Source organism: Micromonospora sp. NPDC018662, assembly GCF_044391475.1.
GTDB lineage: Bacteria > Actinomycetota > Actinomycetes > Mycobacteriales > Micromonosporaceae > Micromonospora.
Window position 1 is genome coordinate 396,682 of record NZ_JBISAC010000004.1, and the last position, 109,451, is coordinate 506,132.

Genomic DNA, 109,451 nt, shown 5'->3' on the forward strand with positions numbered 1-109,451 from the left:
GACCGGTGACGGTCGGGCGGACATCGTGGGGTTCGGGGACGACGGGGTGTGGGTGGCGTTGAACCAGGGTGACGGGACGTTCGCCGAGCCGCGGTTCGTGCTGGCCGACCTGGGCTTCAACGCGGGCTGGCGGGTGGACAAGCACGTCCGGTTGCTGGCGGATCTGACCGGTGACGGGCGGGCGGACATCGTCGGGTTCGGGGACGCCGGCGTGTACGTCGCCCGTAGTCAGGGCGACGGCACGTTCGCGTTCACGCCGACCCCGGTCCTGGGCGACTTCGGCTACCAGGCCGGTGACTGGCGGGTCGAGCGGCATCCGCGCCTCGTCGCGGACGTCACCACCACCGGACGCGCCGACCTGGTCGGCTTCGGGGAGGCCGGCGTGCTCGTCGCCGTCAACCGGGGCGACGGCTCGTTCGCGCCCCGCCCGCTTTTCGTCATCCCCGGCTTCGGCGCCGGCCCCGGTGGACCGTTCACGCAGCAGGGGCCGTTCCTGCCGGACCCGAACGTCGGCGTCGTGCAGGCGTCCGGCGGGCACCGCGACACGGTGTTCTACGTCGGCGGCGACTCCGCGCGCCGGCTCTGGACGTGGACCGGGGGCATGCCTGCCTGGCAGCAGCTCGTCCCCGGCGGGGGCGCCGGCGAGGCCCGCCGGTTCTTCGTCGACCCGTACCGGCCGCGCCTGCTGTACCTGCTGGACCGCGACCACGTGCGGCGTTCCGACGACGGCGGCGTCACCTGGCAGGTCGACGCCGGCCTGGAACAGATGCTCACCTGCGGCGGCCGGATCGAGGTCGACCGGGACGAGGACGCCGACGGCCAGGGCGACCACTACGGCGGCATCCTCAACGACATGCAGTTCGACCCCGCCGACCCGGGCCGGCGCTTCGCCGTCGGCCTCGCCGGCGCGTTCACGACCGCCGACGGGCAGCACTGGACGCGGCTGCTGGACACCGGCGCGCTCCGCGGCCGGCCGGCGAACTGCTACTACGACCCGGTCTCGAACCCGGCCGACCCGGCGCTCTACGTGTCCTTCGCCGGGCGCAGCATCGTGCGGATCAGCGGGTTCGCGGCCACCGGCGCCGCGGCGGCCGGCACCACCCCCGCCCGGTTCGACGACGCGCCGTCCGAGTCGCGCCGCACCCCGGTCCGGACCAGGGACGGCCGGGTCGGCACCGCGCAGGCCCGGCCGGACGGCCGCGCGGCGGTCACCTTCGACGACGGCCGGTCCGCCGTCGTCGACGCCGCCGACCTCACCCCACCCGAGGGCACTGGGTGAGGATGCGTCCTCGTCGGGATGACCGGACGGTGGAGGAAAGGCCAGTCCACATGGGGCAACGGCGTTGCTGATCTTGGATTAAAGTGCGGTCTTCCAACCCTCTCTCCCGGAGCAACCATGAGATCCCTCACGGCCCGCTGGCCGCGTCTCGCCGCCGGCGCGGCGTTGCTGGCGACGACCGCGCTCTTCGCCCCGTCGGCCCCGGCGCACGCCGCCGACGAGCTGCCCGACCTGTCCGTCTCCTTCGACCGGGACCCGGTCGCGGAGATCGACAACAGCGGCACCACGGTCGGCATCTACCTGTACAACTACGGCCAGGCCGACGCCACGGCGGTGACCGTCACGCTCGACCTGAGCAAGCTCTCCGACGACGTCACCCCCTCGGTGTCGGAGTGGAACGACGCCTGCAAGCTCGCCGCGAAGAAGGTCACCTGCACCGTCGGCAGGTTGGTCGCCGGCCAGACCGACCACCTCTACTCGGTGGAGCTGGCCAGCCGCCAGGGCGCCACCCCCGGCGACGCCGGCACGGTCACCGTGACCATCGCCGGGGCCGAGGAGGACGCCAACCCCGGCGACGACACCACCACCTTCCCGGTCACGATCGTTCCGTCCGGCCCCGACCTGGTCGCCGCCGCCGACGACCTGACCGACAAGGCCCACCCGGTCGGCGAAGGTGACCGGGTCCCGCTGCGCAGCGGCGTCCTGAACGAGGGCGACAGCCCGGCGACCGACTTCACGGTCCGGGTCGACCTGCCCACCGGCGCGACCTTCGTCGAGCGCTACAGCGACTGCACCTACGTCAACTACTACCCGAAGAACGTCGGCCTGCCCTACGTCTACGGCCCGAGCCAGGTCACCTGCACGGTGCCGCTGACCCTCAAGCCGGGGGAGGGCCTCCTGCTGTTCGACGAGGAGACCGGCACGTCGCTGTTCACCATCACCTTCGGTCGTAACCTGCCCGGTCCGGACGAGAACTACGGCTCCTTCAGCACTGCCCTGGCCGGTGAGGCGCAGGTGGCGAAGAAGGTTGCGTCCACCAAGGGCAGCGGCAAGTCGTTCGCCGCCGCCGCCGAGAAGCTGCACGCCAAGGCGGTACGCGCGGGCCTCGCCCGCCGGTCGGCCGTGGAGCGCGAGATCGACGACTTCGACAACTACGCCGACTTCCGGTACTGGAGCAAGAAGAACACGCTCGACGTCGCCGTCACCGCGCCGCCCGTCAAGGGCGCGGTCGGGCAGACCGTGGAGCTCGGCTACGAGGTCGTCAACAACGGCCCCTCCGACGGCGGTGGCCCCGGCGTGATCATCACCGCGCCGAGCGGCACGGTGCTGCTGCCCAACGAGTGGTGCTACACCGACGGCCAGCCGGGCACGACGCTGCCGGAGTCGGCGAAGCTGCGGTGCAACTTCGAGAGCGAGTTCCCGAGCGTCGCGTCGGGCTACGGCCGGATCAAGGCCACCGTCAAGGTGAAGATCAAGTCGACGCCGGGCGACGACGGCACCATCGTGGTCGACGGCGCGACGTCCTCCAGCGAGACGAAGCCGGAGAACAACACCGCCCGCATCGTCATCACCACCGGTGACGGTGGCGCCGGCGGCGGCGACGGCGACGGCGGTTCCGGTGGCGGCCTGCCGGTCACCGGCGCGCCGGCCGCGGCCCTGGCCGGGACGGGTGCCGCCGTGCTCGCGATCGGCGCGGTGCTGTTCGTCGTGTTCCGTCGCCGGCGCCTGGCGTTCCAGGCCCCGCGCGACTGACCGACCGTCCGCGTGACACCGCGGGGGCGGGACCGGACAGGTCCCGCCCCCGCCGTGTCGGCGGATCGGATCAGAGCTGGCCGACCTCGGTGACCCGGACCACCGCCGCGCCCACCTCGTCGGAGCCGGCCAGGTCGACCTCCGCGCTGATGCCCCAGTCGTGGTCGCCGTCGGGGTCGTCCAGGATCTGGCGTACGGTCCACCGCTCCCGGCCCTGCTCGATCATCAGCAGCGCCGGCCCGCGCGCGTCCGGCCCCACCCCGATCGAGTCGTACGCCTCGAAGTACGGCTCCAGCGCGTCCGCCCACGCGTCCGCGTGCCAGCCGTCGCCGGCGTCCAACTCGCCGAGCAGATCCCAGCGACGCAGGGCGGCCAGCTCGACCCGGCGGAACAGCGCGTTGCGCACCAGCACCCGGAACGCCCGCGCGTTGCGGGTCACCGCCGGCGGCCGGTCGTCCAGCGACGCGGCCACCTCGGCCACGTCGGACGGGTTGCGCAGCCGCTCCCACTCGTCGATCAGGCTGGAGTCGACCTGGCGGACCAGCTCGCCCAGCCACTCGATGAGGTCGACCAGCTCCTCGGTCTTCGCGTCCTCCGGCACGGTCTGGCGCAGCGTCTTGTACGCGTCCGCGAGGTACCGCAGCACCAGCCCCTCGGACCGGGACAGCCCGTAGAACTGGACGTACTCGGGGAACGTCATGGCCCGCTCGTACATGTCCCGGACCACGGACTTCGGGGCCAGTTCGTGGTCGGCGACCCACGGGTGGCCCTGCCGGTACATCTCGTACGCGCCCTCCAGCAGCTCGGCGAGCGGCTTGGGCCAGGTCACCTCGTCGAGCAGTTCCAGGCGCGCCTCGTACTCGATGCCCTCGGCCTTCATCGCGGCGACCGCCTCGCCACGGGCCTTGAACTGCTGCGCGGAGAGGATCTGTCGCGGGTTGTCCAGGATCGCCTCGATCACGCTGAGCACGTCCAGCGCGTACGACGGGGACTCCCGGTCGAGCAGCTCGATGGTGGCCAGCGCGAGCGGCGACAGCGGCTGGTTGAGCGCGAAGTCGAGCTGGAGGTCGACGGTGAGACGCACCCGGCGGCCCGCCTCGTCCGGCTCGGGCAGCTCCTCGACCACGCCGCCGGCGCGCAGCGCCCGGTAGATGGCGATGGCCCGGCGGATGTGCCGGCGCTGGGCGGCCGGGTCCTCGTGGTTGTCGGTGAGCAGGTGCCGCATCGAGGCGAACGCGTCGCCCGGCCGGCCGATCACGTTGAGCAGCATCGAGTGGCTGACCTGGAAGCTGGAGGTGAGCGGCTCCGGCTCGGCCTCGACCAGACGCTGGAACGTCGGCTCACCCCAGCCGATGGAGCCCTCCGGCGGCTTCTTCTTCACCACCTTGCGGCGCTTCTTCGGGTCGTCGCCGGCCTTCGCGAGCGCCTTCTCGTTCTCGATCACGTGCTCGGGGGCCTGCACCACGACCCGGCCGATGGTGTCGAAGCCGGCCCGCCCGGCCCGGCCGGCGATCTGGTGGAACTCGCGGGCCTTGAGCAGCCGGGTGCGGATGCCGTCGTACTTCGAGAGGCCGGTGAAGAGCACGGTGCGGATGGGCACGTTGATGCCGACGCCGAGCGTGTCCGTGCCGCAGATGACCTTGAGCAGGCCGGCCTGGGCGAGCGTCTCCACCAGGCGGCGGTATTTCGGGAGCATGCCGGCGTGGTGCACGCCGATGCCGTGCCGGACCAGCCGGGACAGCGTCCTGCCGAAGCCGGAGGTGAACCGGAAGTTGCCGATCGCGGTGGCGATCATGTCCTTCTCGGCGCGGGTGCAGACGTTCACGCTCATCAGCGCCTGCGCCCGTTCCAGCGCGGCGGCCTGGGTGAAGTGCACCACGTACACCGGGGCCTGCTTCGTCTCCAGCAGCTCCTCGAGCGTCTCGTGCAGCGGCGTGGTCGCGTACGAGAAGAGGAGCGGGACCGGCCGCTCGGCCGAGCGGACGACGGCGGTCGGCCGGCCGGTGCGCCGGGTCAGGTCGTCGACGAAGCGGGTGGTGTCGCCGAGCGTGGCGGACATCAGCACGAACTGGGCCTGCGGCAGCTCGATGATCGGCACCTGCCAGGCCCACCCGCGGTCCGGCTCGGCATAGAAGTGGAACTCGTCCATGATCACCTGGCCGACGTCGGCCCGGCGGCCCTCCCGCAGCGCCAGGTTGGCCAGGATCTCCGCGGTGCAGCAGATGATCGGGGCGTCCGCGTTGACGCTGGCGTCGCCGGTGAGCATGCCGACGTTCTCCGCGCCGAAGACCTCGCAGAGCGCGAAGAACTTCTCCGACACCAGCGCCTTGATCGGCGCGGTGTAGAACGTCGTCCGGTCCTCGGCCAGCGCCGCGAAGTGCGCCGCGATCGCCACCAGGCTCTTGCCCGAGCCGGTCGGCGTATTCATGATCAGGTTCGCGCCGGAGACGATCTCGATGACCGCCTCCTCCTGGTGGGGATAGAGGTCGAGGCCGCGCTCGGACGCCCAGGAGGCGAACGCGTCGTAGAGCGTGTCGGGGTCGGCGGTCTTCGGCAGCGCGGCGGTGAGAGTCATGGCGGCTCCATCGTGCCTGGGCGGTGCCATGCCGCGCCAACCGGGTTCAGCGCCGTGGCGTCAGCGCCGCCGGTGGATCAGGTCGAAGACGTCCCGGCCGGCGGTCAGCGCGCGCCGCTCGAACTTCGTCACCGGCCGGTGCGCCGGGCGGGGCGCGTAGCCGCCGTGCACGTCGACCAGCTCCGGGTCGGCGGTCAGCGTCTCGCGCATCGACTCGGCGTACTCGGCCCAGTCGGTGGCGCAGTGCAGCGTCCCGCCGGGCGCCAGCCGGGACCGCAGCAGCGCCACGTGCGCCGGCGCGATGATCCGCCGCTTGTGGTGCCGGGTCTTCGGCCACGGGTCCGGGAAGTAGACGTGCACCGCGTCCAGGCACCCCTCGGGCATGGCCCGGACCAGGTCCAACGCGTCGCCCTCGGCCACCCGTACGTTCTCCAGCCGATGCCGTTCCACCAGCTCCAGGAGGTTGGCGATTCCCGGCGTGTGCACCTCGACCGCCAGATAGTGTCGGCTCGGGTCGGCCGCCGCCATGGCGGCGGTGGCGTCGCCCATGCCGGAGCCGATCTCCAGCACCAGCGGCGCCCGCCGTCCGAACAGCGCCGCCGGATCGCACGGCCCGTCGAGGGCGGCGATCTCCAGGCCGTACGCGGGCCAGAGCCGGGTCAGCGCGTCGCGCTGCCGGTCACTCATCCGTCCGCGACGCGGATGGAAGGTGCGGACGCGGGCGGTGGAGACGTCGGTGGTGGTCACAGCGACCCGAGCCTACGCGACCGCCGCGCCGAACGGATGTGAGGTGCGGCCGGGGGTGAGAGGATTCATCCCGTACGCCGGGAGGGGTCATGGGGTCAGTCAGGGGACGTGCGGCGCTGCTGGTCGCGGTCGTCGCGGGCGCCTTCCCGCTGCTCGGCGCGGTGCCCGCCCGGGCCGAACCGGTGCCCGAGCAGCCCGCCGGTGACGTGATCTTCGTGGAGGTCACCCCGAGCACTGTGGAACCGGGCTTCCTGGTCGGCATCCGGGCCAGTTGCCGGAACAACTCGGTGCCCGCGATCGTGGCCTCCGACGCCTTCGGCAAGATCCAGGTGCAGCCGCAGCGCGGCCTGCTCACCGCCTCGCCGATGGTCAACGAGCGCACCCGGCCCGGCAACTACCGGGTCAAGCTGGAGTGCCCGGGCGGGGAGACCGCGTCCACCATGCTCCAGGTGGTCAAGCGGGGCCAGCCCACCCGGCCGCCGAGCCACCCGCCCAGTCACTTCCCCAGCCGCGGCCCGGCGACCGGCTTCGGTGGCACCGCCGGCCCCGGCCTCGGCGGCCTGCTGGTGCCGGTCGGGTTGGCGCTGACCATGGTCGGCGCCGGTCTCGGCGTGGCCGCCTCCCGCCGGCACACCGCCGGGCGCTGAGTCCCGCCATGGCCGACCACGCCGCCCCGCCGCCCGCCGGTTCCCGGCGCTCCGGCTGGCCGTTCCTCGCCCTGCCCCCGCCGGCCGCCCCGCCGCACTCCGGTGCCGCGCCATCGCACTCCGGTGGCTTCCGTTCTGCCGCGCCGGCCACCGGCTCCCGGTCGGCCATCGCGCCCCCCAGCGGCTCGGGGCCGTGGAGTCCGCCCCCGGCCGGGCCGCCGTCGGGCGAGGTGCCGCCCGCCGGATCCCGTCCGGCCACGACGTCGTCGACGGGGTCGCGACCGTGGATGCCGCCGCCCGCCGCCGCCCGGCCGTGGAGCCCAGCCCCGGCCGGGTCGCCTGCCGTGCGCTCCCGGCCCGCCGGTCCGCCTCCCGCCGGTCCGCCTCCGGCCGGTGCGCCGCCGGCCGGTCCGCCGGGCTCTCCGCCGAGGCGGGACCGGGGCCGGAGCCCCTGGTCGAAGCCGTTGGCCGTGGTGCTGGTGCTGGTCGGCGTGTTCGCCGTCGGGGCCGGGCTCGGTCGCACCGCCGGGCCGTTCGACTGGGCCGAGGCATCGGCCGGGTCGAGCGCGGCGGCGTCCGCGCCGGCCTCGGCAACCACGCCGGCCCGGAAGCCGGTCGGTCGGCCGGTCCGGCTGTCCGTGCCGACCATCAAGGTCGACGCACCGGTCACGCCGGTCGGTCAGGCGCGGGACGGGTCGGTGGACGTGCCGCCGCTGACCGAGACCGACCAGACCGGCTGGTACAACCGGGGTGCGGTGCCGGGGGAGCCGGGTCGGGCGATCATCGTCGGTCACGTGGACAGCAAGAGCGGGCCGGCCGTGTTCTACCGGCTCCGCGAGCTGAAGCCGGGTGCGCTGATCCGGGTGACCCGCGCGGACCGGTCCGTGGTGTCGTTCACGGTCGACAGCGTGGAGTACTTCGACAAGGCGGAACTGCCCGCCGCCCGGGTCTACGGCGACTCCGGCCCGGCCGAGCTGCGGCTGATCACCTGCGGCGGCACGTGGCTCGGCGGTCGCACCGGCTACGAGGACAACGTGATCGTCTTCGCCACCCGCACCCCTTGACCGGGCTGCCGCCCGCGAGATCTTGGTAGAAATCGGCCCCTCTGGGGGCCATTTCGTACCAAGATCTCCGGCGATCCTGAGCAGTGGTCGGGATCTTCCGGATGGTGAGAGAAGGCATACGAGCCGGACTGAATTGAGCCTCGCCTACTCGTCCTGAGCGACGTAGACACCCTTTCCGGGGTGTCCTACAACAACGCCACGATCTTTGAGAATGGTGGTAACTCGGTTGATCGTGGAGATGTGCACGCCGTAGGAATCGGCTAGCTCACGAGTCGAGGGCAACTTGGCGCCGGGAGCAAGCTCCCCGGATTTGATCTTCTCCATGATCTCGTTCGCTATGCGCCGGTAGTCGACTCTCTCCGTCGGCATGAGGTGCTCTCCGTTGGTTCCCTGGCTTCGGCAGGCCAATTTGATCACGGCCGAACCGGCACCAGCAAGTTTCCTGATTCACCGAGCGCCACGGGTTGCTTACTCCTACAAGTTGGAATAGGTTGCTGGCTGAGTCGGGTTCCCTGGTTTCGGCAAACTCCTGGGTTCCTGCCTCGCACGCCCACCTGGGGGAGCACGACGCATGGAATCGGCCCCCCAGGTGGGGCCTGGTCATGCTCGCGTGGGGAGGGTGGTTTCGCGATGCCGATGGATGACCCTGGCGAAGGCTCGACGTTCCGCAAGCTGTTCGAAGTCAAGCGGACGCTTGACGCCCACTTCCGGGCGGCCAGCACGACGCCGCGGCGACCAGGATGCATGAGCTGCGTCGACTTCTTCAGCTGCGCTCAATTGGACTGGGCGATCACGGAGTTCGTCGGCGTCTTCACGAGAATGGAGTCCAAGCGCTGACATCCGTCGATCGCGTTTGACCTTCACGCCGAGCAGAGCGCGCGGGCGAAGGCGCGATTCGCTGGGTGATCATGAAGTTGGCGGCGACAAAACGGACGACGAGTGCCGCTAACCTCATGATCACCGGGGCGGGGCGGGGTCAGGGAGTGGGGACCTGGAGGGCCACCTCGAACTCCAGGAGGGTGGCGCCGGAGGCGACCGGCTTGCGGGGCTCGGCGCCCTCGGGGGCGGCGTGCGCGGCCCGGGACGGGCCCTGCGCCCACGCCTGGTACGCCTCCTCCGTCTCCCAGCGCGTGTAGACGAAGTAGCGGGTCTCGCCGGCGACCGGGCGGAGCAGCTCGAAGCCGAGGAAGCCGGGGGAGTTCTCCACCGCGCCGGCCCGGGCCGCGAACCGCTTCTCCAACTCCTCGCCGGCACCGGGCGGGACGTCGATCGCGTTGATCTTCACGACTGCCATGCCGTCCAGCCTACGGTGGCTCAGAACGCCTCGACGGCGGGCGTCAGGTCGGCGTCGACCACGATCGGGGCGTGGTCGGAGGGGCCCTTGCCCTTGCGGGCCTCCCGGTCCACGTACGCGGAGCGGACCGCGCGGGCGAACGGCGCGGTGGCGTACACCAGGTCGATCCGCATGCCCTTGTTCTGGTGGAACATGCCGGCCCGGTAGTCCCAGTAGGTGAAGGGGTGCGGCCCCTTCATCGGGGTCGGCACCACGTCGGTCAGTCCCAGGTCGCGCAGTGCGGCCAGGGCGGCCCGCTCGGCCGGCGTGACGTGGGTGGAGGTGGCGAACAGCGCCGGGTCCCAGACGTCGGCGTCGGTCGGCGCGACGTTGAAGTCACCGCAGACGGCGAGCGGCAGCGCGGCGGCCACCTCGGGCTCCAGCGCGTCGCGCAGCGCCGCGAACCAGGCCAGCTTGTACGCGTAGTGCGGGTCGTCCGGGGCGCGGCCGTTCGGCACGTACACCGACCAGACCCGTACGCCGTCGCAGGTGGCGGCGATGGCGCGGGCCTCGGGGGCGGGGAATCCGGGCTCGCCGGGGAAGCCGACCGTCACGTCGGCCAGCCCGACCCGGGACAGCACGGCCACGCCGTTCCACCGTCCGTCGCTGTGGCTGGCCACCTCGTAACCCAGCGCGCCGACCTCGCCGACCGGGAACGCCCCGTCCGGGCACTTCGTCTCCTGGAGGCAGACGACGTCGGGCTTCGTGCTGCCCAGCCAGTCGAGCAGCCGGGGCAGGCGGGCCTTCACCGAGTTGACGTTCCAGGTCGCCAGGCGCATGGCTCCAGCCTGCCGCATCCCGGCCCGCCCCGCCCGGTCAGCGTTCCGGGGTGTCGCCCGGGCGGGTCTGCTCGGCGAGGAAGCGTTCCAGCTCGGCGCCGAGTTCGTCGGCGCTGGGCAGCGGGCCGGTCTCGGCGGCGAGCAGGTTCTTCTCGCCGCGGCCCCGGGCGAACGCGTCGTACTGCTCCTCCAGCGCCTGGACGAGCGTGGCCGCCTCCTCGGTCTGGGCCACCTGGCGGTCGATCTCCACCCGGATCGTTTCGGCCGCGGTCCGCAGCCCGTCGCGGGGCAGCAGCAGCCCGGTGCCCTTGGAGACGGCGGCGAGCAGCGCCTCCGCGGCGGCCGGGTACTCGGTCTGGGCGACGTAGTGCGGCACGTGCGCGGCGAAGCCCAGGGCGTCGCGCCCCTGCTCGCCGAGCCGGTATTCCAGCAGGTGCCCGACGCTGGCCGGCACCTGCACCTTCTGCAGCCAGGGCTCGTGGCCGGCGATCAGCTCCGGCCGGGTGGCGTGCGCGGTGACACCGCTGGGCCGGGTGTGCGGCACCGCCATCGGGATCGAGTTGAGCCCGACGGTGAGCCGGACGTCGAGGCGGGCCGACAGCCCCGCGACGGCGGCCACGAACCGTTCCCACTGGAGGTCCGGCTCGGGGCCGGTGAGCAGCAGGAACGGCGTCTCGTCGTCGTCGTGCAGCAGGTGCAGTTCGAGTTCCGGGGCGTCGTAGTCGGCCCAGTGGTCCTCGACGAAGGTCATCACCGGCCGGCGGGAGCGGTAGTCGAACATCTGGTCGACGTCGAAGCGGGCGATCGTCCGGGCGTCCAGGGAGGTGAGCAGTTGTTCCCGGGCCAGCCGGGTGGCGCTGCCGGCGTCGACGAAGCCGGTGAGCGCCTGGATCAGCACCGGCTGGCCGAGGTCGGGCAGCTCGTCCGTGAGTTCGTAGAGCTCGTGTGGGTCGAGCACCGGTGGGTCCTCCCTGTCGACGCGTACGGGGGGCGTCGCGCGAACGCGTCCCCGATTCGGCAAACGTACCGGGGGGCGTGGTCCATTCCGTTACGGACCCGTCGGACCACGGAATGGTGATCACGATTCGGCCACGCCTCGGCCTCGCGGCCCACGAGCGGGTCGCCCGAACGGACGAGTTAGTCGATCACCGGCCGGTCCGCCGCCGGCCGCGTGCTTCCTGCCCCGGCCGACCGGCTGCGCGGCGGACCGGCGGTTGGCCCGTTCCGCGAGGTCGGCACCGTGCTGGGTGGGCCCGCACGCGAATGTCCCGCGGCGTCCCCCAGAAGTGTGGCGAGGGCCACCCTTTGGGCCTGGGTGATCCCTATTTGCCCTGTCTAGCCTCGTCGGATGCGTGACAACGGCACCCCCGACGACCCGAACGGCCCCGGCCGCCCGGCTGACCGTTTGGACGATACCCCGTCAACCGAATGGACAACCACTGCCTCGACGGGTACCCGGCGTACCCGCCTGCGGGCCCTGGTGAACCCCCGCGCCCGGCTGGCGGTCGCCGCCGGTGCGGCCTGCTGCCTCGGCCTGGTCGGCGTCAGCCAGGTCGACTTCGGCACCCCGGAGCGCGCCGCGAAGCCGGCCCCCGCGGTGGAGCTGGCCGAGCGCGCGGCGTTGGACGCGGCCTCGCGCGGCCTGGCCCGCCCGAGCACCGCCCCGACCACCCCGAGCGCCAGCCCGTCCCCGTCCCCGTCCGTCAAGCCCAAGCCGAAGGCCAAGGCCACGCCGAAGGCGAAACCGAAGCCGCGCCGGATCGTCCCGGTCGCCGGCCTGAACCGCACCCAGATGGACAACGCCACCAAGATCGTGCGCGCCGGTCGGGAGATGGGTGTGCCGCGCCGCGGGCTGGTCATCGCGGTGGCCACCGCGATGCAGGAGAGCACGCTGCTCAACTACGCCAGCGGCGTGCTGCCCGAGTCGCAGAGCTACCCGCACCAGGCCGTCGGCTGGGACCACGACTCGGTCGGGCTGTTCCAGCAGCGGCCGAGCAGCGGCTGGGGCACCGTGGCTCAGCTGATGGACCCGGAGTACGCGACCCAGGCGTTCCTCGCCGCGCTGGAGGAGATCCCCGGCTGGCAGGACCTGCCGCTGTCGGTCGCCGCCCAGGCGGTGCAGATCTCGGCGTTCCCGGACGCGTACGCGCAGCACGAGTGGCTGGCCGGCGAGGTGGTGGCGGAGATCCTCGGCTGACGCGCCCGGGGAGCGTCCGGTCCGGACGGTTGCCGAACGTCCGGTTCGGGTACCGGGGAGGTTGCCGGTTCCAGGTACACATGAGGGGGACCGCGAACAGGAGGACGCCATGTCGCTGATGCAACGGATCACCACCTTCCTGCGGTCGCCGCGTGGTCAGCAGTTGGTCGACCGGGGCCGGCGCGAGATCGCCAAGCCGGAGAACCAGGCCCGGCTGCGACAGCTCGCCACCCGACTGTCGTCTACCCGTCGTCGCTGACCGGCCCACCCCCGCCGTACGAGCCCCGGAGCGTCCCGTGACTGACCCCGCCCCCGTCGACGGGGAGCCCAACACCGTCCCCGCTGCCCCGGTCCCGCCCGTGGAGGCGCCCGAAGCGCCGCCGGCCACGCTGTGGGACCGGATGCGGGAGGACCCGCAGTACGCGCCGGAGCACCTGGCGCTGGAGGCGGTGCGCCGGCTCGGCCCGGAGGCCGCGCAGTGGGCGGCCCGGGAGCGGGCGACGCGGCCGGACGCGCCGGCCGAGCAGGTGGCCGACCAGGCGGTCCGCAAGTTCGTCAACCACGCCCGGCTCTCCGGTGCGGTCTCCGGCGCGGCCGGGCTGCCCGGCGCGGTGCTCGACGTGGGCGTGCTGGCCTGGACCCAGGCCCGGCTGGTGCTGCACGTGGCCGCCGCGTACGGCGTCGACCCGACGAACCCCGACCGGGCCACCGACCTGCTGGTGCTCCAGCGGGTGCACAAGGCCGCCGAGACCGCCCGGCTGGCGCTGGGCGTGGCCGCCGGCCGGGAACGGGCCGGCGCGTTGTTCGGCTCGGCCGGCAACCGGGCGCTGGGCCGGGTGATGCTCCAGCTCGGCGTGCGGCTGGCCCGGATGGCCGGCGTCCGTGCCGCCAAGCGGATGTTCGCCAAGGTCGTCCCCGGCGCCGCGATCATCCTCGGCACCTGGGCCAACTCCTCGGCCACCAAGGAACTCGCCGACCGGGCCCACGCGCTCTACCGCGCCGGCGCGGCCGGCCCACGGCAGCTCCCCGGCCCGCGCCGGCCCTGACCGACCGGCCCTGACCGGCCGGCGTCGACCTCAGTCGCGGGCCCAGCCGGAGGCGTTCCAGGCCACCTCGGCCAGTCGGCCCTGGCCGGCCGCGTTCGGGTGGAACCAGTCCAGCGCGTTCACCTGGTCCAGGCTGAACCGGTGGCGGTGCACCGCGCCGCCGTCCCAGCGGCAGCGCGACCCGTACGCCCGGCAGGCGGCGCGCAGTTGGTCGTCGTACGCCTCGATCCGGGCCTTGACCTTGGCCCGGCGGGCCGTCGCGGCCGGCGCGGTCGACGTGGCGTCGGCCAGCAGCGCCGGGCAGACGCCGCGCGACCAGGCCCGGACGGCCCGCGACTCGGTGTGCCCGATCTGCCAGAGCCGGTAGAGGTCGGGGATGCTGACCACCAGCACCCGCGCCTTGGGCCGCCCCTTGCGCAGCACCGCCAGCGCCGTGTCGACCTGGTCCCGGAACGTGGCGACCGGGGTCATCGCGTCGACCCCGGCCCGGCACGCGTCGTTCGCCCCGATCAGCACGGTGACCAGGTCGGCCTTGTCGCGGACCGCGGACCGGGCCTGGTCGGTGAGCCCGGCCGCGCGGGCGCCGGGCACCGCCCGGTTGTTCGCCCGCAACGCCGGCGCGTCCGCGCGCAGCCGCCGGTAGACGCTCTCCACCCGCAGGCTGTCCCCGCTCGACCAGGAGTTGCGTTCGCAGCTCACCAGCACCAGGCAGGAGCCGAAGCCGGTGGTGATCGAGTCGCCGAGCGCGGTCAGCACCCGGGGCTCGCCGGGCCGGGGCGTGTCGGAGGGGCGGGGTGACGCCGAGCCGGAGCCGTCACAGGCCAGCGCCACCAGCGCCGCGACGCAGGCGAGCGCGGCGATCCAGCGTCGAGGCATGCGGTTCCCCCGTCCGGTGGCACGAAGCGGCGCGTCGACCCTATGCGCCTCGGTCGTCCGTACGGAAGGTCTGTCGGCTTTCTTTCATCGACATCGATCGTTAACAGGGGTGTGCTGGGGTCAGCGCCGCCAGGGCGCCGGCTGGCCGTGCAGCCACCAGTGCAGCGCCCGGGTGATCCGCGGCAGCACCAGGTAGGTCATCAGCGGGGTCAGCACGAGCGTCATCAGCAGCGTCCGGCCCGCCAACGGCACGTCGGCGACGAACCGGGCGGTCAGCAGCGTGGCGGTGAGGCTGAGCGGGAAGAACGCCAGCCAGATGGTGACCGCCTGCTTCCAGCGCGGCGGCGCGACCGGCGGGACCGGCTCCGCCACCCCGACGGTCTCCACCACGTGGTCCACCGGCGGGTCGAACCAGCCCTCGATGCCGGTGCGGCGTTCCACCCGGGTGTGCTCGACGATGCCCTGCGCGGAACTGAGCCACCAGTGCCGCTGCGGGGAGTCCTCCCAGCCACGCAGCGTGTCCGCGTCGGCGAAGCGGTACATCACGTGCCACTCGGCGGAACCCGGGGCGCTGCGGACGAAGCCGGCACCCAGGAACCCCGGGAAGCTCTCCGCGAGCGCCGTCCCGGCCCGCATCCACGCCACCATCTCCCCGGTACGCGCCGGGTCGGCGCGCCGGGACACGGCGACGGTCACGGGAACCGCCTGCATCGTGGTCATGCCCATCCTCTCCACCGCCCGCGGGATCTCCGCCGGAACCGGCAGACCGATCCAACGCGCCCACCCGGCGGTCGCATCCGCCGCGTACCCCCGTCGTGTCCGGGATCACCGGTCGCGTCGGCCCGACCGGTTAACCCCGGCCGAGCCGGGGTAGCCGGGAAGAATGACCCGATCACAGCCCCGCCGCGCCCGTGGCACGGTCGGACACGCGAACAGCGCGCTCAACCTGCGCCTCGTGCTGGCCCTGTTCGGTGTGGTCGTGATGACCGTCTTCGCGGTGCTCGCGTTCGCCGCCGACCTGGCCTGGCTGGGCGTGGTCTGCGCGATCCTCGCCGCGGTGGCAGTGGTCGATCTGGTCGTCATCCAGCGCCGTCGTGCCGCCCGCCGCCGGGAGGAGCCGGGCGTGCGGCACTCGCTGTTCGAGTGACAGGAGTACGCCATGCCCATCGCCACCACCAATCCCGCCACCGGACAGGTGCTCAAGACGTACGACGCGATGTCGGACGAACAGGTCGACGCCGCGATCGGGCGGGCCGACCTCGCGTACCGGCAGTTGCGGGACACCACTGTCGCGCAGCGCGCCCGGTGGCTGCTCGCCGCCGCCGACCTGCTCGACGCCGAGCGGGACGAGACCGCCCGGCTGATGACCACCGAGATGGGCAAGACGTACGCCGCCGCGAAGGCGGAGGTGACCAAGTGCGCCACCGCCTGCCGCTTCTACGCCGAGCACGCGCCGGCGATGCTCGCCGACGAGCCGGCCGACGCCGCCGCGGTCAAGGCGAAGCGGGCGTACGTCCGCTACCAGCCGATCGGCCCGGTGCTCGCGGTGATGCCGTGGAACTTCCCGCTCTGGCAGGTGATGCGCTTCGCCGCGCCGGCCCTGATGGCCGGCAACACCGGCCTGCTCAAGCACGCCTCGAACGTCCCGCAGACCGCGCTCTACCTGGAGGACGTGTTCCGCCGCGCCGGTTTTCCCGAGGGCGCGTTCACCACGCTGCTGGTCGGCTCCGACGCGGTGGACCGGATCCTCGGCGACCCGCGCGTCCGCGCCGCCACGCTGACCGGCAGCGAGCCGGCCGGCCGCTCCATCGCGCAGATCGCCGGCCGGGAACTCAAGAAGACCGTGCTGGAACTGGGCGGCAGCGACCCGTTCGTGGTGATGCCCTCGGCCGACCTGGACAAGGCCGCCGAGGTGGCCACCACCGCCCGCTGCCAGAACAACGGCCAGTCCTGCATCGCGGCCAAGCGGTTCATCGTGCACACCGACGTCTTCGACGCGTTCGCCGAGAAGTTCGCCGCCCGGATGGCGGCGTTGCGGGTCGGCGACCCGATGGACGACGGCACCGACGTCGGCCCGCTGGCCAGCGAACGCGGCCGGGACGAGGTGCACGCCCAGGTGACCGACGCGGTCCAGCAGGGCGCCACCGTGCTCTGCGGCGGCGAGAAGCCGGCCGGGGACGGCTGGTTCTACCCGCCGACCGTGGTCACCGACCTGCGTCCGGAGATGCGGATGTGGAGCGAGGAGGTCTTCGGCCCGGTCGCCGGCCTCTACCGGGTCGGCTCGTACGACGAGGCGATCGAGGTGGCCAACGGCACCAGCTTCGGCCTCGGCTCGAACGCCTGGACCACCGACCCGGCCGAGCAGGAACGCTTCGCGGTCGACCTGGACGCCGGCAACGTGTTCGTCAACGGCATGACCACGTCCTATCCGGAGCTGCCGTTCGGCGGCGTGAAGAACTCCGGGTACGGCCGCGAGCTGTCCGCGGTGGGCATGCGCGAGTTCTGCAACACCAAGACGGTGTGGATCGGCGAGGGGGAGGCCGGCGCGGGCGCCGGCGCGCACGCCGAGTGAGGTGCGGTTGGCCGGACGCCGGCATGGGTAGGAGTGCTGCCCATGACGGCGTTCGGCTTCCACGCATCCCATGAGCAGATCCACCCGGCCCGGCTGCTGGAGGCGGTGATCCACGCCGAACGCGCCGGCTTCGACGCGGCCATGTGCTCCGACCACTTCTCCCCGTGGAGCGAGCGGCAGGGCCAGTCCGGCTTCGCCTGGTCCTGGCTCGGCGCCGCGCTCCAGGCCACCAATCTCTCCTTCGGCGTGGTCAACGCGCCCGGCCAGCGCTACCACCCGGCGATCATCGCGCAGGCCATCGGCACGCTCGGCGCCATGTACCCGGGCCGGTTCTGGGCGGCGCTGGGCACCGGCGAGGCCAGCAACGAGCACATCACCGGCGACGTCTGGCCGCGCAAGGACGTCCGCAGCGCGCGGCTGCGCGAGTGCGTCGACGTGATCCGGGCGCTGCTGGCCGGCGAGGAGGTCAGCCACGACGGGCTGGTCACCGTGGACCGGGCGAAGCTGTGGACCCGCCCCGAGGAGCCGCCGGCGCTGGTCGGCGCCGCGGTCAGCGTCGCCACGGCCCGCTGGTGCGCCGAGTGGGCCGACGGGCTGATCACGGTCAACGCGCCGGTCGACCACCTCCGCCAGATGATCGACGCCTACCGGGACGCCGGCGGGCGCGGCCCGCTGCACCTCCAGGTGCACGTGAGCTGGGCGCCCGAGCAGGCCGAGGCCGAGGCCATCGCGTACGAGCAGTGGCGCAGCAACGTCTTCGCGCCGCCGGTCTGCTGGGACCTGGAGACCGCCGCGCACTTCGACGAGGTCAGCGCCGAGGTGCCGATGTCGAAGGTCACCGACACCGTCAACGTCTCGGCCGACCTGGGCCGGCACGTCGGCTGGCTGGAGGAGTACGTCGAGCTGGGCTTCGACCAGATCGCCCTGCACCACGTCGGGCAGGAGCAGCGCGCGTTCCTGGACGCGTTCGGCGCCGAGGTGCTGCCGAAGGTGCGACCGACCGCGTGAGCACAGGCGGGCCGGGCGACCCCTAGGCTCGTACCCCATGGAAGCTCTGTTCGAGGTCGTGGTGTTCCTGGCGATCGCCACGTTCGGCGCGGCGCTGGCCCGCCGGCTCGGGTTGCTCGCGCCGATCCTGCTGGTGGTGCTCGGCCTCGCACTGTCCTTCCTGCCGTTCTTCCCGCACGTCCGGCTGGACCCGGACCTGGTGCTCGTCGGCATCCTGCCGCCGCTGCTCTACGTGGCGGCGGTGAACACCTCGGTGCCGGCGTTCCGGCTCAACCTGCGGCCGATCCTGCTGCTCGCGGTCGGTCTGGTGATCTTCACCGCGTTCGTGGTGGGCACCGTCGTGCACCTGTTCCTGCCCGACCTGCCGTACGCGATCTGCCTGGCGCTCGGCGCGGTGGTGGCGCCGCCCGACGCGGTCGCCGCCACCGCGGTGGCCCGTCGGGTCGGCCTGCCCCGGCGGATCGTCACCATCCTCGAGGGCGAGAGCCTGGTCAACGACGCCACCGCGCTGGTGCTGCTGCGGGTGGCCATCGTGGCGGCCACCGCCAGCTCCGGCGGGGTCGGCGTCGGCGACGTGGCCCGGGAGGTGCTGGTCGCCGCCGGCGGCGGCATCGTGGTCGGGCTGCTCGGCGTGGTGGTCTTCGGCTACCTGCACAAGCGCATCACCGACCCGGTGCTGGACAACGCGTTGTCGCTGATCGTGCCGTTCGCCGTGGTGTACGCCGCCGAGGAGATCCACGCGTCCGGGGTGGTCGCGGTCGTGGTGACCGGGCTCGGCATCGGGCACAAGCTGCCGATGCTCCTGTCGGCCGCGTCCCGCCTCCAGGTGACCGCGTTCTGGCGGCTGATCCAGTTCCTGCTGGAAGGGCTGGTGTTCCTGCTGGTCGGCCTGCAACTGCCGGAGGTGGTGCGCGACCTCGACGAGCCGATCGGCTCGCTGGTCGGGATCACCGCCGCCGTGCTGGCCGCCGTCCTCCTGGCCCGGTTCGTCTGGATGTTCCCCGCCACCTACCTGGCCCGGCTGGTGCCCCGGGTCCGCCAGCGCGACCCCGCGCCACCGGTGCAGATCCCCATCGTCATCAGTTGGGCCGGCATGCGCGGCGTGGTGACGCTGGCCGCCGCGCTGGGCCTGCCGCTCACCCTGGCCGACGACCGGCCCTATCCGCGGGCGCTGCTGATCTGGCTGGCCTTCGCGGTGATCGTGGCCACCCTGGTCGGGCAGGGCGCCACGCTGCCCTGGGTGGCCCGGCGGCTGCGGCTGCCCCCCGACGACCCGGTGCAGGACGCGCTCTCCGCCGCCGGGGTGCAGCAGCGGGCCAGCCGGGCCGCCCGGGACCGGCTCGACGCGCTGGCCGAGGGCGCGCCGGAGGCGGTGGTGGAGCGGCTGCGCGGGCTGACCACGTCCCGCGCCAACGTGGCCTGGGAACGGCTCGGCGGCAGTGACCGGGAGACCCCCTCCCAGGCGTACGCGCGGCTGCGGCAGGAGATGATCGACGCCGAGCGGGAGGTGTTCCGCGCCGCCCGCGACTCCGGCCAGATCCCGGAGGAGGTGCTCACCCGCGCCTACCGGGACCTGGACCTGGAGGAGTCGCTGCTACGACAGGAGGTTCTCGAATGAGCTGCCAGCACCTCACCGGGGCGGGCGACGCCGAGCCGGTCACCACCACCGAGTGCCCCGACTGCGTGGCGGTCGGCAACCGGGACTGGGTGCACCTGCGCGCCTGCCTGAGCTGCGGGCACGTGGGCTGCTGCGACTCGTCGGCGTACCAGCACGCGAGCAGGCACTTCGAGTCCACCGGGCACCCGGTGATGCGCTCGATCGAGCCGGGGGAGTCGTGGCGCTGGTGCTTCGCCGACGAGGAGATCGGCTGACTCAGCCGAGCCGGCGGGCCAGCACCTGCCCCGGCCACGGCGGCCGACCCGGCCGGGTCACCGTGAACGGGTCGGTCGCGGTGAAGCCGCAGCCCTCGTAGAAGCGCACCAGCGCCCGGTCCTCGCTCCGGTGGCAGTCCACCCGCAGCAGGCCCAGCCCGCGGTCGCGGGCCAGTTCCGCCGCGTACGCCAGCAGTCGCGCGCCGATCCCACGGCCCGCGTACGCCCGGTCGGTGACCAACAGGTTGACGTAGAGTTCCGGTTCGGTGGCCGGCGGCACGTGCTCCGTCGCGTCGCCGACCACCAGCGCACCGACGACGGCGCCGTCAATCTCGGCGAGGTGCAGGCCGCCGCCGCGAGCGTAGGCGTCGGCCCGGGCGATGTGGCGCGTGTCGGTCGAGACCGGGTCGACGCCCCACTGCTCGGGCCGGCCGCGTGCGGCCAGCCACGCGATCGCGCTGTCGAACAGCCGCAGCACGGTGGGCGCGTCCGCCGGCCCGCCGGGTCGGATGGTGATGCTTCCCCGCTCGGTCATCCCGTCATCCTGCTACCCGGGTGCGACCGGCTGCCCGGTCGGTTCTCCGGTGGGCGCCGGCCGGCTCGCCACCGCGCGGCGGACCAGCGCCGGGGCGGCCAGCCCGACGACGGCGAACAGCGCGCCGAGCACCAGCCAGCCCACCCCGCCGCCGCCCAGCACCAGCAGCGTCAGCAGGCCCCGGCCGAGCGCCTGGGCCAGCCCGGCGAGCAGCCCGTCCGCCCCCTGGTAGGCGCCGATCGCGCCGGGTGGGGCCAGGTCGTAGGCGAGGCCCGCGCCGGCCGCGCCGTGCCACAGGTCGCCCACCGTCCACACCGCGGTCGCTGCCAGCAGCAGCGCCACCGCCGGGAACACCGGCAGGCCGCCGGTCACCGCGTAGACCGGGGTCGCGGCGGCCAGCACCAGCCCGGCCCGGCGCAGCTTGCGCGCGGCTGGCGCGGCGGTGTCCGCGCCCCGGCTCAGCCGTACCGCCAGCAGCACGGTGAGCACCGTGTTGGTGAGCAGCACCGCCGACACCACCGGCGGCGGCGCGCCGGCCGGGCCGACCGTCCACAGCGGCACGACCAGCACCAGCACTGTCACGTGCGTGCCGAGCACCGCGGACGCGCCGCTCACCGCCAGGAACCAGCCGTCCCGCAGCGGCCCGCCGCGCCGCGCCACGTCCGTCGCCCTGGGCGCTGCGTCGGCCGCCTGTCGTGCGGCGTCGGTCGGCCGTCGTGCGGTGTCGGTCGGCCGTCGTGCGGCGTCGGTCGGCCGTCGTGCGGCGGCCGGTGGCTGCGGCGGCAACCGGAGCAGCAGCGCCGCCGAGAGCAGATAGGTGGCCGCGTTGCCGACCACCAGCACCTGGTACGCCCGGTGGGTGTCCGCCGCCAGCGCGATCCCGGCCAGCGCGGTGCCGACGCTGATGCCCAGGTTGGCCACCGCACGCAGGGTGGCGAACGCGTGCACCCGCCCGGTCGGGCCACCGATCGCGGCGACCAGCGCCGCCCGGACCGCCAGGTTGCCGGTGGCCAGCAGCGCCTCCGGCACCGCCACCACCAGGAACGCCGTCAGCGAGTCGACGAGCAGGTACGCCGTCGCGGCGAGCGCCTGGCCCACCTGGAGCACGGCGCGCAGCGTACGCGGGTCCCACCGGTCCGCCAGCCCGCCCAACGGCACGCTGGCGGTCAGCCCGACCAGGCCGGCGACGGTCAACCCGGCGCCCACCGAGGCGGCGGAGAGGCCGACGTCGCGGGTCAGGTACAGCGCGCCGCCAGCCAGCCAGAGCCCGGTGCCGATGGTGTTGGCCAGGGTGGCGGACGCCAGCGTGCGCAGCGGGCCGGGCGGCGGGACACCCCTCATCGGCGCCGGACGGGCCCGGCCGCCGAGCCCTCGGCGAGCACTGCGTCCGCATTGACGGTCATGGCACCGACGCTAGGCGCGGGCGGTCCGTGCCGAAGCCCGGGACGGCGCGACGCCTGTCACATCGGTCGGCATTGGCGTCCTTCGGCGTACCGCCCGCTCGGGCGTGTCGCCGCCAGCAAGACCGTGTCGTGGAGAGCGCCATGACTCACAGTCATAATTATGACTGTGAGTCATGGCATTCGAAGGCGCACTCTTTGAGGGAGTCATAACGCAGCGTGTTCGTCCTTGCCGCCCGCAACTCCCGGGTCGGTCATCGGCTGGCCGCGCGCTCCCGGGGATGCGGCACCCGGACCGACGCCATGCCCGCCGCCGTCGCGGCCGCCACGCCGAGATCGGTGTCCTCGAAGACGAGACAGCCGGCCGGCTCGATGCCGAGCCGTCGGGCGGCCAGCAGGTAGCCCTCCGGGTCCGGCTTGGGCCGCGTGCAGTCCTCGGCGCAGACCAGCGTGTCGAACCGGTCGAGCAGGCCCAGCGCGGTGAGCGAGGCGGTCACCGACTCCCGGGTGCTGCCGGAGACGACCGCGAACGGCACCCGCCCGTGCGCGTCCTCGATGTGCGCCAGCACCTCGGGCACGGCCGTCACGCCGGGCAGCAGCTCCTGGAACAGCTCCTCCCGGCGGCGGGCCACCGCCTCGACCGGCATGGTCAGACCGTGCCGGCGGTTGAGATCGACGACGATGTCGGCGACCGGCCGGCCGCCCCAGGCGTAGAACAGCTCCTCCGGCAACTCGGCGCCCCACTCGGCCAGCGCCGCGCACCAGGCGCGGTGGTGCACCGGCATCGAGTCGACAATCGTGCCGTCGCAGTCGAACAGGTACGCGCGGAAGTCGCCGGACGGCAGGGGGAGGGCCACCGGTGCAGGGTACGCCGAAAACCGCTCGCGTCCCGGCGCCCGCTCTGCCAGCGTCGGCGCCGTGGCACACCGCAGCAGAAACGCCCGCGCCGACGAACTGACCGAGATCCAGCGGATCGAGGTGGCCTCCGGCGCCCCGTTCCGGGAGATCGGCATGCACCTGGTGGCCGACATGCCACCGCTGCCGCTGGCCGCGCTGGCCGCCGGGCAGCGCGCCGGCCGACTGCCGGTCGCGGTCGACGCGGCCGACCGCCCGATCGCGTTCGCGCTGGTCGACCTCGTCGACGGGGCCGCGCACGTGCAGCAACTCAGCGTGGATCCGGCGTACGCCCGGCGGGGCATCGGACGGGGCCTGCTCGACGAGGTGACGCGGTGGGCGGCGGCGGAAGGACTGCCGGCGTCGACGCTGACCACGTTCCGGTCGGTGCCGTGGAACGGGCCCTACTACGCGCGCTGCGGCTTCCGGGAACTGACCGCGGCGGAGCTGACGCCGGGGCTGGCCGGGCTGCTCGCGGCCGAGGTGGCGCTCGGGCTCGACCCGGCCGATCGGGTCGCGATGCGCCGGCCGGTCGCCTGAACCGACCGGCGGCGGGTTAACCGGTCGACCGGTACGGCCTGCCGTGCCAGGCTCGCCGGGTGCCCGTCCCCGCCGCTGTTCCGACGCGTTGGCAGTTCGACCTGATCTGGTCGTTGTTCGACTACCACCTCGACCGGCTCGAACCGGTCGACTTCCTCTGGGAGCCGGCCGCGTGCTGCTGGACCATGCGCCGCGACGCGGACGGCACCTGGCGTCCCGACTGGGCCGACATCGAGCCGGACCCGGTCCCGGTGCCCACGATCGGGTGGCTCACCTGGCATCTCGGGTGGTGGTGGTCGGTCGCCGGTGACCACCTCGGCCGGCGGCCGGCGCGGCAGCGCGACGACGTGGTGTGGCCCGGGCCGGGGGAGGAGACCATCGCCTGGCTGCGTGGCCTACGGGCGGAGTGGACGGACACACTCGACCGCCTGGCCGCCGATGACCTGGCGCGGCCTGCCGCGTTCCCGTGGGCGTCGGACGCCGGGCTCACGGTGGCGCACCTGGTCGGCTGGGTCAACGTCGAGCTGATGAAGAACGTGGCCGAGATCGGTCAGCTCCGGCTGCTCAGTGCGCTCCGCCGAGGTTGAGCACCACCACGCCGGCGATGACCAGCCCGGCCCCGACCACCTTCGGCACGCTCAGCGGCTCGCCTAGGAACGCCGCGCCGACCGCCATGATGGCGGCGGTGCCCAGCCCGGACCAGATCGCGTACGCCACCCCGACCGGAACGTCCCGGACCACGAGGGCGAGCAGCCCGAACGCGGCCAGGTAGCACGCCACCAGACCCATCGTGGGCCAGAGCCGGGTGAAGCCGTCGCTCGCCTTGAGCAGGCTGGTGCCGACCACCTCGGCCGTGATCGCGAGCGCTAGGAGCAGATACGCCATCTGCGGACCGTACCCGGGGTCCGGTCAGTTGCGAATGGGCTCCCGAATGTGGCGACGAACCCGATCATGGAGTTGTGGCACCAGACGGAAGCCGTTGAAGCGACATCCTGGGCGCCACAACTCCATGATCGACAGAGCGGGTGACGGGTCAGGAGACCGTGCAGGCCCGGCCGTTCAGGGTGATCAGGGTGGGGTTGGGATTCGGGCCACCGGCCGAGGTGCCGTTCAGGCCGAACGTGGTGCTGGCGCCGGGGGCCAGCTTCGCGTTCCACGGCAGGTTCTTCGCGGTGACCGTGGCGCCGCTCTGGGTGACCTGCGCCGACCAGGACTGGCTGACCTTCTGGTCGCCGGTGAAGGCCCACCGCAGGCTCCACCCGTTCACCGCCGACGTGCCGGTGTTGCGCACCGTCACCTGGGTGGTGAAGCCGGACGGCCAGCTCCCGTGCGTGGTGTAGGTGACCGCGCAGGTGGGCGCCGGCACGGCCGCCGCGTCACCCTGGTCGGCCAGGAACGAGGCGAGCCAGGCCAGTGCCGAGTTCCAGTTGATCGCCACCTCGTTGGTCGAGTACGAGTTGATGTCGTCGACGTAGCAGAACGTCGGCGCGCAGCCGGCGAGCAGGTTCGCCGCGTACGGGTCCTGGAGGGCGGCGTTCGGCCCACCGGCGAGCGAGCCGGCCGGCGGGTTCGGCAGGTCCGGGTTCAACTGGTGGCCGAAGATCCGGCTGTGCTGGTTGTGGGCGTTCTGCTCGCCCCAACCGGTCACGTAGGACATGTTCAGCGCGTTGCGGCCGAACAGGTAGTCGGCGCTCTGCACCGCGCCGTCCCGGTACTTCGCGTTCCGGCTCAGGTCGAACGCGGTGGCCAGCACGATCGCGTTGTTCACCATGTTGCTGTTGCTGCCCCAGACGTACGCGTCGGCGGTGCCGGGCAGCGGCAGCCCGTACGCCTGGTCGGCGATCGTGGCCAGGTAGCGGTCCGCGGCGGTGGTGATCGACGCGCGGATGCGGGTCTTCTCCGCCGCCGGCAGCGTGTTCGGCACGGTGGCCAGGTCGAGCCGGCCCAGCGCGGCCACGCTCTGCCAGCCGAACGCGCCGTTCGGGGTGAACACGTCGGCGGTGTGCAGCGGCGAGCCGGTGACGTCGGCCAGGTACGCCTTGTCGCCGGTGGTCAGCCACAGCTCGGCCGCGGCCCAGTAGAACTCGTCGCTGACGTTGTTGTCCTCGTACGCGCCGCCGCCGGTGCCGTCGGTGGCCGAGGCGTAGATCGCCGGGTGCGCCTTGGCCGCCGCGTACGCGGTCTTCGCGGCCGTGCCGCAGCGGGCCGCGAACGCGGCGTCGTACGGGGCGAACAGCCGCGCGCACTGGGCCGCCACGGCCGCCAGGTTGAGCGTGGCGGCGGTGGACGGCGGGTGCAGCTCGCGCGGCTGCGGGTCGTCCTGCGGGGCGAGCGGGAGGCCGGTCCAGTTCTGGTCGTGGATCTTGTGGTGGACCATCCCGGCCAGCGGCTTGCCGGCCGGCACCTGCATGCGGAGCAGGAAGTCCAGCTCCCAGCGGGCCTCGTCGAGCACGTCCGGCACGTCGTTGCCGCGCTCGGGCACCCGCAGCGTGGCGTCGCCGAGCGCCGCGCCGCCGTCGGCGGTCTCCGCGGTCTTGGTGCGCTCGAACGCGTTGAGGAGCTGGTAGGTGGCGATGCCGCCGTTGACCACGTACTTGCCGTGGTCGCCGGCGTCGTACCAGCCGCCGCGCACGTCCAGTTTGTAGTCGCAGACGCCGGGCTGGCACGGCACGTCGGTGTCGCCCTTGTTGGGGGCGACGTCGAGGTGACCGGCGGGACGGGCGTACTCCTCGCCGATCAGGTCGCCGTCGATCGCGATGCCGCTGCGCTGGGCGTAGAAGAACTGGAGCGAGTCGGCGCGCAGCCGGTCGTAGACCGTGCCGGAGATGTCGAACGGGTGGCTGGTCTCGCCGTCGACGGTCAGCCGGTAGCCGGTGCCCGGCGTGCGGTAGGCGGAGAAGTCGACGGTCTGCACGTTCTGCGCGGACGCCTCGTCCACCCCGCGCGGGGTGGTCTCGCCGCTGGCCACCACGGACCCGGCGGCGGAGGTGAGCTGCCAGCGCAGCGCCTCGGTGGCGTCGGTGACCACGGTGGCGTGCTTCGGGCCGCCGGGCAGGTAGCCGACCTGGTTGACCCGGACCCGCGGGCCGGTGTCCGGCTCGTACGGCGGGGCCGCCTCGCCGCCGCGCAGCGACACGTTGTCGAGGCAGAACGTCTGCGCCTGCGCGCTGCCGCCGACCTGGAAGATGAGCTGGGCGCCGGCGTTGTCGGCCGGCGCGGTGAACGTGGTGGTGACGTGCTTCGCGGTGGCCGTGGCGGTGGCGTCGACGCTGGCGTACGTGGTGTACGGGGCGCTGCCGAGCTGGAGCACCGCCTTGAGCGCCGCCCCGGGGGTGGCGGAGACGTCGAAGGAGAGTTCGTACTCGGCGCCGGAGATCAGCGGCACCGCGTCCTGGCCGATGCCGGCGTCCCAGGGGTTGGCCGTGCCGGCGGCGACCGTGGTGCAGAGCCGGCCGTCGGTGACCGCCAGCTCACCGGTGCCGTAGGAGAACCAGGGGGAGACGCCGGCGCTGAAGTCGCCGTTGCGGAGTTGCTCGGGGGCGTCCGGCGGCACCTCGGCGAGGGCCGGGCCGGCGGTGAGGCCGGTGAGCGCCAGGGTGGCGGTCGCGGCAAGCGCGACCAGCCGACGACGGGAACGGGTCACGGAGGGTTCCTTCCGTGCTCGGGGGTGATGGTGAGGAGGACGGGAGCTGGGAGCGCTCCCAATATCAGGCCGATGTTTCCATCGCGTTCCGCCGCTGTCAATCGATCCGGCCCGATGGCGGGCACGCGCCCACGCGCAGTGAGATTCACCGCGCCACGTACGATGGTGGTGATCTCCTAGAGACAACCGAGCCCTCGACCTGGCAGGCTGCGTCCCATGACCCTGAAGCTTCGTTCCGTCGGAGCGAGCGACCGTGGGCTGATCCGCAGCGGCAACCAGGACGCGCAGCACGCGGGCCCCTGGCTGGTCGCGGTCGCCGACGGCATGGGCGGCATGGCGGCCGGCGACCTGGCCAGCCGCATCGCGATCGACGCGATCGCCCCGCTGGACGTGGAGACGCCGGAGCATGCGCTGGTCGCCGCGCTCCAGGGCGCCATCGAGCGGGCCACCGCGGGCATCCGCCAGGCGGTCGAGGAGGACCCGGAACGCCAGGGCATGGGCACCACGCTGACCGCGCTGCTGTTCGCCCGCACCGGGACCTGCCTGGCACTGGCGCACGTCGGCGACTCCCGGGCCTACCTGTTCCGCGACGGCGTGCTCAAGCAGGTCACCCGCGACGACACGTTCGTGCAGATGCTGGTCGACCAGGGTCTGATCACCCCCGACCAGGCGAGCAGCCACCCCCGCCGGGCCGTGGTGACCCAGGCGTTGCAGGGCGACCAGGTCTCCCCGGCGTACGCGACAATGGTGCCCCGGGCCGGTGACCGCTGGCTGCTGTGCAGCGACGGCCTCTCCAACGTGGTCCGCGCCGACACGCTCACCGAGGTGCTGGGCGAGGGCCTGGAACGGGACGCCTGCGCGGCCCGGCTGATCGGCCTCGCGCTGCGCGCCGGCGGCCCGGACAACATCACCGTGGTGATCGCCGACGTCGTCGAGGAGTGAGACCGGTCAGCGCCGACGCGGGCTGGCCCGGCGGGTCGGCTCGGCCGTCGTCGGGTCCTCCGGCCACGGGTGCCGCGGGTAACGCCCGCGCAGTTCCGCCCGCACCTGCGGATAGCCGTTACGCCAGAACGAGGCCAGGTCCGCGGTGACCGCCACCGGCCGCCCGGCCGGGGAGAGCAGGTGCAGCAGCACCGGCACCCGCCCGTCGGCGATGCGCGGGACGTCCCGCCAGCCGAACGTCTCCTGGAGCTTGACCGCCAGCACCGGCGCGGCCGGGTCGGCGTAGTCCACCCGGATCCGCGAGCCGCTGGGCGCCGGCAACCGTTCCGGCGCCATCTCGTCCAGCCGGGCCGCCGCCCGCCAGTCGAGCAGCCGGCGCAGCGCCGCGGCCACGTCGACCCGGGCCAGGTCGGCCCGGCGGCGGGCCCGGGCCAGCTCCGGCCCGAGCCAGGCGGGCGCGGCGGCGAGCAACGCCGCGTCCGACACGTCCGGCCAGTCGTCGCCGAGCGCCTGCCGGCAGAAGGCCAGCCGGTGGCGCAGCGCGGTTGCCTCCGGCGTCCAGCGCAGCAGCCCCGGACCCTCCTGCCGCAGCCCGTCCAGCACCGCCGCCGCGACCAGTGCCGGCTCGGGCGCGGCGAGCGGCCGGTCGACCAGCTCGATCGCACCGAGGCGGACCACCTCCCGGGCCACCACCTCACCGCCGGACCAGGCGACCTCCCGCCCGTCCCGCAGCAGCGCCGCGCCCGCCTCGCGCGCGGTCGCCTCGTCGACCGGCGCGGCCAGCCGGACCCGGGCGGCCGGCGCGCCGGGGGAGCGGTCGGCGACCGCGACGGCCAACCACGTCGACCCGGCCAGCCCCGACCCGGCCGCCAGCTCCGCGGCGGTCCCACCGGCCATCAGGTACGCGGACCCGCCGGCCCGCCGCGCCCGGGCCAACCGTTCCGGGTACGCCAACCCGGCCAGCAGCCCGGCGGCCAGGTCGTCGGGCAGGCGTTCCGGCCGGCCGCCCGCTTCCCGGTCGGGCTGTTCCGGCCAGCCGTCGGCTTCTCCGGCGGGCCGATGCGGTCCTCGGCCGGTCGTCGCCCCGGGTGCCGGCCGGCCGTCGGCGGTGCGGGTGGGCAGGGCGGCGCGCAGCCGGCGTACCTCGGCCCGCCACCGGCCGGTGGCCGCCGGGTCGGTGCCGGCGCGCAGCCGTCGCCACCGGGCCGGCAGGTCGTCCCCCGCGCCGCCCGACGCCTCGTCGGCGAGCACCGCCACCACCTCGGCCGCCCGGTCGGCGCCCACCCGCCGCGCGCCGTCGAGCAGCGCGCGGGCCAGCCGGGGATGGGCGCCGACCGACGCCATCGCCCGCCCCCGGGCGGTGATCCGGCCGTCTCCGTCGACCGCGCCGAGCGTGGCCAGGGTCTCCCGGGCGACGGTCAGCGCGGCTGCCGGCGGCGGATCGGGCAGGGCCAGGCCGGTGCCGTCCGGCGTGCCCCAGGCGGCCAGCTCCAGTGCGAACCCGGTCAGGTCGGCGGTGGCGATCTCCGGTTCGGGCTGCGGGGCGAGCCGGGTGTGCGTCGCCGCCGACCAGCAGCGGTAGACCGCGCCCGGCGCCTCCCGCCCGGCCCGGCCGGCCCGCTGGGTGGCCGCCGCCCGGGACACCGGCACGGTGACCAGCGCGCCCAGCCCGCGCGCCAGGTCGGTACGCGGTACCCGGCTCAGCCCGGCGTCCACCACCACCCGCACGCCGGGCACGGTCAGGCTGCTCTCCGCCACCGCCGTGGCCAGTACGACCCGCCGGCCGGTGGTTCCCGGGCCGGCGTCTCGTGTGCCGGGCGGCGGGGCCAGCGCCGCGTCCTGGGCGGCGCCGGGCAGCCGGCCGTGCAACGGCAGCACGGCGACCGTGCCGCGCAGGTCGGCCAGCCGTCCGGCGACGGCCGCGATCTCGCCCGCCCCGGGTAGGAAGACCAGCACGTCGCCGGCCCGCTCGCGCAGCGCCCGGCGGACCGTGGCGGCGACGTGGTCCAGCAGCGCCGGGTCCACCCGGCCCGCGCCGGGTGGGGCGATCGGGCGTGGTGGCGGCGCCCACACCCGTTCGACCGGGTGCAGGGCGGCCTCGGCGCGCACGATCGGCGCGGGCGCGTCGCCGCCGAGCAGCGCGGCGAACCGGTCCGCCTGCGGGGTGGCCGACATCGCGAGCAACCAGAGGTCCGGGCGCAGCAGGGCCCGGGCCTGCACGCTGAACGCCAACGCCAGGTCCGCGTCGAGGTGCCGCTCGTGGCACTCGTCGAGCAGCACCGCGTCCACGCCGGGCAGCTCGGGATCGTGGTGCAGCCGGCGTACCAGCAGGCCGGTGGTGACCACCTCGACCCGGGTCCGTGGCCCGCTCCGGCGCTCGCCCCGCACCGCGTAGCCGATCCGGTCACCGACCCGCTCGCCGAGCAGCGCGGCCATCCGGTGCGCGGCGGCCCGGGCGGCCACCCGCCGGGGTTGGGCGATCACCACCCGCCCGGCGACCGCGTCGGCGACGGCGAGCGGCGCGGTAGTGGTCTTGCCGGTGCCCGGTGGCGCCACCAGCACCCCGGCGCCCGCCGCGCGCAACGCCTCGACGAGCACCGGCAGCACCGGACGGACCGGCAGGTCGAGGGGAACGTCAGCGAGCACGCCCCCACTCTCGCACCCACCCCCGTCCTCGCCGCACGCGAGTAAGGCGGGGCCCCCGCTTAACGCTTCCGGTAGAGGCGGGGGCCCCGCTTAACGTCGCCGCGTGCCGCGGCCCCGTTGGTGACGCTGAGGCCGGGGTCTTGCCGGACCAAGGGTGTTAAGCGGGGGCCCCGCCTATACCGAATGCGTTAAGCGGGGGCCCCGCCTTACACCCCCCGCGCAGGGAACGGCCCGGTCGGCGCATCGCCGACCGGGCCGGGTGGATCGTCCGCCGGGTCCGCCGACCCGATGCGACCCGCTAGTACGTTCCGTCGAGCTGACCGCGCAGCTTGGTCAGCGCCCGCGCCAGCAGCCGGGACACGTGCATCTGCGAGACGCCGATCTGCTCGGCGATCTGCGACTGGGTCAGGTTGCCGTAGAAGCGCAGCGTGAGGATGCGCTGCTCACGCTGGTCGAGCGTGGCCAGCGCCGGGCCGAGCGCGACCCGCATCTCGGCCAGCTCGAACTCGCCGTCCTCGCCGCCGAGCAGGTCGCCCAGTTCGGTGGCGCGCTCGCCGTCGCCGGTCGGGGTGGACAGCGACACCGCGTTGTAGGCGCGGGCGCCCTCCAGGCCCTCCAGCACCTCCTCCTCGGTGACCTTGAGGTGGGCGGCGATGTCGGCGACCGTCGGCGACCGGCCGAGCGTCTGGAGCAGGGTGCTGTTGGCGTCGGAGATCGCCAGGCGCAGCTCCTGGAGCCGGCGCGGCACCCGGATGTCCCAGGTGCGGTCGCGGAAGTGGCGCTTCAGCTCACCGATGATGGTCGGGATGGCGTAGCCGGCGAAGTCGACGCCGCGGGACGGGTCGAACTTGTCGATCGCCTTGATCAGCCCGATCGCCGCGGTCTGCGCCAGGTCGTCGTTGGGCTCGCCCCGGCCGCTGTAGCGGTGGGCGAGGTGGTTGGCCAGCGGGAGCCAGGCCTCGATGGCGCGGTCGCGCAGGGCGGCCCGCGAGGGGTGGTTCGCGGGCAGCGCGGCCATCGTGTCGAGCAGGTTGGCGGCGCTGTCGGTGAGCGAGCGGGGGTCGAGCTTCGCGGGTGCCTTGGTCGTCGGGGCGGTCATGGTGGTCCTCCCTGCACCTCGTCCGCGGAGAAAAAAGAAGAGACGCTTTGGTTTAGGTTTAAGTAGTCCGTTCGGGAGCAACCCTAGCCCGATCAGCCAGCAAAAATCCAGCCGAAAGTATGATGCACTTAAGGTGCATCGGGGTATGAAGGGTTCGGATCGGGCCATGAACGGTGGGAAACGCCGGCACGGAGTGTCGACTTTCTGTCGTTGTCCCGCCGATCGGGCCGCCCGTAGCGTCCGTGGGGACACGTCTACGGAGGCACCGTGCTGGATCCCGCCGCGCCGCAACTCGTCATCAACGCCCGGACGCTGCTGTTCAGCTGGCTCCCCGCGGACCCGGGCGCGGCCGAGGCGCTGGTCCCGGCCGGTCTCCGCCCGCACCCGCAGCGGCAGGTCTTCCTCAACCAGTACGTGGTCGACGACGAGACGCAGACCTCGGGCTTCGGGGCCTACTCACTCACCTACCTCGGTGTCTCCCTGGCGGACCTGCCGCCGCCCGACCGGGAGACCCCGGGCGGCTGGTGGACGCACTACCTGGTCTCCAGCGACCGCGTCCGGCACTACGCCGCCGCGCGCGGCGCCCCCGCCGCCGAGGGCGTGACCCGGCTGGAGCTGCGGGGCGAGCGGCTGACCGCCGAGACCTGGGCCGACGGTCGCCCGCTGATCCGGGTCATCGCCCGGGTCGGGCACACCGGCACCGCCGCGCACAGCGGCCACCACCGCTACCTCACCCGCCGCGACGGGGAGTTGATCGCCACCGACTACCCGTACGTGGCCGAGCCGGTGTCGCCGTTCGAGGTCGAGTCGGTGGAGTTCCTGGCACCCGACCACCCGGCCCACGCGCTACGCCCGGCCAACCCGCTGCACGTCTGCTGGGGGTTCTACTCGCCCCGGGTGTCCTTCGCCTACCCGGCCCGGCCGAACCCGCTGGACGAGGCGACGCCGCGTCACCAGGTGCCGGCGCGTCGGGCCCGCAGCGGCCTGCCGTCCGGGTCGTAGACCAACCGGTACGCGGGCAGCGCCCAGATCCGCGTACGCCAGGGCAGCCGCTCGGGGCGGTGCGGCCGCAACCGGCCGGGCGGGCGGGGACCGACGCGGCCGTCGGCGTGCCAGCGGTCCAGCGCGTCCGCCGCCGCGGTGATCGCCGCCACCGCGTCCGCCGGGTCCAGCAGGTCGTCGTCCTGCGTCCCGTCCGGGTCCCGGTCCAGGTGTTCGCGCCACAGCCGCAGCCGCAGGTCCCGGGCGAAGGCCCGGGCCCCGTCGCCGAGGCCGGCCGGGTCGGTGGGCGCCCGCTCGTCGCGGGTGTCGTCGAGTACGGCGCAGGACAGCTCGCTGTCGTGGGTCCAGGAGCGGCGGTTGAAGTTGTCGCTGCCCACGCTGGCCCAGACGTCGTCCACCACGCACACCTTGGCGTGCACGTAGACCGGCGTGCCCTCGTGGTTCTCCACGTCGAAGACGTGCACCCGGTCCGGGGCGGCCCGGTGGCAGAGCGAGAGGGCCTGCTCCCGGCCCACCATGTTCGGCGGCAGCGCCAGCCGGCCGTCCACGTCCGGGTGGCGGGGCACCACCGCCACCAGGTGCAGCTCCGGGTGCTCGCGCAGCGCCTGGGCGAACAGCTCGGCCACCTCGGTGGACCAGAGGTACTGGTCCTCCAGGTAGATCAGCCGGCGGGCCCGGCGAACCGCCTTCGTGTAGCCGCGGGCCACGGTGCGCTCGCCGTCCGGCGCGAAGGAGTAGCGCGGGCGCACCGCCGGATAGGTGCGCAGCACCTGCACGTGGTGCGGGCCGCAGGGCGGCGGGTCGGCCGGCTGCTCGGGCAGCGGATCCGGGGTGAGGTCCGAGCCGCGCAGCCGGTCCCGCAGGTAGGCGAGCGGGTTCTCCGAGTCCAGCGGCATCGGGTCGGTCCACCGCTCGCGGAACGTGGTGTCCAGCGCGCCGACCACCGGGCCGCGCAGCGCGAGCTGCACGTCGTGCCAGGGCGGGGTGGGGCCGTACCGGGGGGACATGTCCACCGGCTGCGGGTCGCCGGCGTGCGTCGCGTCGTCGCGCCGGCTGTGGCACAGGTCGATGCCGCCGGCGAACGCGATGTCGCGTTCCGGCTCGCCGGGGTGGCGCAGCACCACCAGCTTCTGGTGGTGCGACCCGCCGCGGCGGACCCGCTGGTCGAGCAGCACCTCGCCGCCGGCCGCGCGGATCGTCTCGCTGAGGTCGCGGTTCTCCGCCTCGCTGTAGGAGAGCGTGTCGAGGTGGGAGCGCCAGACCAGCCCCTTGACGATCACCCCGCGCTGGGCGGCCTGCGCGAACAGCTGGGCCACGGTCGGCCCGTCCGGCCGCATCCGTTCGTCCGGGTCGCCCCGCCAGTCGGTGAAGAACAGGTGGTCGCCCTCGCCCAGCGCCTCCACCTCGCTGACCAGCCGGTCAAAGTACGCGGACCCGTGAATCAGCGGCTCGGCGAGGTTTCCATCCGTCCAGACGGGTAACTCAGACCCTGGGTTGGCGCGTTCCTGTGCGGTGAGGAACCAGTCCCGCAGGTGCACGTTCCAGCCTCCCGAGGTCGATGACAGTCCTCACACGGTAGGACCCCCGGCAGGGCCCCGCACCACGACGCAGCAGGTCGGCGGCGGTACGCGCCTGGGGTACCCCGGACCCCTGGATCGCGAAACCCAAGGAGGCACCGACATGCCCGCCGAGACGACGAACACCGTGACCGACGACCGTGACCAGGCGGTGGAGGGGGAGCGGGGTGCGCTGGTGGCGGTCCTGTTGATGGTGATCCTCGGGGTGGCCGGGATCTTCGCCGTCTCCTGACGCCGCGCCGGGCGCCCCGGCGAACCGGAGCGCCCGACGTCCGTACCCGGTCAGGGGCGGTCGCCCTGACCGTCGCTGTGCGGCAACCGCCCGGTCGGGATCACCCCGAGCCGGCCGGCCTGGAAGTCCTCGACCGCCTGGATCAGCTCGGCCCGGGTGTTCATCACGAACGGGCCGTAGTGCGCCACCGGCTCCCGGATCGGCTGGCCGCCCATCAGGTAGAGCTCCAGCGCCGGGGTGTTGCCGTCCTGCGTCCGGTCGGCGGTGATCCGCAGCGCGTCGCCGGGCCCGTGCACGGCGAGCTGACCCAGGTGGATCGGCTGCCGGTCGGTGCCCACCGTGCCGCGGCCGGCCAGCACGTAGACCAGCGCGTTGAAGTCCGGCCGCCAGGGCAGGCTCAGCTCGGCGCCGGGCTGCAACGTCACGTGCGCGATGGTGATCGGGGTGTGGGTCGAGCCCGGCCCGCGGTGCCCGGCGATCTCGCCGGCGATCACCCGGATCAGGCCGCCGCCGTCGGGCGTGGTGAGCAGCGCCGACTCCCGGCCGCGGATGTCCTGGTAGCGCGGCGCGCTCATCTTGGCCACCCGGGGCAGGTTGACCCAGAGCTGGAGACCGTGGAACAGGCCGCCGCTCAGCACCAGCTGCTCCGGCGGCGCCTCGATGTGGAGCAGGCCGCTGCCGGCCGTCATCCACTGGGTGTCGCCGTCGGTGATGGTGCCGCCGCCACCTGTCGAGTCCTGGTGGTCCATGATTCCGTCGATCATGTAGGTCACCGTCTCGAAGCCCCGGTGCGGGTGCCACGAGGTGCCCTTCGGCTCGCCCGGCGCGTAGTCCACCTCGCCCATCTGGTCGAGGTGGATGAACGGGTCGAGATCGGTCATCGAGACCCCGGCGAAGGCGCGGCGGACCGGGAAGCCCTCGCCCTCGTAGCCGCTGGGCGCGGTGGTCACCCGGCGGACCGGGCGGTAGCTGGTGGACTCGTCGAGCTTCGGCAGGCGGGGCAGGACGAGGACGTCGTCGACGGTGATCGCGGGCATCACGGGCTCCTTTACTTGTCGGCCGGGGTGGACGACGCGAGACGGTCGGCGCGCAGGCGCCGGCCGAGCCGCTCGAAGACCCGGGTGAGGCAGGCGACCTCGGCGTCGTCGAGGTCGTCGATCAGGTGGGCGCGTACGGAGCGCAGGTGGTGCGGTGCGGCCTCGCGCAGGGCCAGCAGGCCGGCCGCGGTGAGCACGGCCTCGCTGCCGCGCCGGTCGGCCGGGCAGGACTCCTTGGCCACCAGGCCGCGCTTCTGCATCGAGGTGACCTGGTAGGTCAGCCGGCTCGGGGAGAACACCAGCTGGTCGGCCAGCTCGCCCATGCGCAGTCGCTGCCCGGGCGCCTCGGAGAGCAGCACCAGCACGTGGTAGTCGGCGAAGCTCAGCTCGCTGTCGGCGCGCAGGTCGTCCTCCAACTGCGTGAACAGTCGCTGGCTCGACTCGATGTAGGCCCGCCAGCAGGCCGTCCGCTCCGCGTCCAGGCTCTCCGTCATGGCCGCAACAGTAGCACTATTTAAAATTTAAACAAGTGCGTCTGTCGTGGCCGTCGGCACAGTTCAAGGCGCGTGGGGGAAAACAGTCGAATTTTGAAGCGATCGGCCGGCTAGGGTCGAAGGATGGAGGATCTCGACGTGCTCGACTGGCGGGAGCGGGTGGCCGGGCTCTACCTGTCCGACCTAGACCTGGGCGGCTTCCGGGCCGCCCGGGACGAACTGTTCCGCAGCCACCCGAGCAGCCCGGTGCCGCCCGCCGACCGGGCCGGCTTCACCGGGCTGCGCTGGTATCCGCCCGACCCGGCGGCCGTGGTCGAGGCCCCGCTGCGGCCGGCCTCCGGCGGGCTGAGCATCGACACCGGCGGCCCGGACGGGGTGGTCGACTACCGCCGGGTGGCGGTCGCCGAGACGCCCTGGGGGACGCTCACCCTCTGGTGGATCGACGCGTACGGCGGTGGGCTGTTCGTGCCGGTGCGCGACGCGAGCTGCGGCGACGGGTCGTACGGCGGCGGGCGCTACCTCACCGACACGGTGAAGGGCACGTTCGGGCGCGGCCTGACGGTGCTGCCCGGCGGCCGGGTCCGGTTGGACGCCAACTACCTCTACAACCCGAGTTGCGCCTACGACGACAGGTGGGCCTGCCCGCTCGCCCCGCCGGAGAACCGGGTGGACGTGCCGCTGCGCGCCGGGGAGCGGGCCTGGCACGACTGACGCCGGACGGGAGGGCCCCGATCGGGGCCCTCCCGCGCGTGGACGCCGGCCGCCTCAGCGGGCGGTGGCGCCGGTGGGCGTCAGGTGCATCCGGCCGAGCACCTGCCGGGCCTGCTCCGCCAGCTCCGCGTCCACGGTGACCGCGTACTGGCTGGCCCGCAACGAGCTGGCCGAGGTGAAGTCGCGCTGCCCGCCGCTCATGGCGTGCGCGACAGCGCCGAACACGGCGCCCCAGATCGCGCCGATCACCAGCCCGACCAGGATCACCGCCAGCCAGTTGCCGGCGGTGAAGATGCCGAAGAGCAACCCGATGAACAGGCCGAACCAGGCGCCGGTGCCGGCGCCCAGCAGGGCCGCCCGGCCCGTGGTGAGTCGCCCCATCACGGTCTCCACCAGCGTCAGGTTGGTGCCGACGATCGACGTTCGTTCCACCGGGAACCGGTTGTCGGCCAAAAAGTCCACCACCCGCTGCGCGGACGGATAGTCCGGGTACGAGCCGATCGTGACGGTCGGCGGGCCGGCCTGCGGCCCGTGCCCGTCCCCGCTCGGCGGCGTCGGACGACCGCCCGGGCCGGACGGGAGGTTGTCGCTGCCCGGCATTCCGGGTTGCCAGGCCGCGGTCGGAGTCGAGGGTCTGGTCATGAGCATCCTCCTTCGTCAACTCGCCGCGTTCCCGCCGCCGGCGAGCGGTAACGCGGCGGCCGGCACCGATCCCGGCGACGCATGGTGACGGCGAGGCCGGGTAGGCAGCACCGTGCGGACCGGACGGATCAGTGAGCACGGCTTCCTCGCCGACGGGCACAGTGCCGCCCTGGTGGACACCGCCGGCGCGGTCAACTGGTGGTGTCCGGCCCGGTTCGACGGGCCGTCGGTCTTCGGCCGGCTGCTCGACGACGACGCCGGGCACTGGGCCATCCGCCCGGAGGGCGAGTTCACCAGCACCCGGTCCTACCTGGACGACGCGCTGGTGCTGCGTACCGTCTTCACCACGCCGACCGGGACGGTGGCCGTCACCGACGCCCTGGCGCTGGAGCCCGGCGCGCGCGGCCACGACGTCGGCCTCCGGTCGCCGCGGGTGCTCGCCCGGGTGGTCGAGGGCCTCGGCGGCGAGGTGCCGATGCGGCTGGACTACGCGCCGCGGTTCGAGTACGGGCGGGTCGGCGCCTACCTCACCGAGCGCGACGGGGTGATCGTGGCCACCGCCGGCGCGTGCCGGCTGGAGCTGCGCACCGACGTTGACCTGAGGTTCGCCGACGGGACCGCCGTCGGGCGGTTCACCGCCCGCGCCGGCAGCGCCCACCACTTCACCCTCGGGTACGCCCCGACGTACGCCGGCGGGACGCCGACGCTGCCCGACGCCGCCGAGGTGGTGGCCGGAACGGCCGCCGGCTGGCGGTCGTGGGCGGACCTGCACGACTACCGGGGGGAGTACCGCGACCTGGTCCGGCGCAGCGCGCTGGTGGTGCAGGGGATGACGTACGGCCCGAGCGGCGCGGTCGTCGCGGCGGCCACCACCGCGCTGCCGGAACAGCTCGGCGGCGACCGCAACTACGACTACCGCTTCGTCTGGCTCCGCGACTTCAGCCTGACGCTCCAGGCGCTCTGGCGGGCCGCCTGCCCGGACGAGGCGGACCGGCAGTTCACCTGGGTGGCCCGCGCGATGGGCCGACTCGGCGACGCCCCCGCGCCGATCATGTACGGCGTCGAGGGGGAGCGGGACCTGACCGAGCACGATCTCGACCACCTCGCCGGGTACGCCGGCAGCCGGCCGGTGCTGGTCGGCAACGACGCCTGGCGGCAGCGGCAGAACGACGTGCTGGGCGAGGTGCTCGACGCGGCGTGGCTGATGCGGCACTACCTCGACCCGATGTCGCCCGACGTACGCCACCTGCTGTGCACGCTCGCCGACCAGGCGGTACGCGACTGGCACCGGCCGGACGCCGGGATGTGGGAGGCGCGCGACGCCGAGCGGCACTACGTCTCGTCCAAGGTGCAGTGCTGGACCGCGCTGGACCGGGCGGTCCGGTTCGGGCCGCGGCTCGGCGGCCCGGCCGACGTGGCCCGCTGGGCGGCCGCCCGGGACGAGGTCCGGGCGGCGGTGCTCAGCCGGGGCTGGAACGAGCGGGTCGGCGCGTACACCGGGGCGTTCGACTCCGACGACCTGGACGCCTCGGTGCTGGTCATGCCGCTGGTCGGGTTCCTGCCGGCGGACGATGAGCGGATGCGCGCCACGATGGACGTGGTCGAGCGGCGGCTGTCCCACAACGGGCTGCTGCGTCGCTGGGACGGCGACCCGGCGGGCTTCGTGATCTGCTCGTTCTGGCTGGCCAGTTGCCTGGCCGAGGCGGGCGAGCTGGACCGGGCCCGGCGGTTGTTCGAGCAGCTCGCCGCGCGCACGAACGACCTCGGCCTGTACGCCGAACAGATCGACCAGGTCACCGGCGAGCAGCTGGGCAACTTTCCGCAGGCGTTCTCGCACATCGGGCTGATCAACGCCGCCGGTCGGATCACCGAGGCCGCCGAGCGGTTCGCGCACGACCGACCGGCCGTGCCGACCGGCGCGGCCCGCACGGAGGGAGCACGCGGATGACCGGACGGCTGGCGGGGAAGACCGCCTTGATCACCGGCTCGGACTCGGGCATCGGCCAGGCCACCGCCATCGAGTTCGGCCGGGAGGGCGCCGACGTGGTGGTGCACTACCTGCACGACCACGCCGGGGCCAACCACACCCGGGCGGAGATCGAGTCCGCCGGCGGGCGGGCCGTGGTGGTGCAGGGCGACATCAGCGTCGAGCACCAGGTCGACGCGATGTTCGACGAGGCGCTGGCCGAGTTCGACCGGCTGGACGTGCTGATGAACGACGCCGGCGTGGACGCCTCCGGCATCCCGGTCGCCGACCTGGACACCGAGACCTGGGACCGGTGCATCCGGACCAACCTCTACGGCATGTTCTTCTGCTGCCGGCGGTTCGTCCGGCACCGCCGGGACTCCGGTGGCGGCGGCAAGATCATCAACATCACCTCGATCCACCAGGAGGTGGCCCGGGCCGGCGGCGCGGACTACGACGCCAGCAAGGGCGGCATGCTGGAGCTGGCCAAGAGCCTCGCGCTGGAGGTCGCCCCGATGCGGATGAACGTCAACAACATCGGGCCCGGCATGGTGCTCACCCCGTTCAACCAGGAGGCGATCGACGATCCGAAGTACCGGCACGAGCAGGTGCAGAGCATTCCGTGGAAGCGGGCCGCCGAGCCGGCCGAGATCGCGAAGCTGGCGGTCTTCCTGGCCAGCGACGACGCCGACTACGTGACCGGGTCGACGTACTTCATGGACGGTGGCCTGATGCAGAACCAGGGGCAGGGCGCCTGACCCGGCTCACCGGGCGGCGGCGCGCAACGCGTCGGCGGTGGCCTCGTCGCCGGGCAGGAACGTCTCGATGGACAGCTCCGACACGGTCACGTCGAGTGGGGTGCCGAACGTCGACACCGTGCTCAGCAGCCGCAGCTCGCCGTCGCCGTGCCGCAGCCGCAGCGGCACCACCACGTCACCCGGCCCCGGCTCGGCCGGCTCCGGGCCGGCCCCGCCCGGGTAGCCGCGCAGCTCCTCGTGCAGCGCGGCCAGCTCCGGGTCGGCGGTGAGCGCGGCCTGCCGGCGCAGCCGGACCAGCAGGTGCGCCCGCCACTGCCCGAGGTTGCGGACCCGGGGCGCCAGCCCGTCCGGGTGCAGCGTGAGCCGCAACGCGTTCACCGGCGGACGGAGCAGGTGCGGCGCCACGCCGGCGGTCAGCACCGGCACCGCCGCGTTGCCGTCGACCAGCCGCCACCGCCGGTCCACGGCCACCGCGGGCCAGGGTTCGTGCGCGCGCAGCACCAGCCGCACCGCCTCCCGGACCCGGCGCAGCTCGGGGGCGTCGAGCGCGGCCTGCGGATAGACCGGGGCGTAACCGGCGGCGAGCAGCAACTGGTTGCGGTCGCGCAGCGGCACGTCCAGGTGCTCGGCGAGCCGGAGCACCATCTCCCGGCTGGGCGCGGCCCGGCCGGTCTCGACGAAGCTCAGGTGCCGCGGCGAGATCTCCGCCGCGTGGGCCAGGAAGAGCTGGCTGAATCCGCGCCGCCCCCGCCACTCCCGCAACAGCCCGCCCACCCCGCCCACTCCCTCACCCTAGGCCCACCCCGTCGATCATGAGGTTGACCGTCCCCAGGGAGATCCACTTCGCCGCCAACCTCATGATCGACGAGGTGGGGGCGTGGCGCGATGGGAGGATCGAGGGGTGGACCTGGTGATCATGGCGGACACGCACGTGCCGAAGCGGGCGCGGGACCTGCCGGCGCGGCTCTGGGCGGCGGTGGAGGCCGCCGACGTGGTGCTGCACGCGGGGGACTGGGTGGACGAGGCGCTGCTGGACGCGCTCGAGGCGCGGTCCCGCCGGCTGGTCGGCGTGTACGGCAACAACGACGGGCCGGCGTTGCGCGCCCGGCTGCCCGAGGTGGCCCGCGTCGAGCTGGCCGGGCTCACGGTCGCGATGGTGCACGAGACCGGCCCGAAGGCCCGGCGCGAAGAGCGGTGTGCCGCCGCGTACGGCGACTGCGACCTGCTGGTCTTCGGGCACTCGCACATCCCGTGGGACACGGTCGCGCCGGGCGGGCTGCGGCTGCTCAACCCCGGCTCACCCACCGACCGGCGGGCCCAGCCGTACGCGACCTACCTGACCGCGCGGGTGGCGGCGGGGCGGCTCGACCGGGTCGAGCTGCACCGCCTGCCCCCGCGGTAGGGTCAGCGCCCCCGGCCGGTCTCCGCCTGGAGCTCGTCGATCCGCCGGGACGCCTCGGCCTTGGTCAGCCCCTCCGGCACCGTCTCGCCCGCCTCCTGGGCCAGCGTGTGCAGGTAGGACTGCTGGGCCGCGGTCGGCGGCTCGTCGCCGGTCACCCAGTCGTCCGGGTCCTTGACCGCGGCGTCCGGGTTCACCCTGGTGCTGTCGCCGGTGTGGTCGGCCATGATGATCACCTCTCCTCGAACAGATGTGCCAGTACCCCCGTGCCGGCGGGTTCATGCCGGCCGGCACCTACGATCAACCGATGACAGCGGACCGGGCGGGTGTGGTGGTGGTCGGCGCGGGCATCGCCGGAGTGGCGTGCGCGACCGAGCTGGCTCGGGCCGGGATCCCGGTCGAGGTGCGGGAACGCGCCCGGGTGACCGGTGGTCGAATGGCCAGCAAGCGCTTCGACGGTCGCCCCGCCGACCTGGGCGCCGCCTACTTCACCGTCGACGACCCCGACTTCGCCGCCGTGGTGGCCGGCTGGCAGGCCGCCGGGCTGGCCCGGGAGTGGACGAACACGCTTGTCGCGTACGGGCCGCGCGGGCGAGAACAGGTGACCGGCCCGATGCGCTGGGCCGCGCCGCGCGGGCTGCGCTCGCTCGTCGAACACCTGGCCGCCGACCTGCCGGTGACGCACGACCGGCTGGTCATGACGATCGAGCCGGGGCCCCGGGTGGACGGCCGGGCCGCCGAGGCGGTGGCGCTCGCCATGCCGGGCCCGCAGGCCGCCCTGCTGCTCGACCCGGCGCTGGACGCGGCCACCCGCGCGGTGGCGACGCAACGCTGGTCGTCCACGCTGACGGCGGTGCTGCACTTCCCGTCCCGCCGCTGGCCCGACTTCCGGGGCGCGTTCGTCAACGACCATCCCGTGCTGAGCCTGGTCTGCGACGACGGCGACCGGCGCGGCGACGCCGCCCCGGTGCTGGTCGCACACACCACCCCGCAGTTCGCCGCCGGGCACCTGCTCCAACCGACCGCCGCCCGGCCGGAGATCGAACAGGCCGTCCGGGACCTGCTCGGGCTGCCCGAGCCGGCCCTGTCGACCCACGTGCACCGCTGGACGTACGCCCGGCCGGCGCCGGCCGGGTCGGGAGGCACGTTCCACCTGGACGACGACGGGATCGGCCTGGCCGGCGACGCGTTCGGCCGTCCGCGCGTGCAGAGCGCCTGGCGATCCGGCCACGATCTGGGCCGCGCACTGGCCGCCCGGCTGCGTGGGGACTGACGCGTCGCCCGCCGGGGGATCGCTCAGCCGGCCGGCACGGGCTCCCTGCCCGCACCCGACTCGGAGCTGTCCCGGGTCCGGTCGCCCTCGCGGTCCAGCAACTGCATGATCGGCGTCGCGGCGATCCCGTGGGCCACCACCGAGACCACCACCACCAGGCCGACGGTGGCCCAGAGCAGCTCCGCCTGCGGGAAGTCCGTCTTGCTGGTGGCGTACGCCAGGTAGTAGAACGACCCGACGCCGCGGATGCCGAACGCCGAGATCACCCAGTGTTCCGCGGCGCGACCCGGTGCGCCGCGCAGCGACAACCAGCCGACCAGCGGCCGGATCACCAGCACCAGGGCCAGCCCGACCAGCGCCGCCGGCCAGGTGAGCGGCGCGAGCAGCCCACCGATCACCGCGCCGCCGAACAGCAGCAGCAACAGCACGGTGAGCAGTCGTTCCACCTGCTCGGCGAAGTCGTGCAGCACGGCGTGGAACTCGGAGGTGCGCTCGGCGGCCCGGATCGCCCGGGCGGCCACGAAGACCGCCAGGAAGCCGTACCCGCCGATCACCTCGACCAGCCCGTACGCGAGGAACGTGGCGGCCAGCGCCAGGAAGCCCTCGGAGTGCTTGGCCAGCCGCAGCGTGCTCGGGGCGCGGAAGAACAGCTTGCCGAGCAGCCAGCCGACCAGCAGGCCGCCGCCCACGCCGGCGGCGAGCTTGTAGACCACGTCCACGGCCACCCACTCGGCCAACCAGGCCGACGGGGCGAGGCTGGTGCTGGCGATCGCGATGGCGGCGTAGACGAACGGGAAGGCCAGGCCGTCGTTCAGCCCGGCCTCCGAGGTGAGCGCGAAGCGCACCTCGTCCTCCGAGTCCTCCACGTCGGTCGGCTCACCCACCTGCACGTCGGAGGCGAGCACCGGGTCGGTCGGGGCGAGTGCCGCCCCGAGCAGCAGCGCCGCCGCCGGCACCAGGCCGGCCCACCACCAGCCGAGCAGCGCCACCGCGGCGATGCACAGCGGCATGGCGATGGCCAGCAGCCGCCAGGTCGACGACCAGCGGGCCCAGCTCAACGGCCTGTCGATCTTCAGGCCGGCGCCCATCAGGGCGACGATCACGCCCACCTCGGTGAGGTGGGTGGTCAGTTCCGGCGAGCGCAGCGGATCCGGTGTGGGCAACCCGGTCGGGAGCGCGAAGACCAGCATGCCGAGCCCGAGGAACGCGATCGGCATGGACAGCGGTCGCTTCTCCAGTACCCGGGGCAGGATGCCCGCCAGCAGCGCACCGACGCCCAGCAGAGCGAACGCGACATCGACCGGTTCCACGACCCCACCCTTCGGCCACCCGGCGGCCGGGCGGAGGTGGTCAGCAGTGCCCCGAAGCGGGCCCGGTTAAGCCTTTCGACGCAGCCGAGGTTGACCGGCGGCTCAGCCCAGGGAACCGATAGCGCTCTCCGGCAGCGCGTCGAGCAACTCGGCCGGGTCCTCGTACACCGCTACCGCGCCGGCGCCCGCCAGCTCCGCCCGGCCGGTGCCGCCGCAGGTCAGACCGATGCAGGGGATGTCCAGCTTGCCGGCGGCGGCCACGTCCCAGATCGAGTCGCCGACGAACACCACCCGCTCGGCGGCCAGCCCCGACTGCTCCAGCGCGGCGGCCAGGATGTCCGGGGCGGGCTTGCTCTCCTGCGCGTCGGCGGAGGAGGTGACCGTGTCGATCACGTCGTCGGCGTCCAACGCGGCCCGCAGCGCGGTCACCTCGTGCTCGGCCGCCGAGGTGGCGAGCACCACCCGCAGGCCCCGGTCCGCGCAGGCGCGCAGCAGCTCCCGGGCCCGGGGCAGCGGCGCCAACCGCGCCCAGTACTCCGCGTAGAGCGCGTCGTGCGCGTCGCGTAGGCGCCCGTCGGCGTCGGTGTCCCGTTCCGCGCCGAGCAGGTGGTCGAGGAGCTTGTCCGAACCCATGCCGATGGCCCGGTGGATCCGCGCCATCGGCACCCGGTGGTCACCCTGGCGCAGCGCCTCCCACCAGCTCACCGTGTGCAGGTACGTGGAGTCGATCAGGGTCCCGTCGACGTCGAAGAGGACGCCGTGGCGCTTGTCGTCGGTCATGGGCTGCCTCCTACCCGGGCGGGACGCGGCCGACGCGCGGTTCACCCGGCCGGAATGAGGATCTCGAACCAGACCGTCGAGCCGCGTACGGTCGGGTCGGTGCCCCACGCGTCGCTCAGCTCCTCGATCAGGCCGAGCCCGCGGCCTCGGCTGCTCAGCGTGTCGGTCTGGGCGCGGGTGACCTGCCCTCGGGTGCCCGAGTCGGCGACCGAGACCAGCAGCCGCTCCGCGCTCAGGTCGATCTCGACCCGGGCGGCGGTGCCGGCGTGCAGCAGCGCGTTGGTGGTCAGCTCGCTGGTGCAGAGCACCGCCGCGCCGACCACCGCCTCGGGCACCTGCCACTCGGTGAGCTGGGCGGTCAGCCAGTGCCGGACCCGGCTCGGCGCGGTCGGCTCGGCCGGCACCTCCATGCCGGCCGACCGGCTGGGCCGGACCGCGTGCTCCACCGCCAGCACGGCCACGTCGTCCTCGGTGGCGCCCGGCACGGCGGCGGTCGCGACCGCGCACAGCGCCCGGGGGTCGCCGCTGCTCGCGGCACTCACCGCCGCGCCCAGCCCGGCCAGCCCGGCCGCCAGGTCCTGCCAGCGTCGCTCCACCACGCCGTCGCTGTAGAGCAGCAGCGTGTCGCCGGGGCGGAACGGCACGGTGACGGTGCGCGGGCGGCCACCGAGACCCAGCGGCGGGCCGGGCGGCACGTCGACGAACTCCGCGGCCGGGCCGGCGTCCGTCCGGCCGCGCCGGATCAGCGGCGCGGGATGGCCGGCGCTGGCCAGCGTGACCCGTTCCCGGTCGACGTCGACCACGCCGAAGACCACGGTGACGAACAGCTCGTGCGTGCCGCCCTCGACGCCCAGGCTGGCCACCAGCCGGTCCAGGCCGCCGAGCACCGCGTCCGGCCGGGGGTCGGACAGGGCGAGCGCGCGCAGCGCGGCGCGGACCTGGCCCATCCGGGCGGCGGCCTGCACGTCGTGGCCGGCCACGTCGCCCAGCACCACGCCGAGCGCGCCGGTGGGCAGCAGGAACGCGTCGTAGAAGTCGCCGCCGGCGGCGTTGCCGTCGACGCCCGGCTCGTAGCGGGCGGCGATGCGCAACCGGGGCAGGTCGGGCAGTTGCTCCGGCAGCATGCTGCGTTGCAGCAACTGGGCGGTGCCGTGCTGGGTCTCGAAGCGGCGGGCCCGCTCGGCGGCCTGGCCGATCAGCTCCGCGGACGCGGCGAGCAGCGCCCGCTCCGCCGGCGACCAGGGCCGCGGGGTCTGGTAGCCCACGGTGAGCGCGCCGCGGATCACGGTCGAGCGCAGCGGCAGCGCGGCGAGCGCCCGGATCTTCTCGTCGTGCCGGTCCGCCGCGACGTCGCGCAGCGGCTGCCCGTCGGCGGTGAACGAGGGTACGCCGCTGCGCGCGGTGACCACCGCCGGCAGCGCCGAGTCGGCGCTCGTCCGGCGCCACAGCGGCGGCAGCCGCTCGTCGGCCTCGTCGAGCAGTTCGCCCCGGATCCGGCGGACCAGCCGCCAGGTGTTGCCCTCGTCGACCACGAAGGAGACCCGGTCGGCGTCGAACGAGTGCAGGCAGTAGCGCAGCGTCACCCGGGCCACGTCGTCCAGGGTGAGCGTGCCGGAGAGCGCCGCGGCGAAGTCGCTGAGGCTCTGCAACTGCCGGGTCAGCTGGGTGGTCTGCGCCGAGACGGTGAGCACGCCGACGATGCTGCCGGTCGAGTCGCGAACCGGGGAGTGGCCGCGGGTGAACACCGCCGGCTCGGCCGGGCCGGCGCCCTGCCGGTCGGCCGGCAGGACCGCCTCCCGCTCCAGGAACGGTTCGCCCTGCCGGTAGACCCGGGCCAGCGCCTCGCCGGCGCCGGCCTCCCGCCACACCTCGGCGAACACCTCCGCCGCCGGCCGGCCCAGCGCGCCCGGGTGCCGGTCACCGATCAGCTCGGCGTAGCCGTCGTTGTAGAGCAGGACCAGGTCGTCGCCGAGGAGCAGGGCCATCGGCACGGGTGAGGACAGCACCACGTCCGCCACCGCGCGGACCGCCGGGTCCCAGCGCTCCGGTGCGCCCAGCGGCGTGCCGGCCCACGGGTGGGCGGCCGCTCCCGGAGTGGGGGCGGACGGCGTGGGAATCCGACCGACGGTGCCTGGCATGACCGCAGCCTAACCGGCGCGTGGCCGAGGGGTTCCGATCATGCGTCCAGCACGGCTGCCGGCCGCCGGTGGCGTGGACGTTAGGGCAGGTCAGGGCCGGTTCGGCGGGTCATGTCGGGAAATTGCCCCGGTCCGGCCCGGCGTGCTGCCCAGAGCACCGGGTATGCGGGCGGCGCAGTTCACGCGACAGGAGGGACATCATGCCGAAAACCCTCGCGGTCGGCCAGGTCGACATCAGTGCGGCCTGGACCGACTTCTGGAGGTCGGTGCTGCTCTTCGTACCGAGGGCCATCGCGTTCATCGTGATCCTCGTGGTGGGTTGGCTCATCGCCCGAGCCGTCCTCAAAATCGTGGACGCGGCACTGGAACGGGTCGGGTTCGACCGCGCCGTGGAACGCGGCGGGATCAAACGCGCCCTGGAACGCACCAAGTACGACGCCAGCGACATCCTGGCCAGACTGGCCTACTACGCGGTCCTGCTGTTCACCCTGCAGTTCGCCTTCGGGGTGTGGGGACCCAACGCGATCAGCGACCTGATCCGTGGGGTGGTGTCCTGGCTGCCGCGGGCCTTCGTGGCGATCGTCATCGTGGTGATCGCGGCCGCCATCGCCAACGCCGTCCGGCAGTTGGTGTCGGGCGCGCTCGGCGGGCTCTCGTACGGCCGGGTGCTGGCCGACGTGACGGCCTTCTTCATCCTGGCGCTCGGTGTCATCGCGGCGCTGAACCAGGTGGGCATCGCGACCACGGTGACCACGCCGGTGCTCATCGCGTTCCTCGCCACGGTGGCGGGAATCCTGGTCGTCGGTGTCGGCGGTGGTCTGATCAAGCCGATGCAGAACCGCTGGGACGGCTGGCTGGATCGGGTCGCGGAGGAGTCCCGGGCGTTCCGGCAGCAGCGGCAGGCGCAGCAGGCCGGCCGTGGCGACTACGAGCGGCGGATGGCCGACCGGGGCGGACAGCCCGCACCGGCTGCACCGCAGTCGTCCATGTCCGGGGCGGGCACCTACCGCTCCGGCGAGGCGGGCGACGAGACGCAGCAGTTCCGCCGGCCCAACGGCTGACGGTGCACGGGTGACGGGGTGTCCGCGGGGCGATCGCGGGCGCCCCGTGCCGTGTCTCAGGCCAGGTGGCGCGGGTCCAGCGCGCGGGCCAGCAGGCAGACCGCGAGCAGCCGGGTGAGCAGCCAGCCCGGCGCCGACCAGTCGACCGGCCCGGTCGGCGGCGTCCAGCCGTGCTCCGACGCCGCCGCGCGCAGCCCTTCCGCGTACCCGGCGAGCGCCGCCACGGTCAGCGGGCGACGGTCGCCGTGCAGGCTGTCGCGTACCCCGGCGGCATGCTGGTCGACCTCGGCGAGCAGACCGGGGTTCTGTCGGGCCGCGGCCAGGCCGGCGGTGCCGACGGAGACGGTCAGCGTGGTGAGGGTCGACCGCGCGGCCACCGCCGCGGACGGGGTCGCGACCCGGGTTCTCGGCACGCGCATGGGGACCGAGGCTAGCCCCGCGCGGACCGGGGCGGCCTCGGCCGACCGGACGATGCCCGGCTCGTCCGGGTGACCCGTCGGCCTCGGCCCCCGGGATTGAGCCGCCCGCGGCGGGGCAGAAGGGAACCGCGCAGACGACGCAGCCGAGTCCGCGGAGGCACACGATGGGACAGCAGGTCGACGGACCGGACCGGGCGCACCGCCGGCCGGACGGGGTGAGTGACGCCACGGTCGAGGCGCTGGGCAAGCTCGGCGAGGCGTTGGAGTGCGTCGAGCGGGCCCGTGGTCACCTCTACGAGCTGCATCAGCTGATCGGCCACGCCGACCTGATGCTGGACGAGGCGGTGGAGCGGTTCCGCGCCGCCGGCCACCCGAGCATCGCCGAACGGATCGACCGGGACCTGCTCGGCCGCAACGTGATCGCCGGTCGGTGGACCTTCCAGATCGTCGAGGACTTCGACGACGGCTACCACGCGCTCTTCCGGGAGGTGGACCGGCAAGCCCGGGACGAACTGGTGGGCGGCCGGCGGCACCTCTACGAGGCGGAGATGAAGGAGCGGCGCCGCAGCCGGGGGCGGCCGGGGCACGAGGCGCGCCCGGCCGAACGGTGATCAGTCGGAGGAGCGGGCCTGGGCCGGGCGCCGGCGGCGGGCGCCGTCGTCGGCGATGATCACGGTCGCGACCATCAACGCGACCACCACGCTGAACAGCCAGGAGCTGTCGTCGCTGAACTTCGCCGCAACGGGAGCCTGGACGGCGGCGAGCAGGAAGCCCAACCAGGCGAGGCGGCGCTGACGATTGGAGAGGAAAGCGGAGCCCTGATCCATTCCGAAATTCTTACGCGCCGGACCCGGAGAACTGCCAGCCGTTCGGCCGATTCTGGATGGGCTGTCCGTTTTCCCGACCGTCCGTACGGCAGTTTTTGTCGTTTCGGTCGATGCGCGCTCCCGGTTCCGGGCACTCGACGGTGCCCGGAACCGGGTGCTCAGATGCTGTCCGGGCCGGTCCGGCCGGTGGTCGACGGCCGGTACGCCCGGTCCGCGTCGGTCATCTCCCGGCGCTCCGCCTCCGCGCCGGCGCCCCGGTCCACCGCCTCCGGGCCGTGGCCGAACGCGGCCTCCTCACCGGCGTCGTTGCCGGTGGCGTCGTCGGCCTGCCCGTCCAGCGTCGACCGGGCGATGGCCTGGTCCAACTCGTGCAGGGGAGTGCGGTCCTCGTCGCGCCACTGGCGGTCGTTGTCGGTCATTCCCCTGCGGTACCCGGGCCGGATGATCGCAAACGGTCCGCCGGACACGGCGATGGCCGCCGGCGAACCGGCGGCCATCGAGGTTCGTGCGGGGGTGACGCTCAGGGGGTCGGGCGGTCGACCGAGCCGCGCCAGGCGCCGGTCTCCTGACCGCGCCGCTCGATGAACTGCTTGAACCGCTCCAGGTCGCCCTTGGCCCGGCGGTCCACCACGCCCAGCTTGTCGCCGGCCTGCTCGACCACGCCGTGCGGCTCGAACTCCATCTGCAACGTGACCCGGGTGTGTCCCTCGTCGAGACGGTGGAACGTCACCACGCCGGCCTGCTGGGTGCCCCCGGTGGAGCGCCAGGCCACCCGCTCGTCCGGGAGCTGCTCGGTGATCTCGGCGTCGAACTCGCGCTTCACGCCGGCGATCTCCACGGTCCAGTGCGTCATCTTGTCGGAGAGCTGCCGGACCTCCTGCACACCCTCCATGAAGTGGGGGAACTCCTCGAACTGGGTCCACTGGTCGTACGCGGTCCGGATCGGGACGTCCACATCCACGTGTTCCATAACGCCGCTCATGTCGGGGTTCCTCCTGTTCCGCCGGTGTCGTGTCGCGAACCGTGGGCCGATCCGCTCACCAGCGTGTCGTCTCGTTCCGGTGCCCGAGTGCGGCCCACACCTCGGAAATCGTCTGGTAACGGGCGTCGTCCGGCAGGCTCTCCAGGGCGGCGACGATGTCCGCCGGCGCCTCGTTCTCCCGGGCGTTGGCCACCAGCGCGTCGCGGTCCCCGGGCAGCGCCGCCATGCCGATGAACCGGCCGAGCCGGCTGCGCGCCTCCACGTCCGCCGAGCTCATCCCCTGCGGGGAGCCGGTACGCAGATCGCCGGCCGGCGCCGTGGTGGCCTCGGGCTGGTCCTCGCCGGACGGCTCGGGCTGGCGGAACTCGTCGACCCGGGCGCCGCCCGCGCCCGGCCCCTGGACCAGGCCGCTGACCTCGCTGCTCATCTGGTCGTCGACCCTGGGCGAGTGCTTGCTGCTGCCACGTTCCATACCGTCAGGGATGCCCCCGGGGACCGCCGGTAAACCGGCCGCCACCGAGGAGCCGGTCATCCGGCCCCGAACCGGGCGGTGCTCAGGAGTCGGCCGGCGCGCGGGGCGGCAGCACCGGCTCCGCCGGGTCCTCGACGCCGGCCTGCATCGCCCGGCCCCGCTGCAACTCCGCGTTGACCTGCACGCCGAGCATCAGCGCGCAGTTCGACAGATAGAGCCAGACCAGGAACGCGATCACCGCGCCGAGACTGCCGTAGGTGACGTCGTACGAGCCGAAGTTCGCCACGTAGAGGCCGAAACCGAAGGACGCCAGCACCCACGCCACCAGCGCCAGCCCGCCGCCCGGGGTGAGCCAGCGGAAGCGCGGCTGCCGCACGTTCGGCGCGATCCAGAACAGCAGCGACAGCAACGTCATCGCGACCAGGGCGAGCAGCGGCCACTTCGTCACCGACCAGGTGGTCCGGGCCAGGCCGCCGGCGTCCAGCCGGTCGCCCACCGCGTCGGTGACCGGGCCACTGACGATCAGCCCGGTGGCCACCACGGCCAGCAGCAGCATGGTCACCGCCGCCATGCCGATCTGGAGCGGGCGGAGCCGGTAGAACGGCCGGCCCTCCTGGACCCCGTAGATCGCGTTGGAGGCCCGGGTGAACGCGCCGATGAACCCGGACGCGGACCAGAGCGCGCCGAGCAGACCGAAGCTCAGCAGCGCCTTCGCCGGGCCCTGCTGCTCGACCACGGTGCGCACCACGCCGACGAACGCGTCGTTGCCGACGACCGAGCCGGCGCCGATCTCCCGGGCCAGGTCGATGACGGTGTCCACCGTGCGGGGGCCGTCGGAGACCAGGCCGACCAGGGCCACCACCACGATCGTGGACGGGAAGAGCGCCAGCACCCCGTAGTAGGTGAGCGCGGCGGCCCAGTCGGCGCAGTTGTCCTTCACGAAGCCCTGGCCGCTGCGCAGCAGCACACCCCGCCAGGTGCGCCAGTTGAGCTGACGCATCCGGCGGGGGAGGCGGGCGCGGGCCGGACCGTCGACCGTGGGTGGTGTCGTCGCCGTCATGACCGCCTCCTCCACGCGCCGGGTGCGCCACCGGGGCGTGGCCGGGCGGTACCCCACAGCGGAAATCGACAAACCGTATGCCGGTTTGTCCCCCGGGCCGGGGGGAACGACACCTGACACCCGATCGAGACGGAGGTGGACGAGATGCCCGGGCGCGAGGTGTTGCCCAGCACGTTGAAACGCTCTCCGGCCAAGGCACAGCGGACCTGGGAGAAGACGCACGACTCGGCGGTCGAGACGTACGGCGAGGGGGAGCGCGCGCACCGCGTCGCCTTCGCCGCGGTCAAGCACGAGTACGAGAAGGTGGGCGACCACTGGGAGGCCAAGGGCCGCAAGGGGCCGAGCGACCGGCAGGCCGCCGGCGGTGGCCCGGCACGGCGCGCGCCGACGGCCGGCGGGGTGGACGCCAACGCCACCAAGGACCACCTCATGGCGGTGGCGAAGAAGCTCGACGTGCGGGGCCGCTCCCGGATGACCAAGCCGGAGCTGGTGCAGGCGATCCAGAAGGCGAACGACAACGCCACCCGCAAGGCCCGCGGCGGTCGCTGACCCGCCAGGGGTACGCCGACAGAGCCCGGGACCGGCGCGGTGCCGGGCTCCTGTCGTGCCGGTTCTCACCAGTGGCCGCCGCCCGGCGCCTCCAGGTGGACCACCTTCACGGTGCTGAACTCGTCGAGCAGCTCCGGGCCGTACCCGAAGCCCTGGCCGCTGCCCCGGCGCGGCTGGGCGGCCCCGCCCGGCGCGCCGCCGAACACGGCATTGACCTTGACGGTGCCCACCGGCAGCTCCCGCCAGGCCCGCTGGGCGTGGCTCATCGAGCCGGTCAGCACGGTGGCGGCCAGCCCGTACGGGGAGTCGGCCGCGCACCGCAGTCCCTCGTCGAACGAGTCGACCACCACCACCGGGGCGACCGGGCCGAACGTCTCCTCGCGCACCAGCGCCATCTCGTGCCGGCAGCCGTCGACCACCGTGGCCGGGTAGAACGCGCCCGGCCCGTCCGGCACCGCGCCCCCGGTGCGGATCCGGGCGCCCTGCGCCGCCGCGGCGGTGACCTGCCCGTGCACGTGGTCCCGGTGCCGCCTGTCGACAAGCGGGCCGAGCTGGGTCCCCGGGTCGCGGCCGGGACCCACGGCGAGCGCCTCGGCGCGGGCCACCAACGCGTCGACGAAGTCCCCGGCGACGTCGCGGTGCACGTAGACGCGTTCCACCGCGACGCAGATCTGCCCGGCGTTGGCGAAGCAGCCCAGCGCCGCCTGCTCGGCCGCCCACACCGGGTCGACGTCGGCGTCCACCAGCAGCGGGTCGCTGCCGCCGTTCTCCAGCAGCACCTTCGCGCCGGTCCGCGCGCCCGCGGCGGCGATCGCCCGCCCGGTGGCGGTGGAGCCCACGTGCGCGACCACGTCCAGCCCGTCCTGGCCGGCGAGTGCCGCGCCCACCTCGCCGCCGCCGGTCAGCAACGACAGCACGCCGGCCGGCAAGGCCGCGTCCAACGCCCGGGCCAGCAGCCACCCGGTGGCCGGGGTGCGTTCGCTCGGCTTGTACACCACCACGTTGCCGGTCACCAGCGCCGCGCCGAGCAGGCCGCAGGAGACCGCCACCGGGTCGTTCCACGGGGTGATCGCGGCGACCACGCCGCGCGGCTCCGGCGCCATGAAGTCCACCGCGGCGTGGCCGCCGTGCAGCGTCCGGCCGCCCCGCAGCGGGGCCAGCTCGGCGTACTGCCGCAGCGTGCCGACGCCCGCCGCGACACCGCCCCGGGCGTCGTCGAGCGGCTTGCCCATCTCCGCGGTGGTCGCCTCGGCCAGCTCGTCGGCCGCCGCCTCGATCGCGTCCGCAGCCCGGTGCAGCGCGGCGGCCCGCTCGGCCGGCGCGGTCGCCGCCCACTCCGCCGCCGCGCCCCGGGCCGCCTCCACCGCCTTGGCCACCTCGTCCGCGGTCGCCACCGGCGCCCGGGTCACCGGTGTCCCGTCGGCCGGATCGTGGACGACCAGCTCGCCGCCCTCGCCCCCGGCGCCCCACACCCCACCTATGAGCTGCGCAACCGTGTACATGCCCGTGCTTGCCCCGGTCCGGGGCGGGCAAACGCGTTTCGCCCGGTCACCGGCCGGGTAGGCGGATCGGATGACTGCCACCGCCGACGCCGTCGTCATCGGGGCCGGGCACAACGGATTGGTGGCGGCCAACCTGCTGGCCGACGCCGGCTGGGACGTGCTGGTCCTGGAGGCCACCGGGGCGCCCGGCGGCGCGGTGCGCTCCGCACACGTGACCGCGCCGGGCTACCTCAGCGACCTGTACAGCTCCTTCTACCCGCTCGGCTTCGCCTCCCCGGTGCTGCGCGGGCTCGACCTGGAACGCCACGGCCTGTCCTGGACCAACGCGCCCGACGTGCTGGCGCACCTGCTCCCGGACGGCCGGGCCGCGGTGGTCAACCGTGACCTGGACACCACCGCCGCGTCGCTGGAGGCGTTCGCCCCCGGCGACGGGGAGCGCTGGCGGCACGCGTACACCGACTGGCTCCAGGTGGCGGAGCCGATGCTGGACGCCATCACCAGCCCGTTCCCGCCGGTCCGCAGCGGGGTGGGCCTGCTGCGTCGGCTGCGGGTCGGCGGCGCGCTGCGGCTGGCCCGCCGGCTCGTGCTGCCGGTGCGCAAGCTCGGCGCGGAGCTCTTCGAGGGTGAGGGCGGCCCGGTGCTGCTGGCCGGCTGCGCCCTGCACACCGACCTGTCCCCGGAGGAGGCCGGCTCCGGCGTGTACGGCTGGCTGCTCGCCATGCTCGGCCAGCAGGTCGGCTGGCCGGTGCCGGTGGGCGGCGCGCAGCGGATCACCGACGCGCTGGTGGCGCGGCTGGTCGAGCGCGGCGGCCGGATCGAGTACGACGCCCGGGTCGAGCGGGTGCTCACCGCCCGGGGCCGCGCCATGGGGGTGCGGACCGCGGACGGGGCGGACTGGCGGGCGCGCCGCGCCGTGCTCGCCGACGTCCCCGCCCCGGCGCTCTACCTGGACCTGGTCGGCGCGGCGGCGCTGCCGCCCCGGCTGGTCGAGGACCTGGCGCACTTCAAGTGGGACGGCTCCACGCTCAAGGTCGACTGGGCGCTGTCGGCGCCGGTGCCGTGGCGGAACCGGGACCTCGCCGGCGCCGGCACCGTGCACCTCGGCGCGGACCTGAACGGCCTCACCACGTACGCCGCGGCGCTGGCCCGTGGCGAGGTGCCGGCGGATCCGTTCCTGCTGGTCGGGCAGATGACGGTGGCCGACCCGAGCCACTCGCCGCCGGGCACCGAGTCGCTCTGGTCCTACACCCACCTCCCGTTCCGCCGGCACTGGCGGGCCGAGGAGGTGGCCGGGCACGTGGAGCGGATGGAGGAGGTGCTGGAGGCCGCCGCGCCGGGCTTCCGCGCCTCGATCGTCGGCCGGCACGTGGCCGGTCCGGCCGATCTGGAGGCGGCCGAGCCGAGCCTGGTGGGCGGCGCGTTGGGCGGCGGCACCGCGGCCGCGTACCAGCAGTTGTTCCTGCGGCCGATCCCGGGCCTGGGCCGGGCCGACACCCCGGTGGACCGGCTCTACCTGGCCAGCGCCTCCGCCCATCCGGGCGGTGGGGTGCACGGCGCGCCGGGCGCGAACGCCGCCCGCGCCGCCCTAACCCGCGACCGCGCCGTCACCGGCCAGCTCTACGCCCGCACGATCGCCGCCGCCCACCACACCATCTACCGCTGACGCACCCCCCCTTGTTGCGCGCAGATTCACGGAAAGAGTGCCCATCGCGGTCCGGATAGGCACTCTTTCCGTGAATCTGCGGGGAGGGGAGGGGGTGTCAGGAGTCGATGTTGCGGTGGCGGGTGCGCAGCTTGAAGGGCATCAGCGCACTCTCGATCTTGGTGGCCGTGGTCATCTTCGAGTCGCCCTCGCGGCGCTCCTCGAAGCGGATCGGCACCTCCAGGATGGTGTGGCCCAGCTTGGTGGCGAGGTAGTGCATCTCCACCTGGAAGCTGTAACCGTTGGACTGCACCCGGTCCAGCCCGATGGCGCGCAACGCGTCGGCCCGCCAGATCTTGAAGCCGGCGGTCAGGTCGCGGATCCGCACCCGCAGCAACGTGTGCACGTAGAGATTGGCCCAGCCGCTGAGCGCGCGGCGGTAGAGCGGCCAGTTCTCGTCCAGCTCCCCACCGGGCACGTACCGGGAGCCGATCACCACGGACGCCTGGGTGGAGAGCAGCGCGCCGAGCATGCCGGGCAGCGCCTCCGGCGGGTGCGACATGTCGGCGTCCATCTGGGCGACGTACTCCGCGCCGTCGTCGATCGCGCGGCCGATGCCGTCCACGTACGCCCGGCCGAGGCCCTCCTTGCCGGGGCGGTGCACCACCAGCACCCGCTCCGGGTGCTCGATGGCCAGCTTGTCGGCGACCTCGCCGGTGCCGTCGGGAGAGTTGTCGTCCGCGACGAGCACCTTCAGCCCGGGCAGCGGCAGCGCGAGGAGGCGCTCGACCAGCACCGGGAGGTTGCCCGCCTCGTTGTAGGTCGGAACGACGACGGTCAGGCGCGCGTCCGCCCACGGGGAGGGCAACTGCACGGGTTCGATCATCACGGACTTCCTCGGTCGGCCGACATGTTCACCTGAGAGGGTAGCCAGTCCGCTTCACGGCGTCCGCACAGACGCCCCGCGACCGGCCGGGCTACCGCTCCGGCTGCTGCCGCGTCGCGATGTCCGACAGCCGGGCCAGCGTCTCCCTGTTCCGCATGTGCAGCACGAGGTCGTTCAGCTTGGTCCGGACCCACCGCAGCGGCCCGGCGGCGAAGTCCTCGCCGATGGTGACCCGGGTCCGACCGTCGTCCAACGGCTCCAGGACGAACGCCACGATCGCCTCGCCGGCCGGCCAGAGCCCGGCGCGCAGCACGAGACGGTGCGGCGCCTGACACTCCAGCACCGTGGACGCGTCCTGCAGCGAGAACGGCCACGGCCCGGCCCGGTGGTGCAACTGGCTGCCCACCCGGGGCCAGGTGTCGTCCACGTTCCTGACGTGGGCGGTGCCCACCACCCAGTCGCTGTACGTCCAGCCGTCGGCCAGCACCGCGAAGACCCGGTCCGGGGATGCGTCGATCACTTTTTCCACAACCGCCACGAGTGTCCGGTACCCCCGCCCGGGCCGTCGCTAACGGCAGCCGGGTTAGCTTCTCCGAGGCGGTGGGTAACCGGGGCTGACGTTTACTCCTCGGGGGGTCGGGAACCCGCCGCCCGTGCGAGCGGACCGCGAGCGGGATCAGTGCAGGTCAGCCCGGGTTCACCCGGGTGCTGACCGGCTCCCGTCCGGCCGGTACGACTCCGCCCTGTACGACGCGGTCCTGCTGGACCGGGACGGCACGCTGGTGGAGGACGTGCCGTACAACGGCGACCCGGAGAAGGTCCGGCCGGTGCCGGGCGCCCGGGAGGCGCTGGACCGGTTGCGCGCGGCCGGGCTGCGGCTGGCCGTGGTGACCAACCAGTCCGGACTGGCCCGGGGCTACTTCACCGCGCACGACCTCCGCCGGGTCAACGCCCGGGTCGAGGAGCTGCTCGGCCCGTTCGACCACTGGGCGATCTGCCCGCACGCGGAGCCGGACCGGTGCGGCTGCCGCAAGCCGGCACCGGGTCTGGTGCACGCCGCCGCGCGTGCGCTCGGCACCACGGCGCGCCGGTGCGTGCTGATCGGGGACATCGGCGCCGACATGGCCGCCGCCGCGGCCGCCGGCGCCGCCGCCGTCCTGGTGCCCACGCCGGCCACCCGGGCCGCCGAGGTGGCCGCCGCGCCGACCGTCGCCGCCGACCTGCCGGACGCGGTGGACACGGTGCTGACCCGGATGCGGCTGGTGGCCGCGCCGGCACCGGACCACCGCCGCGGCGGGGGCACCGTGCTGGTGGTCCGCAGCGACGCGGCCGGGGACGTGCTGGTCACCGGTCCCGGGATCCGGGCGGTCGCGGCCGGCGCCCGCCGGGTGGTCCTCCTCTGTGGACCCCGTGGCCGGGCCGCCGCCGACCTGCTGCCCGGCGTCGACGAGATCATCCAGTGGCCGCTGCCCTGGATCGACGCTCCCGCCCCACCGGTCGACCCCACCGCCATCCGCGCGCTGACCGACCGGCTCGCCGCCGTCCACGCCGACGAAGCGGTCGTGTTCACCAGCTTCCACCAGTCCCCGCTGCCCCTGGCCCTGCTGCTGCGGATGGCCGGCGTGCCCCGGATCAGCGCGATCAGCGACGACTACCCCGGCGCCCTGCTCGACGTGCGCCACCGCGTTCCCGTCGGCGTACCCGAACCCGAGCGCGCGCTCTCCCTCGCCGCCGCCGCCGGGTATCCGCTGCCCGGCCACGACGAACCCGCGCTGCGCCTGCGCACCGACCGGTTGCCGCCGGTCCCGGCCGCGGCCGGAGCGCCCGGCTACGTGGTGCTGCACCCGGGCTCCTCGGTGGAGACCCGGGCCTGCCCGGTCGAGCTGGCCACCCGGGTGGTGCGGGTGCTGGGCGCCGCCGGTCACCGGGTGGTCGTCACCGGCGGGCCGGACGAGCGGGAGCTGACCGCGCGGGTGGCCGCCGCCGGCGGCGTCGACCTGGGTGGACGGACCGGGCTGGACGAGTTGGCCGCCGTGATCGCCCGGGCCGGTGCGCTGGTGGTGGGCAACACCGGCCCCGCGCACCTGGCCGCCGCGCTGGACGTGCCGGTGGTCAGCCTGTTCGCCCCGACCGTCCCGTTCGGCCAGTGGGGACCGTACCGGGTGCCGACCGTCCGGCTCGGCGACGCGGGCGCGGCCTGCCGGGACACCCGTGCCACCGCCTGCCCGGTCCCCGGACACCCCTGCCTGTCGGCGGTCGAGCCGGGCCGGGTGCTGGAGGCGTTGCGGCTGCTCGGGGTGGTCGGATGAACATCCTGCTGTGGCACGTGCACGGGTCCTGGACCACCTCGTTCGTGCACGGCAAGCACCGCTACCTGGTCCCGGTCAACCCGGAGCGGGACGCCTACGGCCTGGGCCGGGCCCGCACCTACCCGTGGCCGGACAGCGCCGTCGAGGTCACCCCGGAGCAGCTCCGCCACACCGACGTCGACCTGGTCGTCCTGCAACGCCCCGAGGAACTCGACCTGGCCGCCCGGTGGCTCGGCCGCCGCCCCGGCCGCGACCTCCCGGCGATCTACGTCGAACACAACACCCCCAAGGGCGACGTCCCGAACACCCGCCACCCGATGGCCGACCGCGACGACCTGCTGCTCACCCACGTCACCGGATTCAACGAGCTGTTCTGGGACAACGGCGCCACCCGCACCGCAGTGGTCGAGCACGGCGTGGTCGCCCCGGCGGTCGAGTGGACCGGTGAACTCGACCGCCTCGCCGTGGTGATCAACGAGCCGGTACGCCGCTGGCGGGTCACCGGCACCGACCTGCTCGCCCGGTTCGCGGCGTTGGCGCCGCTGGACGTCTACGGCATGAAGGTGGCCGGGCTCGCCGCCCACCTCGGGCTGCCCGAGGAGCGGCTGACCAGCCACGACGACGTGCCGCAGCACGCCATGCACGCCGAGCTGGCCAAGCGGCGCGCCTACCTGCACCTGTGCCGGTGGACCTCGCTCGGGCTCAGCCTGATCGAGGCCATGACCATCGGCATGCCGGTGGTCGCGCTGGCCACCACCGAGGCGGTCGAGGCCGTGCCACCCGCCGCCGGTGCGCTCTCCACCCGGGTCGACGTGCTGGTGGACGCCGCCCGGGGCCTGCTGGACGACCCGGCGGCCGCCCGCCGGGCGGGCGCCGCGGCCCGGGCCGCCGCCCGCGACCGCTACGGCCTGGAGCGTTTCCTCGCCGACTGGGACCGGCTGCTGGAGGAGGAAGTATGCGCATCGCGATGATCTCGGAACACGCCAGCCCGCTCGCCGTCCTCGGCGGGGAGGACGCCGGCGGCCAGAACACGCATGTCGCCGAACTCTCCGCCGCGCTCGCGGCCGCCGGCCACGACGTCCGGGTCCACACCCGCCGCGACGCGGTCGACCTGCCGGTGACCGTCCGCGCCCCGGACGGGTACGAGGTGGTGCACGTGCCCGCCGGCCCGGCCGAGCCGGTGGCCAAGGACGACCTGCTGCCGTACATGCCGGCGTTCTCCGACTGGCTGGCGGACCGGTGGCGCACCGGCGACTGGCAGCCCGAGGTGGTGCACGCGCACTTCTGGATGAGCGGGCTGGCCGGGCTCGCGGCGGCCCGGCGCACCGGCGTGCCGATCGTGCAGACGTACCACGCGCTCGGCACCGTCAAGCGACGCCACCAGGGCGTCCAGGACACCAGCCCACCGGGCCGGGTCGCCCACGAACGGGAGCTGGGCCGCGCGGTGGACCGGGTGGTCGCCCAGTGTCAGGACGAGGTCGCCGAACTGGTCCGGCTCGGGGTGCCGAGGTCCCGGATCACCGTCGTGCCGTCGGGGGTGAACCTGTCCACCTTCGGCCCGCTGGGCCCGGTCGCCGAGGCCGACGGCGGCCGGCCCCGCATCCTCACCGTCGGCCGGCTGGTCGAACGCAAGGGCTTCCAGGACGTCATCCGCGCCACCGCGCTGGTGCCGGACGCCGAGTGCGTGGTGGTCGGCGGGCCGCCGGCCGGGCTGCTGGAGACCGACCCGTACGCGATGCGGTTGCGCGCGCTGGCCCACTCGCTCGGCATCGCCGACCGGGTACGCCTGGTCGGCGCCGTGCCGCGCGAGGAGATGGGCCGCTGGTACCGCTCCGCCGACGTGCTGGTCGCCGCCCCCTGGTACGAGCCGTTCGGGCTCACCCCGCTGGAGGCGATGGCCTGCGGCGTACCGGTGATCGGGACCGCGGTCGGCGGCCTGATCGACACGGTGGTGCCGGGCCGCACCGGCGACCTGGTGCCGGCGCGCGACCCGGCGGCGCTCGGCGCGGCGATCCGCGGCCTGCTGGGTGACCGGATCCGCCGCTTCGCCTACGCCACCGCGGCGCTGGAACGGGCCCGGACCCGCTACTCCTGGGCCACCGCGGCCGAGCGGCTCGGCGCGCTGTACGGCGAGGTCGCCACCGTGCGCCGGCCCACCCGGGTGGTCGCCTGATGGCGGCCACCCCGGCGCCCGGCGGGACGGTCCTGGCGGACCACCTGACCCGGCTGGCCGGCGCGCTGCCGCCGCTGCGGGAGGCGGAACAGCAGCTCGCCCGCTGGGGCGGGGAACTGGCGCACCGTCTCGCCGCCGGCGGCCGGCTGCTGGTGGCCGGCAACGGCGGCAGCGCCGCCGAGGCCCAACACCTCACCGCGGAACTCGTCGGCAAACTCCGCCACGACCGTCGGCCCCTGTCCGCCATCGCCCTGCACGCCGAGACCAGCGCCCTCACCGCCATCGGCAACGACTACGGCTACGACGAGGTCTTCGCCCGCCAGGTCCGCGCCCACGGCCGACCCGACGACCTCCTCCTCCTGCTCTCCACCAGCGGCACCAGCACCAACCTCCTCACCGCCGCCCACGCCGCCCACGACACCGGCCTGCGCTGCTGGGCCTTCACCGGACCCGCCCCCAACCCCCTCGCCGACCTCTGCCACGAGCGGCTGGCGGTCGACTCGCCGGACGGCCAGGTGGTGCAGGAACTGCACCTGGTCGCCGTGCACGTGCTCTGCGAGTACGTCGACCGGGCGCTGCCGGCGGAGCTGGCCGCCCGCACCCCGGCCGGCCCGGTGCGCACCGGCGTCGAGGTGGTGCTCGGCGACCCGGATCCGGAGGTGCAGGCCCGATGAGGAGGTCGAGCATGGCGGGACCCGTGGTGGTGCTCGGTGACACGCTGCTGGACCGCGACGTCGAGGGATTGGTGAACCGGCTCTGCCCGGACTCCCCGGTGCCGGTGCTCGACGAGACCACGTCCGTCGACCGGCCCGGGGGCGCCGGCCTGGCCGCCGTCTTCGCGGCCGCGCAGGGCGCCGAGGTCGCGCTCGTCACCGCCGTCGCCGACGACGCCGGCGGGGCCCGGCTCGGCACCCTGCTCGCCGCCGCCGGGGTGCAGCTCTACGCGCTTCCGCTGGCCGGCGCGACACCGGAGAAGATCCGGCTGCGGGCGCGCGGGCGGGTGCTGCTGCGCCACGACCGGGGCGGGCCGACCGGCGTGCCGGGGGAGCCGAGCGAGGCCGTGCTGCGGCTGCTCGCCGAGGCGTCCGCGGTGCTGGTCAGCGACTACGGCCGGGGCGTCGCCGGGCAGCCCGCGCTGCGCGCCGCGCTGGCCGCGACCCGGGCGCCGGTGGTCTGGGACCCGCACCCGCGCGGGCCGGTGGCCGTGCCCGGCGTGCACCTGGCCACCCCGAACGAGCCGGAGGCACGTGACCTGGCCAAGACACCGCCGGGCGGGTCCCGCCTGGCGAACGCGTCCCGCAACGCGCAGGCGCTGCGCCGGCGCTGGCAGGCCGGCGCCGTCGCGGTGACGCTGGGCGGGGACGGCGCGCTGCTCTGCCACGCCGGTTCCACCCCGCTGGTGGTGCCGGCGCCGCCCGCCGAGGGGGACACCTGCGGCGCCGGGGACCGGTTCGCCGCCGCGGCCACGCTGGCGCTGGCCCGGGGCGCGCTGGTGTCCGAGGCGGTGCAGGAGGCGGTCGCCGAGGCGTCCGCGTACGTGGCCGGCGGGGGAGTGACCACCGCGTTGCCGGCGCCGGTCCGGGCGGTCGCCCCGGCGGTGGTCGCCGCCGGCGGGGGCCGGATCGGCGTCGGGGCCGCCGGCGAGGTGCTGGCCCGGGTACGCGCGGCCGGCGGCACCGTGGTGGCCACCGGCGGTTGTTTCGACCTGCTGCACGCCGGGCACGTGGCGACGCTCCAGGCGGCCCGGCAACTCGGCGACTGCCTGGTGGTCTGCCTCAACTCCGACGCGAGCGTGGCCGGGCTCAAGGGGCCGGAGCGCCCGGTCGTGCCGCAGGGCGACCGCAGCCGGCTGCTCGCGGCACTCGGCTGCGTCGACGCGGTGCTGATCTTCGACGAGCCGACCCCGCACGCGGCGCTGTCCTGGCTGCGCCCGGACATCTGGGTCAAGGGCGGCGACTACGCCAGCGGCGGTGGCGCGGAGACGCTGCCGGAGTCGGCGATCCTGGCCCGCTGGGGCGGCCACACGGTGGTGGTGCCGTACCTGGACGGGCGGTCCACCACCGACATGATCGCGGCGGCCCGCGCCGGCCGCGGCAGCGTCGGCTGGCCGGCCGACCCGGCCGCGGAGCCCGGCCGGGAGACGGTCGTCCGGTCCACGGCGAAGGGAGCACGATGAACGCGCCACGCAACCCGCCCGGCGTCGGGCCGACGGTGCTGGTCACCGGTGGGTCCAGCGGCCTCGGCGCGGCGGTGGTCGCCGCCGTGGCCGGGGCCGGCGGCCGACCCCTCGTGCTGGACCGGCAGCGCCCCGCCGACGGGGTGCCCTGGGCCGAGTGCGACCTGGCCGACACCCGGGCCGCCGAGGCCGCCACCCGGGACCTCGCGGAACGCTCCGGCGGCCTCGACGCGGTGGTCACCGCCGCCGGCATGGACGTGCCCGGGAAGCTGGCCGACGTGCCGGCGGAGACCTGGGAACGGATCGTCACGGTGGACCTGCTCGCCACCGCGGCGGTGATCCGGGCCGCGCTGCCCTTCCTGACGGCGTCCCGGGGCACCATCGTCACGGTCGCCTCCACGCTCGGCGTCAAGGCGGTCGGCGACGCGACCGCGTACTGCGCGGCGAAGTTCGGGGTGGTCGGCTTCACCCGGGCGCTCGCCGCCGAGCTGGCCGGCGCGGTCGGGGTGACGCTGCTGATCCCCGGCGGCATGCGCACCGCGTTCTTCGACGAGCGGGACGCGCAGTACCGGCCCGGGCCGGACGCCGTGCTCAACGAGCCGGCCGACACCGCCGCCGCGGTGATGTTCGCGCTGTCCCAACCGCCCGGCTGCGCGGTCCGCGAGCTGGTGGTCTGTGCCGAGCAGGAGTCCTCGTACCCGTGATCCTGGTGCTGCGCGCGCTCGGGGTCGGCGACCTGGCCACCGCCGTCCCGGCGCTGCACGGCCTGCGCGCCGGCCTGCCCGGCCGGGAGCTGGTGCTGGCCGCGCCGGCCTGGCTGGCGCCACTGGCGGCGCTGACCGGGGCGGTCGACCGGGTGCTGCCCACCGCCGGGCCGGACCGGATCCGGTGGACCGGGCCGCCGCCGGAGGTGGCGGTGAACCTGCACGGCCGGGGACCCGAGTCGCACCGGGCGCTGGCGGCGGTCCGGCCGGGCCGGCTGCTCGCCTACCGGAACCCGGCGGCCGGCCACCTCGACGGTCCGACCTGGGACGCCGACGAGCACGAGGTGCGCCGCTGGTGCCGGCTGCTGCACGCGTACGGCCTGCCGGCCGACGCGGGCGACCTGGCGCTGCGGCGGCCGGCCACGGTCGGCGTACCGGCCGGGGTGACGGTGCTGCATCCGGGCAGCAAGGTGCCGGCGAAGCGTTGGCCGGCGGACCGTTTCGCCGCGTTGGCCCGGGCGCTGACCGCGCGCGGGCACCGGGTGGTGCTCACCGGTTCGGCCGACGAGCGGGCGCTGGCCGCCCAGGTGGCCCGCGACGCCGGGCTGCCGCCGGCGGCGGTGCTGGCCGGGCGGACCGGCCTGGTCGAGCTGGCCGCGTTGGTGGCCGACGCGCGCCTGGTGGTGAGCGGCGACACCGGCGTGGCCCACCTCGCCACCGGTTACCGGACCGCCTCGGTGGTGCTGTTCGGGCCGGTGCCGGCGACGCACTGGGGCCCGCCGCCCGACCGTCCCCGGCATCGGGTGCTCGGCCGGGTCGGTGCCGCCGGACCCGACCCGGATCCGACGGGTTCCGGTGGGGTGGGAACGCATCCGACATTGGATGCCATCGGGATCGACGAGGTGGTGGCGGCGGTGGCCGAGGTGGAACGGGTCTCCGGTGCGGTTGCGGCGTAGCGATCCGGGCCGACCGGGGTACGCCCGGCGGCGGCGCGGCAAGGGGTGGCTCTTCCTGGACGCGACTGGCGACCCGGTGCGCGACGCCGACGAGCTGGCCCGGCTGCGCGAGCTGGTCGTCCCGCCCGCCTGGCGGGACGTGTGGATCTCGCCGTACCCGAACGGGCACATCCAGGCCACCGGCATCGACGCGGCCGGTCGCAAGCAGTACCTCTACCACCCGCAGTGGCGTCGCAAGCGGGACGAGGCGAAGTTCGACCACGTGCTGGAGGTGGCCCACCGGCTGCCGGCGCTGCGCGACCGGGTCGCGCACGACCTGGCGCTGCGCGGGCTGCGGCGGGAACGGGTGCTGGCCACGGTGGCCCGGCTGCTCGACATGGGCGCGTTCCGGGTCGGCAGCGACCAGTACGCCACCGGCGACGATCCCACCTTCGGCGTGGCCACGCTGCGCCCCGAGCACGCCCGCTCCCGCGGCGGGTGCGTGGTGTTCGAGTTCCCGGCCAAGGGCGGCATCGACCAGGTCCGCCGCATCGAGGACGCGGAGCTGTGCCAGGTGCTGCTCAACCTGCGCCGGCGGCGGCGCGCCCAGGAGCGGCTGTTCGGCTACTGGGACGGTCGCGCATGGCGCGACGTGCGCAGCGACGAGGTGAACGACTACCTGCGGGACGCCAGCGGTGGGGAGATGACCGCGAAGGACTTCCGCACCTGGCACGCCACCGTGCTGGCCGCCGCCGAGCTGGCCTCGGTGGGCCCGCAGCGGTCCACCACCGCGCGCCGCCGGGCCGTGGCGGCGGTGATGCGCTCGGTCGCCGAGCTGCTCGGCAACACGCCGACGGTGGCCCGCACGTCCTACGTGGACCCGCGCGTGGTCGACCTCTACCACGACGGGGTGCTGGCGCCGGTGCAGCCGGAGATGCCGCGCGAGGCGGTGGAGAGGTCCGTGCTGGCGCTGCTGGAGGAGAAGGCGGCCGACTGACTCCGACCGGCCCCGTCGGTCCTGGGGGGAAGCGACGGGGCCGGAACCCGGGTGCCGCCGACGCGGCGCGAGAGGGGCCACCGGGCGGCCGCCCGCGGCTGGACCGCCGCGGGCGCCACGCCACGGCCCCCCGTTACCAGCGGGCCGTCACCGTCGCCGGTGTCGGCCCGGGTTTCAGTGTGTTCGGGTCGAGTTGACTTCGGATGCCGCGCTGTTGACGATCCGTGCCTGTTCCAGATGACGCGTCCGGTACGCCTGCGGCGTCTCCGCCTGGGCGGTCCGGAAGGCGCGGCTGAAGTGGGCCTTGTCCCGGAACCCCCAGCGGGCGGCGATGACCTGGATGGACCGGTGGGCCAGGGTCGGGTCGGCGAGGTCCCGCCGGCACCGGGCCAGCCGCTCGTCCCGGATGTACGCCGCGACAGTGGTCTCCTCGTCCTCGAAGAGCCGGTGCAGGGAGCGCACCGAGAGGTGGTGGGCGTCGGCGATCGTGCCGGGGTCCAGCGTCACGTCGCCGAGGTGCTGCCGGACGTACGCGTGCACCTGGGCCAGCAGCGCACGGCGCCGGACCTCGGTCGGCACCGCCTCCTCGGAGACCAGGTGGCGACCGAGCAGCGTGGCGATCAGGTCGAGCGCGACGCCGCCCAGCCGGTCCGCGTCGACCGCGTGGTACTGCTCCGGATGGCCGGTGATCCGGATGAGGTAGTCGGCCAGCAGGGCGCCGATCCCCTCGGCGCCGGACATCCGGCTCGCGAACAGCGGGGTGAGCCGGCGGTGCGGCAGCGGCAGCGCGTCGTGCGGGATGAGCGCCACGATCGACGCGGCGGACCGGTCGTCGGCACGGTCGGTGTGGTGGCTGATTTCCTGGGGCCGGGCGCAGTCGTAGAAGGTGAGGTCGCCGGGTGGGCAGACCCCCCGCTGCCCGTCCTGGTCGGCGGTGCCGGTGCCGGTGAGCGTCAGTGCCAGCAGGTAGCAGTCGGCGTCGGAGCGGCTGATCAGCTTGCGGGTCCGGACCCCGTGCAGCGACGGGTAGCGGTGCCGGATGAGCTGGATCGGCCCGAGTTCGAGGAACTCGGCCCGCGCCTCGAAGTTGTCGGCGTGCTCGGTGCGGACGCGCATCAGCGTGGGCGTCTGGGCGAGCATCTCCAGCCAGAGCCCGAAGCGGTCGGCGACGGGTATCTGCGCCGTGTCGAAGATCTGCGGTTGCATCGGTGTGTCCATGAACGACCCCCGTGGTCTCTCGACATCCCTCCACAAACACGACGCCCCACGGGGCCGAAACGCGGCACCCGTGGGGCGTGACGTCCGTCATAGACAGACGGTGGGTCAGTCGTTGAGCACGTGGGACAACCGGTCCCGGAACCGACGCTCGGAGTCGCTCACCACGTCACCGCCGATGCCCAGGATGCCGCCGGTGGAGGCGGCGCCCACCACCTGCTCGGCGATCTCCACCAGCCAGTGCCGGTAGGCGCCGGCCTGCCCCTCGTCCACCCGGCCGGTGAGCAGGGCGGACGCCTGGCCGGCCCGGGTGAGCACGTCCTCGATCATCGCCGTCGGGTCGTCCGGCGTGATCACCGGCAGCTCCGCGCCGGTCTCCGGGTCGCCGACCCGGGCGACGATCTCGCCGGCCACGGCGGCGACCAGCGGGCTGGCCGACTCCCGGCCGGCGGCGATGGTCTCCAGCCCGGCGGCGTTCTCGGCCATGGTGCGCCGGGTGCCGTCGGACTCGGCGGCGGCCGCCGCGGTGAGCACCGACTGCGGCAGCCCCACCAGCAGCCCCCACTCCTCGTCCGAGACGCCGAACCGGGTGTACGCCGGCTGCTCGATCACGATCAGGTTCCTTTCGCCGCGGTCGTCGTTGTCGACGGGCACCGTCGCGGTGCCCGGATCAGGCTAGTCCAGTTCCAGCAGGCCCTGTTCGGACACCACACGCACGGACAGCGTCTTGTAGCCCACCTCGTCGAAGAGCACCGTCATCCGGCCCTCCTCGTAGCTGAGCACCAGGCCGGACCCCCACTCGGCGTGCCGGACCTGGCTGTGCACCGGGAACGGCCCGACCGCGCCGTCGTTCGCCACACTGGTGCCGGCGTGGCAGTTGTCGCAGTGGCCGCAGACCTCGCTCATCTGCTCGCCGAAGTAGGCCAGCAGCGCCTGCCCGCGACAGCCGGTGGTCTCCGCGAACGCGCGCATCATGTCCGTCCGCGACCGGGTCACGGTCTGCTGCCGTTCGGCCTCGGCGCGCGCGGCGCGACCGGCCTCGGCGGCGTCCGGCGCGTAGCGGGGCGCCCCGATGCGTTGCCGGGCCCGCGGCTCGGCGGCGCCGATCTGCTCCAGCAGGGAGAGGTACTGGCCGAGCTTGCGCGGGCCCAGACCGGTCAGCTCGCGCAGCTCCTTGCGGGTGCGGGCCTTGCTGCGCAGCACCGCGGCGAGGTCGGACAGCTCCTTCTCGTCGGGCAGCCCGCCGCTGAAGTAGCGCTGGAGGCCGACGTCCTCGGAGCGCCAGAGCAGCAGCACCCGGGACGGGGAGCCGTCGCGGCCGGCCCGGCCGATCTCCTGGAAGTAGCTGTCCGGCGAGTCGGGCAGCGCCATGTGCACCACCCAGGCGATGTTCGGCTTGTCGATGCCCATGCCGAACGCCGAGGTGGCCACCATGATGGGCACCCGGTCGGCGAGGAACGCCTCGTGCAGCTCGTGCCGCGCCGCGGTGGGCATGCCGCCGTGGTAGAACTCGGACGGGAAACCCGCCTTGGTCAGCCGCTCGGCCAGTTCCTCCGCCGCGCGCCGGGTCGGCACGTAGATGATGCCGGGCCGCTCGTCGTCGCGCAGCAGCGCGACCAGCCGCCGCCACCGGTAGTCCTCGGTCGGGCAGTGGGCCACCTCGAGGAACAGGTTCGGCCGGTCCAGCCCGGAGACCACCACCTCGGGCTCGCGCAGCCGCAGCCGGGCGATGATGTCGTCGCGCACCGGGGGTGAGGCGGTGGCGGTCAGCGCGACCACCGGCGGCCGGCCGAGGCCGTCGATCAGGTGCCCGAGGGCGAGGTAGTCCGGCCGGAAGTCGTGACCCCAGGACGAGATGCAGTGCGCCTCGTCGATCGCGACCAGCGCCGGGGAGAGCGAGCGGACCTCGGCCAGCCGGTCCGGGTTGCTCAGCGCCTCGGGCGTGATGAACAGGAACTCGGCCCGGCCGGCCCGGATGTCCTCGACCGCCTCGGCCTGCTGCGCGGCGCTCTCGTCCGAGCTGATCCGCACCGCGCGCAGCTCGGGCCGTTGCCGCTCGTTGAGCGCGGCGATCTGGTCCTGCTGGAGCGCGAGCAGCGGGGAGATGACCACGGTCGGGCCGGGGATCAGGCTGGCCGGGATCTGGTAGATCGCCGACTTGCCGGCGCCGGTGGGCAGCACCACCAGGGCGTCGTGGCGCTTCATGACGGCGCGCATGGCGGCCAGCTGGTTGGGCCGCAGCGCGGTCCAGCCGAACAGGTTCTTCGCCGCGCGGCGCAGGTTGGTGGCGTGCGTGGTCAGTTTCATCAAGCGCCTCAGCTACCCCCGGCGTCCGAACCCGAAACCGTCTTTCCGGATCACCGCAGCCGGGGCAGCACGTCGGCCTGGTAGAGGTCGAACAGGCCCTGCCAGTGCGGGCCGGTGTTGGCCACGTAGACCTCGTCGAACCCGGCCTTGGCGTACCTGTCGATCATCTCCAGGTGGGCGTCGGCGTCCCGGCCGCAGACGAACGCCTCCCGCACCTGCTCCGGCCGGACCAGCTCGGCGGCCTGCTCGAAGTGGCGCGGCGAGGGGAGCACCTGGGACAGCTCACCCGGCACGCCCGCGTTGGGCCAGCGCTCGTACGCGATCCGGGCGCCCTCGTCGGCGGTGTCGGCGTACGCGGCCTTGAAGCCGCCCTGGCACGGCTTGTCGCCGCCCCCGGCGTCGCGGAACCGGCGCACCATGTCGGCGTCGGGCATCATGCTGACGTACCCGTCGCCGATCCGGGCGGCCAGCTCGATCGCCTTGGGACCGAAGCCGGAGACGTAGATCGACGGCGGCGTCTCGGGTCGGGTGTAGATCCGGGCGTGCTCCACCGTGTAGTGCGGGCCGTGGTGGTTGACGAAGTCGCCGCGCCACAGCTCGCGGATCACCTCGACCGCCTCCTCGAGCATCTCCAGCCGCACGTCGGTCTGCGGCCAGGCGTCGCCGAGGATGTGCTCGTTGAGCGCCTCGCCGGTGCCCACCCCGAGCACGAAGCGGCCCTCGTGCAGCACCGCGCTGGTGGCCGCCGCCTGGGCGATGACCGCCGGGTGGATGCGGACGGTGGGGCAGGTGACCGCCGTGGTCACCGGCAGCCGGCAGACCTGGCTGAGCGCGCCGAGCATCGACCAGACGAACGGGCTCTGCCCCTGGGCGTCGACCCACGGGTGGTAGTGGTCGGAGATCCACAGTGCCTCGAAGCCGGCCTGCTCGGCGCCGCGCGCCTGGGCCAGCAGCTCCGCCGGTGTGTACTCCTCGCTGGACAGGAAGTAACCGATCTTCATGGGTGTCCCCTCCGCCGTGTCCTGATGCCGACCTCGGTACCCCGGCGGAACGGTCCGAACCGGGCGTCAGCGGCGGAACATCGCCCGGATCGCGATCAGCAGGAACAGGGCGCCGACCACCAGGCCGAGCAGGCGTACGCCGGGGATGTCGGCGGCGCCGGTGGCGTCCGCGAGCGGCAGGGCGGGCATGGACGAACTCTCCCACGCCGGTTCGCGGGGCGCCACCAGCTAACAGTAAGGATTGTTGACTATTTCGCGGCGCAGTGTGACCATGTCAGCACCCGTCGGTCCCGGCGGGTCCGTGGGGATACGGGGGACGTCAGCACATGAGCGAGCGGATCGTCGGTGCGACCGGAGACCTGGCGGCGCTCGCCGCCGCCGTCCTGCAACCCGGGTTCGTCGGCACCACCCCGCCGCCCTGGGTCTGCCGTTGGCTCGGCGAAGGGCTCGGCGGGGTGGTCCTGTTCGCCCGCAACGTCGTCGACCTCGAGCAGGTCGCGACGCTCACCGCGAACCTGCGGGCGGAACGGCCGGACGTGATCGTGGCGATCGACGAGGAGGCCGGCGACGTCACCCGGATCGAGTCGGCCCGGGGCAGCTCCCGGCCCGGCAACTTCGCGCTCGGCGCGGTCGACGACGCGGCGCTGACCGAGGAGGTCGCCCGCGACCTGGGCGCCGAGCTGGCCGCCGTCGGCATCACGCTCGACTACGCCCCGGACGCCGACGTCAACTCCAACCCGGCCAACCCGGTCATCGGGGTGCGCTCGTTCGGCGCCGACCCCGAGCTGGTCGCCCGCCACACCGCCGCCTGGGTGCGCGGCCTCCAGGCCGGCGGCGTGGCCGCCTGCGCCAAGCACTTCCCCGGGCACGGCGACACCCGCGTCGACTCCCACCTCGACCTGCCCCGCATCGGCGGCGACCGGGCCCGGCTGGACGCGGTCGAGCTGGCCCCGTTCCGGGCCGCGGTGGCGGCCGGGGTGCAGGCGGTGATGACCGGTCACCTGCTGGTGCCGGCGCTCGACGAGGAACTGCCGGCCACACTCAGCGCGCGCATCCTGGGCGGGCTGCTCCGCGAGGAGTTGGGCTTCGGCGGCGTGGTGGTCACCGACGCGGTGGAGATGCGCGCGGTGGCCGACCGGTACGGCTTCGCCGGCGCGGCGGTGCGGGCGCTCGCCGCCGGCGCGGACGCTATCTGCGTGGGCGGGGAACGGGCCACCGAGGCCGACGCCCGGGAGCTGCGCGACGCCGTGGTGGCCGCGGTGGTGCGCGGCGAGCTGCCGGAGGAGCGGCTGGCCGAGGCCGCGAAACGGGTCGGCCAGCTCGCCGCGTGGAGCGTCGCCGCCCGCGCCCACCGCAGCGGCGACCGGCCGGCCGCCGACGGGTCGCCGATCGGGCTGGCCGCCGCGCGCCGGGCGGTCCGGATCACCGGCGACGCCGCGCTGCTGCCGTTGGCCGGGCCCGCGCACGTGGTGGAGTTCGCGCCGCCCCGCAACATCGCCATCGGCGAGGAGACCCCGTGGGGGGTCGCCGCGCCGCTGGCCCACCTGACGCCCGGCACCACCACCGCCCGGTACGCCGCCGACGCCGTCCCGGCCGACCCGGCCACCGGCCCGGCCGACCGGCCGCTGGTGCTGGTCGTGCGCGACCTGCACCGGCACGGGTGGATGCGGGACGCGGTCACCCGGGCGCTGGCCGCCCGCCCGGACGCGGTGGTGGTCGAGCTGGGCGTGCCCGAGCTGCCCGCCGGCCGGGTGCACCTGGCCACCCACGGCGCCACCGCGGCGGCGGCCCGGGCCGCCGCCGAGCTGCTGGCCGGCGTCCGCTGAACTCCCGGCCCGGCCGGGTGGGGAGGTCCCCCGGTCGGGCCGGGCCCTACGGCGCGTCGGCCACCAGGTCGGCGTAGTCGGGGTGGCGCTCGATGAACGTGGCCATGAACGGGCAGCGGGGCACCACCCGGCCGCCACGGGCGCGGACCTGGTCCAGCGTGCCCCGGATCAGCGCGGCGCCCACGCCCTGCCCCTGGTAGCGGTCGTCGACCTCGGTGTGCGTGAAGACCAGCACCTCACCGCGCGGCAGGTAGGCGGTGAACCCGGCCAGCGCGTCGTCGACCAGGATCTCGAAGCGGTGCTTGGCGGGGTTCTCCTCGACCAGAAAGCTCACCGGACCATTGTCCCCTCGTCGTCGGCCAGCCGGTCGAGTTCGGCCAGCAGCCGGTCCACCTCGTCGACCGTGTTGTAGTGGTAGACGCTGGCCCGCACCGCGCCGCCGGTGTCGCGCAGGCCCATCGCCTGGAAGTACTCGTAGGCGTAGTAGTCGCCGGAGGAGAGGCAGAGGCCCGCCTCGCCGAGCGCCGCGGCGGTCTCCGCCGGGGTGCGGCCGGCCACCCGGAACGACACCGTGGGGCAGCGCCGGGCCGGGGTGCCGTACCCGGTGACGAAGGGCCGGGCCGCCAGCCCGGCGAGCAGCCGGTCGAAGACCGCCTCCTCGTGCGCCTGGGCGGCGGCCAGGCCGGCCCGGACCCGCGCCCGCCGGTCGCCGGTCGCGGCCGGGTCGAGGGTGGCCAGGTGGTCCACCGCGGCGGTCACGCCGGCCAGCAGCGGGAAGCTGGGGGTGCCGTACTCGAAGCGGTCCGGGACCGAGTCGGCGGAGGGCAGCAGCTTCGCCGGGTGCAGCGCCGCCCACCGCGCCGGGTCGGCGACCATCGCCGCCAGGTGCGGGCCGGACCACTTGTACGCGCTGGTGACCAGCACGTCCGCGCCGAGCGAGGCCAGGTCGGTGGGGCCGTGCGGCACCGAGTGCACCCCGTCCACGCAGACCAGCGCGCCGACCGCGTGCGCGGTCTTGGCGATCGCCGGCACGTCCGGCACGGTGCCGATCGCGTTGCTGCCGGCGGTCACCGCTACCAGCCGGGTCCGCTCGCCGACCAGGTCGGCGTACTGGCCGGCGGGCAGCTCACCGGTGGCCCTGTCGAACTCGGCCCAGCGCACCGTCGCGCCGGCCGCCTCGGCGGCCTGCACCCAGGGCCGGACGTTGGCGTCGTGGTCCAGCCGGGAGACCACCACCTCGTCGCCCGGGCGCCAGCCCGCGCCCAGCGTCCGGGCCAGCGTGTAGGTCAGCGCGGTGGCGCTGGGCCCGAGCACCACGCCCGACGGGTCGGCGCCGAGCAGGTCGGCGACCGCGGCGCGGGCGCCGGCGACCAGCTCCAGCGCGCGCCGGCCGGGCCGGAAGGCGGTGCTGCGGTTGCCCGTCGCGGCGCGCATCGCGTCGGCCACCGCCTCGATCACCGGCGCGGCGGTCTGGGTGCCGCCGGCGCCGTCGAAGTGCACGAAACCCTCGCCCAACGCGGGATAGCGCCCGCGCACCCGGGCAACATCAAATGCCATTCCCGCACCCTAGCGCGTGAAGGAGGGGCCCCTTCTTAACGCATTCGGTAGAGAAGGGGCCCCTTCTCCACGCCCGCCCCCGGCGAGCACGCCACCCGGGGGCGTGGTGGGTGGGCGGTACCGTTGGGGAGGTGACGAACCGACGCGCCACCCTCGCCCCGCCCCCCGTCCGTCGTGCCGCCGGGCTGCTCGCCGGTCTCGCCCTCGGTGCCGCGCTGCTCGCCGGCTGCAGCTCGAACGGCGCCGACACCGACTGCGGCCTGGACGCCTGCACCATCACGTTCGACCGCGGCGTGGACGCCAGCGCCACCATCCTCGGCATCGAGGCGAAGCTGATCGGTGCGCAGGACGACCAGGTCACCGTGGAGGTGGCCGGCGAGCAGCTCTCGCTCACCACCGGCCAGCAGGCGACCGAGGTCGGCGGTTTCCAGGTCAGCCTGGACACCGTCACCGACCAGAACGTGGTGCTGCGGGTGGCCCGCAACCCCAACGGCTGATCCCTTTCGGCCGCCCGCCGACCGGCGGCCTGCGGGCGGTGACGTTTGGAAAACCGCACGTCGGGAGATTGAGGGCCCATGTCTCTCACCCGGAACGCCGGAGCCACCGCCTCGCAGGCCAAGAACAGCCGATGGCTCGAACTGCTGACTCGCGCCGGTTTCATCGGCTACGGAATCGTGCACCTCCTCTTCGCCTGGTTGGCGTTGCAGATCGCCTTCGGGAAATCCGGGGAGGAGGGCAACCAGAACGGCGCGCTGCGGACGCTCGGCGAGCAGCCGCTCGGCAAGACCATGCTGGTGGCGATCGCCGTCGGCCTCTTCGCGATGGCCATCTGGCAGGCCTCCGAGGCGCTGGTCGGCCACCAGTCCAGGACCGGCAAGGAGCGGACCTTCGAGCGGATCGCCTCGGTCGTCCGGGTGATCATCTTCGTCTGGCTGGGCTGGACCGCGATCAAGGTCGTGCAGGACGCCAGCTCCAACGCCTCCAACCAGCAGCAGCAGCTCACCGAGAAGCTGATGGCCTCCGACGGTGGCCGGTGGCTGGTCGGGCTGGCCGGCCTGGTGCTCGCCGCGGTCGGCATCGGCATGGTGATCTACGGCCTGAAGAAGAAGTTCGAGCGCAACCTCAAGACCGGTGAGATGAGCCCGAAGACCCACCAGCTGACCCGTCGCCTCGGCATGGCCGGGTACGCCGCCCGGGGCACGGTCTTCGCCATCGCCGGCCTGCTCGTCGTGGTCGCCGCCGTCAAGTACGACCCGGAGAAGGCGCGCGGCCTGGACGCCGCCCTGCGGACGCTGCGCGACCAGGCGTACGGGCCGTGGCTGCTGGCGCTGATGGCGCTCGGCATCGCCGCGTTCGGCGTCTACTGCTTCTTCCAGTCCCGCTACCGCAAGGTCTGATCCTGGTCGATACCCGGACCGCCGGGCACCATTGGGCCTTTGCCCGATTCCCGTCCGGGCCGGAGGGAGAGAGAGTTCGTGCAGAGTTATCTGGTGACCGTCGCCGCCGCGCTCGCCGCGGCGGCGGTCGCGTTGGTGCTGGTCGAGGTGGTGCACCGGCTCACCCGCCGGCTCGGCCGCCGCTCGCTGCTGATGACCGAGCTGACCGAGCACGCGCACCGCGCGTTCCAGGTCGCCGCGACAGTGGTCGGCGTGCAGCTCGCGGTCCGGTTCACCACGCTCTACGCGGTGGGCAGCCCGTGGCGCCAGTTCGTCCTGCACACGCTCGGGCTGGCCATGATCGCCGCGATCGCCTGGCTGGTGGCGTCGCTGCTGGTGGTGGCGGAGGACACCGCGCTGGCCCGGTTCCGGGTGGACGTGCCGAACAACCGGCACGCCCGCCGGGTGCGGACCCAGGTGGTGCTGCTGCGCCGGCTGACCATCGCGGTGATCGTGATCCTCGCCGTCGGCGTGATGCTGATGACGTTCCCGGCCGTCCGCGGTGTCGGCGCCGGCGTGCTCACCTCCGCCGGTGTGGTCGGTGTCGTCGCCGCGCTCGCCGCGCAGAGCCTGCTCGGCAACGTCTTCGCCGGCCTCCAGCTCGCGTTCAGCGACGCGGTGCGCCTCGACGACGTGGTGGTGGTCGAGGGGGAGTGGGGCCGGATCGAGGAGCTGACGCTCAGCTACGTGGTGGTGCAGATCTGGGACGACCGCCGGTTGATCCTGCCCACCTCGTACTTCACCAGCAAACCGTTCCAGAACTGGACGCGGACCGAGGCGGCGGTGCTCGGCACCGCCGAGTTCGACCTGGACTGGGCCATCCCGGTGCAGGCCATGCGGGAGGAGCTGCGCCGGCTCTGCGAGGGCACCGACCTGTGGGACGGCCGGGTCTGCGTGCTCCAGGTGACCGACGCGACCGGCGGCATGGTCAAGGTCCGCGCGCTGGTCAGCGCCGCCGACGCGGGCAGCCTCTGGGACCTGCGCTGCCTGGTCCGGGAGAACCTGGTGACCTGGGTACGCGACCACCGCCCGACCGCCCTGCCCCGGCTGCGTGCCGAGGTGGGCGATGCCACCGGCCCGCTGCCCTGGCAGGTGGTGCAGCCGCGCCGGGCGGCCCGCCGGGCGTCCGACACCGAGGCGCCCGACGACGCGCGGGTCTTCGGCGGCAGCGACGACGGGGACGCCCGCAGCGAGGTGTTCGTGGGCCGGGAGGAGCACGCCGAGGCCCGCCGCTGATCCGCCGTACCCCGATCGGAGCCCCCGGCCGCCCGCGCGGCGCCGGGGGCTCCGGTACGTGGCCGGCCGGGGCCGTTCGCGACGTGTCGGGCCGTGTGGGTTTGCCCGGCGGAATTCCGGGGGACCTGCTGCGCACGCCTCGGATTCCGGCCGGCCGACGCCGGGCGCCGGTGGCGCGCGGCCGGGCCGACCGGCCGCCCCGCGCAGGATTGACGGGCGGCGACTCCGGGCATACAGCGCGGTGATGAAGAAAGGAGGACAGCATGGCTGACGTCGCGAGTCACAGCACGTCCCGGACCGGCAACGAGCCGTCCACCGCGGAACTGGTGCAACGGGCCACCGAACAGGTCACCCGTCTGGTAAGGGACGAGTTGACGCTGGCCCGGGCGGAGCTGACCCAGAAGGGCAAGCACGCCGGGATCGGGATCGGTCTGTTCGGCGGCGGCGGGGTGATGGCGCTCTACGGCGCCGGCGCGCTGGTCGCCACCGTGATCCTGCTGCTGGCACTGGTCATGCCGGCATGGCTGGCCGCCCTGATCGTGGCGGTGGCGCTGTTCCTGCTCGCCGGGATCCTGGCGCTCGTGGGCAAGAAGCAGGTCAGCCGTGCTGTCCCGCCGGTGCCGGAGGCGACGGTCCGCAGTGTTCGGGCGGACGTCGACACGGTCACCGCCGCGGTGAAGGACGGGAGGCGGGCATGACCGGCAACGGGAACGGGACCGGGGACGTGGCGGCGCTCCGGGAGGAGATCCGCCGCACCCGGGTGGAACTCGGTGAGACGATGGAGCTGTTGGCGGCCCGGGCCGACCCGAAGGCGCTGGTGCGGCACTCCGCCGAGCAGGCCAAGGCGCGGGTGCGCCAGGAGGCGGCGTTGACCGTCGCCCGGGTGCGCGCGCGGGCCACGGAGCGGGCCCGGCTGGTCCGGGCGCAGGCGTACGGGTCCGGTGAGGCGGTCGGGCGCAACCCGTTGCCGTGGGCGGCCGTCGCGGCCGGCGCGGTGGTGACCGTGGTGGTGCTGTTGGTGGTCCGAGGGAGGCGCAGGTGAGCGGCAGGATCGGTAAGGCGGCCTACAAGCCGGTGGGGGTGCTGCTCGGCCTGGCCGCCGGCACCGTCGCCGGGATGATCTTCCGGCAGGTCTGGAAGTTGACGGCGGGCGACGGCGATGCGCCGAGTGCCACCGACGAGGACCGCCGGTGGGGCGAGGTGCTGGCCGCCGCGGCGCTCCAGGGCGCCATCTTCGCGGCGGTGCGCGCCGCCGTCGACCGGGGCGGCGCGGTCGGCGTACGCCGGCTGACCGGGCACTGGCCGGACTGAACCAGCTCGATGGAAGGCCCCTTTCCCACGCCGTGGGAGAGGGGCCTTCCGCGCGTCCGGACCCCGGTCGTCAGTCGATCTCCGGACAACTTTCAGGTCACATGTCGGAGAACTTCGTCCGGTAGGCTGTGCGAAGTTTTTGCGTACGTGGTTTGCTGTCTCACGCTGTTGCGAGACGCGTGGGTTGAGAGACGTTCCCTGCACGGGGGCCGCCTCAGGCGCCGCTGCTCGAAAACGGCCAATCGGCCGCACGGCGTGCTCGGCCGCCAGTTTTAGAAGGAGTTGCACATGGCGCAGGGAACCGTGAAGTGGTTCAACGCTGACAAGGGCTTCGGCTTCATCACCGTCGACGGCGGGGGTGCTGACGTGTTCGTCCACTTCTCGGCCATCCAGTCCAGCGGCTACCGCTCGCTGGAGGAGAACCAGCGGGTGGAGTTCGAGATCGCCCAGGGTCAGAAGGGTCCGCAGGCCGAGCAGGTCCGCCCCATCTGAGCTGACAAGGCGCCGGCCGCGCCGGCCGGTGCGCGAAGCCCCGCATCCCGCACGGGAGGCGGGGCTTCTCCGTACCCCGGTGCGCCTCAGCGCCGGCGGGCCCGCATGCCGTGCCAGAGCGCCACGAGTCCGACCAGGACGACCACCGGGCCGACCATCGCCCAGATCCGCCGGTCGGTCAGCGCGCTGCCCTCGACGTAGCCGAGCCCCAGCACGGTCCAGAGTGCGCCGAGGACCACCGCCAGCAGGCCCATGGTGAGCCGGAACCAACCCCTCATCGCGCCCCCTCCGACGACGTCCGCCCCGGTTCAGCATGCCTGCCGACGCCGGTTGGGGGCGACGCCGCGCCGACGGGCCGACCCGGTGCGGTCACCACCGGTCGTGCACCTGCGGCCGGATCAGCTCGTCGTAGGTGGCCCGCACCGAGGCCAGCTCCACCTCGGTCAGCGGCGGCTGGCCGGCCGCCTCGGCGTTGCGCCGGGCCTGCTCGGCGGAGCGGGCGCCGGGGATCACCACTGTCACGCCGGGCTGGTCGAGGATCCAGCGCAGCGCGAACTGCGCCATGCTGCGGTCGTCGCCGACCAGCGGCGCGAGCCGGCGCACGGCGGCCAGGCCGAGGTCGTAGTCGACGCCGGAGAACGTCTCGCCGACGTCGAACGACTCGCCGTGCCGGTTGAAGGTGCGGTGGTCGTCCGCCGGGAACGTGGTGTGCTCGTCGTAGCGGCCGGAGAGCAGGCCGCTGGCCAGCGGGACCCGGGCGATGACGCCCACCCCGGCCGCGGCGGCGGCCGGCAGCACCCGCTCCAGCGGCTTGTGCCGGACCGCGTTGAGGATGATCTGCACGCTGGCCACGCCGGGCCGGGCGATGGCGGTGAGCGCCTGGTCGCAGGTCTCCACGCTGACCCCGTAACCGGCGACGCGCTTCTCGGCGACCAGCGTGTCCAGGGCGTCGAACACCCGGTCGTCGGCGAAGACGGCACTGGGCGGGCAGTGCAACTGCACCAGATCCAGCGTGTCGACGCCGAGGTTGGCCCGGGACCGGTCGGTCCAGGCCCGGAAGTTGTCCAGCGTGTACGCCTCCGGCGTCTGCGGCACCCGCCGGCCCATCTTGGTGGCCACGGTCAGCCCGTGGTCCGGGTGGGCCCGCAGGAACCGCCCGATGAGCTGTTCGCTGCGGCCGTCGCCGTACACGTCGGCGGTGTCCAGGAAGGTGACGCCGGCGTCGACGGCGGCGGTCAGCACGTCGAGCGCCGCGTCCTCACTGACCTCGCCCCAGTCCGCGCCGAGCTGCCAGGCGCCGAGTCCGATGATGCCGACGTGCCGGCCGAGCCGGTCGAAGTTGCGCTGTTCCATCCGGTCGAGCCTAGTGAGCGGGTTGCCGTGGCGCTCGTCGGGCCGTACGGTCTTACCAAGACGTACGTACGGTTTGGAGATTGTCATGTGGGACCCGAGCACCTACCTGCGCTACCACGACGAGCGCTCCCGACCGTTCCACGACCTGCTGGCCCGCGTCGGCGCCGAGCGCCCGCGTGCCGTGGTCGACCTCGGCTGCGGACCCGGCACACTCACCGCCACGCTCGCCGGCCGCTGGCCCGGCAGCCGGGTCACCGGCCTCGACGCCTCGCCGGAGATGATCACACGGGCCGCGGCCCTGGCCGCCCCGGTCACGTTCGGCGTGGGCGACGTCCGCGACTGGCGGCCGGCGCCGGACGTCGACGTGCTGGTCGCCAACGCGGTGCTCCAGTGGGTGCCCGGCCACCGCGAGCTGCTCGCCCGCTGGGCCGCCGAGCTGCCGCCGGGCGCCTGGCTCGCCGTTCAGGTGCCGGGCAACTTCGCCGCGCCGTCGCACCGCGCGCTGCGCGAGGTCGCCGGCCGGGAGCGGTGGCGCGACCCGCTCGCCGGGCTGCTGCGCGAGGCCCCGGTCGGCGAGCCCGTCGACTACGCCACGCTGCTGACCGACGTGGGCTGCGCGGTGGACGCCTGGGAGACTACCTACGTGCACCTGCTGCCGGCCGCCGCCGCGGACCATCCGGTGCTGACCTGGATGGAGGGCACGGCGTTGCGCCCGGTCCGTGCCGCACTGGACGCCGCCGGCTGGGCCGGCTTCCGCGCCGAGCTGGGGGTACGGCTCGCCGAGGCGTACCCGGTGCGGCAGGGTCAGGTGTACCTTCCGTTCCGCCGGATCTTCGTGGTGGCCCGCACCGGCGCCCGCGCAGAGGAGAACTCGTGACCGACCTGTCCACCTTCATCGCCGGCCTGCCCAAGGTGGAGCTGCACGTGCACCACGTCGGCTCCGCCTCGCCCCGGATCGTCGCCCAGTTGGCCGCCCGGCACGAGGGGCGCAGTCCCGTCCCGGCCGACCCGGAGGCGCTCGCCGACTACTTCGCCTTCCGCGACTTCGCCCACTTCATCGACATCTACCTGAGCGTGGTGGACCTGATCCGCGACGCCGACGACGTCTGGCTGCTCACCCACGAGGTGGCCCGCGAGCTGGCCCGCCAGCAGGTCCGCTACGCCGAGCTGACCGTCACCCCCTACTCGCACGTGCACCGGGGAATTCCCGCGCCGGCGTTCTGCGAAGCGATCGAGGACGCCCGCAAGCGGGCCGAGGCCGACTTCGGCATCGCACTGCGCTGGTGCTTCGACATCCCCGGCGAGGCCGGGCTGCCGGCCGCCGAGCAGACGTTGCGCATCGCGCTCGACGAGCGGCCGGACGGGCTGATCAGCTTCGGCCTCGGCGGCCCCGAGATCGGCGTGCCCCGGCCCCAGTTCAAGCCCTGGTTCGACCAGGCCCGGGCGGCCGGGCTCCGGTCGGTGCCGCACGCCGGCGAGACCACCGGGCCGGAGACCATCTGGGACGCGCTGCGCGAGCTGGGCGCCGAGCGGATCGGCCACGGCATCTCCGCCGTGCTCGACCCGGCGCTGCTGGCCCACCTGGCGGAGCACCGGATTCCGCTGGAGGTCTGCCCCACCTCGAACGTGCGGACCCGGGCGGTGGCCAGCCTCGACGAGCACCCGCTGCCGCAGCTCGTCTCCGCCGGCGTGCCGGTGAGCATCAACTCCGACGACCCGCCGATGTTCGGCACCACGCTCGACGACGAGTACGCGGTGGCCGCCCGGCTGCTGAAGCTCGGCCCGGACGGGGTGGCCGCGCTGGCCCGCGCCGCGGTGGACGCCGCCTTCCTGGCGCCGGCCGAGGCGGCCCGGATCAACGCCGAGATCGACGAGTACGCGGCGGGCGCGGCGCACTGAGCGGCCGGGTGGCAGGGCGGCGCGCGACGGGAGCGAGGTGTGGGGGGACCGGACTCCCGCCGCGCGCACGGATCCGCCGGCCGGAAGGTGTTACGGGGCGTCCCGACCGACGGAACTGATGGGTTCTGGGGAGATCCTGGCATTTCGCGGCGGTGTCGGGGCGGTCGTTAAACCACTCCTAAGGAGAACTTGCGCCGCGCCACAGCCACCGGTCAGCGCGGGCGCGGCCAGCGCCGCCCGGCGCGGGGTTCCCGGGCCTCCCGGGTCATCCGGCCCACCAGCCCGAACCGGCTGACCTGCCGGGGCGCCGCGTCCGGATCGGCCAGCAACATCACTACGCTGGCCCCGCCGAGCCGGGCCCGGTCCAGGCTCACCGAGCCGTTCGCCTGCAACGCGACCCGCTTGGCGATGTCCAGCCCGAGCCCGGTGGAACCCTGGTCGCTCTCCCCCCGGCGCAGCGCCCGGTCCGGGTTGGCGATGCCCGGCCCGGCGTCGTCGATCCGGATCGCCACCCAGCCGTCCCGGCGGCTCACCGCCACCTCGAACGCGGTGCCCTGCGGCGTGTAGCGGAACACGTTGCCGATCACCGCGTCCAGCGCGGCGGCCAGCTCGGCCCGGGGCACCGGCGCCGGGATGCGCAGTTGTGCCCCGACCACCCGGTGCGGCCGGTTCTGGTCGCCGGCCAGCGCCGACCAGAAGACCATCCGGTCCCGCACCACCTCGCTGACGTCGCAGGACGCCGGCGCCGTCTCCTGGCTGACCGCCTTGCGGGTGGTCTTGATGAGCTGGTCGACCTCGCCCTCCAGCGTGACGATGGCCTGCCGGATCCGCCGGATGCCGCGCCGCCGGTCCAGCTCCGCCTCGCTGAACGTGCCGATGCTGGTGTCGTCGGACTCCAACGCCTCCGCGTCCAGCCGCAGCGCGGTCAGCGGGGTACGCAGCCGGTGCGACAGGTCGGCGACGAGTTCGTGCTCGTCGGCGCGCAGCGCCACCAGCCGTTCCGCCATCCGGTTGAACGCGTGCCCGGCCTCGGCCAGCTCCCGGGGACCGGCCGGCTCGACCCGTACGCCCAGCTCGCCGTCACCCACCGCGAGCGCCGCCTTGACCAGGTCGCCGGTGGCGTCCACGGCCCGGGCCGCCACCCGGTCGACCACGATCACCGCAGCGCCGACCAGGGCCAGCGCCACCGCGAGCAGCAGCAACCACCGCCCGCCGCTGCCGTCGTCGAGCACCTCGTCGGGGACGAAGACCTCCACCACGGCCACCCGGTCACCGAGCACCACCGGGTCCAGCCGCAGCACGCCACCGTCCACCTCGGTCACCACCGAGCGTCGCTGGGTGGCGGCGTCGGCCAGCGCGGACGCGTCCGCGCGCCCGGCGGACTCGTCGGCGCCGATGCCGTGCACGACCGGCCGCAGCGCCGGGTCGTCACCGCTGGCCGCCACCGCCCGCTTGACCACCTCCGGGTCGGTGCTGACCGCCAGCGCGCCGGTGACCAACGCGCCGCGCCGGGCGGCGTCGGCCAGCTTCTCCTCCCGCGACTGGTCGGAGAGGCTGATCCCGAGCGGGACGAGGAAGGCGAGCGCGACCAGGCTGCACATGCCGGCGGTGAGCCAGGCCAGCGCCGTCCTCAGTCCGGTGCCACCAGCCGGAAGCCTACCCCCCGCACGGTGCGCAGGTAGCGCGGCTTCGCCGCGGACTCGCCCATTTTGCGGCGGAGCCAGTACAGGTGAACGTCGATGGTCTGGTCCTCGCCGACCGATGGCTGCCGCCATACCTCCTCCAAGAGTTCCCGCCGGGACACTACCCGGCCGGGACGCGCGGCGAGATACGCCAGCAGGTCGAATTCCTTGCGGGTCAGGGCCAGTGACTCCCCGTCCAGCACCGCGCTGCGCTCGCCCACGTCCACCCGCAGGCCGCCGACGGTGTGCACGGCCGGTTGCACGGTACGGCTGGCCCGACCGGCCCGGCGCAGCACGGTGGTGATCCGGGCGTCCAGGTGCGCGCCGGTGAACGGCTTGACCATGTAGTCGTCCGCGCCGGCCCGCAGCAACCGGACCACCGACTGCTCGTCGTCGCGGGCGGTGGCGATGATGATCGGCACGTCGGTGATGCCGCGCAGCATGCGCAGCGCGTCCGAGCCGTCCAGGTCCGGCAGGCCCAGGTCGAGCACCACCAGGTCGGGCGTCTCCGCGGCGACCCGGCGCAACGCGTCCAGCGCCGTGCCGACCGCGTGCACCGCGTGGCCCCGGTCGGTCAGCGACCGCAGCATCGCGCCGCGCACGACGTGGTCGTCTTCGACCAGCAGGACGGTTGCCACGTCAGCACCGTACTCGGCGTGGCAAGTCGGTCGCGTTGCGGCAGGCTGGTGAACCGGGCAAGCTGGAACGGCGATGACGTTCACCCTCTTTTCCGACACCCGCCTCACGCTCGCCCGCGACGCGCTGGCCGGCCTGTCGGTGGGCGACGCGCTCGGCTCCCAGTTCTTCGTGCCCGGCCGGCACCCGGCCGACCTCGCCGCCGGTCGGCTGCCCGCGCCGCCGTGGGAGTGGACCGACGACACCGAGATGGCCTGCTCGGTGGTGGCCGAGCTGGCCGCCGCCGGGCGGATCGACCGGGACCGGCTGGCACTGGCGTTCGCCGAGCGCTGCGAGCCGTACCGGGGTTACGGCCCGGGCGCGGTGACCGTCCTGCGGCTGATCCGCACCGGCACGCCGTGGCCGGTGGCCGCCGCGTCGGCGTTCGACGGTCAGGGCTCCTGCGGCAACGGCGCGGCCATGCGGGTGGCCCCGCTCGGCGCCTGGCACGCCGACTCCACCCGGCGGGCCGCCGACCAGGCCCGCGCCGCCGCCGAGGTGACCCACGCCCACCCGGAGGGCGTCGCCGGCGCGGTGGCGGTGGCGGTGGCCGCCTCGCTGGCCGCCCGGGCCCGCCTCGACGGCGACCGGCCCGAGCCGGCCCGCCTGCTCACCGCGGTGGCCGGCGCGCTCGACCCGGCCGGCGAGGTGCACCGGGGCGTCCGCCGGGCCGCCGCGCTGCTCGGTCACCCGGTCGCCGAGGTGGTCGACGCGGTGGGCAACGGCTCGCGGACGACCGCGCAGGACACCGTCCCGTTCGCGCTCTGGGTCGCCGCCACGCTGCTGGCCGACTACCCGGCCGCGATCCGCGCCTGCGTCGAGGCGGGCGGCGACGTGGACACCACGGCCGCGATCGTCGGCGGCGTCGTCGCCGCGTACACCGGGGTCGGCACGCCCGGCGGCGTCCCGGAGGGCTGGCTGACGGCGCGCGAGCCGCTGCCCGGCTGGCTCACCGCCCCCGCCTGACACCGCCCCGCTGCCGCTGCCGCTGTGCCCGCGCTCGCGGTGGCCGCCGTGCTCGCGCTCGCGGTGGCCGCGATGCCACCGGCCTCCGTCATGTCCGCGTGCGGCGCGGTTCGCGGCGGCCGCCGCCGGCGTCCGCATCACCACGAGTGACGGGTCGGGGCGGCAGGCCGCGGACGAGCGATATACCTGAGCGTCATAATTATGACGCCTAGGTATATCGCTCCGCATCGTCGTCATCCGGTCGGCGCGACACGCCGACGGGCTGCCGTCCCGGCGCGTCCGAGCCGCGGTCCAGGGCGGCGCTGCCCCGGCAGCCGAGCGGGGGACACCCGCGTCGTTCCCCGTGCGCTCACGCGAGCGGGCGCGTGCCACCGACCGGAACGGGCTCGGCCACTGTCACGTCGTCGCCGGCCGGGGGCGCGTCGGCGACGGGGGAGTCGGGATCGGGCGACAGGATCATGGTGCTGCGCCGGCGGCGGCTGAGCAGCCAGCCGATCACCCCGCCGCCGGCCAGGCCGGCGAGCAGGCCACCGCCGAGCAGCAGGTCCGCGCTCGGCCCGTCGTCGGCCGCCAGCGCCGCGACGGTCCCGTCGGCCGGCGCCGTGCCGCCCGGCGCGCCCCCGTGGCCGCCGTGCGCGCCACCGGCCGCACCGGTGTCGCCGCCGTGCGTGGCGGCGCCCGACAGCGACGGCAGCAACGCGACAGTCGGCGCCGGGTGCGCGCCACCGGCCGGGTCCGCCCAGCGGACCACCGTGCCGTCGGCGTACGTCTGCACCACGCTGAAGGTCAACCGGTCGGTGGCCGGCATCGGCCCCATGCCCAGCGGCAGCCGGGCCGTCCCGGCGCCGCCGCCCGCCACCCGCAGCCAGGTGACCGAGTGGGTCACCTGGTTCAGCTCGGCGGCGTGGATGCCGGCCACCGGCTGGTCCAGCGTGCGGGTGGTGATGGTCGGCGCCCAGTCCGGCACGGACAGCGGATAGACCTCGCCGATCGGCGCGTCCGCCGGCATGGTCAGCTCGATCTTGCTGGTCCGGGTGCCGGGTCGGTCGGCGGGCACCACCACCGACAGCTCGATCGCGTCGCCCTGGTGCACCTCGCCGGGGGAGGTCGTGACGGTCACGCCGGCGGCGGCGGCGGCGGCCGGGCCCGGCCCGCTCACCGCTCCGGCCAGCGCGGCGGCCAGCAGCGCCGCCGCCCACCGGCCCTGACGGGTCATCCTCATGGTCGTCCCCATCCTCGTCGACTGGGGTCGGTTCCGGCTCCGGCCCCACCCGGTAGTTCGGCCGGGACGGCGGAAAGGTTCAACGCGGCACCGAACTCGTGACCGGCGGGCCGGCGTCGGCGACGGCGGGGTCCGGGTGACCGATAGCATCGCAGGGGCCGGTCCCCGGCAGATCCGTACCGTCGACGACAGGAGTCACCGTGTCCGCACCCCGTACCCCCGCCGTGGCCGACCCCGTCGTCGTCGCCGCCGGGACCACGGCGGCCGACGCGGTGGCCGCGGCCGGCCTGCCCACGACCGGGCCCAAGGCCGTCGTGGTGGTCCGCGACCCGCGGGGTCAGCTCCGCGACCTGGACTGGGTGCCGGCCGAGGAGACCACTGTCGAGCCGGTCGCGCTGAACAGCCCGGACGGCCTGGAGGTGCTGCGGCACTCCACCGCGCACGTGCTGGCGCAGGCCGTGCAGGACGTCTTCCCCGAGGCGAAGCTCGGCATCGGCCCGCCGATCGAGAACGGCTTCTACTACGACTTCGGCGTCGACAAGCCGTTCCAGCCGGACGACCTGGCGAAGCTCGAGAAGCGGATGCAGGAGATCGTCAAGTCCGGCCAGCGGTTCCGTCGGCGTCGCTTCGCCAGCCTCGACGAGGCCCGCGCCGAGCTGGCCGCCGAGCCGTTCAAGCTGGAGCTGATCGAGGTCAAGGGCGAAGGGCTGGACTCCTCCGAGGTGATGGAGGTGGGCGGCGGCGAGCTGACCATCTACGACAACCTCGCCGCGAACGAGGAGAAGGTCTGCTGGTCGGACCTGTGCCGTGGCCCGCACCTGCCGAACACGCGGCTCATCGGCGCGTTCAAGCTGATGCGCTCCGCCGCCGCCTACTGGCGTGGCTCGGAGAAGAACCCGCAGCTCCAGCGCGTCTACGGCACCGCGTGGCCGACCCGCGACGAGCTCAAGGCGTACCTGAAGCTGTTGGAGGAGGCGGCCCGGCGCGACCACCGCAAGCTCGGCGCGGACCTCGACCTGTTCAGCTTCCCCGACGAGATCGGCTCCGGCCTGCCCGTCTTCCACCCCAAGGGTGGTGTGCTCAAGCGGGTGATGGAGGACTACGTCCGCACCCGCCACATCGAGGAGGGCTTCCAGTACGTCGGGACGCCGCACATCTCCAAGGAAGGTCTCTTCCACACCTCGGGACACCTGCCCTACTACAAGGACACGATGTTCCCGCCGATGGAGATGGAGGGCAGCGACTACTACCTCAAGGCGATGAACTGCCCGATGCACAACCTGATCTACCGGTCGCGCGGGCGGTCCTACCGTCAGCTCCCGATCCGGCTGTTCGAATTCGGGTCCGTCTACCGGTACGAGAAGTCGGGCGTGATCCACGGGCTGACCCGGGTGCGCGGCTTCACCCAGGACGACTCGCACTCCTACTGCACCCGCGAGCAGGCGCCGGCGGAGATCAAGCACCTGCTGGGCTTCGTGCTCAGCCTGCTGCGTGACTTCGGCATCGACGACTTCTACCTGGAGCTGTCCACCCGCGACGACACCCGGCCGGACAAGTTCGTCGGCACCGACTCCGACTGGGCCACCGCCACCGCCGTGCTGGAGGAGTGCGCCCGGGAGACCGGCCTGGACCTGGTGCCCGACCCGGGGGGCGCGGCGTTCTACGGCCCGAAGATCTCGGTGCAGGCCAAGGACGCCATCGGCCGGACCTGGCAGATGTCGACGATCCAGTACGACTTCAACCAGCCGAAGGGCTTCGGGCTGGAGTACCAGGCCGCCGACGGCACCCGGCAGCAGCCGGTGATGATCCACTGCGCCAAGTTCGGCTCGATCGAGCGGTTCATCGGCGTGCTCACCGAGCACTATGCCGGCGCGTTCCCGGCCTGGCTCGCGCCGGTGCAGGTGGTCGGCATCCCGATCCGCGACGACCACGGCGACTACCTGGAGGAGTTCGCGGCGACGCTGCGGCGGCACGGGATCCGGGCCGAGGTCGACCTGGGCGACGACCGGATGCAGAAGAAGATCCGCAACGCGCAGCAGCAGAAGATCCCGTTCATGGTGATCGCCGGCGACGACGACGTGGCCGCCGGCACGGTCTCGTTCCGCTACCGGGACGGCTCGCAGCGCAACGGCGTCCCACTGGCCGAGGCGGTGGCCCACGTCCGCGAGGTGGTGGAGTCCCGCACCAACAGCGGCCCGTCCGCCCCTGCCGAGGGGTAGGGCGCGAGGCCCGGGGCGCACGGGTTCGGCGGGGGACCGGCGCGGATCGTAGGATCGCCGGTGTGACAGGGGTGGAGCGGCACGCGGACAGTGGCCTGGCGGACGGGCTGGACCGGCTCTGGACGCCGCACCGGATGACCTACATCGCCGGCGACGACCGGCCCGAGGGCGGGTACGAGAAGCCGACCGGCTGCCCGTTCTGCCTGGCCCCGGGCCGGCCGCCGGAGGAGAGCCTGGTGGTCGCCCGGGGCGAGCACGTCTTCGCCGTGCTCAACCTCTATCCCTACAATCCGGGCCACCTGCTGGTCTGCCCCTACCGGCACGTGGCCGACTACACCGAGCTGGACGCGCCGGAGACCACCGAGCTGGCCGCGTTCACCAAGGACGCCATGCGGGTGGTCCGGCACACCTCCAGCGCGCACGGCTTCAACCTGGGCATGAACCAGGGCGGTGTGGCCGGCGCGGGCATCGCCGCGCACCTGCACCAGCACGTGGTGCCGCGCTGGGGCGGCGACGCCAACTTCATGCCGGTCATCGGCCGCACCAAGGTGCTGCCGCAGCTGCTCGCCGACACCCGCGACCTGCTCGCCGAGGCGTGGCCGGCCTGACTCAGCGCAGCCGGCCCCGTATCCGGGCGAGCCGGCGGCGGGCGCCGGTGGCGGTGCGTTGGGCCGCCGCGGCCCGGTCGCTGGCGAGTTCCGCACGGACCGCGAGCTGACGCAGCCGACGCTGCACCATCCGGTCGCCGTGCCGCGCGATCCACAGGCAGACCCCGGCCAGCGGCAGCTCGACCAGCACCGCCAGCACCACCGACACCACCAGGTCCGGCCCGGGCGGCGTGGTCGTCACGTCGAACCAGGCGTCCACCGCGAGCATGGTCGCGGTGGCGGCGGCCGCGAGCACCACCTGCCGGTTCCCCCGGTACGCGTGCCAGGCGGTCAGCCCGAGCAACGCCACCAGGCCCAGGTCGAAGCCGACCCAGGCGGCCCGGTAGTGCACCGTGACCTGATGCCGGGGCAGGGTGAACGCCAGGTAGCCGATCCAGGGCAGGGTGAGCACGGCCAGCGCCACGAACGTGGGCGCCACCCAGCGGGGCGCCGGGCGTACCCGCGCCGCCTCGTCGACCTGGTCCACCGACGTCTCCATCCTCGCCTCCCGGCCCCGGTGGTGCCCCCGCCGCCGGGCTCGGCAAACCCGACGGCCACCCCTCGACAGTACGATCTTGCGCATGGCCCTGCTGCACCGCGCGGAACTGCGCCCCTCGAAACTGGAACTGCTTGTCGGCTGGCTGCCCGGCCGGCAGTGGTTCGCCGGCGAGGCCGACGCGCCGGTCAGCCGGGTGGCGGCCTACCGGTTCGACGACCCGGCCGGCGCGGTCGGGCTGGAGACGCTGCTCGTACGCGCCGGCGAGGGGCCGGTGCTCCAGGTGCCGTTGACCTACCGGGGCGCCCCGCTGGCCGGCGCGGACCGTTTCCTGGTCGGCACCGTGGAGCACTCGGTGCTCGGCCGCCGCTGGGTGTACGACGCCTGCGGCGACCCGGTCTACCCGCCGGCGCTGGCCGCCGCGGTGCTGGCCGACGCGGGCCAGGCGGAGGAGTACTTCGAGGTCGACGGGGAGCGGCAGGTGCGCGCCCCGAGCATGACCGTGTCCGGCAGCCACACCGACCGGGCGCTGCCGGCCGGCCCGGCCGACGAGGTGGTGGACGGCGATCCGACGGTGATCCGCGTGGGCGGGGTCGAGCTTGCCCTGGTCCGCCGGCCCACCTCGGCCGACACCTCGGCCGACGTGCGGACCGGCGTTCCGGCCGACGGGTCGGCGGCGGGCCGGCTCGTCGGCGCGTGGCCCGGCGGAGACGCGCCGATGCTGCTGGCCTACGCCCGCTGAGACCGGGCGTCGCGGGTCCACGCCGCTGCGGTCCGTGCGCTGCGGTCCGTGCGGGCAGCTCCTTCCACCGGTCGGCGAGCAGCAGATTGCGGACGCCCGGTCGCCCGCTGCCGGCCGGTTCGAATGAACACATCACTGCGAAGCGATATGACGAGGAGTCAGATTTATGACTCTGCGGTATATCGCTCGCATCGAGACCCTTTTCCGAGGGCATCACGCAGTGTGACGAGTCGCGGATACCCGCGGTGACGAACCCGCCCGCGCGTGCCGGGAAGGTGACAGGATTCGGCGATGGCAGTCAGCACGCGGCCGCTCGGCCGCAGCGGCATCGAGGTGAGCGCGCTCGGCATGGGGTGCTGGGCGATCGGCGGCCCGTGGGCCGAGGGCGCGCGCCCGTTGGGCTGGGGCGCGGTCGACGACGACGAGTCGGTGCGGGCGGTCCGTCGTGCGCTCGACCTCGGGGTGACGCTCTTCGACACCGCCGACACGTACGGGGCCGGGCACGGCGAGCGGGTGCTCGGGCGGGCCCTCGCCGGCCGGCGCGACGAGGCGGTGATCGCCACCAAGTGGGGTTACACGTTCGACGAGCGCACCCGACAGGCCACCGGCGAGAACGCCTCGCCGCAGTACCTGCGCCGGGCGGTGGTCGACTCGCTGCGCCGCCTGGACACCGACCGGATCGACCTCTATCAGCTCCACCTCGGCGACCTGCCGCTGCCCCGGGCCGAGGCGCTCGTCGGCACGCTGGACGAGCTGGTCGCCGACGGCCTGATCCGGGCGTACGGGTGGAGCACCGACCGGGCCGACCGGGCCGGTGCCTTCGCCCAGGTCGCCCATGGCGCCGCCGCCGTGCAGCACGCGCTGTCGGTGCTGCGGGACGCCCCGGCCATGCTGGCCGCCTGCGACAAGCACGACCTGGCCAGCCTGGCCCGGGGGCCGCTCGGGATGGGGCTGCTCACCGGCAAGTACACGCCGGAGTCGACGCTGCCCCGGGACGACGTGCGCGGCCTCGGGCCGACCTGGCTGGAATGGTTCCGCAGCGGCCGGCCGGCCCCGGAGTGGCTGCGTCGGGTGGCCGCGGTCCGGGACGCGCTCACCGCCGACGGCCGTACGCTGGCGCAGGGCGCGCTCGGCTGGATCTGGACGCGCAGCGACCGGGCGGTGCCGATCCCCGGCGCCCGCACGGTCGCCCAGGTGGAGGAGAACGCCGCCGCGCTGGCCCGGGGCCCGCTCGCCCCGGACCACTTCGCCGAGGTCGAGCGCCAACTGGCGGCGGTCAGGTCGGCCGCCCGCCGCGACGCCGACCGCCCGCACTGGCCGATGCCCCCCATCCCCACCGTCCGCCCCTGACGCCGTCTCCATCCCGCACATTCACGGAAAGAGTGGCCATTCTCGGCGGGATGGCCACTCTTTCCGTGAAACAGCGCGCAGGACCGGGTGGGTCAGGGGTGGGGGGTGGACTCCTTGACGGCCTGGTCGGCCAGGTGTGGGGGCATGGGGTCGTGGCGGGCGAACTCGCGGCGGAACGTGCCGGTGCCGGCGGTCATCGCGCGCAGCTCGACCGCGTACCGCAGCAGTTCGGAGGCGGGCACCTCGGCACGCACCAGGGTCCGGCCCTCGGCGTCCGGGTCGGGCTCGGTGCCGAGGACCCGGCCGCGCCGGCCGGACAGGTCGCCCATGACCGCGCCGACCGAGGAGTCGGCCACCCGGACGACGATCTCGTCGACCGGTTCCAGCAGCGTCGGCCGGCCCTTCTCGGCGGCGTCCCGCAGCGCCAGCGCGCCAGCGGTCTGGAACGCGGCGTCGGACGAGTCGACGCTGTGCGCCTTGCCGTCGACGAGCGTCACCCGCAGGTCCACCACCGGGAAGCCGGCGACCAGGCCGCGTTCCATCTGCGCCCGGACGCCCTTCTCCACCGACGGGATGTAGTTGTGCGGGACCGCGCCGCCGACCACCCGGTCGACGAACTCGAAGCCGGCGCCCCGGGGCAGCGGCTCCACCTCGATGTCGCAGACCGCGTACTGGCCGTGGCCGCCGGACTGCTTGACGTGCCGGCCGTGCCCCCGGGAGGCCGCGGTGAACGTCTCCCGCAGCGCCACCCGGACCGGCTCGGTGTCCAGCTCGACGCCGCCGCCGCGCAGCCGGTCGAGCACCACGTCGGCGTGCGCCTCGCCCATGCACCAGAGCACCAGCTGATGGGTCTCCGGGTTGCGTTCCAGGCGCAGCGTCGGGTCGCCGGCGACCAGTCGGGACAGGTTGCGGGCCAGGGTGTCCTCGTCGGCCCGGCTGCGCGCCACGACCGCCACCGGCAGCAGCGGCTCGGGCATCTCCCAGGGCGCGATCAGCAGCGGGTCGTCCTTGGCCGAGATCGTGTCGCCGGTCTCCGCGCTGCCCGACTTGGTGATCGCGCAGACGTCACCGGCGACGCACGCCGGCACCTCGCGCAGCGTCGCGCCGAGCGGGCTGTAGACGTGCCCGACCCGCTCGTCGGCGTCGTGGTCGGGGTGGCCGCGTTCGGCCAGGCCGTGCCCGGCCACGTGGACCACCTGATCGGGGCGGAGCGTGCCGGAGAAGACCCGGACCAGCGAGACGCGGCCGACGTGCCGGTCCACCGTCGTCTTGACCACCTCGGCGACCAGCGGGCCGTCCGGGTCGCAGGTCAGCGGCGGGCGGGGCGAGCCGTCCAGGCCGGTGACCGCCGGCAGGTCGTGCTCCAGCGGCGACGGGAACGCCGAGACCAGGCCGTCGAGCAGCGCGTCCAGGCCGACGCCGGTCTCCGCGCAGACCGGCACCACCGGGTAGAAGTGGCCGCGGGCGACCGCCGTCTCCAGGTCGGCGATGAGCACCTCGCTGTCGATCTCCTCGCCGCCGAGGTAGCGGTCCATGAGGGTCTCGTCCTCGCTCTCCGCGATGATCCCCTCGATCAGCTCGTCGCGGGCCTCCTGGATGGCCGGCAGGTGCTGCGGGTCCGGCTCGCGCACCGCCGGCGGCAGCCCGCCGGAGTAGTCGAACACCCGGCGGGTGATCAGGCCCATCAGGCCGGCCACCGACTCGCCGTCGTCGCCCAGCATGGGCAGGTAGAGCGGGAGCACGTTGTCGCCGAAGACGCGCTGGCAGAGCGCCACCGCCTCGTCGAAGTCGGCGCGCGGATGGTCCAGCCGGGAGACCGCCACCGCGCGCGGCATGTCCACCGCGGCGCACTCCTCCCAGAGCGCGGCGGTCGCGGCGTCCATGCCGTCGACCGCGGAGACCACGAACAGCGCCGCGTCGGCGGCACGCAGCCCGGCGCGCAGCTCGCCGACGAAGTCGCCGTAGCCGGGCGTGTCCAGCAGGTTGACCTTGACGTCGCGGTGGGTCAGCGGGGCGCAGGCCAGGCTCACCGAGCGCTGCTGGCGTACGGCCGCCGGGTCGTGGTCGCAGACCGTGGTGCCCTCGGCGACGGCGCCGGCCCGGCTGATCGTGCCGCCGGCCGCGAGCAGCGCCTCGACCAGCGTGGTCTTGCCCGCCCCGGAGTGCCCGACGAGCACCACGTTGCGAACCCTGCCGGGCTCGGTCACCACCGGCACGCCGCCGGTGACACCCTTCTCCTGACTCTTCTGCGCCATCGCGGCGCACCTCCCTCAACCGGTGGTGGTGGCGACCGCCGCGGGCGACGGGGAAGCGGACCCGGACGGGTGCCGCGGCGATATCTTCCGGTGGACTCCTACGGGACGGGCACGCCGACCGGTGACCCGGTGACCTGGCTCACCTCCCAGGCTCGATCTCACACCCGCGCCGGTGCCGGCACAAGGCCCGCCGGGCGGGTCGCACGCCCGGCTGTGTCCCCGGCCCCGGCCGGCCGTTATCGTGGGACCGCCATGGCGAAGATCTTCCAAGTGACGGCCCGGGCGGGCATGACCCGCATCGTGGAGCCGATCGCGCGCGGGTTGCTCCGCGCGGGTGTGTCCCCCAACGCGGTCACCGTGACCGGCACCGTCGGCGTGCTCGTCGGCGCGTTCGGCTTCGGCGCGCGCGGCCACCTGGTCGCCGGCGCGCTGATCGTCACGGTCTTCGCCCTCACCGACCTGCTCGACGGCACGATGGCGCGGATGAGCGGCGGCTCCACCCGGTTCGGGGCGTTCCTCGACTCGAGCATGGACCGGGTCGCCGACAGCGCGGTGTTCGGCGCGGTCGCCTACTGGCTGGCCACCCAGCACCAATACTCCGGCGTGGCCGCCGCGCTGGTCTGCCTGGCCGCCGGCGGGCTGGTCTCCTACGTCAAGGCCCGCGCCGAGGGGCTCGGCATGACCTGCAACGTGGGCATCGCCGAGCGCACCGAGCGGCTGCTCATCGTGGGCGTCGGCGGCGTGCTCACCGGCCTCGGGCTGGATTGGGCGCTGGAGGTCGCGCTCTGGCTGCTCGCCGCCGTCTCGATCTTCACGGTGGGGCAGCGGATGGCGCACGTGTACCGGCAGGCGCAGCGGGTCGGCGCGGAGTGAACCTCACCGAGGCGGGCTTCGTCGCCGGCTGGCGCCTGGTTCGGGCGCTGCCCCGGCCCGTCGCGGCCGCGGCCTTCCGGGCGGGCGCCGACCGCGCCCACCGCAAGGGCGGCGGGGGTACGCGTCGACTGCGCGCCAACCTGCGCCGGGTGGTCGGCCCCGAGCTGCCCGAGGCGGAGCTGGACGCGCTGGTCCGCGCCGGCCTGCGTTCGTACGCCCGCTACTGGATGGAGGCGTTCCGGCTGCCCGGCCTGAGCCGGCCGGAGATCCTCGCCGGGTTCCGCCTGGACGGCGCGGAAAAGCTAGCCGCCGACGTGGCGGCCGGGCGCGGGGCCGTGGTGGCGCTGCCGCACGCCGGCAACTGGGACGCCGCCGGCGCCTGGGTGGCGGCCACCGGCTGGCCGATGACCACGGTGGCCGAGCGGCTCCCGGACGGCGTCTACGAGCGGTTCGTCGGGTTCCGGGAGGGGCTGGGGATGGAGATCCTGCCCAACCGCGGCGGCCCGCGTCCCGCGTTCGACGTGCTGGTGGACCGGCTGCGCGCCGGTTATGTGGTGCCCCTGCTCGCCGACCGGGACCTGTCCGCCCGGGGCGTGGAGGTGGACTTCTTCGGCGGCCGCACCCGGATGCCGGCCGGCCCGGCCCTGCTGGCCATCCGCACCGGCGCACCGCTCTACGTGGCCTCGATGTGGTACGAGCCGGACGCCGCCTGCGCCTCGATCGAGGGCCCGCTGGCGCTGCCGGCGGAGGACAGCGCCCCGCTGGACGCCCGGGTCAAGGTGGTGACCCAGCGGATAGCCGACGGACTGGCGGCGGGCATCGCCCGGCATCCGCAAGACTGGCACATGTTGCAGCGGATGTGGCTGGACCAGGGGCCGGGTGGGGCGCCGACGTCGGCGCAGCCGCCGGCCACCACCGGGACGGTCTAGGGGGCGCCATGCGGATCGGCATCGTCTGCCCGTACTCCTTCGACGTCCCGGGCGGCGTGCAGAACCACGTCATGGACCTGGCCGAGGCGCTGCTCGGGTCGGGTCACGAGGTGAGCGTGCTGGCCCCGGCCGACGACGACGCGGCGCTGCCGCCGTACGTGGTGTCGGCGGGGCGGGCGGTGCCGCTGCCGTACAACGGGTCGGTGGCGCGGATCGCGTTCGGGCCGGTCTCGACCGCCCGGGTGCGCCGCTGGATCAACCGGGGCGACTTCGACGTGCTGCACGTGCACGAGCCGCTCACCCCGAGCCTGTCGATGCTGGCGGTGCTCTGCGCCCGCGGGCCGGTGGTGGCGACGTTCCACACCGCGATGACCCGGTCCCGGGTGCTCTCCGCCGCGCAGGGCGTGCTGCAGATCCTCCTCGAACGGATCACCGCCCGGATCGCGGTGAGCGCGCTCGCCCGCAAGGTGCAGGTCGAGCACATGGACGGCGGCGCGGTGGAGATCCCGAACGGCGTGGCGGTGTCGAAGTTCGCCGGCGTCGAGCCGCTGCCCGGCTGGCCGGGGGAGTGCGCGCCGGGCACTGGCGGCACGCTCGGTTTCCTGGGCCGGTTCACCGAGCCGCGCAAGGGCTTCCCGATCCTGCGTGACGCGTTCGTGGCGCTCGCCCCGCACCGCCCTGGGCTGCGCCTGCTGGTGGCCGGGCCGGGAGACGCCGACGAGCTGTTCGGCCGGTTCCCGGCGGAGCTGCGGGACCGGGTGACGTTCCTCGGCCTGGTCTCCGAGCCGGACAAGGCACGCATGTTGCGCAGCGTGCACCTCTACGTCGCGCCGAACACCGGCGGGGAGTCCTTCGGGATGATCCTCACCGAGGCGCTGGCCGCCGGCACCACGGTCGTCGCCAGCGACCTGGACGCGTTCCGCCGGGTGCTGGACGGCGGGCGGGCCGGGCGGCTCTTCCCGACCGGGGACGCGGTCGCCCTGCGGGCCGCGCTGACCGGGCTGCTCGACGACGCCGGCCAGCGGGCCGCGCTGACCGCCTGGGGCGACCAGGCGGTGGCGAATTTCGACTGGCCCGTGGTTGCCCGCCGCGTTCTGGAGGTATACGCAGCCGCGATCGAGGCCACCGACGGTCGGGTCATGGACCAGGAGTGGGCGGGGCTGGGCTGACCACGGTGGCCGGTGGGGCCGCTGTGACGAGCGCGTCGACCGGTGCCCGCACCGGCCGGCCGGGATGAGGAGCAGCACTACGATGCCGGGCATGTGGTGGGTGGTGGGCGCGGCCGGAGTGCTCGGGCTGGTCTCGGCGTACCTGATCTGGACCGCCGGCCGGGTGCAACGGCTCCAGGTCCGCGCGGAGTCGGCGGCCCGCGCGCTGGACGCGCACCTGCTGCGCCGCGCGGCCGCCGCCGCGGTCCTGGCCGAGCAGCGGTACGGCGTGGAGCTGTACGCCGCCGCCCGGATCGCGCTGGACGCGGTCCCGGAGGAGCGGGAGGCCGCCGAGAACGACCTGACCCGCCAGTTGCGTGCGGTGCGGCTGGACCCGGACGACCCGGCCTGCGGCGCGGTGATCGCGGCGAGCCGGCGGCTGGCGCTGGCCCGGCAGGTGCACACCGACCTGGTCCGGGACGCCCGCTCGGCGCGGGGCCGTCCGGTGGTACGCCTGTTCCGGATGGGGCGGGGACGCGAGTGGCCCCGCTACTTCGACATCGACGACCCCACTGTGGTCCCGCGCGCGGACGTCACCACCGGCTGACCGCCGTGCCGGGGTCGTGACGGCGGACACATGGCAGGCCACCGGGGGTGCGATTGGCTGTCGGAGCGGCGTCGTGGCGGTCGTAGCATTTCCGCGCAGCCACCCCTGACCGCACGTCGAGGAGCGATGACCCGTGTCCGATTCCACCGCACCGACCACTGACACCACCGTCGGCACCGCCCGCGTCAAGCGGGGCATGGCCGAGATGCTCAAGGGCGGCGTGATCATGGATGTGGTCACCCCCGAGCAGGCGAAGATCGCCGAGGACGCCGGCGCGGTGGCCGTGATGGCGCTGGAGCGGGTGCCGGCGGACATCCGCGCCCAGGGCGGCGTGTCCCGGATGAGCGACCCGGACATGATCGACGGCATCATCTCCGCCGTCTCCATCCCGGTGATGGCCAAGGCACGGATCGGTCACTTCGTCGAGGCGCAGGTCCTCCAGGCGCTCGGTGTGGACTACGTCGACGAGTCCGAGGTGCTGACCCCGGCCGACTACGCCAACCACATCGACAAGTGGGCGTTCACGGTGCCGTTCGTGTGCGGCGCGACCAACCTGGGCGAGGCGCTGCGCCGGATCACCGAGGGCGCCGCCATGATCCGCTCGAAGGGCGAGGCGGGCACCGGGGACGTCTCCAACGCCACCACCCACATGCGGAAGATCCGGCAGGAGATCCGCCGGCTGGCGAACCTGCCGGCCGACGAGCTGTTCGTCGCGGCGAAGGAGCTCCAGGCCCCGTACGAGCTGGTCAAGGAGGTCGCCGAGCGGGGCAAGCTGCCGGTCGTGCTGTTCACCGCCGGCGGCATCGCCACCCCGGCGGACGCGGCCATGATGATGCAGCTCGGCGCCGAGGGTGTCTTCGTCGGCTCCGGCATCTTCAAGTCCGGCAACCCGGCCCAGCGGGCCGCCGCCATCGTCAAGGCGACCACGTTCCACGACGACCCGGACGTGCTGGCGAAGGTGTCCCGTGGCCTGGGCGAGGCGATGGTCGGCATCAACGTCGACGAGATCCCCGTCCCGCACCGCCTCGCCGACCGCGGCTGGTGAGCATGTAAGGCGGGGGCCCCGCTTAACGCATTCGGTAGAGGCGGGGGCCCCGCTTAACAAACCCCGTTAAGCGGGGCCCCCGCCTAACACCGCAGCCCGAGAGGAGCGATCGGTGACCGTACCCGTGATCGGGGTGTTGGCCCTTCAGGGCGACGTGCGTGAGCATGTCGCGGCGCTGGCCGGCGCGGGCGCCGACGCCCGGCCGGTCCGCCGGCCGGGCGAGCTGGACGCGGTCGACGGCCTGGTGGTGCCCGGCGGCGAGTCGACCACGATCAGCAAGCTGGTGGACATCTTCGAGATGCGCGAGCCGATCGACAAGCGGATCGCCGGCGGCATGCCGGTCTACGGCTCCTGCGCCGGCATGATCATGCTGGCCACCGAGGTGCTGGACGGCCGCCCGGACCAGCGCGGCTTCGCCGGCATCGAGATGACCGTGCGGCGCAACGCGTTCGGCCGTCAGGTCGACTCGTTCGAGGCGCCGGTGGCGATCACCGGGGTCGGCGGCGACGCGTTCCACGCGGTGTTCATCCGCGCGCCCTGGGTGGAGCGGGTCGGCGCGGGCGTGGAGGTGCTCGGCCGGGTCACCGACGGCCCGGCCGCCGACCGGATCGTCGCGGTCCGCCAGGGAAACCTGCTGGCCACCTCGTTCCACCCCGAGCTGACCGGTGACCTGCGCCTGCACCGCCTCTTCGTCGACCTGGTCCGCGCCGCCGCGTGACCGTGCGCCCGTGGGTGCCTCCCGGCCGTGGCCTCGGTAGGATTGCCGGGTTCGGCTCCGGCGTGGGCTGTCGACGCAAGGCGTGGATCACTAACGGAGGTATCAGATGTCCGGCCACTCAAAGTGGGCGACCACCAAGCACAAGAAGGCCGTGATCGACGCCAAGCGCGGCAAGATGTTCGCCAAGCTGATCAAGAATGTCGAGGTGGCGGCCCGCACCGGCGGCGGCGACCCGGCCGGCAACCCGACGCTCTTCGACGCCATCCAGAAGGCGAAGAAGAACTCCGTCCCGAACGACAACATCGACCGCGCGGTCAAGCGGGGCTCCGGCCTGGAGGCCGGCGGCGCCGACTGGCAGACGATCATGTACGAGGGCTACGGCCCGAACGGCGTGGCGATGCTGATCGAGTGCCTGACCGACAACCGCAACCGGGCCGCCACCGAGGTCCGCACCGCGCTGACCCGCAACGGCGGTTCGCTGGCCGACGCCGGCTCGGTGTCCTACATGTTCTCCCGCAAGGGCGTGGTGATCGTGCCGAAGGCCGGCACCTCCGAGGACGACGTGATGATGGCGGTCCTCGACGCCGGCGCCGAGGAGGTCAACGACCTCGACGAGGCGTTCGAGGTGATCTCCGAGCCGGGCGACCTGATCGCGGTGCGCACCGCGTTGCAGGACGCCGGCATCGAGTACGAGTCGGCCGAGTCCTCCCTGATCCCCAGCGTGAACGTGCCGCTGGACGAGGAGGGCGCCCGCAAGATCTTCAAGCTGATCGACGTGCTGGAGGACTGCGACGACGTGCAGAACGTCTACGCCAACTTCGACGTCTCCGACGAGGTCATGGCCGCGGTCGGCTGACCCCTTCTTGATCGACACCAGTTCGGCGTAGTGGCGGTATCCCAAGCCCGGGACACCGCCACTACGCCGTACTGGCGCGTCGCCGCGTCGGTTGGTGCGCTGGTGGGCTGGTCGGCGACAGTCGGCGCAGGCCCGCAGGCCGGACGAAGACCGTCCGGCGGGCGACGGCGTCGCCGGCGGCGTTCAGCTCGTAACCCTCCAGCCAGGCACACCCGTCGTACGTGGTCCAGTCCAGCGTCCTGATGACGCGGAACAGAATGGGCCGGACGAACTGGACCGAGGCCGCCCGGCTGATCTCCAGCAGTTCCCCGGCGCGCGGCGTCACCCGCGCTTCCGGTCCCGCCACGCCCGCAGCGTCTCCCCGGCCCGGGTGAGCCGTTCGCAACCGCCGTCCGGCCGGCACCGGGAGCACGCGTCCCGATGGTGCAGGTCGACGACGTAGCCGGCCATGAGGACGGCGAACGGCGGCTCGGGCAGCCGCTGCTCCGCCGCCATTACGACGCGCTCCGCGAGCGCCCGGCTCGTCCGTCCCGGGGCTGGGCGGTCGGACGGTCGTCCGTCGGCCCCTCCGGAACGTGCGTGCCGTAGGCGCCGCCCCGGTGCGCGTACGCCGGGCGCTGCACCACGTCGACGGGCTCATCCTGCCGCTGGAACCACTTCCACCGACCCATGTCCATCTCCTGTCTCCTACCGCTCCAGAGCGTCACGATCGGGGACTGTCGGTGGCTCCTGCAACACTCTCGGTGAGATGGTCACCGCAAGACGCGACTGACGGTTGTTGATGCGGAAGGCGTCTCACGGCAAGCCCGGTGAGGCGTCAGGATGAGACAGCGAGGACGGGCCGATGAACGAAGCAGGATCGACGGTGCCGAGGCGGGAACTGGGCCGCCTGCTGCGGCAGACCCGGGAGGAGGCAGGCATCGGGCTCGAGGCTGCCGCCGCCGAGCTTGAGTGGTCGCGCGCCAAGATGTACCGCATCGAGGCCGGGCAGACGCCCATGCGGGCGCTGGACGTCGACCAGATGTGCCGGCTCTACCAGGCCCCTCCGGACATGACGGAGGTTCTCGTCAGCCTCGCCCGGGAGTCCAAGAGCAAGGGGTGGTACCACGCCTACGGGGATGTGATCCCCCGCTGGTTCGAGCTGTACGTCGGCCTGGAGTCGGCGGCCAGCCGACTGCGCACCTACGAACACGCGCTGGTGCCGGGACTGCTGCAAACGCCCGAGTACGCGGCTCAGGTGGCCAGAACGCGGCCGAACGTCTCCGACGACGAGGCGGCAAAAGTGGTGGAGCTGCGCATCGAGCGTCAGCGGCTGCTCACCCGGAAGCGGCCGGCAGCGCCCGTGCTGGACGCGATCGTCGAGGAAGCGCTTCTCCACAAAAACGTGCCCGGGATGCGGGCGCAGATCGACAAACTCGTGCAGGCCAGCGACGCGCCCAACGTGTCCGTCCGCGTGCTCCCGCTCGGTGGCGCGATCACTCATATAGTGGTTTCCGGCGGTTTTGTCATCCTCGATTTCCCGACGAAGGGCGCGAGGTCGGCCGAGCCGACGACGGTCTACAACGAAGGTCTCTCGGGTGCGCTCTACCTCGACCGGACCGACGAGGTGCGGACGTACGCGGAAGTCTGGAAGGCGCTCGCCGCTCAGGCGTTGAGCGTTACGGAATCCCGGAAGCTGATGCAGGAGATCAAGGAGAGACACCGTGATTGATCTGACGGAAGCGACCTGGCGCACGAGCACCAGGAGCAGTGCCCAGGGCAATTGCGTCGAGGTCGCCGACAACCTCCCCGGTGTGGTCGCCGTTCGGGACAGCAAGGATCGGCAGGGCCCGGTCCTGGTCTTCACGCCGATGGCATGGTCCGCGTTCCTCGCCCTCACAGAAGGGCAGGAATTCCTCTGAATGCCACACGCGCGATCGAGGAGCATGCTGGCCGGCCCACGGCCCGCCGTCGGCTCTCGTCCTTGCGACGACGCGGGACGCTCCGCCCCGACCGCCTCGACAACCAGGAGCTTTCCATGCCACCGATGACGGAAGCGGCACTGACATGGACCTGACCAACGCCCGGTGGCGTACGTCCACGAAGTCCGGGACGAACGGCGGGAACTGCGTGGAGGTCGCCGACAACCTCCCCGGTGTGGTCGCCGTTCGGGACAGCAAGGATCAGCAGGGCCCGGTGCTGGCCTTCACCCCACGCTCCTGGCAGGCGTTCGTCTCGTACGCGAACGCCGGTCGCCTGCCCCACTGAGGTCTCGCCCGCCGAAACCGGGCTGACCGGGTCGCTGGCAGCCCGTAGCCTGCCGGGGTGCTCGTACCCGATCTGCCGCTGCGCACCGCGCGCCTGGTGCTGCGTGCCTTCACCGCCGACGACCTCGCCGTGGTCCGGGACTACCGGGGCCGTCCGGAGGTCACCCGGTTCCTCTACCACCAGCCGTACGACGACGCCGCCGCGCGGGCGGCGATCGACCGGATGGTCCGCCGGACCGCGCTGCGGGCGCCGGGCGACGTGCTCAACCTGGCCGTGACGCTGGCGGACACCGGCGTGTTCGTCGGTGACGTGCTGCTGAGCTGGACCAGCGCGGAGCACCGGCAGGGCGAGATCGGGTACGTGGCCCATCCCGACCACACCGGCCACGGCTACGTCACCGAGGCGGCCCGGGAACTGCTGCGGCTGGGCTTCGAGGGCCTGGGTCTGCACCGGATCGTCGGCCGGCTGGACGCCCGCAACACCGCCTCGGCCCGGGTGCTGGAACGGTTGGGCATGCGTCGCGAGGCGCACCTGCGGGAGAACGAGTTCGTCAAGGGCGAGTGGACCGACGAGACGGTCTACGCCCTGCTGGCCCGGGAGTGGCGGGCGGCGGGCTGACGGCCGGCGTACCCGACGGCCCGGCGCGCCCTCGACGGGCGGCGCCGGGCCGGCGGAGGTCTCAGCGGGCGGCGCGCCGCGCCTTGACCATGCTGTCGACCACGTCCCAGACCGCGATGACCACGGTGACCACGGCGGCGACGCGGGTCACGTCGTCCGCCCCGCCCTCGCGCAGCCAGGCGAACCGTTCGATCAGCTCCGGGTTGAGCAGCCGGTCGGTGAGCAGCAGCCAGACCACCGGGCCCGCGAACGCCAGGTTGAGCAGCGCGTTGACCGCCACCAGTGGCCAGGTCCAGCGGCCGGCTCGGTATTTCGCGACCTCCAGGCCGACGGTGGCGAGCAGCACCACGATCAAGGCGGGGAGCCAGAAGCTCCACAGTGCCGGGTCGAGCACCGGCAGTCGGGAGCCGTCGTCGGTGGACCAGCGCTGGAAGTGCTGCCCGACGAGGACCGCGACGGTGCCGAGCAGGAACACCACCGAGGCCACGCTGTCCGGCTGGCTGATCTGCCGGTCGCGGCTCTCCTCGGGGAGTTGGTCGACGGTCCACTCGGGCAGGCCGAGCGGCGCCCGGGTGCGCTCCAGGATGGCGAAGCTCAGCGTCACCCAGAACGCGACCTGCACCGCGGTCTGGAACGCGACCGAGATCGCCGCGCCGACGGCCCGGCCCGGCTCGTCGCCGACGGTGGCCGTGACGAGACCGGTGATCACGCCGACCGCCGCCGGGATCCAGGTGAGCAGGGTGCGCAGCAGCCGCCACCAGAGCAGGTAGTAGCGCGGGCCGATGAGCTGGAGCGTGCGGTCGCTGTAGCGGGCGGCGAGCTGCTCGGGGCGGCCCATCTCGGTGAGCACCTCGCGTTCGGCGGCGGCGTGGTCCTGCCCGCCGGCGGTCCGGTCGTCGATCATGTCGGCGATGGAGGCGCGCAGCTCCTCGGCCAGTTCGGCCCGGCGCGGCGCCGGCACGGTCCGCAGGGTGGCCGCGACGTAGCGGTCGGTCAGGGAACTCATCGTCCCGCTCCTTCGATCAGCTGGGTGACGGACGTCTGCACCGCGGCCAGGTCGTCGAGGAGGCGGCCCAGCACCGCCTCACCGTCGTCGCTGGTGCGGTAGAACTTGCGCGGCCGGCTCTCCTCGGTGTTCCACTCGCTGGTGAGCAGGCCCTGTTCCTCGAGCCGGCGCAGCAGCGGGTAGAGCGTGTTGGCGTCGACCGCGAAGCCGTGCGCGGCCAACCGTTGCAGCAGGGCGTAGCCGTAGTCGGGGCGGCGCAGGGCGACCAGGCTGGCCACCACGACCGTGCCGCGTCGCAGCTCCTGGAGATGGGTCCGGAGGACCTCGTCGCTGACCATGCGTCACACGATACTGTGTGCCACACACTATGGCAACCGAATACAGCATCGTGTGGCGTACGTGCCGGGCGTGCGTCCCGGGTCGTCGGAGAGACGGCCACCACCACCGCCCGCGTGGCCAATGGAGCCGCCGAGATCACCTCGGTAGGGTGGGTCGGTCGACTCCGACGCAGCTTGATCCACAACCCGGGGGGCGCCACGCATGGGCGATTCGTTCGCGCATCTGCACGTACACACCGAGTACTCGATGCTCGACGGTGCGGCCCGCCTCAAGGACCTGTTCGCCGAGGCGGCGCGGCTCGGCATGCCGGCCGTGGCGATCACCGACCACGGCAACATGCACGGCGCGAACGACTTCTACAAGCAGGCGATGGCCGCCGGCGTCAAGCCCATCCTCGGCGTCGAGGCGTACGTCGCGCCGGAGTCGCGCTTCCACAAGGCGCGGGTCAAGTGGGGGCGTCCCGAGCAGAAGAGCGACGACGTCTCCGGCAACGGCGCCATCACCCACATGACCATGTGGGCGGCGAACCGCACCGGCCTGCACAACATGTTCCGGCTCAACTCCCGCGCGTCGATGGAGGGCCACTACGTCAAGTGGCCCCGGATGGACATGGAGCTGATCGCCGAGCACGCCGAGGGGATCATGGCCACCACCGGCTGCCCGTCCGGCGCGGTGCAGACCCGGCTGCGACTCGGCCAGTTCGACGAGGCGCTCAAGGTCGCCGCCGCCTACCAGGACATCTTCGGTAAGGAGAACTACTTCCTGGAGATCATGGACCACGGCCTCGACATCGAGCGCCGGGTCCGCGACGGGCTCACCGAGATCGCCCACAAGCTCGACATCCCGCCGGTGGTCACCAACGACTCGCACTACACCCACGAGGCGCAGGCCGAGGCGCACGACGTGCTGCTCTGCGTGCAGACCGGCAGCAACGTCGCCGACCCCAACCGGTTCCGCTTCGAGGGCGGCGGCTACTTCGTCAAGTCCGCCGACCAGATGCGCGCGGTCGACTCGTCCGAGCTGTGGCAGCAGGGCTGCCGCAACACGCTGCTGGTGGCCGAGAAGGTCGACCCGACCGGCATGTTCACGTTCCACAACCTGATGCCGCGGTTCCCGGTCCCGGACGGCGAGACCGAGGAGTCCTGGTTCCGCAAGGAGACGTTCGCCGGGCTCAAGCGCCGCTTCCCGAACGGCATCCCGGAACGCCACGTCGTCCAGGCCGAGTACGAGCTGGGCGTCATCATCCAGATGGGCTTCCCGTCCTACTTCCTCGTGGTCGCCGACTTCATCCAGTGGGCGAAGAACCAGGGCATCGCGGTCGGCCCGGGTCGTGGCTCGGCGGCCGGCTCGCTCGTCGCGTACGCGTTGGGCATCACCGACCTCGACCCGATCCCGCACGGCCTGATCTTCGAGCGGTTCCTCAACCCGGAGCGCGTCTCGATGCCGGACGTCGACATCGACTTCGACGAGCGCCGACGCGGCGAGGTCATCAAGTACGTGACCGACAAGTGGGGCGAGGACAAGGTCGCGCAGATCGCCACGTTCGGCACGATCAAGGCGAAGGCCGCGATCAAGGACTCGGCCCGGGTGCTGGGCTTCCCGTACGCGGTCGGCGACCGGATCACCAAGGCCATGCCCCCGGCCGTGATGGGCAAGGACATCCCGCTCTCCGGCATCTTCGACCCGAAGCACCCGCGCTACGCCGAGGCGGGTGAGATCCGCGGCCTCTACGAGACCGACCCGGACGTCAAGAAGGTCATCGAGACCGCGAAGGGCATCGAGGGCCTGATCCGGCAGACCGGTGTGCACGCGGCCGGCGTCATCATGTCCGCCGAGCCGATCATCGAGCACATCCCGCTGATGCGACGCGACGCCGACGGCGTCATCATCACGCAGTTCGACTACCCGACGTGCGAGTCGCTCGGGCTGCTGAAGATGGACTTCCTCGGCCTGCGCAACCTGACCATCATCGACGACGCGGTCAAGAACATCCAGCTCAACCACGGCCGGGAGCTGGACCTGCTCGGCCTGCCGCTGGACGACAAACCGGCGTACGAGCTGCTCGCTCGCGGCGACACGCTCGGCGTGTTCCAGCTCGACGGCGGGCCGATGCGTTCGCTGCTGCGGCTGATGAAGCCGGACAACTTCGAGGACATCTCCGCCGTGCTGGCGCTCTACCGGCCCGGCCCGATGGGCGTGGACTCGCACACCAACTACGCGCTGCGCAAGAACGGCCTCCAGGAGATCACCCCGATCCACCCGGAGCTGGAGGAGCCGCTGCGCGAGATCCTCGCCCCCACCCACGGCCTGATCGTCTACCAGGAGCAGGTGCAGCGCGCCGCGCAGATCCTCGCCGGCTACACGCTCGGCCAGGCCGACCTGCTGCGCCGCGCGATGGGCAAGAAGAAGAAGGAGATCCTGGACAAGGAGTTCGTCCCGTTCCGGGACGGCTGCCGCGAGCGCGGCTACTCCGACGAGGCCATCCAGGCGGTGTGGGACGTCCTGGTCCCGTTCGCCGGCTACGCGTTCAACAAGGCCCACTCCGCCGCGTACGGTCTGGTGTCGTACTGGACCGCCTACCTGAAGGCGCACTACCCGGCGGAATACATGGCGGCGCTGCTCACCTCCGTCGGCGACGACAAGGACAAGATGGCGCTCTACCTGTCCGAGTGCCGCCGGATGCGGATCCAGGTCCTGCCGCCGGACGTGAACACCTCCGCCGGCCCGTTCACCCCGGTCGGCAAGGAGATCCGCTTCGGCCTCGGCGCGGTCCGCAACGTCGGCGCGAACGTGGTCGCCTCGATCATGCGGTGCCGCGAGGAGAAGGGCGAGTACGCCGACTTCTACGACTTCCTGTCCAAGGTCGACGCGGTGGCCTGCAACAAGAAGACCATCGAATCGCTGATCAAGGCCGGCGCGTTCGACTCGCTCGGCCACCCGCGCAAGGCCCTGCTGGCCGTGCACGCCGACGCCATCGACGCGTACGCCGACGTCAAGCGCAAGGAGGCGGTCGGCCAGTACGACCTGTTCGGCGCCGGCTTCGGCGACGCGGACGCCGGCGGCAGCACCACCGTCATGCCGGTCATCGCCGACAGCGAGTGGGACAAGCGCGACAAGCTCGCGTTCGAGCGCGAGATGCTCGGCCTGTACGTCTCCGACCACCCGCTGTTCGGCCTGGAACACGTGCTCGGCGCGGCGGCCGACACCACGATCGCCGCGCTCTCCGAGGAGGGCACCGTGCCCGACGGCGCGGTGGTCACGCTCGCCGGCATCCTCTCCGGCGTGCAGCGCCGGGTCACCAAGCAGGGCCGGGCCTGGGCGTCGGCCACGCTCGAGGACCTCGCCGGCGGCGTCGAGACGCTGTTCTTCCCCAACACCTACGAGGTGATCGGGCAGTACATCGCCGAGGACGCCATCGTGGTGGTCAAGGGCCGGGTGGACCGCCGCGACGACACCCCCCGGATCATGGCGATGGACATGTCCATGCCGGACGTCACCAGCAACCCGGCGAACAAGCCGGTCACGCTGACCATCCCGGTGCACCGCTGCACCCCGCCGCTGGTCGAGCGGCTCAAGGAGACGCTGGTGCTGCACCCCGGCGACACCGAGGTGCACGTCAAGCTGCTCAACGGCGGCAAGGTCACCACGCTGCGTCTCGGGCCGTTCCGGGTCGCCGCGACCACCGCGCTGATGGGCGACCTGAAGAGCGTCCTGGGCCCGGCCAACGTGAGCTGACCGGAGGGCCGGCATCTCGATGGGTATTTGTCCGTTATTGTGGGCTAATGTCCCGCCGTCAGTTGCTTGCCGCCGCGCCGGTCCTGTTCCTGTCGGCCGGGCTCGTCGCCTGCACCGACCGGGCACCCGATACTGAGGCGCTGACCAGCCCGTCCGCCGCCGCCTCGCCGGTGGGGACGTTCGGGCCGCTGGTGGCGGGCATGCCGACGTACCCGGCGGCCGGAAACGTGTACGCGGCGGCCGGCCCCGGCCAGCTCGCCGCCCAGGTCCGCGGCGATCGGGCGCTGGTCTACGTGCCGAACACCAAGAGCAACGACGTCTGGGTGATCGACCCCGCGACCTACCAGGTGGTGGACAAGTTCCCGGGCGGTCCCGAGCCGCAGCACGTGGTGCCCTCCTACGACCTGCGCACCCTCTACGTGGCATCCAGTCAGATCCCCCGGGGCGGCCTGGTCCCGATCGACGCGCGGACCGGCGAGCCGGGCTCGTTCCGGAAGCTCGAAGACGTCTACAACCTCTACTTCACGCCCGACGGCGAGCAGGCGATCGTGGTCGCCGAGGCGTACCAGCGGCTGGACTTCTACGACGTGAAGACCTGGCAGCGGGTGAGGTCGGTCCGCTTCCCCGAGTGCGGCGGCATCAACCACATGGACTACTCCGCCGACGGAAAGACAATGCTGTTCAGCTGCGAGTTCGCCAACCGGATGCTGGTGCTGGACACCGCCAGCCTCCGCAAGCTGCGCGACTTCCGGCTCACCGAGACGGCCGACGGTATGCCCCAGGACACCCGGCTCACCCCCGACGGCCAGCACTTCCTGGTCGCGGACATGCGCGCCAACGGCGTGTACGTCTTCGACGGCGGGGCCACCCGGCAGACCCGGTTCATCCGCACCGGCCGGGGCGCCCACGGCATCTACTTCAGCCGCGACGCGAAGCTCGCCTACGTCACCAACCGGGACGAGGGCAGCGTGACCGTACTCGATCTGGCCGGCCTGAAGACGAGGACGACCTGGCGGATCCCCGGCGGCGGCAGTCCGGACATGGGCGGCCTCTCCGCGGACGGCAAGCAACTCTGGCTCTCCGGGCGCTACCACGACGAGGTGTACGTGCTGAGCACGGAGACCGGCAAGCTGCTGGCCCGCATACCGGTCGGCCGGGGACCGCACGGCCTGACCATCTGGCCGCAGCCCGGCCGCTACTCGCTCGGGCACACCGGGAACCTCCGGTAGGGCTGCCCCGGTCCCGGTCGCGGCAGTCGGCTCACACCGGCCGGTACTCGACCTGAGGAGCGTGCTGGGCCCCGCCAACGTGAGCCGACCGTGCGGGGCGGGCCGTGATCGGGCAGCATCGGGAGGATGCCGAGCGCCGACCTGCTGCACGTACGTGACCTGGTGCCCGACGCGCTGGCCTGCCTGACGGAGTGCCGGTCCGTCCCCGCCGACCGCTGGCCGGACCGGTGGCGGTCCCGCTACCTCGCCCGGCACCCGGAGGTGTTCCGGGCGGTGGACCGCGACGGCGACTGGTCCGACCCGGCGACCGTGACCGCCGCCGTGGACGGCCTTCGCGACCGGGTCGCCGACCTGGCCGCACGCGCCGAGGCGGTACGCGATCTGCTGCCCGCCGGCGTCGCGGACGCGGCCGGCGCGCTGGGCTGGTCGGGCGAGGGCGGACCGGTCGAGTGCGTGGTGCTGGTCGGCCCGCACCGGGCCAACGGCTGGGTCGCCGACCTGGGCGGCCGGTACGCGCTCTTCCTCGCCGTGGAGATGCTGGGCCCGGAGGACGACGGTGGGCTGCTGGTGCGCCATGAAGTCGCGCACGTGGTGCACGACCGGCGGGCCGGCATCCGCGACTGGCCGTCGCACGGGGTGGCGAACCAGCTCTTCGCCGAAGGGTTGGCCACCCAGGTCACCGCGGAGGTCGACAGCGGCCGGCCGCTCGAGGCGTACCTCTGGTTCGGCCGGCCGGGCCATCGGGCCTGGCTGGA

The 109,451-nt window shown here is 73.9% G+C and carries 116 protein-coding genes (1 of these 116 running past the window's edge); 64 read left to right on the top strand and 52 right to left on the bottom strand.

Going from position 1 to position 109,451, the window contains the following annotated elements; translation table 11 throughout:
- Both ACH495_RS15305 and ACH495_RS15310 read left to right on the top strand, forming a co-directional pair.
- Positions 1 to 1,279, top strand: a 1,279-nt coding sequence (locus tag ACH495_RS15305) for an FG-GAP repeat domain-containing protein (RefSeq protein ID WP_396858349.1), incomplete at its 5' end; no start/stop codon positions are given.
- 117 nt (positions 1,280 to 1,396) lie between these two features.
- Positions 1,397 to 3,031 carry a peptidase gene (locus ACH495_RS15310; RefSeq protein ID WP_396858350.1) on the top strand — a complete coding sequence of 545 codons (1,635 nt, stop codon included), beginning with the start codon at positions 1,397 to 1,399 and terminating at the stop codon, positions 3,029 to 3,031.
- 70 nt (positions 3,032 to 3,101) lie between these two features.
- Here ACH495_RS15310 and ACH495_RS15315 read toward each other — a convergent pair whose 3' ends face one another.
- Both ACH495_RS15315 and trmB read right to left on the bottom strand, forming a co-directional pair.
- Positions 3,102 to 5,606 (bottom strand): DEAD/DEAH box helicase, encoded by a 2,505-nt coding sequence (locus ACH495_RS15315; protein WP_396858351.1) that lies wholly within the window; start codon positions 5,604 to 5,606, stop codon positions 3,102 to 3,104.
- A 60-nt stretch (positions 5,607 to 5,666) separates the two neighbouring features.
- Entirely contained in the window at positions 5,667 to 6,293 is a 627-nt protein-coding gene (gene trmB, locus ACH495_RS15320; protein ID WP_396858576.1) for a tRNA (guanosine(46)-N7)-methyltransferase TrmB, read from the bottom strand.
- A gap of 149 nt (positions 6,294 to 6,442) precedes the next feature.
- On the opposite strand from trmB, the gene ACH495_RS15325 reads away from it, so the two are divergent.
- Entirely contained in the window at positions 6,443 to 7,000 is a 558-nt protein-coding gene (locus ACH495_RS15325) for a hypothetical protein (protein WP_396858352.1), read from the top strand.
- A 464-nt stretch (positions 7,001 to 7,464) separates the two neighbouring features.
- Positions 7,465 to 8,064, top strand: a complete 600-nt coding sequence (locus ACH495_RS15330; RefSeq protein ID WP_396858353.1) for a class F sortase — start codon at positions 7,465 to 7,467, stop codon at positions 8,062 to 8,064.
- A gap of 144 nt (positions 8,065 to 8,208) precedes the next feature.
- Here the strand turns inward: ACH495_RS15330 and ACH495_RS15335 are convergent, their stop codons facing one another.
- Positions 8,209 to 8,433 carry a GntR family transcriptional regulator gene (locus tag ACH495_RS15335; protein WP_396858354.1) on the bottom strand — a complete coding sequence of 75 codons (225 nt, stop codon included), beginning with the start codon at positions 8,431 to 8,433 and terminating at the stop codon, positions 8,209 to 8,211.
- Between the two features lie 261 nt (positions 8,434 to 8,694).
- Between ACH495_RS15335 and ACH495_RS15340 the strand changes: the two genes are divergently transcribed.
- The gene (locus tag ACH495_RS15340) at positions 8,695 to 8,901 is read left to right on the top strand and encodes a hypothetical protein (protein WP_396858355.1); all 207 of its coding nucleotides are present in this window, start codon (positions 8,695 to 8,697) and stop codon (positions 8,899 to 8,901) included.
- Between the two features lie 139 nt (positions 8,902 to 9,040).
- On the opposite strand, the gene ACH495_RS15345 is transcribed toward ACH495_RS15340, so the two are convergent.
- Genes ACH495_RS15345 through ACH495_RS15355 form a run of 3 tightly spaced genes read right to left on the bottom strand, consistent with a single transcriptional unit; the run spans position 9,041 to position 11,134 of the window.
- Positions 9,041 to 9,358 (bottom strand): antibiotic biosynthesis monooxygenase family protein, encoded by a 318-nt coding sequence (locus ACH495_RS15345; protein WP_396858356.1) that lies wholly within the window; start codon positions 9,356 to 9,358, stop codon positions 9,041 to 9,043.
- Between the two features lie 20 nt (positions 9,359 to 9,378).
- Positions 9,379 to 10,176 carry an exodeoxyribonuclease III gene (locus ACH495_RS15350; RefSeq protein WP_396858357.1) on the bottom strand — a complete coding sequence of 266 codons (798 nt, stop codon included), beginning with the start codon at positions 10,174 to 10,176 and terminating at the stop codon, positions 9,379 to 9,381.
- Between the two features lie 37 nt (positions 10,177 to 10,213).
- Positions 10,214 to 11,134 carry a proteasome assembly chaperone family protein gene (locus tag ACH495_RS15355; RefSeq protein WP_396858358.1) on the bottom strand — a complete coding sequence of 307 codons (921 nt, stop codon included), beginning with the start codon at positions 11,132 to 11,134 and terminating at the stop codon, positions 10,214 to 10,216.
- Between the two features lie 390 nt (positions 11,135 to 11,524).
- On the opposite strand from ACH495_RS15355, the gene ACH495_RS15360 reads away from it, so the two are divergent.
- The 3 genes from ACH495_RS15360 (at position 11,525) to ACH495_RS15370 (ending at position 13,419) form a co-directional block, all read left to right on the top strand.
- A complete protein-coding gene (locus ACH495_RS15360) occupies positions 11,525 to 12,373 on the top strand; it encodes a peptidase M23 (protein WP_396858359.1) in 849 nt (282 codons plus the stop codon).
- Between the two features lie 109 nt (positions 12,374 to 12,482).
- Positions 12,483 to 12,632 carry a hypothetical protein gene (locus ACH495_RS15365; protein ID WP_281939450.1) on the top strand — a complete coding sequence of 50 codons (150 nt, stop codon included), beginning with the start codon at positions 12,483 to 12,485 and terminating at the stop codon, positions 12,630 to 12,632.
- Positions 12,633 to 12,669: 37 nt separating this feature from the next.
- On the top strand, positions 12,670 to 13,419 hold the full coding sequence (locus ACH495_RS15370) for an EcsC family protein (protein ID WP_396858360.1): 750 nt from the start codon (positions 12,670 to 12,672) through the stop codon (positions 13,417 to 13,419).
- A 30-nt stretch (positions 13,420 to 13,449) separates the two neighbouring features.
- Here ACH495_RS15370 and ACH495_RS15375 read toward each other — a convergent pair whose 3' ends face one another.
- Both ACH495_RS15375 and ACH495_RS15380 read right to left on the bottom strand, forming a co-directional pair.
- Positions 13,450 to 14,295, bottom strand: coding sequence for a GDSL-type esterase/lipase family protein (locus ACH495_RS15375; RefSeq protein WP_396858361.1), 846 nt, complete (start codon positions 14,293 to 14,295; stop codon positions 13,450 to 13,452).
- 120 nt (positions 14,296 to 14,415) lie between these two features.
- Positions 14,416 to 15,015 carry an antibiotic biosynthesis monooxygenase gene (locus tag ACH495_RS15380; protein WP_396858362.1) on the bottom strand — a complete coding sequence of 200 codons (600 nt, stop codon included), beginning with the start codon at positions 15,013 to 15,015 and terminating at the stop codon, positions 14,416 to 14,418.
- A 163-nt stretch (positions 15,016 to 15,178) separates the two neighbouring features.
- On the opposite strand from ACH495_RS15380, the gene ACH495_RS15385 reads away from it, so the two are divergent.
- From ACH495_RS15385 to ACH495_RS15405, 5 genes are read left to right on the top strand one after another with little or no spacing between them, the layout of a single operon-like run.
- Positions 15,179 to 15,442: a DUF6343 family protein gene (locus tag ACH495_RS15385; RefSeq protein ID WP_396858363.1), complete on the top strand. Its 264-nt coding sequence runs from the start codon at positions 15,179 to 15,181 to the stop codon at positions 15,440 to 15,442.
- 12 nt (positions 15,443 to 15,454) lie between these two features.
- Complete coding sequence (locus ACH495_RS15390; protein WP_396858364.1) at positions 15,455 to 16,867, top strand: NADP-dependent succinic semialdehyde dehydrogenase; 1,413 nt, start codon at positions 15,455 to 15,457, stop codon at positions 16,865 to 16,867.
- Between the two features lie 42 nt (positions 16,868 to 16,909).
- Positions 16,910 to 17,875, top strand: a complete 966-nt coding sequence (locus tag ACH495_RS15395; RefSeq protein WP_396858365.1) for a TIGR03885 family FMN-dependent LLM class oxidoreductase — start codon at positions 16,910 to 16,912, stop codon at positions 17,873 to 17,875.
- Between the two features lie 37 nt (positions 17,876 to 17,912).
- Positions 17,913 to 19,493 (top strand): Na+/H+ antiporter, encoded by a 1,581-nt coding sequence (locus tag ACH495_RS15400; RefSeq protein WP_396858366.1) that lies wholly within the window; start codon positions 17,913 to 17,915, stop codon positions 19,491 to 19,493.
- Positions 19,490 to 19,747, top strand: a complete 258-nt coding sequence (locus tag ACH495_RS15405; protein ID WP_396858367.1) for a UBP-type zinc finger domain-containing protein — start codon at positions 19,490 to 19,492, stop codon at positions 19,745 to 19,747. The genes ACH495_RS15400 and ACH495_RS15405 overlap by 4 nt, the downstream gene beginning before the upstream one ends.
- A gap of 1 nt (position 19,748) precedes the next feature.
- Here ACH495_RS15405 and ACH495_RS15410 read toward each other — a convergent pair whose 3' ends face one another.
- The 3 genes from ACH495_RS15410 to ACH495_RS15420 form a co-directional block, all read right to left on the bottom strand.
- Positions 19,749 to 20,282: a GNAT family N-acetyltransferase gene (locus ACH495_RS15410; protein WP_396858368.1), complete on the bottom strand. Its 534-nt coding sequence runs from the start codon at positions 20,280 to 20,282 to the stop codon at positions 19,749 to 19,751.
- Between the two features lie 12 nt (positions 20,283 to 20,294).
- Positions 20,295 to 21,623: an MFS transporter gene (locus ACH495_RS15415; protein WP_396858369.1), complete on the bottom strand. Its 1,329-nt coding sequence runs from the start codon at positions 21,621 to 21,623 to the stop codon at positions 20,295 to 20,297.
- 313 nt (positions 21,624 to 21,936) lie between these two features.
- Positions 21,937 to 22,539 (bottom strand): HAD family hydrolase, encoded by a 603-nt coding sequence (locus ACH495_RS15420; RefSeq protein ID WP_396858370.1) that lies wholly within the window; start codon positions 22,537 to 22,539, stop codon positions 21,937 to 21,939.
- 61 nt (positions 22,540 to 22,600) lie between these two features.
- Between ACH495_RS15420 and ACH495_RS15425 the strand changes: the two genes are divergently transcribed.
- Positions 22,601 to 23,116, top strand: a complete 516-nt coding sequence (locus ACH495_RS15425; protein ID WP_396858371.1) for a GNAT family N-acetyltransferase — start codon at positions 22,601 to 22,603, stop codon at positions 23,114 to 23,116.
- A 59-nt stretch (positions 23,117 to 23,175) separates the two neighbouring features.
- Positions 23,176 to 23,703: a DinB family protein gene (locus ACH495_RS15430; protein WP_396858372.1), complete on the top strand. Its 528-nt coding sequence runs from the start codon at positions 23,176 to 23,178 to the stop codon at positions 23,701 to 23,703.
- Here the strand turns inward: ACH495_RS15430 and ACH495_RS15435 are convergent.
- Complete coding sequence (locus tag ACH495_RS15435; protein WP_396858373.1) at positions 23,681 to 24,001, bottom strand: DMT family transporter; 321 nt, start codon at positions 23,999 to 24,001, stop codon at positions 23,681 to 23,683. The genes ACH495_RS15430 and ACH495_RS15435 overlap by 23 nt on opposite strands.
- A gap of 148 nt (positions 24,002 to 24,149) precedes the next feature.
- Positions 24,150 to 26,759: a glycoside hydrolase family 9 protein gene (locus ACH495_RS15440; protein WP_396858374.1), complete on the bottom strand. Its 2,610-nt coding sequence runs from the start codon at positions 26,757 to 26,759 to the stop codon at positions 24,150 to 24,152.
- Between the two features lie 216 nt (positions 26,760 to 26,975).
- On the opposite strand from ACH495_RS15440, the gene ACH495_RS15445 reads away from it, so the two are divergent.
- On the top strand, positions 26,976 to 27,701 hold the full coding sequence (locus ACH495_RS15445) for a PP2C family protein-serine/threonine phosphatase (RefSeq protein ID WP_396858375.1): 726 nt from the start codon (positions 26,976 to 26,978) through the stop codon (positions 27,699 to 27,701).
- Positions 27,702 to 27,707: 6 nt separating this feature from the next.
- Here the strand turns inward: ACH495_RS15445 and ACH495_RS15450 are convergent, their stop codons facing one another.
- Positions 27,708 to 30,347, bottom strand: a complete 2,640-nt coding sequence (locus ACH495_RS15450; protein WP_396858376.1) for an ATP-dependent RNA helicase — start codon at positions 30,345 to 30,347, stop codon at positions 27,708 to 27,710.
- Positions 30,348 to 30,645: 298 nt separating this feature from the next.
- Complete coding sequence (locus ACH495_RS15455) at positions 30,646 to 31,446, bottom strand: SigB/SigF/SigG family RNA polymerase sigma factor (protein WP_396858377.1); 801 nt, start codon at positions 31,444 to 31,446, stop codon at positions 30,646 to 30,648.
- Between the two features lie 267 nt (positions 31,447 to 31,713).
- Between ACH495_RS15455 and ACH495_RS15460 the strand changes: the two genes are divergently transcribed.
- On the top strand, positions 31,714 to 32,448 hold the full coding sequence (locus tag ACH495_RS15460; RefSeq protein WP_396858378.1) for a hypothetical protein: 735 nt from the start codon (positions 31,714 to 31,716) through the stop codon (positions 32,446 to 32,448).
- On the opposite strand, the gene ACH495_RS15465 is transcribed toward ACH495_RS15460, so the two are convergent.
- Positions 32,397 to 33,986: a phospholipase D family protein gene (locus ACH495_RS15465; RefSeq protein WP_396858379.1), complete on the bottom strand. Its 1,590-nt coding sequence runs from the start codon at positions 33,984 to 33,986 to the stop codon at positions 32,397 to 32,399. The genes ACH495_RS15460 and ACH495_RS15465 overlap by 52 nt on opposite strands.
- A 142-nt stretch (positions 33,987 to 34,128) precedes the next feature.
- On the opposite strand from ACH495_RS15465, the gene ACH495_RS15470 reads away from it, so the two are divergent.
- Positions 34,129 to 34,257: a hypothetical protein gene (locus ACH495_RS15470; protein ID WP_255292629.1), complete on the top strand. Its 129-nt coding sequence runs from the start codon at positions 34,129 to 34,131 to the stop codon at positions 34,255 to 34,257.
- Between the two features lie 50 nt (positions 34,258 to 34,307).
- Here the strand turns inward: ACH495_RS15470 and ACH495_RS15475 are convergent, their stop codons facing one another.
- Entirely contained in the window at positions 34,308 to 35,294 is a 987-nt protein-coding gene (locus tag ACH495_RS15475) for a pirin family protein (protein WP_396858380.1), read from the bottom strand.
- A gap of 11 nt (positions 35,295 to 35,305) precedes the next feature.
- The gene (locus tag ACH495_RS15480; RefSeq protein WP_396858381.1) at positions 35,306 to 35,788 is read right to left on the bottom strand and encodes a MarR family winged helix-turn-helix transcriptional regulator; all 483 of its coding nucleotides are present in this window, start codon (positions 35,786 to 35,788) and stop codon (positions 35,306 to 35,308) included.
- A 123-nt stretch (positions 35,789 to 35,911) separates the two neighbouring features.
- Here ACH495_RS15480 and ACH495_RS15485 point away from each other — a divergent pair, with 123 nt between their 5' ends.
- The gene (locus ACH495_RS15485; protein WP_396858382.1) at positions 35,912 to 36,499 is read left to right on the top strand and encodes a DUF1684 domain-containing protein; all 588 of its coding nucleotides are present in this window, start codon (positions 35,912 to 35,914) and stop codon (positions 36,497 to 36,499) included.
- Between the two features lie 54 nt (positions 36,500 to 36,553).
- Here ACH495_RS15485 and ACH495_RS15490 read toward each other — a convergent pair whose 3' ends face one another.
- Positions 36,554 to 37,141, bottom strand: coding sequence for a general stress protein (locus tag ACH495_RS15490; protein ID WP_396858383.1), 588 nt, complete (start codon positions 37,139 to 37,141; stop codon positions 36,554 to 36,556).
- Between the two features lie 112 nt (positions 37,142 to 37,253).
- On the opposite strand from ACH495_RS15490, the gene ACH495_RS15495 reads away from it, so the two are divergent.
- Together ACH495_RS15495 and ACH495_RS15500 are read left to right on the top strand one after the other, a co-directional pair.
- Positions 37,254 to 39,089, top strand: coding sequence for a glycoside hydrolase family 15 protein (locus tag ACH495_RS15495; RefSeq protein ID WP_396858384.1), 1,836 nt, complete (start codon positions 37,254 to 37,256; stop codon positions 39,087 to 39,089).
- On the top strand, positions 39,086 to 39,865 hold the full coding sequence (locus tag ACH495_RS15500; RefSeq protein ID WP_396858385.1) for a glucose 1-dehydrogenase: 780 nt from the start codon (positions 39,086 to 39,088) through the stop codon (positions 39,863 to 39,865). Before ACH495_RS15495 ends, ACH495_RS15500 begins: the two co-directional genes overlap by 4 nt.
- 6 nt (positions 39,866 to 39,871) lie before the next feature.
- Here the strand turns inward: ACH495_RS15500 and ACH495_RS15505 are convergent, their stop codons facing one another.
- A complete protein-coding gene (locus tag ACH495_RS15505) occupies positions 39,872 to 40,648 on the bottom strand; it encodes a helix-turn-helix domain-containing protein (RefSeq protein ID WP_396858386.1) in 777 nt (258 codons plus the stop codon).
- Positions 40,649 to 40,766: 118 nt separating this feature from the next.
- On the opposite strand from ACH495_RS15505, the gene ACH495_RS15510 reads away from it, so the two are divergent.
- On the top strand, positions 40,767 to 41,267 hold the full coding sequence (locus ACH495_RS15510) for a metallophosphoesterase family protein (protein WP_396858387.1): 501 nt from the start codon (positions 40,767 to 40,769) through the stop codon (positions 41,265 to 41,267).
- 2 nt (positions 41,268 to 41,269) lie between these two features.
- Here the strand turns inward: ACH495_RS15510 and ACH495_RS15515 are convergent, their stop codons facing one another.
- Positions 41,270 to 41,491, bottom strand: coding sequence for a DUF3072 domain-containing protein (locus ACH495_RS15515; RefSeq protein WP_396858388.1), 222 nt, complete (start codon positions 41,489 to 41,491; stop codon positions 41,270 to 41,272).
- An 80-nt stretch (positions 41,492 to 41,571) separates the two neighbouring features.
- Between ACH495_RS15515 and ACH495_RS15520 the strand changes: the two genes are divergently transcribed.
- Entirely contained in the window at positions 41,572 to 42,537 is a 966-nt protein-coding gene (locus tag ACH495_RS15520) for an NAD(P)/FAD-dependent oxidoreductase (protein WP_396858389.1), read from the top strand.
- 23 nt (positions 42,538 to 42,560) lie between these two features.
- Here ACH495_RS15520 and ACH495_RS15525 read toward each other — a convergent pair whose 3' ends face one another.
- The 3 genes from ACH495_RS15525 to ACH495_RS15535 all read right to left on the bottom strand — a co-directional run bounded on the left by ACH495_RS15525 (position 42,561) and on the right by ACH495_RS15535 (position 46,765).
- Positions 42,561 to 43,847 carry a cation:proton antiporter gene (locus ACH495_RS15525; protein ID WP_396858390.1) on the bottom strand — a complete coding sequence of 429 codons (1,287 nt, stop codon included), beginning with the start codon at positions 43,845 to 43,847 and terminating at the stop codon, positions 42,561 to 42,563.
- A gap of 102 nt (positions 43,848 to 43,949) precedes the next feature.
- Positions 43,950 to 44,627 carry an HAD family hydrolase gene (locus ACH495_RS15530; protein ID WP_396858391.1) on the bottom strand — a complete coding sequence of 226 codons (678 nt, stop codon included), beginning with the start codon at positions 44,625 to 44,627 and terminating at the stop codon, positions 43,950 to 43,952.
- Positions 44,628 to 44,668: 41 nt separating this feature from the next.
- Entirely contained in the window at positions 44,669 to 46,765 is a 2,097-nt protein-coding gene (locus tag ACH495_RS15535) for a SpoIIE family protein phosphatase (RefSeq protein ID WP_396858392.1), read from the bottom strand.
- A 200-nt stretch (positions 46,766 to 46,965) separates the two neighbouring features.
- On the opposite strand from ACH495_RS15535, the gene ACH495_RS15540 reads away from it, so the two are divergent.
- On the top strand, positions 46,966 to 47,826 hold the full coding sequence (locus ACH495_RS15540; protein ID WP_396858393.1) for a hypothetical protein: 861 nt from the start codon (positions 46,966 to 46,968) through the stop codon (positions 47,824 to 47,826).
- 56 nt (positions 47,827 to 47,882) lie between these two features.
- Here ACH495_RS15540 and ACH495_RS15545 read toward each other — a convergent pair whose 3' ends face one another.
- Positions 47,883 to 48,245, bottom strand: coding sequence for a DUF6401 family natural product biosynthesis protein (locus ACH495_RS15545; protein WP_396858394.1), 363 nt, complete (start codon positions 48,243 to 48,245; stop codon positions 47,883 to 47,885).
- A 164-nt stretch (positions 48,246 to 48,409) separates the two neighbouring features.
- Here ACH495_RS15545 and ACH495_RS15550 point away from each other — a divergent pair, with 164 nt between their 5' ends.
- The gene (locus tag ACH495_RS15550) at positions 48,410 to 48,856 is read left to right on the top strand and encodes a hypothetical protein (protein ID WP_396858395.1); all 447 of its coding nucleotides are present in this window, start codon (positions 48,410 to 48,412) and stop codon (positions 48,854 to 48,856) included.
- Here the strand turns inward: ACH495_RS15550 and ACH495_RS15555 are convergent, their stop codons facing one another.
- From ACH495_RS15555 to ACH495_RS15575, 5 genes are all read right to left on the bottom strand, one after another.
- Entirely contained in the window at positions 48,857 to 49,072 is a 216-nt protein-coding gene (locus ACH495_RS15555; RefSeq protein WP_281939511.1) for a hypothetical protein, read from the bottom strand. It lies immediately after the preceding gene.
- Positions 49,073 to 49,230: 158 nt separating this feature from the next.
- Entirely contained in the window at positions 49,231 to 49,491 is a 261-nt protein-coding gene (locus ACH495_RS15560) for a hypothetical protein (RefSeq protein WP_107160680.1), read from the bottom strand.
- 101 nt (positions 49,492 to 49,592) lie between these two features.
- Positions 49,593 to 50,054 carry an SRPBCC family protein gene (locus tag ACH495_RS15565; RefSeq protein WP_396858396.1) on the bottom strand — a complete coding sequence of 154 codons (462 nt, stop codon included), beginning with the start codon at positions 50,052 to 50,054 and terminating at the stop codon, positions 49,593 to 49,595.
- A gap of 55 nt (positions 50,055 to 50,109) precedes the next feature.
- Complete coding sequence (locus ACH495_RS15570) at positions 50,110 to 50,526, bottom strand: DUF2795 domain-containing protein (protein ID WP_396858397.1); 417 nt, start codon at positions 50,524 to 50,526, stop codon at positions 50,110 to 50,112.
- An 82-nt stretch (positions 50,527 to 50,608) separates the two neighbouring features.
- The gene (locus tag ACH495_RS15575) at positions 50,609 to 51,586 is read right to left on the bottom strand and encodes a YihY/virulence factor BrkB family protein (protein ID WP_396858398.1); all 978 of its coding nucleotides are present in this window, start codon (positions 51,584 to 51,586) and stop codon (positions 50,609 to 50,611) included.
- Between the two features lie 144 nt (positions 51,587 to 51,730).
- Between ACH495_RS15575 and ACH495_RS15580 the strand changes: the two genes are divergently transcribed.
- Positions 51,731 to 52,135: a ChaB family protein gene (locus ACH495_RS15580; RefSeq protein ID WP_396858399.1), complete on the top strand. Its 405-nt coding sequence runs from the start codon at positions 51,731 to 51,733 to the stop codon at positions 52,133 to 52,135.
- Between the two features lie 65 nt (positions 52,136 to 52,200).
- On the opposite strand, the gene ACH495_RS15585 is transcribed toward ACH495_RS15580, so the two are convergent.
- Positions 52,201 to 53,637, bottom strand: coding sequence for an aldehyde dehydrogenase family protein (locus tag ACH495_RS15585; RefSeq protein WP_396858400.1), 1,437 nt, complete (start codon positions 53,635 to 53,637; stop codon positions 52,201 to 52,203).
- Between the two features lie 70 nt (positions 53,638 to 53,707).
- On the opposite strand from ACH495_RS15585, the gene ACH495_RS15590 reads away from it, so the two are divergent.
- The gene (locus ACH495_RS15590) at positions 53,708 to 55,300 is read left to right on the top strand and encodes a phytoene desaturase family protein (RefSeq protein WP_396858401.1); all 1,593 of its coding nucleotides are present in this window, start codon (positions 53,708 to 53,710) and stop codon (positions 55,298 to 55,300) included.
- Between the two features lie 97 nt (positions 55,301 to 55,397).
- Here the strand turns inward: ACH495_RS15590 and ACH495_RS15595 are convergent, their stop codons facing one another.
- Entirely contained in the window at positions 55,398 to 56,165 is a 768-nt protein-coding gene (locus ACH495_RS15595) for a polyprenol monophosphomannose synthase (protein ID WP_396858402.1), read from the bottom strand.
- A 91-nt stretch (positions 56,166 to 56,256) separates the two neighbouring features.
- Positions 56,257 to 56,703 (bottom strand): SRPBCC family protein, encoded by a 447-nt coding sequence (locus tag ACH495_RS15600; protein ID WP_396858403.1) that lies wholly within the window; start codon positions 56,701 to 56,703, stop codon positions 56,257 to 56,259.
- A 115-nt stretch (positions 56,704 to 56,818) separates the two neighbouring features.
- Here ACH495_RS15600 and ACH495_RS15605 point away from each other — a divergent pair, with 115 nt between their 5' ends.
- Genes ACH495_RS15605 through ACH495_RS15640 form a run of 8 tightly spaced genes read left to right on the top strand, consistent with a single transcriptional unit; the run spans position 56,819 to position 65,459 of the window.
- A complete protein-coding gene (locus ACH495_RS15605; protein ID WP_396858404.1) occupies positions 56,819 to 58,474 on the top strand; it encodes an HAD-IIIA family hydrolase in 1,656 nt (551 codons plus the stop codon).
- Positions 58,471 to 59,445, top strand: a complete 975-nt coding sequence (locus tag ACH495_RS15610; RefSeq protein WP_396858405.1) for a glycosyltransferase — start codon at positions 58,471 to 58,473, stop codon at positions 59,443 to 59,445. The genes ACH495_RS15605 and ACH495_RS15610 overlap by 4 nt, the downstream gene beginning before the upstream one ends.
- Positions 59,430 to 60,647 (top strand): glycosyltransferase, encoded by a 1,218-nt coding sequence (locus ACH495_RS15615; protein WP_396858406.1) that lies wholly within the window; start codon positions 59,430 to 59,432, stop codon positions 60,645 to 60,647. The genes ACH495_RS15610 and ACH495_RS15615 overlap by 16 nt, the downstream gene beginning before the upstream one ends.
- On the top strand, positions 60,647 to 61,321 hold the full coding sequence (locus tag ACH495_RS15620) for an SIS domain-containing protein (RefSeq protein ID WP_396858407.1): 675 nt from the start codon (positions 60,647 to 60,649) through the stop codon (positions 61,319 to 61,321). Before ACH495_RS15615 ends, ACH495_RS15620 begins: the two co-directional genes overlap by 1 nt.
- Before the next feature lie 11 nt (positions 61,322 to 61,332).
- Positions 61,333 to 62,823 carry a PfkB family carbohydrate kinase gene (locus ACH495_RS15625; protein WP_396858408.1) on the top strand — a complete coding sequence of 497 codons (1,491 nt, stop codon included), beginning with the start codon at positions 61,333 to 61,335 and terminating at the stop codon, positions 62,821 to 62,823.
- Positions 62,820 to 63,527 (top strand): SDR family oxidoreductase, encoded by a 708-nt coding sequence (locus tag ACH495_RS15630; RefSeq protein ID WP_396858409.1) that lies wholly within the window; start codon positions 62,820 to 62,822, stop codon positions 63,525 to 63,527. Before ACH495_RS15625 ends, ACH495_RS15630 begins: the two co-directional genes overlap by 4 nt.
- Positions 63,524 to 64,483: a glycosyltransferase family 9 protein gene (locus tag ACH495_RS15635; protein ID WP_396858410.1), complete on the top strand. Its 960-nt coding sequence runs from the start codon at positions 63,524 to 63,526 to the stop codon at positions 64,481 to 64,483. The genes ACH495_RS15630 and ACH495_RS15635 overlap by 4 nt, the downstream gene beginning before the upstream one ends.
- A complete protein-coding gene (locus ACH495_RS15640) occupies positions 64,467 to 65,459 on the top strand; it encodes a DNA topoisomerase IB (RefSeq protein ID WP_396858411.1) in 993 nt (330 codons plus the stop codon). Before ACH495_RS15635 ends, ACH495_RS15640 begins: the two co-directional genes overlap by 17 nt.
- A 174-nt stretch (positions 65,460 to 65,633) precedes the next feature.
- Here ACH495_RS15640 and ACH495_RS15645 read toward each other — a convergent pair whose 3' ends face one another.
- The 5 genes from ACH495_RS15645 to ACH495_RS15665 form a co-directional block, all read right to left on the bottom strand.
- Positions 65,634 to 66,665, bottom strand: coding sequence for a helix-turn-helix domain-containing protein (locus ACH495_RS15645; RefSeq protein WP_396858412.1), 1,032 nt, complete (start codon positions 66,663 to 66,665; stop codon positions 65,634 to 65,636).
- Between the two features lie 117 nt (positions 66,666 to 66,782).
- Entirely contained in the window at positions 66,783 to 67,286 is a 504-nt protein-coding gene (locus ACH495_RS15650; protein ID WP_396858413.1) for a hypothetical protein, read from the bottom strand.
- Positions 67,287 to 67,349: 63 nt separating this feature from the next.
- Positions 67,350 to 68,981 carry a RecQ family ATP-dependent DNA helicase gene (locus ACH495_RS15655; protein WP_396858414.1) on the bottom strand — a complete coding sequence of 544 codons (1,632 nt, stop codon included), beginning with the start codon at positions 68,979 to 68,981 and terminating at the stop codon, positions 67,350 to 67,352.
- A 50-nt stretch (positions 68,982 to 69,031) separates the two neighbouring features.
- Positions 69,032 to 69,982, bottom strand: coding sequence for a TIGR03557 family F420-dependent LLM class oxidoreductase (locus ACH495_RS15660; protein ID WP_396858415.1), 951 nt, complete (start codon positions 69,980 to 69,982; stop codon positions 69,032 to 69,034).
- 66 nt (positions 69,983 to 70,048) lie between these two features.
- Positions 70,049 to 70,171 (bottom strand): hypothetical protein, encoded by a 123-nt coding sequence (locus ACH495_RS15665; protein ID WP_255563043.1) that lies wholly within the window; start codon positions 70,169 to 70,171, stop codon positions 70,049 to 70,051.
- 137 nt (positions 70,172 to 70,308) lie between these two features.
- Between ACH495_RS15665 and ACH495_RS15670 the strand changes: the two genes are divergently transcribed.
- Positions 70,309 to 71,808 carry a glycoside hydrolase family 3 protein gene (locus tag ACH495_RS15670; protein ID WP_396858416.1) on the top strand — a complete coding sequence of 500 codons (1,500 nt, stop codon included), beginning with the start codon at positions 70,309 to 70,311 and terminating at the stop codon, positions 71,806 to 71,808.
- Positions 71,809 to 71,854: 46 nt separating this feature from the next.
- Here ACH495_RS15670 and ACH495_RS15675 read toward each other — a convergent pair whose 3' ends face one another.
- Together ACH495_RS15675 and ACH495_RS15680 are read right to left on the bottom strand one after the other, a co-directional pair.
- Positions 71,855 to 72,142: a GNAT family N-acetyltransferase gene (locus ACH495_RS15675; protein WP_396858417.1), complete on the bottom strand. Its 288-nt coding sequence runs from the start codon at positions 72,140 to 72,142 to the stop codon at positions 71,855 to 71,857.
- Positions 72,139 to 73,365 carry a cysteine desulfurase-like protein gene (locus tag ACH495_RS15680; protein ID WP_396858418.1) on the bottom strand — a complete coding sequence of 409 codons (1,227 nt, stop codon included), beginning with the start codon at positions 73,363 to 73,365 and terminating at the stop codon, positions 72,139 to 72,141. The genes ACH495_RS15675 and ACH495_RS15680 overlap by 4 nt, the downstream gene beginning before the upstream one ends.
- 131 nt (positions 73,366 to 73,496) lie before the next feature.
- Between ACH495_RS15680 and ACH495_RS15685 the strand changes: the two genes are divergently transcribed.
- From ACH495_RS15685 to ACH495_RS15715, 7 genes are all read left to right on the top strand, one after another.
- Positions 73,497 to 73,862, top strand: coding sequence for a hypothetical protein (locus ACH495_RS15685; protein ID WP_396858419.1), 366 nt, complete (start codon positions 73,497 to 73,499; stop codon positions 73,860 to 73,862).
- A 78-nt stretch (positions 73,863 to 73,940) separates the two neighbouring features.
- Entirely contained in the window at positions 73,941 to 74,762 is an 822-nt protein-coding gene (locus tag ACH495_RS15690; protein WP_396858420.1) for a DUF1206 domain-containing protein, read from the top strand.
- A 78-nt stretch (positions 74,763 to 74,840) separates the two neighbouring features.
- Entirely contained in the window at positions 74,841 to 76,037 is a 1,197-nt protein-coding gene (locus ACH495_RS15695) for a mechanosensitive ion channel family protein (RefSeq protein WP_396858421.1), read from the top strand.
- 263 nt (positions 76,038 to 76,300) lie between these two features.
- Positions 76,301 to 76,735: a phage holin family protein gene (locus ACH495_RS15700; RefSeq protein ID WP_396858422.1), complete on the top strand. Its 435-nt coding sequence runs from the start codon at positions 76,301 to 76,303 to the stop codon at positions 76,733 to 76,735.
- Entirely contained in the window at positions 76,732 to 77,079 is a 348-nt protein-coding gene (locus ACH495_RS15705; RefSeq protein ID WP_396858423.1) for a DUF3618 domain-containing protein, read from the top strand. The genes ACH495_RS15700 and ACH495_RS15705 overlap by 4 nt, the downstream gene beginning before the upstream one ends.
- On the top strand, positions 77,076 to 77,348 hold the full coding sequence (locus ACH495_RS15710) for a DUF4235 domain-containing protein (RefSeq protein ID WP_343442237.1): 273 nt from the start codon (positions 77,076 to 77,078) through the stop codon (positions 77,346 to 77,348). Before ACH495_RS15705 ends, ACH495_RS15710 begins: the two co-directional genes overlap by 4 nt.
- Before the next feature lie 288 nt (positions 77,349 to 77,636).
- Positions 77,637 to 77,840, top strand: a complete 204-nt coding sequence (locus tag ACH495_RS15715) for a cold-shock protein (protein ID WP_088962828.1) — start codon at positions 77,637 to 77,639, stop codon at positions 77,838 to 77,840.
- Between the two features lie 86 nt (positions 77,841 to 77,926).
- On the opposite strand, the gene ACH495_RS15720 is transcribed toward ACH495_RS15715, so the two are convergent.
- Together ACH495_RS15720 and ACH495_RS15725 are read right to left on the bottom strand one after the other, a co-directional pair.
- On the bottom strand, positions 77,927 to 78,118 hold the full coding sequence (locus ACH495_RS15720; RefSeq protein ID WP_396858424.1) for a hypothetical protein: 192 nt from the start codon (positions 78,116 to 78,118) through the stop codon (positions 77,927 to 77,929).
- A gap of 91 nt (positions 78,119 to 78,209) precedes the next feature.
- Positions 78,210 to 79,193, bottom strand: coding sequence for an aldo/keto reductase (locus tag ACH495_RS15725; RefSeq protein WP_396858425.1), 984 nt, complete (start codon positions 79,191 to 79,193; stop codon positions 78,210 to 78,212).
- Positions 79,194 to 79,278: 85 nt separating this feature from the next.
- On the opposite strand from ACH495_RS15725, the gene ACH495_RS15730 reads away from it, so the two are divergent.
- Positions 79,279 to 80,070, top strand: a complete 792-nt coding sequence (locus tag ACH495_RS15730) for a trans-aconitate 2-methyltransferase (RefSeq protein ID WP_396858426.1) — start codon at positions 79,279 to 79,281, stop codon at positions 80,068 to 80,070.
- Complete coding sequence (locus tag ACH495_RS15735; protein ID WP_396858427.1) at positions 80,067 to 81,092, top strand: adenosine deaminase; 1,026 nt, start codon at positions 80,067 to 80,069, stop codon at positions 81,090 to 81,092. The genes ACH495_RS15730 and ACH495_RS15735 overlap by 4 nt, the downstream gene beginning before the upstream one ends.
- Positions 81,093 to 81,304: 212 nt before the next feature.
- On the opposite strand, the gene ACH495_RS15740 is transcribed toward ACH495_RS15735, so the two are convergent.
- On the bottom strand, positions 81,305 to 82,693 hold the full coding sequence (locus ACH495_RS15740) for an ATP-binding protein (RefSeq protein WP_396858428.1): 1,389 nt from the start codon (positions 82,691 to 82,693) through the stop codon (positions 81,305 to 81,307).
- A gap of 29 nt (positions 82,694 to 82,722) precedes the next feature.
- Positions 82,723 to 83,412, bottom strand: coding sequence for a response regulator transcription factor (locus ACH495_RS15745; RefSeq protein WP_018784999.1), 690 nt, complete (start codon positions 83,410 to 83,412; stop codon positions 82,723 to 82,725).
- A gap of 73 nt (positions 83,413 to 83,485) precedes the next feature.
- Between ACH495_RS15745 and ACH495_RS15750 the strand changes: the two genes are divergently transcribed.
- Entirely contained in the window at positions 83,486 to 84,415 is a 930-nt protein-coding gene (locus ACH495_RS15750) for an ADP-ribosylglycohydrolase family protein (protein WP_396858429.1), read from the top strand.
- A gap of 349 nt (positions 84,416 to 84,764) precedes the next feature.
- On the opposite strand, the gene ACH495_RS15755 is transcribed toward ACH495_RS15750, so the two are convergent.
- The gene (locus ACH495_RS15755; RefSeq protein WP_396858430.1) at positions 84,765 to 85,637 is read right to left on the bottom strand and encodes a DUF1775 domain-containing protein; all 873 of its coding nucleotides are present in this window, start codon (positions 85,635 to 85,637) and stop codon (positions 84,765 to 84,767) included.
- Positions 85,638 to 85,837: 200 nt separating this feature from the next.
- Between ACH495_RS15755 and thrS the strand changes: the two genes are divergently transcribed.
- Together thrS and ACH495_RS15765 are read left to right on the top strand one after the other, a co-directional pair.
- Complete coding sequence (gene thrS / locus ACH495_RS15760; protein WP_396858431.1) at positions 85,838 to 87,856, top strand: threonine--tRNA ligase; 2,019 nt, start codon at positions 85,838 to 85,840, stop codon at positions 87,854 to 87,856.
- Between the two features lie 62 nt (positions 87,857 to 87,918).
- On the top strand, positions 87,919 to 88,464 hold the full coding sequence (locus tag ACH495_RS15765; protein ID WP_396858432.1) for an HIT family protein: 546 nt from the start codon (positions 87,919 to 87,921) through the stop codon (positions 88,462 to 88,464).
- Between the two features lies 1 nt (position 88,465).
- On the opposite strand, the gene ACH495_RS15770 is transcribed toward ACH495_RS15765, so the two are convergent.
- The gene (locus tag ACH495_RS15770; RefSeq protein WP_396858433.1) at positions 88,466 to 89,002 is read right to left on the bottom strand and encodes a hypothetical protein; all 537 of its coding nucleotides are present in this window, start codon (positions 89,000 to 89,002) and stop codon (positions 88,466 to 88,468) included.
- Between the two features lie 82 nt (positions 89,003 to 89,084).
- On the opposite strand from ACH495_RS15770, the gene ACH495_RS15775 reads away from it, so the two are divergent.
- Entirely contained in the window at positions 89,085 to 89,741 is a 657-nt protein-coding gene (locus ACH495_RS15775) for a hypothetical protein (protein WP_396858434.1), read from the top strand.
- A 291-nt stretch (positions 89,742 to 90,032) separates the two neighbouring features.
- Positions 90,033 to 91,091 carry an aldo/keto reductase gene (locus ACH495_RS15780; protein ID WP_396858435.1) on the top strand — a complete coding sequence of 353 codons (1,059 nt, stop codon included), beginning with the start codon at positions 90,033 to 90,035 and terminating at the stop codon, positions 91,089 to 91,091.
- A 92-nt stretch (positions 91,092 to 91,183) separates the two neighbouring features.
- Here the strand turns inward: ACH495_RS15780 and ACH495_RS15785 are convergent, their stop codons facing one another.
- Positions 91,184 to 93,346, bottom strand: a complete 2,163-nt coding sequence (locus ACH495_RS15785; protein ID WP_396858436.1) for an elongation factor G-like protein EF-G2 — start codon at positions 93,344 to 93,346, stop codon at positions 91,184 to 91,186.
- A 252-nt stretch (positions 93,347 to 93,598) separates the two neighbouring features.
- Here ACH495_RS15785 and pgsA point away from each other — a divergent pair, with 252 nt between their 5' ends.
- The 7 genes from pgsA (at position 93,599) to ACH495_RS15820 (ending at position 99,522) form a co-directional block, all read left to right on the top strand.
- Complete coding sequence (pgsA, locus tag ACH495_RS15790) at positions 93,599 to 94,219, top strand: phosphatidylinositol phosphate synthase (protein ID WP_396858437.1); 621 nt, start codon at positions 93,599 to 93,601, stop codon at positions 94,217 to 94,219.
- On the top strand, positions 94,216 to 95,148 hold the full coding sequence (locus ACH495_RS15795; protein WP_396858438.1) for a phosphatidylinositol mannoside acyltransferase: 933 nt from the start codon (positions 94,216 to 94,218) through the stop codon (positions 95,146 to 95,148). Before pgsA ends, ACH495_RS15795 begins: the two co-directional genes overlap by 4 nt.
- Before the next feature lie 8 nt (positions 95,149 to 95,156).
- Entirely contained in the window at positions 95,157 to 96,317 is a 1,161-nt protein-coding gene (locus ACH495_RS15800; RefSeq protein WP_396858439.1) for a glycosyltransferase family 4 protein, read from the top strand.
- A gap of 82 nt (positions 96,318 to 96,399) precedes the next feature.
- On the top strand, positions 96,400 to 96,903 hold the full coding sequence (locus ACH495_RS15805) for a hypothetical protein (protein ID WP_396858440.1): 504 nt from the start codon (positions 96,400 to 96,402) through the stop codon (positions 96,901 to 96,903).
- A gap of 133 nt (positions 96,904 to 97,036) precedes the next feature.
- A complete protein-coding gene (gene pdxS, locus ACH495_RS15810; protein WP_396858441.1) occupies positions 97,037 to 97,948 on the top strand; it encodes a pyridoxal 5'-phosphate synthase lyase subunit PdxS in 912 nt (303 codons plus the stop codon).
- A gap of 112 nt (positions 97,949 to 98,060) precedes the next feature.
- Positions 98,061 to 98,666 carry a pyridoxal 5'-phosphate synthase glutaminase subunit PdxT gene (pdxT, locus tag ACH495_RS15815; RefSeq protein WP_396858442.1) on the top strand — a complete coding sequence of 202 codons (606 nt, stop codon included), beginning with the start codon at positions 98,061 to 98,063 and terminating at the stop codon, positions 98,664 to 98,666.
- Positions 98,667 to 98,772: 106 nt separating this feature from the next.
- Positions 98,773 to 99,522, top strand: coding sequence for a YebC/PmpR family DNA-binding transcriptional regulator (locus ACH495_RS15820; protein ID WP_343442214.1), 750 nt, complete (start codon positions 98,773 to 98,775; stop codon positions 99,520 to 99,522).
- A gap of 61 nt (positions 99,523 to 99,583) precedes the next feature.
- Here ACH495_RS15820 and ACH495_RS15825 read toward each other — a convergent pair whose 3' ends face one another.
- From ACH495_RS15825 to ACH495_RS15835, 3 genes are read right to left on the bottom strand one after another with little or no spacing between them, the layout of a single operon-like run.
- Positions 99,584 to 99,847 (bottom strand): hypothetical protein, encoded by a 264-nt coding sequence (locus tag ACH495_RS15825; RefSeq protein WP_396858577.1) that lies wholly within the window; start codon positions 99,845 to 99,847, stop codon positions 99,584 to 99,586.
- On the bottom strand, positions 99,844 to 100,017 hold the full coding sequence (locus ACH495_RS15830) for a hypothetical protein (RefSeq protein ID WP_396858443.1): 174 nt from the start codon (positions 100,015 to 100,017) through the stop codon (positions 99,844 to 99,846). Before ACH495_RS15830 ends, ACH495_RS15825 begins: the two co-directional genes overlap by 4 nt.
- Positions 100,017 to 100,199, bottom strand: a complete 183-nt coding sequence (locus ACH495_RS15835) for a hypothetical protein (RefSeq protein ID WP_396858444.1) — start codon at positions 100,197 to 100,199, stop codon at positions 100,017 to 100,019. Before ACH495_RS15835 ends, ACH495_RS15830 begins: the two co-directional genes overlap by 1 nt.
- 167 nt (positions 100,200 to 100,366) lie before the next feature.
- On the opposite strand from ACH495_RS15835, the gene ACH495_RS15840 reads away from it, so the two are divergent.
- From ACH495_RS15840 to ACH495_RS15855, 4 genes are all read left to right on the top strand, one after another.
- Positions 100,367 to 101,233: a helix-turn-helix domain-containing protein gene (locus tag ACH495_RS15840; protein WP_396858445.1), complete on the top strand. Its 867-nt coding sequence runs from the start codon at positions 100,367 to 100,369 to the stop codon at positions 101,231 to 101,233.
- Positions 101,229 to 101,423, top strand: a complete 195-nt coding sequence (locus ACH495_RS15845) for a DUF397 domain-containing protein (protein WP_396858578.1) — start codon at positions 101,229 to 101,231, stop codon at positions 101,421 to 101,423. The genes ACH495_RS15840 and ACH495_RS15845 overlap by 5 nt, the downstream gene beginning before the upstream one ends.
- A 145-nt stretch (positions 101,424 to 101,568) precedes the next feature.
- On the top strand, positions 101,569 to 101,769 hold the full coding sequence (locus ACH495_RS15850) for a DUF397 domain-containing protein (protein ID WP_396858446.1): 201 nt from the start codon (positions 101,569 to 101,571) through the stop codon (positions 101,767 to 101,769).
- A 57-nt stretch (positions 101,770 to 101,826) separates the two neighbouring features.
- Positions 101,827 to 102,387 carry a GNAT family N-acetyltransferase gene (locus ACH495_RS15855; RefSeq protein ID WP_396858447.1) on the top strand — a complete coding sequence of 187 codons (561 nt, stop codon included), beginning with the start codon at positions 101,827 to 101,829 and terminating at the stop codon, positions 102,385 to 102,387.
- A 61-nt stretch (positions 102,388 to 102,448) separates the two neighbouring features.
- On the opposite strand, the gene ACH495_RS15860 is transcribed toward ACH495_RS15855, so the two are convergent.
- Together ACH495_RS15860 and ACH495_RS15865 are read right to left on the bottom strand one after the other, a co-directional pair.
- Entirely contained in the window at positions 102,449 to 103,393 is a 945-nt protein-coding gene (locus ACH495_RS15860; RefSeq protein ID WP_396858448.1) for a permease prefix domain 1-containing protein, read from the bottom strand.
- Positions 103,390 to 103,731: a PadR family transcriptional regulator gene (locus ACH495_RS15865; RefSeq protein WP_396858449.1), complete on the bottom strand. Its 342-nt coding sequence runs from the start codon at positions 103,729 to 103,731 to the stop codon at positions 103,390 to 103,392. Before ACH495_RS15865 ends, ACH495_RS15860 begins: the two co-directional genes overlap by 4 nt.
- Positions 103,732 to 103,933: 202 nt before the next feature.
- Between ACH495_RS15865 and dnaE the strand changes: the two genes are divergently transcribed.
- The 3 genes from dnaE to ACH495_RS15880 all read left to right on the top strand — a co-directional run.
- The gene (gene dnaE / locus ACH495_RS15870) at positions 103,934 to 107,467 is read left to right on the top strand and encodes a DNA polymerase III subunit alpha (RefSeq protein WP_396858450.1); all 3,534 of its coding nucleotides are present in this window, start codon (positions 103,934 to 103,936) and stop codon (positions 107,465 to 107,467) included.
- 47 nt (positions 107,468 to 107,514) lie between these two features.
- Complete coding sequence (locus ACH495_RS15875) at positions 107,515 to 108,696, top strand: YncE family protein (RefSeq protein ID WP_396858451.1); 1,182 nt, start codon at positions 107,515 to 107,517, stop codon at positions 108,694 to 108,696.
- Positions 108,697 to 108,822: 126 nt separating this feature from the next.
- Positions 108,823 to 109,451: the 5' portion of a hypothetical protein gene (locus ACH495_RS15880; RefSeq protein ID WP_396858452.1), read on the top strand. 277 nt of this gene lie beyond the right edge of the window; 629 of the gene's 906 nt are visible here — the first part of the coding sequence; its start codon is at positions 108,823 to 108,825; its stop codon lies beyond the right edge, outside the window.

Bases quoted from the DNA above. Each gene is read 5' to 3' on its own strand.
- ACH495_RS15310 (WP_396858350.1), top strand. From the start codon at position 1,397: ATGAGATCCCTCACGGCCCGCTGGCCGCGTCTCGCCGCCGGCGCGGCG.
- ACH495_RS15315 (WP_396858351.1), bottom strand. From the start codon at position 5,606: ATGACTCTCACCGCCGCGCTGCCGAAGACCGCCGACCCCGACACGCTC.
- trmB (WP_396858576.1), bottom strand. From the start codon at position 6,293: ATGAGTGACCGGCAGCGCGACGCGCTGACCCGGCTCTGGCCCGCGTAC.
- ACH495_RS15325 (WP_396858352.1), top strand. From the start codon at position 6,443: ATGGGGTCAGTCAGGGGACGTGCGGCGCTGCTGGTCGCGGTCGTCGCG.
- ACH495_RS15335 (WP_396858354.1), bottom strand. From the start codon at position 8,433: ATGCCGACGGAGAGAGTCGACTACCGGCGCATAGCGAACGAGATCATG.
- ACH495_RS15340 (WP_396858355.1), top strand. From the start codon at position 8,695: ATGCCGATGGATGACCCTGGCGAAGGCTCGACGTTCCGCAAGCTGTTC.
- ACH495_RS15345 (WP_396858356.1), bottom strand. From the start codon at position 9,358: ATGGCAGTCGTGAAGATCAACGCGATCGACGTCCCGCCCGGTGCCGGC.
- ACH495_RS15350 (WP_396858357.1), bottom strand. From the start codon at position 10,176: ATGCGCCTGGCGACCTGGAACGTCAACTCGGTGAAGGCCCGCCTGCCC.
- ACH495_RS15360 (WP_396858359.1), top strand. From the start codon at position 11,525: ATGCGTGACAACGGCACCCCCGACGACCCGAACGGCCCCGGCCGCCCG.
- ACH495_RS15365 (WP_281939450.1), top strand. From the start codon at position 12,483: ATGTCGCTGATGCAACGGATCACCACCTTCCTGCGGTCGCCGCGTGGT.
- ACH495_RS15375 (WP_396858361.1), bottom strand. From the start codon at position 14,295: ATGCCTCGACGCTGGATCGCCGCGCTCGCCTGCGTCGCGGCGCTGGTG.
- ACH495_RS15380 (WP_396858362.1), bottom strand. From the start codon at position 15,015: ATGACCACGATGCAGGCGGTTCCCGTGACCGTCGCCGTGTCCCGGCGC.
- ACH495_RS15385 (WP_396858363.1), top strand. From the start codon at position 15,179: ATGACCCGATCACAGCCCCGCCGCGCCCGTGGCACGGTCGGACACGCG.
- ACH495_RS15390 (WP_396858364.1), top strand. From the start codon at position 15,455: ATGCCCATCGCCACCACCAATCCCGCCACCGGACAGGTGCTCAAGACG.
- ACH495_RS15395 (WP_396858365.1), top strand. From the start codon at position 16,910: ATGACGGCGTTCGGCTTCCACGCATCCCATGAGCAGATCCACCCGGCC.
- ACH495_RS15400 (WP_396858366.1), top strand. From the start codon at position 17,913: ATGGAAGCTCTGTTCGAGGTCGTGGTGTTCCTGGCGATCGCCACGTTC.
- ACH495_RS15405 (WP_396858367.1), top strand. From the start codon at position 19,490: ATGAGCTGCCAGCACCTCACCGGGGCGGGCGACGCCGAGCCGGTCACC.
- ACH495_RS15410 (WP_396858368.1), bottom strand. From the start codon at position 20,282: ATGACCGAGCGGGGAAGCATCACCATCCGACCCGGCGGGCCGGCGGAC.
- ACH495_RS15415 (WP_396858369.1), bottom strand. From the start codon at position 21,623: ATGAGGGGTGTCCCGCCGCCCGGCCCGCTGCGCACGCTGGCGTCCGCC.
- ACH495_RS15435 (WP_396858373.1), bottom strand. From the start codon at position 24,001: ATGGCGTATCTGCTCCTAGCGCTCGCGATCACGGCCGAGGTGGTCGGC.
- ACH495_RS15445 (WP_396858375.1), top strand. From the start codon at position 26,976: ATGACCCTGAAGCTTCGTTCCGTCGGAGCGAGCGACCGTGGGCTGATC.
- ACH495_RS15455 (WP_396858377.1), bottom strand. From the start codon at position 31,446: ATGACCGCCCCGACGACCAAGGCACCCGCGAAGCTCGACCCCCGCTCG.
- ACH495_RS15470 (WP_255292629.1), top strand. From the start codon at position 34,129: ATGCCCGCCGAGACGACGAACACCGTGACCGACGACCGTGACCAGGCG.
- ACH495_RS15475 (WP_396858380.1), bottom strand. From the start codon at position 35,294: ATGCCCGCGATCACCGTCGACGACGTCCTCGTCCTGCCCCGCCTGCCG.
- ACH495_RS15480 (WP_396858381.1), bottom strand. From the start codon at position 35,788: ATGACGGAGAGCCTGGACGCGGAGCGGACGGCCTGCTGGCGGGCCTAC.
- ACH495_RS15485 (WP_396858382.1), top strand. From the start codon at position 35,912: ATGGAGGATCTCGACGTGCTCGACTGGCGGGAGCGGGTGGCCGGGCTC.
- ACH495_RS15490 (WP_396858383.1), bottom strand. From the start codon at position 37,141: ATGACCAGACCCTCGACTCCGACCGCGGCCTGGCAACCCGGAATGCCG.
- ACH495_RS15500 (WP_396858385.1), top strand. From the start codon at position 39,086: ATGACCGGACGGCTGGCGGGGAAGACCGCCTTGATCACCGGCTCGGAC.
- ACH495_RS15515 (WP_396858388.1), bottom strand. From the start codon at position 41,491: ATGGCCGACCACACCGGCGACAGCACCAGGGTGAACCCGGACGCCGCG.
- ACH495_RS15520 (WP_396858389.1), top strand. From the start codon at position 41,572: ATGACAGCGGACCGGGCGGGTGTGGTGGTGGTCGGCGCGGGCATCGCC.
- ACH495_RS15530 (WP_396858391.1), bottom strand. From the start codon at position 44,627: ATGACCGACGACAAGCGCCACGGCGTCCTCTTCGACGTCGACGGGACC.
- ACH495_RS15535 (WP_396858392.1), bottom strand. From the start codon at position 46,765: ATGCCAGGCACCGTCGGTCGGATTCCCACGCCGTCCGCCCCCACTCCG.
- ACH495_RS15540 (WP_396858393.1), top strand. From the start codon at position 46,966: ATGCCGAAAACCCTCGCGGTCGGCCAGGTCGACATCAGTGCGGCCTGG.
- ACH495_RS15545 (WP_396858394.1), bottom strand. From the start codon at position 48,245: ATGCGCGTGCCGAGAACCCGGGTCGCGACCCCGTCCGCGGCGGTGGCC.
- ACH495_RS15550 (WP_396858395.1), top strand. From the start codon at position 48,410: ATGGGACAGCAGGTCGACGGACCGGACCGGGCGCACCGCCGGCCGGAC.
- ACH495_RS15555 (WP_281939511.1), bottom strand. From the start codon at position 49,072: ATGGATCAGGGCTCCGCTTTCCTCTCCAATCGTCAGCGCCGCCTCGCC.
- ACH495_RS15560 (WP_107160680.1), bottom strand. From the start codon at position 49,491: ATGACCGACAACGACCGCCAGTGGCGCGACGAGGACCGCACTCCCCTG.
- ACH495_RS15565 (WP_396858396.1), bottom strand. From the start codon at position 50,054: ATGAGCGGCGTTATGGAACACGTGGATGTGGACGTCCCGATCCGGACC.
- ACH495_RS15570 (WP_396858397.1), bottom strand. From the start codon at position 50,526: ATGGAACGTGGCAGCAGCAAGCACTCGCCCAGGGTCGACGACCAGATG.
- ACH495_RS15575 (WP_396858398.1), bottom strand. From the start codon at position 51,586: ATGACGGCGACGACACCACCCACGGTCGACGGTCCGGCCCGCGCCCGC.
- ACH495_RS15580 (WP_396858399.1), top strand. From the start codon at position 51,731: ATGCCCGGGCGCGAGGTGTTGCCCAGCACGTTGAAACGCTCTCCGGCC.
- ACH495_RS15585 (WP_396858400.1), bottom strand. From the start codon at position 53,637: ATGTACACGGTTGCGCAGCTCATAGGTGGGGTGTGGGGCGCCGGGGGC.
- ACH495_RS15590 (WP_396858401.1), top strand. From the start codon at position 53,708: ATGACTGCCACCGCCGACGCCGTCGTCATCGGGGCCGGGCACAACGGA.
- ACH495_RS15595 (WP_396858402.1), bottom strand. From the start codon at position 56,165: ATGATCGAACCCGTGCAGTTGCCCTCCCCGTGGGCGGACGCGCGCCTG.
- ACH495_RS15610 (WP_396858405.1), top strand. From the start codon at position 58,471: ATGAACATCCTGCTGTGGCACGTGCACGGGTCCTGGACCACCTCGTTC.
- ACH495_RS15615 (WP_396858406.1), top strand. From the start codon at position 59,430: ATGCGCATCGCGATGATCTCGGAACACGCCAGCCCGCTCGCCGTCCTC.
- ACH495_RS15620 (WP_396858407.1), top strand. From the start codon at position 60,647: ATGGCGGCCACCCCGGCGCCCGGCGGGACGGTCCTGGCGGACCACCTG.
- ACH495_RS15625 (WP_396858408.1), top strand. From the start codon at position 61,333: ATGGCGGGACCCGTGGTGGTGCTCGGTGACACGCTGCTGGACCGCGAC.
- ACH495_RS15630 (WP_396858409.1), top strand. From the start codon at position 62,820: ATGAACGCGCCACGCAACCCGCCCGGCGTCGGGCCGACGGTGCTGGTC.
- ACH495_RS15645 (WP_396858412.1), bottom strand. From the start codon at position 66,665: ATGCAACCGCAGATCTTCGACACGGCGCAGATACCCGTCGCCGACCGC.
- ACH495_RS15655 (WP_396858414.1), bottom strand. From the start codon at position 68,981: ATGAAACTGACCACGCACGCCACCAACCTGCGCCGCGCGGCGAAGAAC.
- ACH495_RS15660 (WP_396858415.1), bottom strand. From the start codon at position 69,982: ATGAAGATCGGTTACTTCCTGTCCAGCGAGGAGTACACACCGGCGGAG.
- ACH495_RS15665 (WP_255563043.1), bottom strand. From the start codon at position 70,171: ATGCCCGCCCTGCCGCTCGCGGACGCCACCGGCGCCGCCGACATCCCC.
- ACH495_RS15670 (WP_396858416.1), top strand. From the start codon at position 70,309: ATGAGCGAGCGGATCGTCGGTGCGACCGGAGACCTGGCGGCGCTCGCC.
- ACH495_RS15680 (WP_396858418.1), bottom strand. From the start codon at position 73,365: ATGGCATTTGATGTTGCCCGGGTGCGCGGGCGCTATCCCGCGTTGGGC.
- ACH495_RS15690 (WP_396858420.1), top strand. From the start codon at position 73,941: ATGTCTCTCACCCGGAACGCCGGAGCCACCGCCTCGCAGGCCAAGAAC.
- ACH495_RS15700 (WP_396858422.1), top strand. From the start codon at position 76,301: ATGGCTGACGTCGCGAGTCACAGCACGTCCCGGACCGGCAACGAGCCG.
- ACH495_RS15705 (WP_396858423.1), top strand. From the start codon at position 76,732: ATGACCGGCAACGGGAACGGGACCGGGGACGTGGCGGCGCTCCGGGAG.
- ACH495_RS15715 (WP_088962828.1), top strand. From the start codon at position 77,637: ATGGCGCAGGGAACCGTGAAGTGGTTCAACGCTGACAAGGGCTTCGGC.
- ACH495_RS15720 (WP_396858424.1), bottom strand. From the start codon at position 78,118: ATGAGGGGTTGGTTCCGGCTCACCATGGGCCTGCTGGCGGTGGTCCTC.
- ACH495_RS15725 (WP_396858425.1), bottom strand. From the start codon at position 79,193: ATGGAACAGCGCAACTTCGACCGGCTCGGCCGGCACGTCGGCATCATC.
- ACH495_RS15730 (WP_396858426.1), top strand. From the start codon at position 79,279: ATGTGGGACCCGAGCACCTACCTGCGCTACCACGACGAGCGCTCCCGA.
- ACH495_RS15740 (WP_396858428.1), bottom strand. From the start codon at position 82,693: ATGTGCAGCCTGGTCGCGCTCGCCTTCCTCGTCCCGCTCGGGATCAGC.
- ACH495_RS15750 (WP_396858429.1), top strand. From the start codon at position 83,486: ATGACGTTCACCCTCTTTTCCGACACCCGCCTCACGCTCGCCCGCGAC.
- ACH495_RS15755 (WP_396858430.1), bottom strand. From the start codon at position 85,637: ATGAGGATGACCCGTCAGGGCCGGTGGGCGGCGGCGCTGCTGGCCGCC.
- ACH495_RS15770 (WP_396858433.1), bottom strand. From the start codon at position 89,002: ATGGAGACGTCGGTGGACCAGGTCGACGAGGCGGCGCGGGTACGCCCG.
- ACH495_RS15775 (WP_396858434.1), top strand. From the start codon at position 89,085: ATGGCCCTGCTGCACCGCGCGGAACTGCGCCCCTCGAAACTGGAACTG.
- ACH495_RS15780 (WP_396858435.1), top strand. From the start codon at position 90,033: ATGGCAGTCAGCACGCGGCCGCTCGGCCGCAGCGGCATCGAGGTGAGC.
- ACH495_RS15785 (WP_396858436.1), bottom strand. From the start codon at position 93,346: ATGGCGCAGAAGAGTCAGGAGAAGGGTGTCACCGGCGGCGTGCCGGTG.
- pgsA (WP_396858437.1), top strand. From the start codon at position 93,599: ATGGCGAAGATCTTCCAAGTGACGGCCCGGGCGGGCATGACCCGCATC.
- ACH495_RS15800 (WP_396858439.1), top strand. From the start codon at position 95,157: ATGCGGATCGGCATCGTCTGCCCGTACTCCTTCGACGTCCCGGGCGGC.
- ACH495_RS15805 (WP_396858440.1), top strand. From the start codon at position 96,400: ATGCCGGGCATGTGGTGGGTGGTGGGCGCGGCCGGAGTGCTCGGGCTG.
- ACH495_RS15820 (WP_343442214.1), top strand. From the start codon at position 98,773: ATGTCCGGCCACTCAAAGTGGGCGACCACCAAGCACAAGAAGGCCGTG.
- ACH495_RS15830 (WP_396858443.1), bottom strand. From the start codon at position 100,017: ATGGCGGCGGAGCAGCGGCTGCCCGAGCCGCCGTTCGCCGTCCTCATG.
- ACH495_RS15835 (WP_396858444.1), bottom strand. From the start codon at position 100,199: ATGGACATGGGTCGGTGGAAGTGGTTCCAGCGGCAGGATGAGCCCGTC.
- ACH495_RS15840 (WP_396858445.1), top strand. From the start codon at position 100,367: ATGAACGAAGCAGGATCGACGGTGCCGAGGCGGGAACTGGGCCGCCTG.
- ACH495_RS15850 (WP_396858446.1), top strand. From the start codon at position 101,569: ATGGACCTGACCAACGCCCGGTGGCGTACGTCCACGAAGTCCGGGACG.
- ACH495_RS15860 (WP_396858448.1), bottom strand. From the start codon at position 103,393: ATGAGTTCCCTGACCGACCGCTACGTCGCGGCCACCCTGCGGACCGTG.
- ACH495_RS15865 (WP_396858449.1), bottom strand. From the start codon at position 103,731: ATGGTCAGCGACGAGGTCCTCCGGACCCATCTCCAGGAGCTGCGACGC.
- dnaE (WP_396858450.1), top strand. From the start codon at position 103,934: ATGGGCGATTCGTTCGCGCATCTGCACGTACACACCGAGTACTCGATG.
- ACH495_RS15875 (WP_396858451.1), top strand. From the start codon at position 107,515: ATGTCCCGCCGTCAGTTGCTTGCCGCCGCGCCGGTCCTGTTCCTGTCG.